The organism is Aeromonas sp. FDAARGOS 1411, assembly GCF_019047125.1.
Taxonomy (GTDB): domain Bacteria; phylum Pseudomonadota; class Gammaproteobacteria; order Enterobacterales; family Aeromonadaceae; genus Aeromonas; species Aeromonas veronii.
The window spans coordinates 3,300,001-3,413,045 of the sequence record NZ_CP077214.1; the positions used below are offsets into that span (position 1 = coordinate 3,300,001).

The 113,045-nt window shown below is 58.9% G+C and carries 109 protein-coding genes and 4 tRNA genes (2 of these 113 only partly in view); 37 read left to right on the forward strand and 76 right to left on the reverse strand.

The features are described 5' to 3' along the window. From tuf (I6L41_RS14850) to I6L41_RS14950, 21 genes are all read right to left on the reverse strand, one after another. Window positions 1–740: the 5' portion of an elongation factor Tu gene (gene tuf, locus I6L41_RS14850; protein ID WP_005339879.1), read on the reverse strand. It extends 445 nt beyond the left edge of the window; 740 of the gene's 1,185 nt are visible here — the first part of the coding sequence; its start codon is at window positions 738–740; its stop codon lies off the left edge, out of view. A gap of 54 nt (window positions 741–794) precedes the next feature. After that, window positions 795–2,900 carry an elongation factor G gene (gene fusA / locus I6L41_RS14855; protein WP_021229318.1) on the reverse strand — a complete coding sequence of 702 codons (2,106 nt, stop codon included), beginning with the start codon at window positions 2,898–2,900 and terminating at the stop codon, window positions 795–797. Between the two features lie 75 nt (window positions 2,901–2,975). After that, on the reverse strand, window positions 2,976–3,446 hold the full coding sequence (gene rpsG / locus I6L41_RS14860; RefSeq protein WP_005339911.1) for a 30S ribosomal protein S7: 471 nt from the start codon (window positions 3,444–3,446) through the stop codon (window positions 2,976–2,978). A 93-nt stretch (window positions 3,447–3,539) separates the two neighbouring features. After that, window positions 3,540–3,914, reverse strand: coding sequence for a 30S ribosomal protein S12 (gene rpsL / locus I6L41_RS14865; RefSeq protein ID WP_005306278.1), 375 nt, complete (start codon window positions 3,912–3,914; stop codon window positions 3,540–3,542). 182 nt (window positions 3,915–4,096) lie between these two features. Continuing rightward, window positions 4,097–4,375, reverse strand: coding sequence for a sulfurtransferase complex subunit TusB (tusB, locus tag I6L41_RS14870; protein WP_042054812.1), 279 nt, complete (start codon window positions 4,373–4,375; stop codon window positions 4,097–4,099). A gap of 7 nt (window positions 4,376–4,382) precedes the next feature. Then, window positions 4,383–4,742: a sulfurtransferase complex subunit TusC gene (gene tusC / locus I6L41_RS14875; RefSeq protein ID WP_042054811.1), complete on the reverse strand. Its 360-nt coding sequence runs from the start codon at window positions 4,740–4,742 to the stop codon at window positions 4,383–4,385. Between the two features lie 8 nt (window positions 4,743–4,750). Continuing rightward, window positions 4,751–5,143 carry a sulfurtransferase complex subunit TusD gene (tusD, locus tag I6L41_RS14880; RefSeq protein ID WP_216959733.1) on the reverse strand — a complete coding sequence of 131 codons (393 nt, stop codon included), beginning with the start codon at window positions 5,141–5,143 and terminating at the stop codon, window positions 4,751–4,753. Between the two features lie 84 nt (window positions 5,144–5,227). Continuing rightward, entirely contained in the window at window positions 5,228–5,608 is a 381-nt protein-coding gene (locus I6L41_RS14885; protein WP_005339904.1) for a RidA family protein, read from the reverse strand. A gap of 24 nt (window positions 5,609–5,632) precedes the next feature. Further along, window positions 5,633–6,349, reverse strand: coding sequence for a transcriptional regulator (locus tag I6L41_RS14890; RefSeq protein ID WP_005339902.1), 717 nt, complete (start codon window positions 6,347–6,349; stop codon window positions 5,633–5,635). 194 nt (window positions 6,350–6,543) lie between these two features. Next, window positions 6,544–10,848 (reverse strand): DNA-directed RNA polymerase subunit beta', encoded by a 4,305-nt coding sequence (rpoC, locus tag I6L41_RS14895; RefSeq protein ID WP_005339899.1) that lies wholly within the window; start codon window positions 10,846–10,848, stop codon window positions 6,544–6,546. A 91-nt stretch (window positions 10,849–10,939) separates the two neighbouring features. Further along, window positions 10,940–14,968: a DNA-directed RNA polymerase subunit beta gene (rpoB, locus tag I6L41_RS14900; protein ID WP_005339897.1), complete on the reverse strand. Its 4,029-nt coding sequence runs from the start codon at window positions 14,966–14,968 to the stop codon at window positions 10,940–10,942. A 224-nt stretch (window positions 14,969–15,192) separates the two neighbouring features. Continuing rightward, the gene (gene rplL / locus I6L41_RS14905) at window positions 15,193–15,558 is read right to left on the reverse strand and encodes a 50S ribosomal protein L7/L12 (protein ID WP_005306304.1); all 366 of its coding nucleotides are present in this window, start codon (window positions 15,556–15,558) and stop codon (window positions 15,193–15,195) included. Window positions 15,559–15,609: 51 nt separating this feature from the next. Further along, complete coding sequence (gene rplJ, locus I6L41_RS14910) at window positions 15,610–16,110, reverse strand: 50S ribosomal protein L10 (protein ID WP_005339895.1); 501 nt, start codon at window positions 16,108–16,110, stop codon at window positions 15,610–15,612. Window positions 16,111–16,366: 256 nt separating this feature from the next. After that, window positions 16,367–17,068, reverse strand: a complete 702-nt coding sequence (gene rplA, locus I6L41_RS14915) for a 50S ribosomal protein L1 (RefSeq protein WP_005339888.1) — start codon at window positions 17,066–17,068, stop codon at window positions 16,367–16,369. Between the two features lie 4 nt (window positions 17,069–17,072). Continuing rightward, the gene (rplK, locus tag I6L41_RS14920; protein WP_005339887.1) at window positions 17,073–17,501 is read right to left on the reverse strand and encodes a 50S ribosomal protein L11; all 429 of its coding nucleotides are present in this window, start codon (window positions 17,499–17,501) and stop codon (window positions 17,073–17,075) included. Window positions 17,502–17,635: 134 nt separating this feature from the next. Then, complete coding sequence (gene nusG, locus I6L41_RS14925) at window positions 17,636–18,187, reverse strand: transcription termination/antitermination protein NusG (RefSeq protein WP_005306318.1); 552 nt, start codon at window positions 18,185–18,187, stop codon at window positions 17,636–17,638. Window positions 18,188–18,196: 9 nt separating this feature from the next. Then, on the reverse strand, window positions 18,197–18,568 hold the full coding sequence (secE, locus tag I6L41_RS14930) for a preprotein translocase subunit SecE (protein ID WP_005306322.1): 372 nt from the start codon (window positions 18,566–18,568) through the stop codon (window positions 18,197–18,199). Window positions 18,569–18,628: 60 nt separating this feature from the next. Continuing rightward, window positions 18,629–18,705 (reverse strand) — tRNA-Trp (locus I6L41_RS14935). 53 nt (window positions 18,706–18,758) lie between these two features. Further along, the gene (gene tuf / locus I6L41_RS14940) at window positions 18,759–19,943 is read right to left on the reverse strand and encodes an elongation factor Tu (RefSeq protein ID WP_005341825.1); all 1,185 of its coding nucleotides are present in this window, start codon (window positions 19,941–19,943) and stop codon (window positions 18,759–18,761) included. A gap of 168 nt (window positions 19,944–20,111) precedes the next feature. Next, a tRNA-Gly gene (locus I6L41_RS14945) sits at window positions 20,112–20,186 on the reverse strand. 38 nt (window positions 20,187–20,224) lie between these two features. Beyond that, window positions 20,225–20,309: transfer RNA gene (locus I6L41_RS14950), tRNA-Tyr, on the reverse strand. Window positions 20,310–20,572: 263 nt separating this feature from the next. On the opposite strand from I6L41_RS14950, the gene coaA reads away from it, so the two are divergent. Continuing rightward, on the forward strand, window positions 20,573–21,511 hold the full coding sequence (gene coaA, locus I6L41_RS14955; protein WP_005339877.1) for a type I pantothenate kinase: 939 nt from the start codon (window positions 20,573–20,575) through the stop codon (window positions 21,509–21,511). Between the two features lie 80 nt (window positions 21,512–21,591). Here the strand turns inward: coaA and birA are convergent, their stop codons facing one another. Then, on the reverse strand, window positions 21,592–22,557 hold the full coding sequence (birA, locus tag I6L41_RS14960) for a bifunctional biotin--[acetyl-CoA-carboxylase] ligase/biotin operon repressor BirA (protein WP_129504886.1): 966 nt from the start codon (window positions 22,555–22,557) through the stop codon (window positions 21,592–21,594). After that, complete coding sequence (gene murB / locus I6L41_RS14965; protein ID WP_216959735.1) at window positions 22,554–23,591, reverse strand: UDP-N-acetylmuramate dehydrogenase; 1,038 nt, start codon at window positions 23,589–23,591, stop codon at window positions 22,554–22,556. The genes birA and murB overlap by 4 nt, the downstream gene beginning before the upstream one ends. 127 nt (window positions 23,592–23,718) lie before the next feature. Here murB and I6L41_RS14970 point away from each other — a divergent pair, with 127 nt between their 5' ends. Both I6L41_RS14970 and I6L41_RS14975 read left to right on the forward strand, forming a co-directional pair. Then, window positions 23,719–24,372: a TrkA family potassium uptake protein gene (locus I6L41_RS14970; protein WP_216959737.1), complete on the forward strand. Its 654-nt coding sequence runs from the start codon at window positions 23,719–23,721 to the stop codon at window positions 24,370–24,372. Further along, entirely contained in the window at window positions 24,369–25,724 is a 1,356-nt protein-coding gene (locus tag I6L41_RS14975; RefSeq protein WP_005341850.1) for a TrkH family potassium uptake protein, read from the forward strand. Before I6L41_RS14970 ends, I6L41_RS14975 begins: the two co-directional genes overlap by 4 nt. A 41-nt stretch (window positions 25,725–25,765) precedes the next feature. Here I6L41_RS14975 and I6L41_RS14980 read toward each other — a convergent pair whose 3' ends face one another. Further along, window positions 25,766–26,596: an AraC family transcriptional regulator gene (locus I6L41_RS14980; protein ID WP_216959740.1), complete on the reverse strand. Its 831-nt coding sequence runs from the start codon at window positions 26,594–26,596 to the stop codon at window positions 25,766–25,768. Between the two features lie 101 nt (window positions 26,597–26,697). Here I6L41_RS14980 and I6L41_RS14985 point away from each other — a divergent pair, with 101 nt between their 5' ends. Beyond that, on the forward strand, window positions 26,698–27,231 hold the full coding sequence (locus tag I6L41_RS14985) for a carboxymuconolactone decarboxylase family protein (protein WP_216959743.1): 534 nt from the start codon (window positions 26,698–26,700) through the stop codon (window positions 27,229–27,231). Window positions 27,232–27,245: 14 nt separating this feature from the next. Continuing rightward, window positions 27,246–27,686: a DUF417 family protein gene (locus I6L41_RS14990; RefSeq protein ID WP_005357613.1), complete on the forward strand. Its 441-nt coding sequence runs from the start codon at window positions 27,246–27,248 to the stop codon at window positions 27,684–27,686. 40 nt (window positions 27,687–27,726) lie between these two features. On the opposite strand, the gene I6L41_RS14995 is transcribed toward I6L41_RS14990, so the two are convergent. The 3 genes from I6L41_RS14995 to I6L41_RS15005 all read right to left on the reverse strand — a co-directional run bounded on the left by I6L41_RS14995 (window position 27,727) and on the right by I6L41_RS15005 (window position 32,288). After that, window positions 27,727–29,700, reverse strand: coding sequence for a DNA topoisomerase III (locus tag I6L41_RS14995; RefSeq protein ID WP_216959746.1), 1,974 nt, complete (start codon window positions 29,698–29,700; stop codon window positions 27,727–27,729). A 67-nt stretch (window positions 29,701–29,767) separates the two neighbouring features. Beyond that, window positions 29,768–30,265, reverse strand: coding sequence for a response regulator (locus tag I6L41_RS15000; RefSeq protein ID WP_216959751.1), 498 nt, complete (start codon window positions 30,263–30,265; stop codon window positions 29,768–29,770). Window positions 30,266–30,320: 55 nt separating this feature from the next. Next, entirely contained in the window at window positions 30,321–32,288 is a 1,968-nt protein-coding gene (locus I6L41_RS15005; RefSeq protein ID WP_216959754.1) for an ATP-binding protein, read from the reverse strand. 276 nt (window positions 32,289–32,564) lie between these two features. On the opposite strand from I6L41_RS15005, the gene I6L41_RS15010 reads away from it, so the two are divergent. Together I6L41_RS15010 and torA are read left to right on the forward strand one after the other, a co-directional pair. Beyond that, on the forward strand, window positions 32,565–33,695 hold the full coding sequence (locus tag I6L41_RS15010) for a NapC/NirT family cytochrome c (RefSeq protein WP_005339847.1): 1,131 nt from the start codon (window positions 32,565–32,567) through the stop codon (window positions 33,693–33,695). Between the two features lie 23 nt (window positions 33,696–33,718). After that, window positions 33,719–36,199 (forward strand): trimethylamine-N-oxide reductase TorA, encoded by a 2,481-nt coding sequence (gene torA / locus I6L41_RS15015; protein WP_216959756.1) that lies wholly within the window; start codon window positions 33,719–33,721, stop codon window positions 36,197–36,199. A gap of 82 nt (window positions 36,200–36,281) precedes the next feature. Here the strand turns inward: torA and I6L41_RS15020 are convergent, their stop codons facing one another. The 4 genes from I6L41_RS15020 to I6L41_RS15035 are packed head-to-tail and all read right to left on the reverse strand — an operon-like array spanning window position 36,282 to window position 39,147. Further along, window positions 36,282–36,743 (reverse strand): hypothetical protein, encoded by a 462-nt coding sequence (locus I6L41_RS15020; protein ID WP_005339830.1) that lies wholly within the window; start codon window positions 36,741–36,743, stop codon window positions 36,282–36,284. A 41-nt stretch (window positions 36,744–36,784) separates the two neighbouring features. Next, on the reverse strand, window positions 36,785–38,134 hold the full coding sequence (locus tag I6L41_RS15025; RefSeq protein WP_005339828.1) for a sensor histidine kinase: 1,350 nt from the start codon (window positions 38,132–38,134) through the stop codon (window positions 36,785–36,787). Next, window positions 38,131–38,787 carry a response regulator transcription factor gene (locus tag I6L41_RS15030; protein ID WP_005339826.1) on the reverse strand — a complete coding sequence of 219 codons (657 nt, stop codon included), beginning with the start codon at window positions 38,785–38,787 and terminating at the stop codon, window positions 38,131–38,133. Before I6L41_RS15030 ends, I6L41_RS15025 begins: the two co-directional genes overlap by 4 nt. A gap of 21 nt (window positions 38,788–38,808) precedes the next feature. Further along, window positions 38,809–39,147 carry a PepSY domain-containing protein gene (locus I6L41_RS15035; RefSeq protein WP_005341875.1) on the reverse strand — a complete coding sequence of 113 codons (339 nt, stop codon included), beginning with the start codon at window positions 39,145–39,147 and terminating at the stop codon, window positions 38,809–38,811. Between the two features lie 63 nt (window positions 39,148–39,210). Between I6L41_RS15035 and I6L41_RS15040 the strand changes: the two genes are divergently transcribed. Further along, window positions 39,211–39,459, forward strand: a complete 249-nt coding sequence (locus tag I6L41_RS15040) for a PepSY domain-containing protein (RefSeq protein ID WP_216959758.1) — start codon at window positions 39,211–39,213, stop codon at window positions 39,457–39,459. On the opposite strand, the gene msrQ is transcribed toward I6L41_RS15040, so the two are convergent. Together msrQ and msrP are read right to left on the reverse strand one after the other, a co-directional pair. Continuing rightward, window positions 39,456–40,082, reverse strand: a complete 627-nt coding sequence (gene msrQ / locus I6L41_RS15045) for a protein-methionine-sulfoxide reductase heme-binding subunit MsrQ (protein ID WP_216959760.1) — start codon at window positions 40,080–40,082, stop codon at window positions 39,456–39,458. The two genes, I6L41_RS15040 and msrQ, sit on opposite strands and share 4 nt — an antisense overlap. Further along, a complete protein-coding gene (msrP, locus tag I6L41_RS15050; RefSeq protein ID WP_216959762.1) occupies window positions 40,073–41,074 on the reverse strand; it encodes a protein-methionine-sulfoxide reductase catalytic subunit MsrP in 1,002 nt (333 codons plus the stop codon). The genes msrQ and msrP overlap by 10 nt, the downstream gene beginning before the upstream one ends. Before the next feature lie 368 nt (window positions 41,075–41,442). Here msrP and I6L41_RS15055 point away from each other — a divergent pair, with 368 nt between their 5' ends. Then, entirely contained in the window at window positions 41,443–41,925 is a 483-nt protein-coding gene (locus I6L41_RS15055; RefSeq protein WP_005339809.1) for a DUF1097 domain-containing protein, read from the forward strand. Between the two features lies 1 nt (window position 41,926). Here the strand turns inward: I6L41_RS15055 and I6L41_RS15060 are convergent, their stop codons facing one another. From I6L41_RS15060 to I6L41_RS15075, 4 genes are all read right to left on the reverse strand, one after another. Further along, the gene (locus I6L41_RS15060) at window positions 41,927–43,207 is read right to left on the reverse strand and encodes a sigma 54-interacting transcriptional regulator (RefSeq protein WP_005339807.1); all 1,281 of its coding nucleotides are present in this window, start codon (window positions 43,205–43,207) and stop codon (window positions 41,927–41,929) included. Further along, window positions 43,204–43,722 carry a hypothetical protein gene (locus I6L41_RS15065; RefSeq protein ID WP_013724185.1) on the reverse strand — a complete coding sequence of 173 codons (519 nt, stop codon included), beginning with the start codon at window positions 43,720–43,722 and terminating at the stop codon, window positions 43,204–43,206. The genes I6L41_RS15060 and I6L41_RS15065 overlap by 4 nt, the downstream gene beginning before the upstream one ends. A 5-nt stretch (window positions 43,723–43,727) precedes the next feature. Next, window positions 43,728–45,128, reverse strand: coding sequence for a HAMP domain-containing sensor histidine kinase (locus I6L41_RS15070; protein ID WP_216963980.1), 1,401 nt, complete (start codon window positions 45,126–45,128; stop codon window positions 43,728–43,730). A gap of 103 nt (window positions 45,129–45,231) precedes the next feature. Continuing rightward, the gene (locus I6L41_RS15075; protein ID WP_005339800.1) at window positions 45,232–45,324 is read right to left on the reverse strand and encodes a YnhF family membrane protein; all 93 of its coding nucleotides are present in this window, start codon (window positions 45,322–45,324) and stop codon (window positions 45,232–45,234) included. 124 nt (window positions 45,325–45,448) lie between these two features. Between I6L41_RS15075 and I6L41_RS15080 the strand changes: the two genes are divergently transcribed. Beyond that, window positions 45,449–46,024 carry a 2-amino-4-hydroxy-6-hydroxymethyldihydropteridine diphosphokinase gene (locus tag I6L41_RS15080; RefSeq protein WP_216959764.1) on the forward strand — a complete coding sequence of 192 codons (576 nt, stop codon included), beginning with the start codon at window positions 45,449–45,451 and terminating at the stop codon, window positions 46,022–46,024. Here the strand turns inward: I6L41_RS15080 and I6L41_RS15085 are convergent. Further along, window positions 45,950–46,654 carry an SDR family oxidoreductase gene (locus tag I6L41_RS15085; RefSeq protein WP_216959766.1) on the reverse strand — a complete coding sequence of 235 codons (705 nt, stop codon included), beginning with the start codon at window positions 46,652–46,654 and terminating at the stop codon, window positions 45,950–45,952. The two genes, I6L41_RS15080 and I6L41_RS15085, sit on opposite strands and share 75 nt — an antisense overlap. A 162-nt stretch (window positions 46,655–46,816) precedes the next feature. On the opposite strand from I6L41_RS15085, the gene I6L41_RS15090 reads away from it, so the two are divergent. Then, window positions 46,817–47,221: a CBS domain-containing protein gene (locus I6L41_RS15090; RefSeq protein WP_005356342.1), complete on the forward strand. Its 405-nt coding sequence runs from the start codon at window positions 46,817–46,819 to the stop codon at window positions 47,219–47,221. Here the strand turns inward: I6L41_RS15090 and I6L41_RS15095 are convergent. Then, the gene (locus tag I6L41_RS15095) at window positions 47,218–47,721 is read right to left on the reverse strand and encodes a DUF2301 domain-containing membrane protein (RefSeq protein WP_216959770.1); all 504 of its coding nucleotides are present in this window, start codon (window positions 47,719–47,721) and stop codon (window positions 47,218–47,220) included. The genes I6L41_RS15090 and I6L41_RS15095 overlap by 4 nt on opposite strands. Before the next feature lie 87 nt (window positions 47,722–47,808). On the opposite strand from I6L41_RS15095, the gene I6L41_RS15100 reads away from it, so the two are divergent. Then, window positions 47,809–48,573 (forward strand): ABC transporter substrate-binding protein, encoded by a 765-nt coding sequence (locus tag I6L41_RS15100; RefSeq protein ID WP_216959773.1) that lies wholly within the window; start codon window positions 47,809–47,811, stop codon window positions 48,571–48,573. 7 nt (window positions 48,574–48,580) lie between these two features. Here I6L41_RS15100 and asnC read toward each other — a convergent pair whose 3' ends face one another. Beyond that, on the reverse strand, window positions 48,581–49,042 hold the full coding sequence (gene asnC, locus I6L41_RS15105; protein ID WP_005339783.1) for a transcriptional regulator AsnC: 462 nt from the start codon (window positions 49,040–49,042) through the stop codon (window positions 48,581–48,583). 154 nt (window positions 49,043–49,196) lie between these two features. On the opposite strand from asnC, the gene asnA reads away from it, so the two are divergent. After that, complete coding sequence (gene asnA, locus I6L41_RS15110) at window positions 49,197–50,189, forward strand: aspartate--ammonia ligase (protein WP_021231465.1); 993 nt, start codon at window positions 49,197–49,199, stop codon at window positions 50,187–50,189. Between the two features lie 210 nt (window positions 50,190–50,399). Here asnA and I6L41_RS15115 read toward each other — a convergent pair whose 3' ends face one another. The 4 genes from I6L41_RS15115 to rluD form a co-directional block, all read right to left on the reverse strand. Beyond that, window positions 50,400–51,224: an MBL fold metallo-hydrolase gene (locus I6L41_RS15115; RefSeq protein WP_216959776.1), complete on the reverse strand. Its 825-nt coding sequence runs from the start codon at window positions 51,222–51,224 to the stop codon at window positions 50,400–50,402. A 60-nt stretch (window positions 51,225–51,284) separates the two neighbouring features. Further along, on the reverse strand, window positions 51,285–53,858 hold the full coding sequence (gene clpB, locus I6L41_RS15120; RefSeq protein WP_216959779.1) for an ATP-dependent chaperone ClpB: 2,574 nt from the start codon (window positions 53,856–53,858) through the stop codon (window positions 51,285–51,287). 202 nt (window positions 53,859–54,060) lie between these two features. Continuing rightward, complete coding sequence (gene pgeF / locus I6L41_RS15125; protein WP_216959782.1) at window positions 54,061–54,798, reverse strand: peptidoglycan editing factor PgeF; 738 nt, start codon at window positions 54,796–54,798, stop codon at window positions 54,061–54,063. Between the two features lie 112 nt (window positions 54,799–54,910). After that, window positions 54,911–55,891 carry a 23S rRNA pseudouridine(1911/1915/1917) synthase RluD gene (gene rluD / locus I6L41_RS15130; RefSeq protein ID WP_005339771.1) on the reverse strand — a complete coding sequence of 327 codons (981 nt, stop codon included), beginning with the start codon at window positions 55,889–55,891 and terminating at the stop codon, window positions 54,911–54,913. A 117-nt stretch (window positions 55,892–56,008) separates the two neighbouring features. Between rluD and I6L41_RS15135 the strand changes: the two genes are divergently transcribed. Continuing rightward, entirely contained in the window at window positions 56,009–56,764 is a 756-nt protein-coding gene (locus I6L41_RS15135) for an outer membrane protein assembly factor BamD (protein ID WP_019446583.1), read from the forward strand. 149 nt (window positions 56,765–56,913) lie between these two features. Here the strand turns inward: I6L41_RS15135 and I6L41_RS15140 are convergent, their stop codons facing one another. From I6L41_RS15140 to yqhD, 8 genes are all read right to left on the reverse strand, one after another. Then, window positions 56,914–58,242: a CoA-disulfide reductase gene (locus I6L41_RS15140; RefSeq protein ID WP_216959785.1), complete on the reverse strand. Its 1,329-nt coding sequence runs from the start codon at window positions 58,240–58,242 to the stop codon at window positions 56,914–56,916. A gap of 97 nt (window positions 58,243–58,339) precedes the next feature. Then, window positions 58,340–59,740, reverse strand: a complete 1,401-nt coding sequence (locus I6L41_RS15145) for an L-cystine transporter (protein WP_216959788.1) — start codon at window positions 59,738–59,740, stop codon at window positions 58,340–58,342. A gap of 133 nt (window positions 59,741–59,873) precedes the next feature. Then, complete coding sequence (locus I6L41_RS15150) at window positions 59,874–61,175, reverse strand: serine dehydratase subunit alpha family protein (RefSeq protein WP_182970197.1); 1,302 nt, start codon at window positions 61,173–61,175, stop codon at window positions 59,874–59,876. A 21-nt stretch (window positions 61,176–61,196) separates the two neighbouring features. Further along, on the reverse strand, window positions 61,197–61,865 hold the full coding sequence (locus I6L41_RS15155) for a transcriptional regulator (protein WP_005357564.1): 669 nt from the start codon (window positions 61,863–61,865) through the stop codon (window positions 61,197–61,199). A gap of 147 nt (window positions 61,866–62,012) precedes the next feature. Further along, window positions 62,013–62,792 (reverse strand): ABC transporter substrate-binding protein, encoded by a 780-nt coding sequence (locus I6L41_RS15160; protein ID WP_216959791.1) that lies wholly within the window; start codon window positions 62,790–62,792, stop codon window positions 62,013–62,015. Window positions 62,793–62,890: 98 nt separating this feature from the next. Continuing rightward, window positions 62,891–64,375 (reverse strand): Re/Si-specific NAD(P)(+) transhydrogenase subunit beta, encoded by a 1,485-nt coding sequence (gene pntB / locus I6L41_RS15165; protein ID WP_005339759.1) that lies wholly within the window; start codon window positions 64,373–64,375, stop codon window positions 62,891–62,893. An 11-nt stretch (window positions 64,376–64,386) separates the two neighbouring features. Then, on the reverse strand, window positions 64,387–65,913 hold the full coding sequence (gene pntA / locus I6L41_RS15170; RefSeq protein WP_113740331.1) for a Re/Si-specific NAD(P)(+) transhydrogenase subunit alpha: 1,527 nt from the start codon (window positions 65,911–65,913) through the stop codon (window positions 64,387–64,389). Between the two features lie 506 nt (window positions 65,914–66,419). Then, the gene (gene yqhD, locus I6L41_RS15175) at window positions 66,420–67,583 is read right to left on the reverse strand and encodes an alcohol dehydrogenase (protein WP_216959794.1); all 1,164 of its coding nucleotides are present in this window, start codon (window positions 67,581–67,583) and stop codon (window positions 66,420–66,422) included. A gap of 157 nt (window positions 67,584–67,740) precedes the next feature. On the opposite strand from yqhD, the gene I6L41_RS15180 reads away from it, so the two are divergent. Next, a complete protein-coding gene (locus I6L41_RS15180) occupies window positions 67,741–68,643 on the forward strand; it encodes an AraC family transcriptional regulator (protein ID WP_005339751.1) in 903 nt (300 codons plus the stop codon). Window positions 68,644–68,660: 17 nt separating this feature from the next. Continuing rightward, window positions 68,661–69,173, forward strand: a complete 513-nt coding sequence (locus I6L41_RS15185) for a lipocalin family protein (RefSeq protein WP_005356301.1) — start codon at window positions 68,661–68,663, stop codon at window positions 69,171–69,173. 65 nt (window positions 69,174–69,238) lie between these two features. Here I6L41_RS15185 and I6L41_RS15190 read toward each other — a convergent pair whose 3' ends face one another. Further along, window positions 69,239–71,131: a methyl-accepting chemotaxis protein gene (locus I6L41_RS15190; RefSeq protein WP_216959797.1), complete on the reverse strand. Its 1,893-nt coding sequence runs from the start codon at window positions 71,129–71,131 to the stop codon at window positions 69,239–69,241. Between the two features lie 207 nt (window positions 71,132–71,338). Then, window positions 71,339–71,836, reverse strand: coding sequence for a lactoylglutathione lyase family protein (locus I6L41_RS15195; RefSeq protein ID WP_108613759.1), 498 nt, complete (start codon window positions 71,834–71,836; stop codon window positions 71,339–71,341). A 100-nt stretch (window positions 71,837–71,936) separates the two neighbouring features. Here I6L41_RS15195 and I6L41_RS15200 point away from each other — a divergent pair, with 100 nt between their 5' ends. Then, complete coding sequence (locus I6L41_RS15200; protein ID WP_216959800.1) at window positions 71,937–72,809, forward strand: LysR family transcriptional regulator; 873 nt, start codon at window positions 71,937–71,939, stop codon at window positions 72,807–72,809. A 144-nt stretch (window positions 72,810–72,953) separates the two neighbouring features. Here I6L41_RS15200 and I6L41_RS15205 read toward each other — a convergent pair. Then, window positions 72,954–73,030 (reverse strand) — tRNA-Trp (locus I6L41_RS15205). A gap of 201 nt (window positions 73,031–73,231) precedes the next feature. Between I6L41_RS15205 and I6L41_RS15210 the strand changes: the two genes are divergently transcribed. The 5 genes from I6L41_RS15210 (at window position 73,232) to I6L41_RS15230 (ending at window position 76,141) form a co-directional block, all read left to right on the forward strand. Then, window positions 73,232–73,774, forward strand: a complete 543-nt coding sequence (locus I6L41_RS15210; RefSeq protein ID WP_139432034.1) for a hypothetical protein — start codon at window positions 73,232–73,234, stop codon at window positions 73,772–73,774. Between the two features lie 99 nt (window positions 73,775–73,873). After that, a complete protein-coding gene (locus I6L41_RS15215; RefSeq protein ID WP_013724188.1) occupies window positions 73,874–74,068 on the forward strand; it encodes a hypothetical protein in 195 nt (64 codons plus the stop codon). Then, window positions 74,049–74,969 (forward strand): aspartate carbamoyltransferase, encoded by a 921-nt coding sequence (gene pyrB, locus I6L41_RS15220; protein WP_005339735.1) that lies wholly within the window; start codon window positions 74,049–74,051, stop codon window positions 74,967–74,969. The genes I6L41_RS15215 and pyrB overlap by 20 nt, the downstream gene beginning before the upstream one ends. Before the next feature lie 15 nt (window positions 74,970–74,984). After that, window positions 74,985–75,449: an aspartate carbamoyltransferase regulatory subunit gene (pyrI, locus tag I6L41_RS15225; protein WP_005339730.1), complete on the forward strand. Its 465-nt coding sequence runs from the start codon at window positions 74,985–74,987 to the stop codon at window positions 75,447–75,449. Window positions 75,450–75,649: 200 nt separating this feature from the next. Beyond that, a complete protein-coding gene (locus I6L41_RS15230) occupies window positions 75,650–76,141 on the forward strand; it encodes an arginine repressor (RefSeq protein ID WP_005339728.1) in 492 nt (163 codons plus the stop codon). A gap of 132 nt (window positions 76,142–76,273) precedes the next feature. Here I6L41_RS15230 and I6L41_RS15235 read toward each other — a convergent pair whose 3' ends face one another. The 4 genes from I6L41_RS15235 to arcA form a co-directional block, all read right to left on the reverse strand. Further along, window positions 76,274–77,680: a YfcC family protein gene (locus I6L41_RS15235; protein WP_005339725.1), complete on the reverse strand. Its 1,407-nt coding sequence runs from the start codon at window positions 77,678–77,680 to the stop codon at window positions 76,274–76,276. A gap of 123 nt (window positions 77,681–77,803) precedes the next feature. Then, the gene (argF, locus tag I6L41_RS15240; protein WP_005339721.1) at window positions 77,804–78,808 is read right to left on the reverse strand and encodes an ornithine carbamoyltransferase; all 1,005 of its coding nucleotides are present in this window, start codon (window positions 78,806–78,808) and stop codon (window positions 77,804–77,806) included. A 79-nt stretch (window positions 78,809–78,887) separates the two neighbouring features. Beyond that, window positions 78,888–79,814 carry a carbamate kinase gene (gene arcC, locus I6L41_RS15245; protein WP_005339719.1) on the reverse strand — a complete coding sequence of 309 codons (927 nt, stop codon included), beginning with the start codon at window positions 79,812–79,814 and terminating at the stop codon, window positions 78,888–78,890. A 62-nt stretch (window positions 79,815–79,876) separates the two neighbouring features. Further along, window positions 79,877–81,097 carry an arginine deiminase gene (arcA, locus tag I6L41_RS15250; RefSeq protein WP_005339718.1) on the reverse strand — a complete coding sequence of 407 codons (1,221 nt, stop codon included), beginning with the start codon at window positions 81,095–81,097 and terminating at the stop codon, window positions 79,877–79,879. Between the two features lie 747 nt (window positions 81,098–81,844). On the opposite strand from arcA, the gene I6L41_RS15255 reads away from it, so the two are divergent. The 3 genes from I6L41_RS15255 to I6L41_RS15265 all read left to right on the forward strand — a co-directional run bounded on the left by I6L41_RS15255 (window position 81,845) and on the right by I6L41_RS15265 (window position 83,136). After that, entirely contained in the window at window positions 81,845–82,021 is a 177-nt protein-coding gene (locus I6L41_RS15255; protein ID WP_005339717.1) for a hypothetical protein, read from the forward strand. Between the two features lie 97 nt (window positions 82,022–82,118). Continuing rightward, complete coding sequence (locus I6L41_RS15260; RefSeq protein ID WP_005339716.1) at window positions 82,119–82,766, forward strand: AAA family ATPase; 648 nt, start codon at window positions 82,119–82,121, stop codon at window positions 82,764–82,766. 1 nt (window position 82,767) lies between these two features. After that, entirely contained in the window at window positions 82,768–83,136 is a 369-nt protein-coding gene (locus I6L41_RS15265) for a hypothetical protein (protein ID WP_005339715.1), read from the forward strand. Between the two features lie 737 nt (window positions 83,137–83,873). On the opposite strand, the gene hemN is transcribed toward I6L41_RS15265, so the two are convergent. The 4 genes from hemN to I6L41_RS15285 form a co-directional block, all read right to left on the reverse strand. Further along, window positions 83,874–85,247 carry an oxygen-independent coproporphyrinogen III oxidase gene (hemN, locus tag I6L41_RS15270; protein WP_216959803.1) on the reverse strand — a complete coding sequence of 458 codons (1,374 nt, stop codon included), beginning with the start codon at window positions 85,245–85,247 and terminating at the stop codon, window positions 83,874–83,876. Between the two features lie 31 nt (window positions 85,248–85,278). Next, window positions 85,279–85,719: a DUF2489 domain-containing protein gene (locus I6L41_RS15275; RefSeq protein ID WP_005339712.1), complete on the reverse strand. Its 441-nt coding sequence runs from the start codon at window positions 85,717–85,719 to the stop codon at window positions 85,279–85,281. Between the two features lie 11 nt (window positions 85,720–85,730). Further along, window positions 85,731–86,303 (reverse strand): Der GTPase-activating protein YihI, encoded by a 573-nt coding sequence (gene yihI / locus I6L41_RS15280; RefSeq protein WP_216959806.1) that lies wholly within the window; start codon window positions 86,301–86,303, stop codon window positions 85,731–85,733. Window positions 86,304–87,139: 836 nt separating this feature from the next. Continuing rightward, window positions 87,140–87,757: a cytochrome c gene (locus I6L41_RS15285; RefSeq protein ID WP_005339710.1), complete on the reverse strand. Its 618-nt coding sequence runs from the start codon at window positions 87,755–87,757 to the stop codon at window positions 87,140–87,142. A gap of 142 nt (window positions 87,758–87,899) precedes the next feature. On the opposite strand from I6L41_RS15285, the gene yihA reads away from it, so the two are divergent. After that, window positions 87,900–88,556, forward strand: coding sequence for a ribosome biogenesis GTP-binding protein YihA/YsxC (gene yihA, locus I6L41_RS15290; protein WP_026034975.1), 657 nt, complete (start codon window positions 87,900–87,902; stop codon window positions 88,554–88,556). Window positions 88,557–89,332: 776 nt separating this feature from the next. Here yihA and I6L41_RS15295 read toward each other — a convergent pair. The 9 genes from I6L41_RS15295 to I6L41_RS15335 form a co-directional block, all read right to left on the reverse strand. Continuing rightward, window positions 89,333–89,593: a DUF1488 domain-containing protein gene (locus I6L41_RS15295; protein WP_019445781.1), complete on the reverse strand. Its 261-nt coding sequence runs from the start codon at window positions 89,591–89,593 to the stop codon at window positions 89,333–89,335. Then, window positions 89,590–90,411 carry a shikimate dehydrogenase gene (aroE, locus tag I6L41_RS15300; protein WP_216959809.1) on the reverse strand — a complete coding sequence of 274 codons (822 nt, stop codon included), beginning with the start codon at window positions 90,409–90,411 and terminating at the stop codon, window positions 89,590–89,592. Before aroE ends, I6L41_RS15295 begins: the two co-directional genes overlap by 4 nt. A gap of 103 nt (window positions 90,412–90,514) precedes the next feature. Further along, a complete protein-coding gene (gene hemF, locus I6L41_RS15305; RefSeq protein WP_216959812.1) occupies window positions 90,515–91,423 on the reverse strand; it encodes an oxygen-dependent coproporphyrinogen oxidase in 909 nt (302 codons plus the stop codon). 112 nt (window positions 91,424–91,535) lie between these two features. After that, the gene (locus I6L41_RS15310) at window positions 91,536–92,096 is read right to left on the reverse strand and encodes a Sua5/YciO/YrdC/YwlC family protein (protein WP_076492632.1); all 561 of its coding nucleotides are present in this window, start codon (window positions 92,094–92,096) and stop codon (window positions 91,536–91,538) included. Window positions 92,097–92,231: 135 nt separating this feature from the next. Beyond that, window positions 92,232–92,735 (reverse strand): 5-(carboxyamino)imidazole ribonucleotide mutase, encoded by a 504-nt coding sequence (gene purE / locus I6L41_RS15315; protein WP_005339704.1) that lies wholly within the window; start codon window positions 92,733–92,735, stop codon window positions 92,232–92,234. A gap of 74 nt (window positions 92,736–92,809) precedes the next feature. After that, window positions 92,810–93,367, reverse strand: coding sequence for a type I DNA topoisomerase (locus I6L41_RS15320; RefSeq protein ID WP_005339702.1), 558 nt, complete (start codon window positions 93,365–93,367; stop codon window positions 92,810–92,812). Between the two features lie 55 nt (window positions 93,368–93,422). Then, on the reverse strand, window positions 93,423–93,896 hold the full coding sequence (locus tag I6L41_RS15325) for a DUF494 family protein (RefSeq protein WP_005339699.1): 474 nt from the start codon (window positions 93,894–93,896) through the stop codon (window positions 93,423–93,425). After that, window positions 93,889–95,004, reverse strand: coding sequence for a DNA-processing protein DprA (dprA, locus tag I6L41_RS15330; RefSeq protein ID WP_216959815.1), 1,116 nt, complete (start codon window positions 95,002–95,004; stop codon window positions 93,889–93,891). The genes I6L41_RS15325 and dprA overlap by 8 nt, the downstream gene beginning before the upstream one ends. A 1-nt stretch (window position 95,005) precedes the next feature. After that, a complete protein-coding gene (locus tag I6L41_RS15335) occupies window positions 95,006–96,097 on the reverse strand; it encodes a LysM peptidoglycan-binding domain-containing protein (protein ID WP_216959819.1) in 1,092 nt (363 codons plus the stop codon). Between the two features lie 108 nt (window positions 96,098–96,205). Here I6L41_RS15335 and def point away from each other — a divergent pair, with 108 nt between their 5' ends. From def to I6L41_RS15360, 5 genes are all read left to right on the forward strand, one after another. Then, complete coding sequence (gene def / locus I6L41_RS15340; protein WP_005357510.1) at window positions 96,206–96,718, forward strand: peptide deformylase; 513 nt, start codon at window positions 96,206–96,208, stop codon at window positions 96,716–96,718. Between the two features lie 12 nt (window positions 96,719–96,730). Continuing rightward, window positions 96,731–97,675, forward strand: a complete 945-nt coding sequence (gene fmt / locus I6L41_RS15345; RefSeq protein WP_216959822.1) for a methionyl-tRNA formyltransferase — start codon at window positions 96,731–96,733, stop codon at window positions 97,673–97,675. Window positions 97,676–97,735: 60 nt separating this feature from the next. Next, window positions 97,736–99,028: a 16S rRNA (cytosine(967)-C(5))-methyltransferase RsmB gene (gene rsmB, locus I6L41_RS15350; protein WP_216959825.1), complete on the forward strand. Its 1,293-nt coding sequence runs from the start codon at window positions 97,736–97,738 to the stop codon at window positions 99,026–99,028. An 87-nt stretch (window positions 99,029–99,115) separates the two neighbouring features. After that, the gene (gene trkA, locus I6L41_RS15355) at window positions 99,116–100,492 is read left to right on the forward strand and encodes a Trk system potassium transporter TrkA (RefSeq protein WP_005339689.1); all 1,377 of its coding nucleotides are present in this window, start codon (window positions 99,116–99,118) and stop codon (window positions 100,490–100,492) included. Between the two features lie 96 nt (window positions 100,493–100,588). Next, a complete protein-coding gene (locus tag I6L41_RS15360; protein WP_069527008.1) occupies window positions 100,589–102,031 on the forward strand; it encodes a TrkH family potassium uptake protein in 1,443 nt (480 codons plus the stop codon). Window positions 102,032–102,273: 242 nt separating this feature from the next. Here the strand turns inward: I6L41_RS15360 and typA are convergent, their stop codons facing one another. Beyond that, window positions 102,274–104,085: a translational GTPase TypA gene (gene typA / locus I6L41_RS15365; RefSeq protein WP_005339679.1), complete on the reverse strand. Its 1,812-nt coding sequence runs from the start codon at window positions 104,083–104,085 to the stop codon at window positions 102,274–102,276. A 351-nt stretch (window positions 104,086–104,436) separates the two neighbouring features. Between typA and glnA the strand changes: the two genes are divergently transcribed. The 5 genes from glnA to add all read left to right on the forward strand — a co-directional run bounded on the left by glnA (window position 104,437) and on the right by add (window position 110,253). Beyond that, window positions 104,437–105,846 (forward strand): glutamate--ammonia ligase, encoded by a 1,410-nt coding sequence (glnA, locus tag I6L41_RS15370; protein WP_005339672.1) that lies wholly within the window; start codon window positions 104,437–104,439, stop codon window positions 105,844–105,846. Between the two features lie 115 nt (window positions 105,847–105,961). Continuing rightward, window positions 105,962–106,540: a DUF4124 domain-containing protein gene (locus I6L41_RS15375; RefSeq protein WP_204481847.1), complete on the forward strand. Its 579-nt coding sequence runs from the start codon at window positions 105,962–105,964 to the stop codon at window positions 106,538–106,540. An 86-nt stretch (window positions 106,541–106,626) separates the two neighbouring features. Further along, window positions 106,627–107,682: a nitrogen regulation protein NR(II) gene (gene glnL / locus I6L41_RS15380; protein WP_216959829.1), complete on the forward strand. Its 1,056-nt coding sequence runs from the start codon at window positions 106,627–106,629 to the stop codon at window positions 107,680–107,682. 9 nt (window positions 107,683–107,691) lie between these two features. Further along, a complete protein-coding gene (gene glnG / locus I6L41_RS15385; RefSeq protein ID WP_005339666.1) occupies window positions 107,692–109,110 on the forward strand; it encodes a nitrogen regulation protein NR(I) in 1,419 nt (472 codons plus the stop codon). Between the two features lie 141 nt (window positions 109,111–109,251). Continuing rightward, a complete protein-coding gene (gene add, locus I6L41_RS15390) occupies window positions 109,252–110,253 on the forward strand; it encodes an adenosine deaminase (protein WP_075116081.1) in 1,002 nt (333 codons plus the stop codon). A 150-nt stretch (window positions 110,254–110,403) separates the two neighbouring features. On the opposite strand, the gene rmuC is transcribed toward add, so the two are convergent. Together rmuC and I6L41_RS15400 are read right to left on the reverse strand one after the other, a co-directional pair. Next, entirely contained in the window at window positions 110,404–111,744 is a 1,341-nt protein-coding gene (rmuC, locus tag I6L41_RS15395) for a DNA recombination protein RmuC (protein ID WP_150995565.1), read from the reverse strand. After that, window positions 111,741–111,956, reverse strand: coding sequence for a hypothetical protein (locus tag I6L41_RS15400; protein ID WP_216959833.1), 216 nt, complete (start codon window positions 111,954–111,956; stop codon window positions 111,741–111,743). The genes rmuC and I6L41_RS15400 overlap by 4 nt, the downstream gene beginning before the upstream one ends. Window positions 111,957–112,096: 140 nt before the next feature. Between I6L41_RS15400 and I6L41_RS15405 the strand changes: the two genes are divergently transcribed. After that, window positions 112,097–112,618, forward strand: a complete 522-nt coding sequence (locus I6L41_RS15405) for a ferredoxin-type protein NapF (protein WP_058056241.1) — start codon at window positions 112,097–112,099, stop codon at window positions 112,616–112,618. 72 nt (window positions 112,619–112,690) lie between these two features. Here I6L41_RS15405 and I6L41_RS15410 read toward each other — a convergent pair whose 3' ends face one another. Next, window positions 112,691–113,045, reverse strand: partial view of an Rrf2 family transcriptional regulator gene (locus I6L41_RS15410; RefSeq protein WP_005339654.1) — the 3' portion only. Its footprint extends 98 nt past the window's final position; only the last 355 of its 453 coding nucleotides appear in the window; its start codon lies off the right edge, out of view; it ends in the stop codon at window positions 112,691–112,693.

Here is a 113,045-nt window from a genome sequence, read left to right on the forward strand (position 1 = left end):
CCAACGATTTCTACGGTCTCACCTACTTTAACAATACCGCGCTCTACACGACCGGTAACTACGGTACCACGGCCAGCGATAGAGAATACGTCTTCGATAGGCATCAGGAACGGCTGGTCAATCGCGCGCTCCGGCTCCGGGATGTAGGTATCCAGGTGGCCAGCCAGCTCGATGATCTTCTCTTCCCACTGAGCGTCGCCTTCCAGCGCTTTCAGTGCGGAACCACGAACTACCGGCAGGTCATCACCCGGGAAGTCGTACTCGGTCAGCAGTTCACGAACTTCCATCTCAACCAGTTCGAGCAGCTCTTCGTCATCAACCATGTCACACTTGTTCATGAACACGATCATGTACGGGATACCAACCTGACGACCCAGCAGGATGTGCTCACGAGTCTGCGGCATCGGGCCGTCAGTCGCTGCTACTACCAGGATCGCGCCGTCCATCTGGGCAGCACCGGTGATCATGTTTTTAACGTAGTCGGCGTGACCCGGGCAATCTACGTGGGCGTAGTGACGGGTAGCGGTGTCGTATTCTACGTGGGAGGTGTTGATGGTGATACCACGCTCACGCTCTTCCGGTGCCTTGTCGATCTGGTCGAAGGCGAAAGCTTTACCACCGAAGTGCTTGGCCAGCACGTTGGTGATAGCTGCAGTCAGGGTGGTTTTACCGTGGTCAACGTGGCCGATGGTGCCGACGTTTACGTGCGGTTTATTACGCTCAAATTTTTCTTTAGACACGACGTAGTCCTTCTAGGTTAAACCCGCCTACCGTCGTAGGCGGGGAATCTTAAATTACTTGGATTTGCGCTCTTCTATCACGGCTTGTGCAACGTTGGTCGGTGCATCGTGATACTTGGCGAATTCCATGGCGTAGGAAGCACGACCCTGGGTAGCGGAACGCAGTGCAGTTGCGTAACCGAACATTTCGGCCAGCGGCACCAGAGCACGTACGATCTTGCCGGACGGGCCATCTTCCATACCTTCGATCAGGCCACGACGACGGTTCAGGTCACCGATAACGTCGCCCATGTAATCTTCCGGAGTTTCAACTTCTACTTTCATGATCGGTTCGAGCAGAACCGGGTTGGCTTTCATGAAGCCAGCCTTAAAGGCCATGGAAGCAGCGATTTTGAACGCCAGTTCGGAAGAGTCGACATCGTGGTAAGAACCGAAGTGCAGACGCACACCCAGATCCATAACCGGGTAACCAGCCAGCGGACCAGATTTGAGCTGCTCACGGATACCTTTATCAACACCCGGGATGAATTCACCAGGAATGACACCACCTTTGATGTCGTTGACGAATTCGTAGGCTTTGCCTTCTTCCAGCGGGTACATGTCGATAACAACATGACCGTACTGACCGCGACCACCAGACTGCTTGGCATGCTTGCCTTCGATGTCTTTAACGGTGGTACGGATGGTTTCACGGTAGGCAACCTGCGGCTTACCTACGTTGGCTTCAACCTTGAACTCGCGACGCATACGGTCAACGATGATGTCCAAGTGCAGCTCACCCATACCAGCGATGATGGTTTGACCTGACTCTTCGTCAGTCCATACGCGGAAGGACGGGTCTTCCTGAGCCAGACGGCCCAGAGCCAGACCCATCTTCTCCTGGTCAGCCTTGGTTTTCGGCTCAACCGCGATAGAAATTACCGGCTCCGGGAATTCCATACGCTCGAGGATGATCGGTGCGTTCGGGTCACACAGGGTGTCACCAGTGGTCACGTCTTTCAGACCGATAGCAGCAGCGATGTCACCAGCGCGTACTTCTTTGATCTCTTCACGCTTGTTGGCATGCATCTGAACGATACGGCCAAAACGCTCGCGCTTGTCCTTGACGGAGTTCAGCACGGTGTCACCGGAGTTGATCACGCCAGAGTAGACACGGAAGAAGGTCAGGTTACCAACGAACGGGTCGGTAGCGATCTTGAACGCCAGAGCAGAGAACGGCTCGTCATCGGAAGCGTGACGCTCGTCTTTGGTCTCGCCGTCCATTTTCAGGCCGTCGATAGCAGCAACGTCGGTCGGAGCCGGCAGGTACTCGATCACGGCATCCAGCATTGCCTGTACGCCCTTGTTCTTGAACGCGGAGCCACAGGTTACCAAGATGATTTCGTTGTTCAGCACGCGCTGACGCAGAGCACCTTTGATCTCTTCCTCGGTCAGCTCTTCGCCGCCCAGGTATTTTTCCATCAGGTCTTCAGACGCTTCAGCAGCGGCTTCAACCAGATTCATGCGCATTTCTTGCGCCTGTTCCAGCAACTCGGCCGGGACGTCTTCGTAATCGAAGGATACGCCCTGATCAGCTTCATTCCAGTTGATGGCTTTCATCTTGACCAGGTCAACAACGCCCTTGAAGTTCTCTTCAGAGCCGATGTTCAGCTGAAGGGGAACCGGAGTACCTTTCAGACGGGTCTTGATGTGCTCAACGCAGCGCAGGAAGTTGGCGCCGGTACGGTCCATCTTGTTGACGAACGCGATACGGGGAACCTTGTACTTGTTAGCCTGACGCCATACGGTTTCAGACTGTGGCTGTACGCCACCTACGGCACAGTACACCATCACGGCACCGTCCAGAACACGCATTGAACGCTCTACTTCGATAGTAAAGTCAACGTGGCCCGGGGTATCGATGATGTTGATACGGTGCGGTTGGAACTGTTTACCCATACCGGACCAGAAAGCGGTGGTCGCGGCGGAGGTGATGGTGATACCACGCTCTTGTTCCTGTTCCATCCAGTCCATGGTGGCAGCGCCATCGTGAACTTCACCGATCTTGTGACTTACACCGGTGTAAAACAGTACGCGCTCGGTAGTAGTAGTCTTACCGGCGTCAATGTGAGCGGAGATACCGATGTTACGATAACGCTCAATGGGGGTTGTACGAGCCATTGTCATCCTCTTACTAAGGCGCTTGTCCCTAGATAATTAAAGGTGCGCAGAGTCAAAAGACCCTGCGCAAGCGGATTACCAGCGGAAGTGAGCGAAGGCTTTGTTCGCTTCAGCCATACGGTGAACGTCTTCACGTTTCTTGACAGACGAACCCTTATTGTCAGCGGCATCCAGCAGCTCGCCAGCCAGACGCTGAGCCATTGATTTTTCACCACGTTTACGAGCGGCATCAACCAACCAGCGCATTGCCAGGGCATTGCGACGTACCGGACGAACTTCTACCGGCACCTGATAGGTTGCACCACCGACGCGACGAGATTTAACCTCGACCGCCGGACGAATGTTATCCAGAGCTTCTTCGAATACGGCCAGGTGCTCTTTGCCAGATTTGGTGGCAATGATGTCCAGGGCGCCATAAACAATGGCTTCTGCAACAGATTTCTTACCGTCAACCATTACTACGTTGACAAATTTAGCCAGCAGCTCTGATCCGAACTTGGGATCTGGCAGGATTTTACGCTGACCAACAACACGACGTCTTGGCATTTCAAATTCTCCGTAACTTCAGGGATTACCCAAAACTAGAAAGCTATCTAACTAGAAACGAATTAACGTTTGGCCTTACTTAACGGAGAACCATTAAGCTTTAGGACGCTTCACGCCATACTTGGAGCGAGCCTGCTTACGGTCTTTAACACCGGCACAGTCCAACGCACCACGAACGGTGTGATAACGAACACCTGGCAAGTCTTTTACACGACCGCCACGGATCAGAACAACAGAGTGCTCTTGCAGGTTGTGACCTTCACCACCGATGTAGGAGGTGACTTCGAAGCCGTTGGTCAGACGTACACGGCACACTTTACGCAGTGCAGAGTTAGGCTTCTTCGGGGTGGTGGTATATACACGAGTGCATACGCCACGCTTCTGAGGGCACGCTTCCAGCGCCGGCACGTTGCTTTTCACAACGAGCTTGATGCGTGGCTTGCGAACCAACTGGTTAATAGTTGCCATCAAAAGGCTCCTGATAATGACTTCATAAACGTGTGGAAAATCCTCCCCGCAGATACGGGGACGCGAAATTTTATGCCCTGTTGTCTGGGGAGTCAAGATTTATACAATTTGCGTCACAAAAGGGCAATTCGGATCCGTTTGATTTCACAACATCACCTTGAATTTTCTTGAAAATATGCTTCTCAGCCACCCCAGGTGCGCGGAGAACCTTTTTGCGCAATCAGTGCCACCAGACCCGCCATATCGAGCACATTGCCCACCCGATGCTGCAAACCGCGAGCTTGCAGATCTTCCTGCATCACATAAAGCGGGATACCCGCCAGCCGCGCGCTCCACTGGGGAGCCGATGCCGCAATCACGGCATCCTGCATCAGTACCAGCTCATCCTCGGGCTGAAGATATGAGAGCGCCTCTGCCAGAGCCTGAGTCTGAAAGGGAGAGTTCAATATCAGATGCAACATGGAGACCTCAAAAGCTGATGTGAGTCGAACATTGTGCCCAGCGCCGAGCCAGTTCCTGGCGCGGCAAACTCTCGACGGGGATCAGCAGATCATCCACTGTCACGCCACGCTCTGCCAGCGAGTCAGCACAAACATAGACCTCTTCGATGTCGTAGAGTTCCAGCATTTTGAAGGTGGGCGCGTAGTGGCGTTGAAAAATGGCGGCTGGCTGCTGCTCCTTGAGCAGTTGCAGCACGCCGTCCCCAATCAGGAAGAGGGCCAGCTCATCGGTCATAGCCGAGGTGGCCAACATGGCATCCAACCCTTCCCGACCGGCGGCATGGCCATGGGGGCCACGACTGCAGATAAAGGCAATTTTCTTGCTCATGACTTCCCCTAGAACTGAACCATTCGATCGGCGGTGAGCGCCGCCTCGGCCAACTGGCCCAGACCGCTCAGACAAAATGGCGCTTGCAGATTGAAGTGCACCAGCCCTGCCCCCTTGGCCTCCTGTTCATCGAGCACACCGCGTCGCATGGCAGCGGCGACGCAGACGTCGATACGGATCCCCTGCTCTTCTGCCAGCTCTCGCCACAGACGCACCAGGTCAGTCTCATCGGATGCTGGCAGATGCAGACCGTTGCCGTTGCATACCCCATCCTGATAGAAGAACAGGTGGGACAAGGTATGCCCCTGTGCCAACAGGGTGCGGGCAAAACGATAGGCTGTACTGGCCGATTGGGTGCCATAGGCAGGCCCCGTGACCAGGATGGCAAAACTCAGACTCATAGCAGGACTCCTGTGCTGACCCGGTACATTTTACGCCAAAAACAAAAAAGCCCCTGCCAGGAGGGGCTTGATTCGATCTGTTGATCAGAGATGGGCAATCGCCTCGACCTCAACCAGCACATCTTTCGGCAGACGGGCCACCTCCACGCAGGAGCGGGCTGGCGCCGCATCGCCAAAGTAGCGGGCATAGACCTGATTGAAAGCAACGAAGTTGTTCATGTCACTCAGGAAGCAGGTGGTTTTGACCACTTTGCTGGCATCGGCACCGGCAGCGTGCAACACGGCAACCAGATTCTTCATCACCCGCTCGGCCTGCTCTTCAATGCCGCCAGCCACGATTTCCATGGTGGCAGGATCGAGCGGGATCTGCCCGGAGGTGAAGATCATCTCGCCAACCTTGGTAGCCTGAACATACGGACCAATCGCGGCAGGCGCCTTGTCGGTTGCAATCACTTCTTTAGCCATTCATCTATCCCCTTCTGGAATGAGTTACTCGTTCTCGTCTTCACCCTGCTTGCGCTGTCGGATGTAAAGATAAACGGTATGTTTTGAAATATTGAGTTTGTCCGCCACCAGATTGATCGAATCCTTGATGTCGAAAATGCCCTTCTCGAACAGCTGGGTCACGATGAAGCGGTTCTTGGCATTGTTGGCCACGGTGGGATCGCGATTGATCTCGTCGATGGTGTTATCCACCGTCTGGGCAACCAGCTCTTCCACGCTGTTGGCGAAGGTCTCTGGTGACTGACGCGCCGCCTGCTGGGGCGTCGGGAAAAATTCGGCCACGAACTCGTGGAAAGGCGCATTGATGTGCAGGTTGATGCAGATCAGCCCCACCACTTGCCGCTCGCTGTTGCGAATGGCGATGGTGCTCGACTTCATCAGCGCACCGGTACGGCTGCGAGCGAAATAGCTCTGGGTGTAATCCTGGCCGGTGCTCTCGATGTCCTTGAGCATGCGCAGGGCGAGATCGGTGATGGGCGCCCCGAGGGTGCGTCCGGTATTGAAGCCGTTGGCGATCTTGATCACCGACTCGTGCAGATTTTCCAGGGAGTGGAGTACCACTTCACAATGCTTGCCGAACAGCTCGGCCAAACCATCGATGAGCCCATCGTATGAGCGCAACAATTCCCTGTCTTCATCTGTAAAAGTGCGGCTGATCAGCTGTTCTTCGGGAAGCATGGCTTCCTCGATACCGACAGTCATGTTCTACCCCTGTAATAACCATTCAACTTTCCCGAGTTTTAAATTGCAGGGGAGTAAAGTCAACTTTTTTTGATTTTTTACTCTACAACTTTGCTCTGGATCATCCTGAAACCCGCGCTGCGTCTACCTTTGCCGAGGAATTGGCCAACAAAAAGGGCTCCTTGAAGGAGCCCTTTTTAATCACGGATGACGAGTTACTCTTCGTCGAAGCTACCGGCTGCGTTCAGCAGATCCGCCAGGTTCTGCTCCGCTTCATCAGCGGTCACCTGCGGGGTACCAACAGCACGAGCTGCGGCGGCACGCTGGTTGATCCGGCTGTGGTGGTAGGCAAAGCCGGTACCAGCCGGGATCAGACGACCCACGATGACGTTCTCTTTCAGACCACGCAGTTCATCACGCTTGCCACCTACGGCGGCTTCGGTCAGAACGCGAGTGGTTTCCTGGAAGGAAGCCGCGGAGATGAAGGACTCGGTGCTCAGAGATGCCTTGGTAATACCCATCAGTACATGACGGTAGGTCGCAGGGGTCTTGCCCTCGGCAACCAGCTTACGGTTGGCAATCTTCACACGAGCCACTTCAACCTGTTCGCCTTCGATCAGATCGGTATCGCCAGCGCTCAGGATCTCGCACTTGCGCAGCATCTGACGAACGATGACTTCGATGTGCTTGTCGTTGATCTTAACGCCTTGCAGACGGTAAACGTCCTGCACTTCGTTGGCGATGTAGTTGGCGACCGGGCTGATACCGCGCAGACGCAGGATGTCGTGAGCAGACTCAGGACCGTCCGCCAGCACTTCACCCTTCTCAACTTTTTCACCTTCGAACACGTTCAGGTTACGCCACTTCGGAATCATCTCTTCGTAGACGTTGCCACCATCGGTCGGGGTGATGACCAGACGGCGTTTGCCCTTGGTCTCTTTCCCGAAGGAGATGGTACCGGAGATCTCGGCCAGAATTGCCGGTTCCTTCGGTTGACGTGCTTCGAACAGATCCGCAACGCGCGGCAAACCACCGGTGATGTCCTTGGTACCGCCGGACTCTTGCGGGATACGCGCTACCGCGTCACCCACACCCACGTTGGCACCATCTTCCAGGTTCACGATCGCCTTGCCCGGCAGGAAGTACTGGGCGGCTACATCGGTACCCGGGATCATCACGTCTTTGCCGTTCAGGTCGACCAGTTTAACGGTCGGACGCATCTCTTTACCGGCGCTCGGACGCTCGTTGACGTCCAGAACAACGATAGAAGAGAGACCGGTCAGCTCGTCGGTCTGACGAGTGATGGTCACGCCATCGATCATGTGTTCGAACTGCAGGCGACCTGCCACTTCGGTGATGATCGGGTGGGTGTGCGGATCCCAATTGGCAACGGTCTCGCCAGCACTCACGGCCTGGCCGTCCTTCACTTCCAGCACGGAACCGTAAGGCAGCTTGTGGCTTTCCTTGGTACGGCCCATGTCGTCCATGATGGTCAGTTCGGTAGAACGTGAGGTGATAACCAGTTTGTCATCGCTGTTGTGAACGAACTTGGCGTTCTGCAGCTTGATGGTACCTGTGTTCTTGACCTGGATGCTGCTTTCAGCAGCGGCACGAGATGCAGCACCACCGATGTGGAAAGTACGCATCGTCAGCTGGGTACCCGGTTCGCCGATGGACTGGGCGGCGATAACACCGACAGCCTCACCCTTGTTAACCAGGTGACCACGGGCCAGATCACGGCCGTAGCAGTGAGCACAGTTACCGAAGTCGGTTTCACAGGTGATGGCAGAACGTACTTTCACACGGTCAACGGAGTTACGCTCCAGCAGGTCACACAGCTGCTCGTCGAGCAGGGTGTTGCGAGCAACCAGGATCTCGTCCTCGGTACCCGGCTTGATGACATCTTCTGCCACCACACGACCCAGCACGCGCTCACGCAGCGGCTCGACCACGTCGCCACCCTCGATCAGCGGAGTCATCCACAGACCGTCGGTAGTGCCGCAATCGTCCTCGGTGATCACCATGTCCTGCGCCACGTCTACCAGACGACGAGTCAGGTAACCGGAGTTCGCAGTCTTCAGTGCAGTATCCGCCAGACCCTTACGAGCACCGTGGGTAGAGATAAAGTACTGCAGTACGTTCAGACCTTCGCGGAAGTTCGCGATGATCGGGGTCTCGATGATGGAGCCATCCGGCTTGGCCATCAGGCCACGCATACCGGCCAGCTGACGGATCTGGGCGGCGGAACCACGCGCACCAGAGTCGGCCATCATAAAGATGCTGTTGAACGAGGCCTGCTCTTCTTCTTCACCCAGCGAGTTGACGTTACGCTCTTTGGACAAGTTCTCCATCATGGCCTTGGAGACGCGCTCGTTGGCGCTGGCCCAGATATCGATAACCTTGTTGTAACGCTCGCCCGCAGTTACCAGACCTGACAGGAACTGGTCCTGGATCTCGGCAACTTCGGCTTCGGCTGCCGCGATGATGTCTTTCTTGGCATCCGGGATGACCATGTCATCGATACCAACGGAAGCACCGGACAGGGCCGCGTAGTGGAAACCGGTATACATCAGCTGGTCAGCGAAGATAACAGTGTCCTTCAGGCCCTGCTTGCGATAGCAGGTGTTCAGCAGACGGGAGATGAGCTTTTTGCCCAGCGCCTTGTTGGATACGCACTTGATCCAGTTCTGCGGATTGGCATCCAGGTCAGCCTGTTCTGCAGCAGTCAGCACCTTCGGCTCGTCGATCAGGGCGTATTCCATACCTTTCGGCAGGATCAGGCTCAGGATCGCACGACCAACGGTGGTGTTCTTCATCTCGGTGTGTTCACGCAGAGAACCGTCTTCCTGACGCAGGTATTCGGTAATGCGTACTTTCACACGAGCATGCAGATCGGCCAGACCGGCGCGATATACTTTCTCGGCTTCTTTCGGGCCGGCCAGCACCATACCTTCGCCTTTGGCGTTGATACGGGCACGGGTCATGTAGTACAGACCCAAGACCACGTCCTGAGAAGGAACGATGATCGGCTCACCGGAGGCAGGCGACAGGATGTTGTTGGTAGACATCATCAGCGCACGCGCTTCCAGCTGGGCTTCCAGGGTCAGCGGTACGTGGACCGCCATCTGGTCACCATCGAAGTCCGCGTTATACGCAGCACAAACCAGCGGGTGCAGCTGGATTGCCTTGCCTTCGACCAGAGTCGGTTCGAATGCCTGGATACCCAGACGGTGCAGAGTCGGTGCACGGTTCAGCAGAACCGGGTGTTCGCGGATCACTTCGTCCAGGATATCCCAAACGACAGCTTCCTCGCGCTCCACCATCTTCTTGGCGGCCTTGATAGTGGTCGCCAGACCGCGGGTTTCCAGCTTGCCATAGATGAACGGCTTGAACAGTTCCAGCGCCATCTTCTTCGGCAGACCGCACTGATGCAGACGCAGAGTCGGGCCTACGGTGATAACGGAACGACCGGAGTAGTCGACACGCTTACCGAGCAAGTTCTGACGGAAACGACCCTGCTTACCCTTGATCATGTCGGCCAGGGATTTCAGCGGGCGCTTGTTGGAACCGGTGATGGCACGACCACGACGGCCGTTATCCAGCAGTGCATCGACGGACTCTTGCAGCATACGCTTTTCGTTGCGCACGATGATGTCCGGAGCAGCCAGATCCAGCAGACGCTTCAAGCGGTTGTTACGGTTGATCACGCGACGGTACAGATCGTTCAGATCGGAAGTCGCGAAACGGCCGCCGTCCAGCGGTACCAGCGGACGCAGGTCCGGCGGCAGCACAGGCAGCACTGTCATGATCATCCACTCCGGCTTGTTGCCGGACTGCAGGAAAGCTTCCATCAGCTTCAGACGCTTGGTGGTCTTCTTGCGCTTGGTCTCGGAGTTGGTTTGATCCAGCTCCTCACGCATGGTTTTGACTTCACCTTCCAGATCGATAGCGCGCAGCAACGCCAGGATTGCTTCGGCACCCATCTTGGCGTCAAATTCGTCGCCCCACTCTTCCAGCGCATCCAGGTACTGCTCTTCAGAGAGCATCTGGCTGCGTTCGAGGTTGGTCATGCCCGGCTCGATTACGACGAAAGATTCGAAGTAGAGCACGCGCTCGATGTCGCGCAGGGTCATGTCCAGCAGCAGACCGATACGGGACGGCAGGGACTTCAGGAACCAGATGTGGGCAGTCGGGCTGGCCAGCTCGATGTGGCCCATACGCTCACGACGGACCTTGGTCTGGGTCACTTCAACGCCGCACTTCTCACAGATCACACCACGGTGTTTCAGGCGCTTGTACTTGCCGCACAGACACTCGTAGTCCTTCACCGGTCCGAAGATACGGGCGCAGAACAGACCATCACGCTCCGGCTTGAAAGTCCGGTAGTTGATGGTCTCAGGCTTTTTGACCTCACCGAATGACCAGGAGCGGATCATGTCAGGAGAGGCCAGACCGATCTTGATACTGTCAAACTCTTCGGTCTTGGTCTGAGCCTTCAAAAACTTGAGTAAGTCTTTCACGTGTTTCCCCTGTCAGGAGTCTAACCTCGGCGCCCCGGCTGCCAAAACAGCGGGGCGCCCACGTCAATTCTCGAACAATAAGAGCGAGCTCTTACTCTTCGTCCAGCTCGATGTTGATACCCAGAGAGCGGATTTCCTTCAGCAATACGTTGAAGGATTCGGGCATGCCCGGCTCCATACGGTGGTCGCCATCCACGATGTTCTTATACATCTTGGTACGGCCATTCACATCGTCAGACTTGACGGTCAGCATTTCCTGCAGGGTATATGCCGCACCGTAAGCCTCCAGGGCCCACACTTCCATCTCACCGAAACGCTGACCACCGAACTGAGCCTTACCACCCAGCGGCTGCTGGGTAACAAGGCTGTAAGAACCGGTAGAACGCGCGTGCATCTTGTCGTCGACCAAGTGGTTCAGCTTGAGCATGTACATGTAACCAACGGTTACTTTACGCTCGAAGCGGTTACCGGTACGGCCATCGAACAGATCAATCTGACCGGATTCCGGCAGATCGGCCAGCTTCAGCAGGGCTTTGATTTCGCGCTCTTTGGCACCATCAAAGACCGGAGTAGCAACCGGCAGACCCTTACGCAGGTTACCCACCAGGGTACGTACGTCGTCGTCAGACAGTTCGGCGATGTTCACTTGCTGGGTGTCCTTCTCGCCCAGGTCGTAGACCTGTTGCAGGAAGTTGCGCATCTCGTGCAGCTCGCGCTGCTCTTTGACCATGCGATCGATCTTCTCGCCGATACCCTTGGCCGCAAGGCCCAGGTGAACTTCGAGGATCTGACCGATGTTCATACGGGATGGTACGCCCAACGGGTTCAGTACGATGTCGACCGGACGGCCGAACTCGTCATGAGGCATATCCTCGACCGGACAGATCTTGGAGATAACACCCTTGTTACCGTGACGGCCCGCCATCTTGTCACCCGGCTGGATGCGACGCTTGACTGCCAGATAAACCTTGACGATTTTCAGTACGCCCGGCGCCAGATCATCACCCTGGATAATCTTGCGACGCTTGTTCTCGAATTTCTTGTCGAACTCGGCTTTCAGCTCAACGTGCTGTTCAGCGATCTGTTCCAGTTCGGTCTGCTTGCCTTCGTCTTCGATGGCCAGTTCAAACCACTTGGAGCGATCGAGCTTGTTCAGACGATCTTCGCTGTAACCGGCGGCCAGCAGCAGGTTGCGGGAGCGGCCGAAAATGCCGTCTTCCAGGATCTTGAACTCTTCGGTCAAGTCCTTCTTCGCTTCCTTCAGCTGCATCTCTTCGATTTCTTTGGCGCGCTTGTCTTTTTCCACGCCATCGCGGGTAAAGACTTGCACGTCAACCACGGTACCGTACACACCGTTCGGTACACGCAGGGAGGAGTCCTTCACGTCGGACGCCTTCTCACCGAAGATGGCGCGCAGCAGCTTCTCTTCCGGCGTCAGCTGGGTTTCACCTTTCGGCGTTACCTTACCGACCAGAATGTCGCCGCCCTTCACTTCGGCACCCACGTAGACGATACCGGACTCGTCCAGCTTGGACAGAGCGGCTTCACCCACGTTCGGGATGTCAGCAGTGATCTCTTCCGGACCCAGCTTGGTGTCACGGGAGATACAGGCCAGTTCCTGGATATGGATGGTGGTCAGGCGATCTTCCTGAACAACACGCTCGTTCACCAGGATCGAGTCTTCGAAGTTGTAACCGTTCCACGGCATGAACGCTACGCGCATGTTCTGACCCAGCGCCAGTTCACCCAGATCGGTGGACGGGCCGTCCGCCAGTACGTCGCCAGCCATGACCGGCTCACCCAACATCACACAAGGACGCTGGTTGATACAGGTGTTCTGGTTGGAACGGGTGTATTTGGTCAGGTTGTAGATGTCGATACCGGCTTCGCCTGGCATCAGCTCATCTTCATTGACCTTCAGGACGATACGGGAGGCATCGACATAGTCGATTACGCCGCCACGCTTGGCCACTACGGTTACACCGGAGTCAACGGCCACAGCGCGTTCCATACCGGTACCTACCAGCGGCTTGTCAGCACGCAGAGTCGGTACAGCCTGACGTTGCATGTTTGAACCCATCAATGCGCGGTTCGCGTCATCGTGTTCCAAGAACGGGATCAGAGCCGCTGCCACAGATACGATCTGCTGCGGGCTCACGTCCATATACTGGATCTGGTCGGCGTTCATAAAGGTGGATTCACCTTTGTGACGGCACGGGATCAATTCATCTTTCAGACGGCCATCTTCGGTGGTCGCGGCGTTAGCCTGTGCGATCACGTACTTGCCTTCTTCAATAGCAGACAGGTAGTCCACTTCGTCGGTGATCACACCGTCAATGACCTTGCGGTACGGGGTCTCGAGGAAACCGTACTCGTTGGTACGAGAGTACACGGACAGAGAGTTGATCAGACCGATGTTCGGACCTTCAGGAGTCTCGATAGGGCACAGACGACCGTAGTGAGTCGGGTGTACGTCTCGGACTTCAAAGCCGGCACGCTCACGAGTCAAACCGCCCGGGCCCAGCGCGGAAATACGACGCTTGTGGGTCACTTCGGAGAGCGGGTTGTTCTGGTCCATAAACTGGGACAGCTGGCTGGAACCAAAGAACTCTTTGACTGCGGCGGAGATCGGCTTGGCGTTGATCAGATCCTGCGGCATCAGGGTGTCCAGGTCGCCCAGGGAGAGACGCTCCTTGACCGCACGCTCGACACGCACCAGACCGACGCGGAACTGGTTTTCAGCCATTTCGCCGACAGAACGGATACGACGGTTACCCAAGTGGTCGATATCGTCCACTTCGTCGTTACCGTTACGGATGTCGATCAGGCGCTTCATCACATCGACGATGTCGTCTTTGGTCAGTACACCTGCGCCAGTCTCGTCTTCACGACCCAGACGGCGGTTGAACTTCATCCGACCTACGGTAGACAGGTCGTAACGCTCGGCGGAGAAGAACAGGTTTTCGAACAGCTGTTCTGCAGCTTCGCGAGTAGGCGGCTCGCCCGGACGCATCATGCGATAGATCTCGACCAGCGCTTCCAAACGGTTGGAGCTGGAGTCGACACGCAGGGTCTCGGACATGTAAGCACCGTGATCCAGTTCGTTGGTGAACAGAACCTCGAAATGCTTGAAGCCGGCTTGGGACAGGTTGGCGATCGCTTCCAGGCTCAGCGCCTGGTTGGCGGTCACGACCATCTCGCCAGTTTGCGGATGTGCGTAGTCCTTGGCAGCAACTTTGCCAACAACATACTCAACCGGTACCTCAATCTGGGTAACGGCGTCTTTTTCCAACTGACGGATGTGACGCGCAGTCACACGACGACCGGTCTCAACCACCACGGCGCCATTGGCCACGATGTCAAAGGTCGCAGTTTCACCACGCAGACGCTCCGGCACCAGATCCATCATCAACTTGCCATCTTTTACTTCAAAACCGATGGTCTCGAAGAAGGTGGCCAGGATTTGTTCGGAAGTGAAGTCCAGGGCGCGCAGAATAATGGATGCTGGCAGTTTGCGACGACGGTCGATACGGACAAACAGGTTGTCTTTCGCATCGAACTCGAAGTCCAGCCAGGAGCCACGGTAGGGGATAACGCGAGCGTTATACAGTACCTTACCGGATGAATGAGTTTTGCCTTTATCGTGGTCGAAGAAGACGCCCGGGCTGCGGTGCAGCTGGGAGACGATAACCCGCTCGGTACCATTGATAACAAAGGTGCCGTTCTCGGTCATGAGCGGAATTTCGCCCATGTATACTTCTTGTTCCTTGATGTCTTTGACGGTGCCGGCAGCTGCTTCACGGTCGTACAGAACCATACGAAGCTTGACACGCAGCGGCGCGGAGTAGGTCACTCCACGGATCTGGCATTCTTTTACGTCAAATACCGGCTCACCCAGGCGATAGCTGACATACTGAAGCTCAGCACTACCGGAGTAACTGGTGATCGGGAAAACGCTACGGAAAGCGGCCTCTAGGCCATATTCACCTTCCGGGTCAGCCTCGATGAACTGCTTGAAGGAGTCCAGCTGAATGGACAACAGATAAGGCGTGTCCAGTACCTGGTCTCGCTTACCGAAGTCCTTACGAATGCGTTTTTTTTCGGTATAAGAGTAAACCATAGGGTTCCTCAGCTCGCTGATAAGTGACCCACTCTGTCCCGCGGGACAGCTCTGTCTCAACACCGTTTTGTGTTGGCCCGGACGAAAGAAGACAGTCCGGATTGCTGGTGCACCGAGAGTCGTAAACGGTGTGAAATGCTCTCAGTCTACAGCGCAAAAAGGCTGGTGAACAAAAATTCACCAGCCCTAGCCTGTTTTATCAGGCTAATCTACATAAATGCAGATTATTTGATCTCAACAGAAGCACCGGCAGCTTCCAGCTCTTTCTTCAGAGCTTCAGCTTCGTCCTTGGACACGCCTTCCTTCAGGTTAGCCGGAGCAGCTTCTACCAGATCTTTGGCTTCTTTCAGGCCCAGACCGGTAGCGCCACGAACGGCTTTGATAACGGCAACTTTGTTGGCGCCAGCAGCAGTCAGAACTACGTCGAACTCGGTCTTCTCTTCTACTGCTTCAGCAGCAGCCGGGCCAGCCATTACGGCAGCAGCGGCAGAAACACCGAACTTCTCTTCCATAGCTTCGATCAGCTCAACAACTTCCATTACGGACATGGAAGCAACGGCTTCGATGATTTGGTCTTTAGTGATAGACATGACAAAAATTCCTGATGTTGAATAAACTCAAACAGCCTAAATAGGCGAGAATCAAGCAGCAGCTTGTTTCTGGTCGCGAACAGCAGCGATAGTACGAACCAGCTTGCCAGCAGAGGCTTCTTTCATAGTCGCCATCAACTTCGCAATTGCTTCTTCGTAAGTCGGCAGCGTGGCCAGACGATCAATTTGTGCTGCGGCGATAAACTCACCGTTAAAAGCGCCAGCCTTGATTTCGAACTTTTGGTTCGCTTTGGCAAACTCTTTGAACAGACGAGCAGCAGCGCCCGGGTGTTCGTTAGAGAAAGCAATCAAGGTAGGACCGGTAAATGCGTCGTTCAGGCACTCGTATTCGGTACCTTCTACCGCGCGACGCAGCAGGGTGTTACGCACAACGCGCATGTACACACCGGCTTCACGAGCGGTTTTACGCAGGACGGTCATCTTGTCTACAGTTACACCGCGAGAATCGGCAACAACTGCAGAAAGAGCGCCTTTGGCAGCTTCGTTGACTTCAGCAACAATTGCCTTTTTGTCTTCGAGTCCCAATGCCATTGGCTTAACTCCTGGATTGAATCCGGGTCTATTGACCCAGTACTGACACATCCCCCCTACCTTTACAACAGAGGGGAACGATGCGGTAGCAGGATTCCAGAAGAGAAAGAATCTTTCTCGCTGGGTTTCCGGCACCGTCTACGCAGGAAACATTAAGGCTTTGCAGCCTCCTGCGGTCTTGGACGGAGGTCGAAACCCCCAACCAATCAAGGCGCAAAATTATAGATTAAATTTTGCGCCTTGTAAAACCCATCAATTAGGCCTGAGCTTCCAGAGAAGCTTGGTCTACGGCAACACCGGCACCCATGGTGGTGGAGATGCTGACTTTCTTGATGAATTGACCTTTGGCGGAAGAGGGCTTGCCTTTTTTCAGGGCAACCAGCAGAGCTTCCAAGTTTTCTTTCAGCTGAACTTCGTTGAAAGAAACCTTACCCAGAGTGGTATGGATGATACCATTCTTGTCATTACGGTAACGAACCTGACCAGCCTTGGCGTTCTTGACAGCTTCGGCAACGTTAGGAGTTACAGTACCAACTTTCGGGTTCGGCATCAGGCCGCGCGGGCCCAGGATTTGACCCAGTTGACCAACAACGCGCATTGCATCCGGGGATGCGATAACTACGTCGAAGTTCATCTCGCCTTTCTTAACCAGATCGGCCAGGTCATCCATACCTACCAGGTCAGCACCGGCAGCTTTTGCTGCTTCGGCGTTGGCACCTTGAGTAAATACGGCAACGCGTACATCACGACCGGTACCGTGCGGCAGTACAGTAGCACCACGTACGTTCTGGTCAGATTTACGAGCGTCGATACCCAGGTTGACAGCAACGTCAACGCTTTCAACGAACTTGGCGGTAGCCAGTTCTTTCAGCAGGGCAATGGCTTCGTTGATGGAGTACTCTTTGGTACCGTCAACTTTTTCGCGAATAACGCGCATACGCTTGGAAAGTTTAGCCATTGTCTTAATCCTCCACTACCAGACCCATGGAACGAGCGGAGCCTGCGATGCAACGTACTTTTGCATCCAAATCGGCACCAGTCATATCCGGCTCTTTGGTCTTGGCGATTTCTTGCAGCTGAGCAACGGTCACCTTACCAACCTTGTCTTTGTTCGGCTTGGAAGAACCAGACTTGATGCCAGCAGCTTTCTTCAGCAGGAAGGAAGCAGGCGGAGTCTTGGTTTCGAAGGTGAAGGAACGGTCGCTGTAAACGGTGATCACGACCGGAGTCGGTGAACCTTTTTCCAGCTTCTCTGTACGAGCGTTGAACGCCTTACAGAATTCCATGATGTTAACACCGTGTTGACCCAGTGCAGGACCAACGGGAGGAGACGGGTTGGCTGCACCAGCAGCAACCTGCAGCTTGATATAAGCTGTGACTTTCTTAGCCATTAGGAAAATACCTCAAAAATGGGTTCTAGCGCCTCGGAGACTTGCTCCTGCAAACGGCTCCCCAACTAATAAAGGGGCAGCCAATTATAGAGATATTCGCTGCCCCTGACAACCGTTAAACGTACAGAATTCAATCAGCCTTTTTCGACCTGACCAAAATCCAGTTCAACAGGAGTAGAACGACCGAAGATCAGTACAGAGACCTTCACGCGGCTCTTCTCATAATCTACCTCTTCAACGGTACCGTTGAAGTCGGCAAACGGACCATCGGCAACCCGCACCATTTCACCCGGTTCAAACAGGGTTTTCGGACGCGGCTTGTCGTGGGCATCCTGCAGACGGTTCAGGATGGCATCGGCCTCTTTGTCGGAGATCGGTGCCGGACGGTCGGAAGTACCGCCGATGAAGCCCATGACACGCGGTACGTTACGCACCAGGTGCCATGTGGTTTCATCCATGATCATCTGGACCAGGACATAACCCGGGAAAAACTTGCGCTCACTCTTGCGCTTCTGGCCAGCACGCATCTCGACCACTTCTTCGGTCGGGACCAGTACTTCACCGAACATGTCTTCCATGCCATGCATCTTGATATGTTCGCGCAGGGACTTGGCTACACGGCCTTCATAGCCGGAAAAAGCCTGCACGACATACCATCTCATACGCTGTTCACGTTGTTCAGTCATGGCTTATCCTTACACACCGGTAATCAGGTTGACCAACCAGACCAAGGCACCGTCCAGAACGAACAGCAGCAGCCCCATCACGGCGGTCACCGCCAGCACAATCAGGGTTGTCTGAATGGCTTCCTGACGGGTCGGCCATACGACCTTGCGGACTTCCAGGCGAGACTCACGGGCGAATGCCAGTGTTGCCTTTCCCTTGGTGGTTTGCAGGGCTACTGCACCAGCAGCAGCAATGACAACGACCACACCCAGGGCGCGGACGGCAGCGACAACATCGTTGAGCAGGTAATTACCCACTACAGCGGCCGCCAGGATAATGAAAACCAGGCCCCAAAGCAGGGTATCCTTGCTTCCGCCCTGGCTCTCAGAACTAACACTCATACAACCCACCTGTATCTGACGTAACCAAAGACACAAAAGCCCCGTACGAGACGAGGTATATGGCAGGGGCGGCAGGACTCGAACCCGCAACCATCGGTTTTGGAGACCGCTGTTCTACCAATTCGAACTACGCCCCTACACAAGAAAGCCCCTATTATAGGGGCTTTGCTTTATTTATGTAAGCCAAAGATTAAGCGATAACTTTAGCTACAACACCGGCACCTACGGTACGGCCACCTTCACGGATAGCGAAACGCAGGCCGTCGTCCATCGCGATCGGCGCAATCAGGGTAACAACCATCTTGATGTTGTCGCCCGGCATTACCATCTCTACGCCTTCCGGCAGTTCGATGGTACCGGTCACGTCGGTAGTACGGAAGTAGAACTGCGGACGGTAGCCTTTGAAGAACGGGGTATGACGACCACCTTCTTCTTTGGACAGCACGTACACTTCAGATTCAAACTTGGTGTGCGGCTTGATGGTGCCCGGCTTGGCCAGTACCTGACCACGCTCAACTTCTTCACGCTTCACGCCACGCAGCAGGGCGCCGATGTTCTCGCCTGCACGACCTTCGTCCAGCAGCTTGCGGAACATTTCAACACCGGTACAGGTGGTAGAAACGGTATCTTTGATACCAACGATTTCTACGGTCTCACCTACTTTAACGATACCGCGCTCTACACGACCGGTAACTACAGTACCACGGCCAGCGATAGAGAATACGTCTTCGATCGGCATCAGGAACGGCTGGTCAATCGCACGCTCCGGCTCCGGAATGTAGCTGTCCAGGTGGCCAGCCAGTTCCAGGATCTTCTCTTCCCACTGAGCTTCGCCTTCCAACGCTTTCAGTGCAGAACCACGAACTACCGGCAGGTCATCACCCGGGAAGTCGTACTCGGACAGCAGTTCACGAACTTCCATCTCGACCAGTTCCAGCAGCTCTTCGTCATCTACCATGTCACACTTGTTCATGAACACGATGATGTACGGAACGCCTACCTGACGACCCAGCAGGATGTGCTCACGAGTCTGCGGCATCGGGCCGTCAGTCGCTGCTACTACCAGGATCGCGCCGTCCATCTGGGCAGCACCGGTGATCATGTTTTTAACGTAGTCGGCGTGACCCGGGCAATCTACGTGGGCGTAGTGACGGGTAGCGGTGTCGTATTCTACGTGGGAGGTGTTGATGGTGATACCACGCTCACGCTCTTCCGGTGCCTTGTCGATCTGGTCGAAGGCGAAAGCTTTACCACCGAAGTGCTTGGCCAGCACGTTGGTGATAGCTGCAGTCAGGGTGGTTTTACCGTGGTCAACGTGGCCGATGGTACCCACGTTAACGTGCGGTTTATTACGCTCAAATTTTTCTTTAGACATGATCGTCCCTCTAAACTAACGCTGAGTACGCGGTGGCAAGCTAACCACAGAACAGTTTATATGATGGATTTGAATCTGGTGGGAAAGAGAGAGGTACTGATGGCTGGTTCGCTTGCCGAACTCACCCTAGGGTGCGGCTCTGCTAACGCCTGAGCCATATCAGCATCTTGGAGCGGGCAGCGGGAATCGAACCCGCATCATCAGCTTGGAAGGCTGAGGTAATAGCCATTATACGATGCCCGCATTTCTCTAACCCAAAGAACTCAAACCGCAGAGAAATATGGTGGAGGGAGAAGGATTCGAACCTTCGAAGGCAGAGCCGTCAGATTTACAGTCTGATCCCTTTGGCCGCTCGGGAACCCCTCCAGACGCCAGATTGTCACAACGGTAATTCTGCTTGCACCCGTTGTGTTTATCGCTTTTGCACGGCAAATAGACGACAGACAGTCAAGCGTCGCGCATTTTATTGTAAGGTTTTGGGGGATGCAACCATTGAACCCGGCAAAATATGCTTTATTGCTGGGAAGTTTGCAAAAAAGCGGGGGCAAACAAGCCAATCCTGCTGCGTCCCTTGTCGCTCCCCCACCCTTGGTGTATGGTCGCCGTGCCCAAGAAACAGTGATGACACCATGACGACAGAGCATAACCCCTATCTGCAATTCACCCGCGAACAATGGGCGTTATTGCGCGATTCGGTCCCCCTGACCCTGACCGAACACGATCTGCAGACCCTGCGCGGGATCAACGAGAAGGTGTCATTGCGGGAAGTGGAAGAGATATATCTGCCTCTCTCCCGCCTGCTCAATCTCTATGTCAAAGCCAAACAGCGTCGCAGCCGGGTGCTGGAGCAGTTCCTCGGCCAGTCCCGCGGCAAGGGCACCTATATCATCAGCATTGCCGGCAGCGTGGCGGGGGGCAAAAGTACCACGGCCCGTATTCTGCAGGCCCTGCTGGAGCGCTGGCCGGAACACCCGCGGGTGGAGCTGGTCACCACCGACGGCTTCCTCTACCCCAACAAGGTACTGGAAGAGCGCGGCCTGATGCGCCGCAAGGGGTTCCCTGAGTCCTACGACATCCGCCATCTGGTGGAGTTTGTCGCCAATATCCGCGCCGGTCACGAGAAGGTCGAAGCGCCGGTTTACTCCCACCTTATCTACGACATCATTCCCGATGAGAAGAAGGTGGTGGAGCAGCCGGACATCCTGATCCTGGAAGGGCTCAATGTGCTGCAAAGCGGCATGGATTACCCTCAGGAGCCCCATCGGGTCTTCGTGTCGGACTTCGTCGACTTCTCCATCTATGTGGATGCCGATGCAGAACTGCTGCGCACCTGGTATATCGAACGCTTCCTGAAATTCCGCAGCGGCGCCTTCTCGGATCCCGACTCCTACTTCCATAACTACGCCAAGCTGGCGGAGAGTGAGGCGACCCAGATCGCCAGCAACATCTGGCAAGATATCAACTATCTGAATTTGCAAGAAAATATCCTGCCAACGCGTGAGCGAGCCAACCTGATCATGACCAAGGGCCATGAGCACGCCATCGAGCAGATCAAACTGCGCAAATGATGACAGCCATTGCCGGATAACGAAGAGGGGGCCCGCAGGCCCCCTCTTCTGTTTGGCATCATCAGCGGCCTTGCTGACCCTCAGTCGCCCCGGCGCAGGGAGAGCTCGCCCCCTAGATAGAATTTGATCCCTTCACCTGTCTCCAGCCGCAGGGCGCCGCGATCGTCGATGCCACGGGCGATGCCGCGGATCTCCTGATCACCCATCAACAAGCGCACCGGGCGACCGGCAAAGTGATCGAGCCGGTTCCACTCATCGACAAAGCTTGCCAGCCCCTGCTGCTCAAAGGTGTGCAGCGCCCGCTGCAGATGGACGATCATCCGGGCTGCCAGCTGATTGCGATCCACCAGCTCGGGATTGATGTGGCGCAGCTCAGCCCAGGCCTGATCAATCTTCTCACCTTCGCGGGCAGGCATCGCCAGATTGAGGCCGATGCCGATCACCAGATGGCAACTGGCACCGGCACTACCGCTCATCTCAACCAGAATGCCCGCCAGCTTGCGGCCCTGATAGTAGAGGTCGTTCGGCCACTTGAGCTCGACCCCCTGATAACCAAGGGACTCCAGCGCCTCAACCACTGCCACGCCGACCGCCAGACTCAGCCCCATGGCTGCCGCCATGCCTTGTTCGAGTCGCCAGTACATGCTGAGGATCAGCTGGCAACCGAACGGCGAAATCCAGGGTTTGCCACGACGCCCGCGCCCGGCTGTCTGACACTCGGCCAGACAGCTCTCGCCGGAGCACAGCTCATTGACCCGATCCAGCAGGTGTTGATTGGTCGAGCCAATGACCGGAAAACAGTGCACCGGCGCCATCGGGGCCAGTGCCTGCAAGGTAGCCTGATCATAGAGCGCCATCGGCACCGCCAGCCGGTAGCCCTTGCCGGTCAGGCTAAAGAGATCCAGCCCCAGCTCCTTGAGCGCCGCCATGTGTTTGCTTACCGCAGCCCGGCTGATGCCGAGCTGCTCGCCCAGCTGTTCGCCGGAGTGAAACTGGCCGTCGCTGAGCAGGGTGATCAGGGTCTGTCTGATGGGAGTCAACGTCATGAGAGCACCTCGTCGAGCCAGGTTTCACCGTGCGCGCCCATAAAGCGCACCTCATGCTCCAACACCACGCCAAACGTCTGCTCCACGCTGTCGCGGACATGGGCCGCCAGCGCGATCAGCTCCATGGCACTGGCGCCCCCCAGATTGACCAGCACCAGCGCCTGCTCCTGATGAACGGCGGCACGGCCAATGGCGAAACCTTTCAGACCGCACTGATCGATGAGCCAGCCCGCCGCCAGCTTGGCCTGCCCTTCTCCGGCCGGATAGCAGGGCATCTGCGGGTAGCGCGACTTGAGCGACTCCGCCAGCGCGGCAGGCACCACCGGATTTTTGAAGAAGCTGCCGGCATTGCCGAGCACAGCGGGATCCGGCAGCTTGGCCATGCGGGTGGCACAGACGGTATCGAAGATGGCCTGGGCCGAAGGCGCGTCACCGAGCGCCGCCAGCGGGCCATAGCCCAGCACCGGTTGCCACGCCTTGGGCAGTTTGAGCCCGACGGCGGTGATCAGGTGGGAATCCTGATACTCGTGTTTGAAGATACTGTCGCGATAACCGAAGCGGCACTCTGCCGCCGCGATCCGTTCAATCTCGCCACTCTGCCAGTTGAACGCCTCGACATAGGCGCAGAAGTCGGCCAGCTCAACGCCATAGGCACCGATGTTCTGCACCGGCGCTGCACCGACCGTACCGGGAATGAGCGCCAGATTCTCCAGCCCGAACCAGCCCTGTTGCAAGGTATGGCGCACCAGCTGATGCCAATCTTCACCGGCCGCCACATGGAGCAACCAGTGATCGCCACCATCTTCAGCGGTAATCCCCTTGAGCCGGTTGAGCACCACCAGACCGAGAAAATCGGTGGTGAAGAGCATGTTGCTGCCGCCGCCCAGATTGAGGCGAGGCAACTGGTTGAGCTGTGGATCGGCACGCAGGGTCGCCAGATCGGCAACCTGCTCCACCTCGGCCAGCCAGAGGCAGTACGCATCGAGGGCAAGGGTGTTGAGCTTCAACAAGGAGGCGTTGGCATTCAGTTTCATCGGTCTATCCCGGCTTGGTGCAAGGGCGCAGTCTACCTCAAGTTACCCCATGACGAAAAACCCGAGCCCTTTTCGGGGGAATAGCAGTGGTTTAGAGTAGGCGACTTCAACTGCTGAGGAACAACTCATGAACAACCAGTTTGCCGTCATCGGCCTGGGCCTGTTTGGCAGCGCGCTGTGCGAAGAGCTGCAACGGCAAGATGCCGAAGTACTGGCCATCGATATCGACGAGAGCAAGACCCGGCAAATCGCCGCCCTCTGCAATCACGTGATCGTGGCGGATGCTACCGACGAGGCCACCGTGGCCGAGCTGGGACTGGCCAATTTCGATATCGTCTTCGTTGCCATCGGTGACAACCTGGAGACCAGCATCCTCACGACCCTCGTCTTGAAAGAGGCGGGCGTGAAGAAGGTGTGGGTCAAGGCGCGCGACGAGTTCCACGCCAAGATCCTGCAGAAAGTGGGCGCCGACAAGGTGATCAACCCTGAGTGGGACATGGGCCGCCGGGTCGCCCAGAGCATGCTGGACAACCGGCTGTTCGACTATCTGGAGCTGGGCCACGACATGGTGCTGACCGAGTTCGTGATCGGCCTGCAACAGAACGGCCGGGAACTAGGTGACTTCCACCTGCTGCAACAGAGCGATTTCCAGCTGCTCGCCATCAAGCGTGGTGATGTGCTGCACAACGTGCTGACCGGCAAGATGGAGCTGCAACTGGGCGACATCCTGATCCTGGCGGGCAACAAGCACGCCATCGACCACTGGCTCGAAACCCTATGATCAACTGGCGCAGCAGCTACGCCTTCGCCCTCCATCGGGAGCAGGACTCTCGCTGGAGTGAAGCCCGGCTGATCCTCGGCAGCTTTCTGATCATTCTGCTGATTGGCACCATCTTTCTGGTGCAACCCTCCAGCCACAATGGCGAGGTTACCTTCGTCAACGCCCTGTTTACCGCCACCTCGGCCATCAGCGTGACAGGTCTTGGCGTGGTGGATACCGGCACCGCCTTCACCCTGCAGGGGCAGATTTTCCTGCTGATGCTGATGGAGATCGGCGGTCTGGGCCAGATGACCATGACCCTGCTGCTGATAGCCATCTTCAGCAAGCGGGTCGGTCTGCGCCAACAGGTACTGGCCAAGGAGGCGCTGGGACAGGAAGGCTCGGTCAACATCATTCAGCTGGTCAAACGGATCGTCCTGTTCGCCTTTATTGCCCAACTGATCGGCACCGGCATCATGGCGATCCGCTGGGTGCCCGAGATGGGGTGGGTGCACGGCCTCTATGTCAGCTTCTTCCACGCAGTATCGGCCTTCAACAACGCCGGGTTTTCGCTGTTTGCCAACAACCTCATCGACTATAGAGACGACCCCATCATCAGCTTGACCATCGCCGGTCTGCTGATCCTGGGGGGGATCGGCTTTACCGTCATCGTCGATCTGGTGCGCAACCGCCGCTGGCGCAAGCTGAAGCTGCACAGCAAGTTGATGCTGCTGATGACCCCGGCGCTGCTGCTGGCCGGTACCCTGATGTTCTGGCTGCTGGAACACAACAACCCCGGCACCCTCGGCAAGGCCGGTATCGGTGGCCAGCTGCTGGCGGCCTTTTTCCAATCTGCCAGTGCCCGTACCGCCGGTTTCAATACCATAGATATCGGGCTGATGACCCCGGCGGCGCTGCTGTTCCTGATGATGCTGATGTTTATCGGTGCCGGTGCCACCTCGACCGGTGGTGGTATCAAAGTCACCACTTTCGCGGTTGTGCTGCTGGCGACCAAGGCATTTCTGACCAAACGGCCCCATGTCACCGCTTTTGGCCGCACCCTGTCGCCCCAGATCGTGACACGCTCGCTGGCCATCATCATCGTCAGCACCATGGTGCTGATGCTGGCGATGTTCCTGCTGATGGTGACCGAGGATCTGCCATTCGACAAAATCATGTTCGAGACCATCTCGGCATTTGCCACCGTCGGCCTCTCTACCGGCATCACCGCCTCCCTGAGCGAGCCGGGCAAGCTGATCCTGGTACTGGTGATGATCTGCGGCCGTCTAGGCCCGCTGACCCTGGCCTTTATGCTGGCCCGCCCGGTCGAGACCCGCATCCGTTATCCGGAAGAGAACGTCTATACCGGCTGACCAGCCATGAACACGGGGCAGCCACTGGCTGCCCCGTTTTTTTATTCGGCTTGTTGCTGCGCCTTGAGCCAGCGCCCCGGGCTCACCCCCAGCTCCCGCTCGAATGCCCGACCAAAGGCAACACTGCTGCTGTATCCCGCACCCAGCGCCACCTGCACCATGGGCTCCCCCGCCAGCAGTTGCTGGCAGGCGCGCGCCATGCGCCAGTGGGTCAGATAACCAAGCGGCGCTTGACCGACCCGCTCCTGAAACCTCGCGGCAAAGCGGGCCCGCGACATGCCGGCCTCCCGCGCCAGCGTGGCCACCGTCCAGGGTTCATCCCCACGCTGATGCATCACCGAGATCGCCTTGGCCAACTGGGGATCGGAAATACCTGCCAGCATCCCCTGCTGACACACCCCTTGCTCGACCAGATGACGCAGCAGCAGGATCAACAGTATCTCCAGCAAGCGGAAGATCAGCGGATCCTGCCCGTAGCGGGGGTGAAACGCCTCGTCAAACAGCTGACTCAGCACCGGCGTCAGGGCAGGCAACTCACGCAGCGGCAGCACCAGCGAGCCCGGTAATGCCAGTTGCAACGGCGATGCGCCCCCCTTGCCGAATGCGACATTGGCACACACCAGATCGCAACCCCCCAACGTTCTGGGTTCAAGCTTGTGAGGACGTCCCCGAGGGAACAGGAGCAGGGTCGGCTCCTCGAGCAGCAAGCTGGCCCCCCCCTCCTCACGCAGCATGACGACACCGCTGCGCAGCAGATGAAGATGTCCGCCACTCGGGTAATCATCACTGGAGGAGTTCTGGCACAGGTTGCCGGCGAAGAAGATCTTGGCTTCGGGGGAAGCATGAACCAACAGGGCAGAGAGCGGATCCATATTTGAGACGAATAGTATTTATTTGCAGACGATGAGTGATAAACCGTATCACGAATGACGGCACACTGTCTCCCGTACCTTCACTACCACAGGAGAAGATCATGAGCCGTATCCAACCCGTATCCCAGCCGCAACCCGCAGCCGCCCAGACCCTGACCACCCTGCACCGCAATCTGGGTATGGTGCCCAACCTCTACGCCACCCTGGCCCACTCGCCAGCACTGCTCAATGGCTTCCTGGGCTTTGCCGAGGCGCTTGGCAAGGGGCGCCTCACTGCCTCACAACGGGAGTTGCTGGCACTGGCCATAGGTCAAGCCAACGCCTGCCAATACTGTTTGTCTGCCCACACACTGCTCGCGGGCAAGGCCGGATTCTCGGCTCAGGAGATCCGGGCAGCCCGGCTCGGCCAGGCCTCGGCTCCGCTTGATCACGCCCTGCTGCAACTGGCAACGGCGCTGGTCAACCAGCGCGGGGTGATCAGTGACGAGCAGCTTGCTAGCGCCCGTGCCGCAGGCGTAGATGACGAGCTACTGCTGGAGGTGCTCGGCCAGGTGGTGGTCAATACCCTGACCAACTATGGCAACCACTTGGCGGCGACCGAGATCGACTTCCCGCCCGTCACTCTGACCCCTTAAACAAGGAACCCCCCATGCAGCAACATGACAAAGGCTTTCTGGTCGCCCTGGCGGGCGTGGTATTGACCCTGCTCTGGATCGGCGTCTTCAAGTTTACCCCGACAGAGGCAGCTGCCATCAAACCACTGGTAGCCAGCCACCCCTTGATGAGCTGGCTCTATGGCCCCCTGTCGGAGCAGAGCGTATCGAACCTGATCGGGGTGGTCGAGATAGTGATCGCCATCGGACTGGTCGTGGGTCTGTGGCAACCTCGCATCGGTTACTGGTGCAGCATGGGGGCTATCGTCACCTTCCTGGCGACGCTGAGCTTCCTGCTGACCCTGACAGGTGTCTGGAAGATGGTTGACGGCGTGCCAGTCACCGAGTTCTTCCTGTTCAAGGATCTGGTGTTTCTCGGTGTGGTTCTGCACTACCAGCACAGGATCCGTGCCAGCTTGTCCACTCAGGCAGCCTGACAACAATGCCTTTGGCGCCCGGGATGGGCGCCTTTTTTCGTTATGCCGCCCTGGTCTGGCGCTTGCTGGCCGTCTTGCGCGGTCGGGGCCCGCCAGTCGTGCTGGCCGCCGAACTCTTGCGCTTGGTAAAACGCCGCTTGCCGGCACCCGGCGCCTCCTTGGGCAGGGCGCTGAAGCTGGCGCCGGAGTCCTGCCGCGCCCCTTCAATCAGGCCGTTAAGCTGCTCGGTGAGCGGCCCCATAAACTGCTGGTAGCTGCCGTGGCGCTCGGCGATCTGGCCGAGGCTCTGCTCCCACAGCGCCGTCATATCCGGCGTGGTAGCTGTCGCGGGCAACGCCTGAACCAGCGCCCGTCCGGTCGGGGTCGCCTTGATGCTCTTGCCCTGACGCACCAGAAAGCGGCGCTTGAACAGCAGGTCGATAATGCCTGCTCGGGTCGCTTCGGTGCCGAGGCCATCGGTGTCGCGCAGGGTCTTGCGAATCTCGGGATCCTGCACATAGCGGGCGATGCCGGTCATGGCCGCCAGCAGGGTGGCATCGGTGAACGACTTGGGCGGCTGGGTCATTTTCTCCTGCAGTTCGCCCCGCTCGCACAGCAGTTGCTCTCCCTCTTTCAGGGCAGGCAGCGTGCCCGCCTTCTCTTCGTCGTCATCCTCCTCCACCCCGAGCAGTGCCTTCCAGCCCGCTTTGAGAATGCGCCGTGCCTTGGCCTGAAACAGACCACCGGCGATGCGCAGCAGCACCTTGCTGTCGTTGTATTCGAACGGGGGATAGAACTGCAGCAGATACTGTCGGGCAATCAGGCCATAGAGCTTCGCCTCGTCGGCCCCCAGCGTGGCAGGGTTGCCCTGCTTCTCGGTGGGTATGATAGCGTGGTGGGCATCCACCTTGCTGTCGTTCCACGCCTTGCTGCGGATCTTGCCGTCCGCCTCGGCAACTGCCTTGGCCAGCGCGGGCGCTGTGGCGGCGATGGCGCTGCGCACCTGCTCGGCCCGCTTGAAGTGGTCGGTCGGCAGATAGCGGCTGTCGGAGCGCGGATAGGTGATGAGCTTGTGACGCTCGTAGAGGCTTTGGCAGATGTCGAGCACCCGCTTGGCATCCATGCCGAACCGCTTGGCGGCATCGATCTGCAGGCTGGAGAGGTTGTAAGGCAGCGGCGCCGCCTGCTTGCGGGCCTGCTCCTCCACCGATTCGACTTGCGCAGGCTGGCCGTTGATCCGGCTCACCACCTTGTCGGCCAGCGCCCGATTGAGCACCCGCCCCTCCTCATCCTGCCACGGCAGGCAGGCTTCCGATGGCAGCCACTTGGCGGTGAAGCGCTCGTTGCTATCGGTCAGCAGATGGGCCAGCACCTCGTAGAAGGGTTTGGGGACGAAGGCCTCGATCTCGAGATCCCGCCGCACCACCAGCCCCAGCAGCGGGGTCTGCACCCGACCAACCGAGAGCAGCTCGCTGCAACCCGCCTTGCGTCCGAGCAGGGTGTAGGCGCGGGTCATGTTGATGCCATAGAGCCAGTCAGCCCGACTGCGGGCCAGTGCGGAAACCGCCAGCGGCACGAACTCCTTGTTGTCTCTGAGCTTGTCGAGGGCGCGGCGCACCGCGGGCGGGTTGAGATCGCTGATGAGGCAGCGCTGCACCGGCTTGGTTTTCGGGTAGCCGAGAAAGTCGATCACCTCATCCACCAGCAACTGCCCTTCCCGGTCCGGGTCACCGGCGTTGACCACGCAGTCCGCCTGCTTGATCAGCCGCTTGATGACGGTGAGCTGGGTTTTGGTCTTGGGCTTGGCCACCAGCTGCCACTGGGCGGGGATGATGGGGAGATGCTCCATCCGCCACTGCTTGAAGGCGGCGTCATAGGCATCGGGCTCGGCCTGCTCCAGCAGGTGGCCGATACACCAGGTGACCACATCCCCCTGGGCTGTTTCGATAAAACCGTCGCCCTTCTTGTGGGGCTTGGGCAGGGCATCGGCAATGGCGCGGCCCAGCGTGGGCTTCTCGGCGATAAAGAGTCGCATCGGTGGCTACCTGCAATACTGTATATGCAGACAGTATACAACTACCACCGCGAAAGCCCAACTGCCCCTATTCGTCGAACGGGTGATCGTGGATGGCGGCAAACAGCCGCGCCTGATTGAGCAGCGGCGCATAGTGGAAGGCATTCTCGCCATCTTCCACCAGCAGGTAGTCGGTCAGCTGTTCGCGCACCGCCTCTTGCAGGGTCTCCAGCTTCCACGGCTTGGCGAGGTAGTAGTGCAACCCGCCACGATTGACCGCCTCGACGGTGGCCTCCAGCCCCGCTTGTCCGGTCAGCAGCAATTTGCGACTGGCGCGGGTAGTGGCACGCCGGTTCAGCTCCACCAGAAAATCGACCCCCAGGGTTCCCGGCATGATGTGGTCACAGAGGATCAGCGCCAGCTTGTTGCCGTCGCTCTCCCACTCCTCCACCACCGCTCGCGCCTCATCGACGCTCTCGGCGGCTTCCAGTTCGAAGTGGGAACGGAACGGGGCGAGATCGTGGATCACCGCATCCAGCACCTCACGCTCATCGTCCACACACAGGATCAGATAGTGTTTGTTCATTGCTCCTCCTTGGCGACATGGTTTGGCACGCCGCGCGATTGATGCTGGCGACGGCTCAGGCCGCATGCTCCTTGTTGTGATGAGGTTCGCCCCCGTAACCGGCCTGCCCCATGCCGTCCAGCGGCAGACAGACCCGCATCCGGGTGTAACGGCCCGGTTCGGAGGCCACCTCAATCCGACCGTGGTGCTGCTGAACTATCTGCAGCGAAACGCTCAGACCGATACCGAGGCCGAAATGGCCCTCCCGCTTGGTGGTGAAGTTGAGATCGAAGATCCGCTGCCACAGCTCGGGCTCGATGCCGCAACCGTTATCCTCGATCTCTACCATGACCCACTCGGGATCCAGCAATCCGGTGCGGATGGTGAGTCGCCCCGAGCCGCTCATGGCATCCAGACTGTTGGCGATCAGGTTGGTCCACACCTGTTGCAGGGCGATAGGGTGACAGCGCACCAGCGGCAGCGGCTGGTACTCCTTGCAGAGCTCATGATGCTTGAGGCGGTTTTCGAAAATCATCAAGGTATCTTCCAGCCCCTCGTGCAGGTCCACCAGCGAGGGCTCGGCCCGATCCTGCCGGGCATACTGCTTGAGGCTCTTGACCAGATCGCCGATGCGACGGGCACACACTTCGATATTGCGCAGGAAGCTGCCGGTCTGCTGGAACAGCTCCAGCCGGGAGAGCAGCGCCTCCCGCTCGGCGGCGGTGCGGCTGGCAAACCAGCGCTGCCAGTTCAGCTCGTCATCCAGATTCATCTGCACCGCCAGCCGCGCCTGCTGGCGATCGCCAAAGCGCCCCTCAGCCTGCCGGGTCTTGTCACGGATCTCGCTGGTCGAGACCGGCTGGGAGGAGAGCGCCTGACAGAGGGTCTGGTTGCCAAGCCCCTTGATGGTTGCTGGCAGCTCGAGATTGACCAGATCGGGGATGGCGGCCCGCAGGGTCTCGCTGCCACGGATAATGGCCGCCACCGGGTTGTTCAGCTCGTGGGCGACACCGGCCACCAGCTGACCCAGCATCGCCATCTTTTCGCTCTCCACCAGCTGGGCGTGAGCGGCATCGAGGGAGTTGAGGGTCTGTTGCAGCCGCATCTCGGTGCGGATGCTGTTTTGCAGACGGCGGTTGAAGTGGCGCAGCAGCAGGTTGGTAAAGGAGGGGAGCAGTTCGCTGCGCGCCTGCATCACCCGGGAGAATTGCAGCTTGTCGAGCTTGATCACCTCGGCACCGGTCAGAGTCACGCCGGTGGTGAAGGCGGGTTCTCCAGTCACAAATGACATGCCCCCCACCAGCGAGCCGGTACGGTAGTGCACTACCTCCTGATCGATCCCCTGCTCGTCCCGCTTGCGCAGCACCACCTCCCCCTTGGCGATAAACCAGAGGAAGCTGTTGGGCTCCCCCTCGCGGGTCAGCACATGGCCCGGGCTGTAGTGGCGGCAGACCCGCTCCTCGTCATTGCCCTCGAAAAACTGGTAGAGGCCGTCGATCACCACCCGGGAGAGTTCTTCATCGCTGCAGTGGGTGTAATCCATAAAGCCCTGCCGATAGGCGGCCAACTGGCGATCGACATGGGCTCGCAGCAGCTTCTGGTTGTCGAGCACGGCGGCATAGCTCAGCAGGTCCGCCTCGGGACGCTGCAATACAAAGTGGCTAGCCTGCTCGATCACCGCCCGGCGCAGGCTGCCATCGCGCCAGGGGCGTTGCAGGTAGTAGTCGAGACGACCGAGGTTGACCGCCTCGATGATCGATTTCATCTCCGGCTGGCTGCCGAGCAGGATCTTGCGGCACGCCTCGTGACGGCTGCCGAGGCGGATCAGAAAATCGGCCCCTCGCCCATCCCCCAGCTCGCTGTCACACACCACCACGGCGGGTGGCTGCCCCTTGCGATCCAGCTCGTCCAAGGCCAGCTCCGCCGACCCCTGACCGACTACCACCACCAGCGCGAAATGGCCGAGCAGCGGAGCCAACTCCTGTTCGAATTCGGCCAGCAGTTGCACGTTGGCAGCGACACACAGCAGTGAGAAAGGGCTCATCAGCGACACTCCGTTGAGGCTCACTGCTCACTATATCAGCGAATCTTGTGGGGTTTTGCGAGGGGGCTAACAGCTGTCGCGGAAAGTGCACAAATAGATTAAACAGAAAACAACTGAATTTAATTCGACAATTAAATCAATAACAAAACAAAAGACAGAATGTGACAACAATCAAAAATATAAACCATGATGGAGGTCAACGCCTTATCCCTGTCATTACTACTACTATTGGACTAGTACTATGTAGGTAATTATTGACCGTAGGAAAACGCCGCCATGATTGGAAAACTGATAAGAAAAACCTGGTTCTGGCTCCTGCTGCTCGGGGCCCTGCTGGGTGTCGCGGCACTGGGTGTCACCGTGACCGTGCTGCACAAGACCAGCTCCACCGAATTCTGCGTCTCCTGCCACTCCATGCAGACTCCGCTCGCCGAGTATCAGGGCAGTGTCCACTTCCAGAACACCAAGGGGATCCGCGCCGAGTGCGCCGACTGCCACATCCCGGGCGACCCCACCTCCTACCTGTGGACCAAGATCCGCGCCGTGAAGGATATCTATCACGAGGCGATCGGCACCCTGGATACCCCGGAAAAGTATGAAGCCCACAAGCTGCGGATGGCCCAGTCCGTCTGGGACGAGCTGAAAGCCAACGACTCCGCCACCTGCCGCAGCTGCCACAGCTACGAGGCGATGGACATTCTGGCCCAGCGCCCCAATGCCCGCGCCGAGCACCCGGTCGCCATCAAGGAGGGCCAGACCTGTATCGACTGCCACCGCGGTGTCGCCCACATCATGCCTGACATGAGCGGCCTGGCTGCCGCCGGTGCCAGCGAGCTGGCGCAGGCTGCGGCCCAGACCCCGGCCAACGTCACCACCCGTTACGCCATCGCTACCACCCCGCTGTTCCTCGATGCTGCCGCCAAGACCGACGAAGGCACCCTGATGCCCTCCACCAAGGTGGAAGTGCTGGCCAACGAAAACGGCCGCGCCAAGGTGCAGATCGAAGGCTGGCAACAGGATGGCGTGAGCGAAGTGTTCTACGCCGCACCGGGCAAGCGGATCCTCAGCGTACTGGTCGGCGATGCCGCCAAGAAAGCGCTGGTCACCGGCCAGAGCGAAACCGACAGCGCCACCAACCTCACCTGGCATCAGGTCAAGCTGACCGCCTGGGTCGACCAGAGCCAGCTCATCGGCGATCAGGGCAAGCTGTGGCAATACGCCTCCACCCTGATGTCCAATAACTGTACCGGCTGCCACGGCCTCACCGCGCTGGATCACTTCAACGCCAACCAGTGGATCGGCGTCATCAAGGGGATGGAATCTCGTACCTCCCTGACCCCGGAACAGGCTCGCATGTTGACCCAGTATGTCCAGAAACACGCCAGTGACATGAGCGCGGCCCACTAAGGCTGGCACAGAGGAAAACCGTTATGACTTTTTTCAATGACAAGAAGACCAATCTGTCCCGCCGCAACCTGCTCAAGGGGCTCGGCGCCTGCGCAGCCCTGCCCCTGCTCGGCGGCATTTTTCCCAAGAGTGCGCTGGCGCAAGCCATCAGCACCGCATTGAGTCAGTTCCCGACTCTGGTGCCCGCCCAGAAGGGCATTCTGACCGGCGCCCACTGGGGGGCTTTCGAGGCGATCGTCGAAGATGGCCGCATGGTGCGCGTCCAGCCGGTGGCCGATGATCCGGCGCCGAACGATCTCATCGACATGGCGCCGTTCCAGGTGCACGCCAAGAACCGCATCAAATACCCCATGGTACGCAAGAGCTGGCTGGAGCATGGCCCGGGCGCCAAACCCGAGCTGCGCGGTGCCGACGAGTGGGTGCGAGTGAGCTGGGACAAGGCGATCGAACTGGTGGCCGGTGAAATCCAGCGGGTGCAGAGTGACTTCGGTCCGCAGGCGATCCACGCCGGTTCCTATGGCTGGAAAAGCGTCGGCATGTTCCACAACAGCCGTACCCTGCTGCACCGCCTGATGAACCTCTCCGGCGGCTTCACCGGTTATGCCGGTGACTACTCCACCGGCGCGGCCCAGGTGATCATGTCCCACGTGATGGGCTCCATCGAGGTGTACGAGCAGCAGACCGCCTGGCCCAACGTGGTCGAGAACGCCGAACTGGTGGTGCTGTGGGGGGTCAACGCTCAAGTAACTCTGAAGAACAGCTGGAACATGCCGGATCACGAAGGTCAGGCCGGCTTCATGGCGCTGAAAGAGAAGGGCACCCGCGTCATCAGCATCGATCCCATCTACAACGAGACCGCCAAGCTGGTCGGTGCCGAGTGGATTGCGCCGAACGCCTACACCGACGTGGCCATGATGATGGGTGTGGCTCACACCCTCTACAGCGAGAAGAAGCACGATCAAGCCTTCCTCGATCGCTACACCGTCGGCTTCGACAAGTTCCTGAACTACCTGCTCGGCAAGGATGACGGCCAACCGAAGAGCGCCGAGTGGGCGAGCAGCGTCTGCGGCGTCGATGCCAAGGTGATCCGCCAGCTGGCCCTCGACATGGCCGCCAAACGCACCATGATCATGGCCGGTTGGGGCATGCAGCGTCAGCAGCACGGCGAACAGCCGAACTGGATGCTGGTCACTCTGGCCTCCATGCTAGGACAGATCGGCCTGCCGGGCGGCGGCTACGGCTTCAGCTACCACTACTCCTCCGGTGGCAGCCCCACCGCCAAGGGCGGCATTCTGGCCGGTATCTCCGCCGGCAACGCACCGAAGAACAGCCCGGCCCCGATCCCGGTGGCCCGCATCGCCGACTGTCTCGCCAACCCCGGCAAGACCATCGACTTCAACGGCCGCAAGGTGACCTATCCGGACATCAAGCTGGTCTACGTGGCGGGCGGCAACCCTTTCCACCACCATCAGGACACCAACAACCTGCTGCAAGCATGGCGCAAGCCGCAGACCGTGATCGTTCACGAGCCCTACTGGACGGCGACTGCCAAGCACGCCGACATCGTGCTGCCGGTCACCACCAGCTACGAGCGCAACGATCTGGAGATGGGTGGCGACTACTCCCAGCGCTATGTGTTCCCGATGCACCAGTGCGTCCCGCCCCAGCACGAGTCACGCAATGACTTCGACATATTCAGCGCCATCGCCGCCAAGCTGGGCGTGCAGGAGCAGTACACAGAAGGGAAGGACGAGATGCTGTGGCTCAAGCAGATGTACGACGGCATGGCGGCGCAGGCCCGCGGCGCCCGCGTCGCGCTGCCGCCGTTCAATATGTTCTGGGAGTCCAACAACTACATCCGCTTCCCGATCCCCGAGGCCAACCGCCAGTGGATCCGTCACGCCGATTTTCGCGAGAACCCGCTGCTCAACCCGCTCGGCACCCCGTCCGGCAAGATCGAGATCTTCTCCAACACGGTGGCGGGGATGGGTTACGCCGACTGTGCCGGCCATCCCAAGTGGTATGAGCCCAAGGAGTGGGTGAAGAGCAAGGTGGCAGCGCGCTATCCGCTGTCGCTCAACACCTCCCACCCGACCCAGCGGCTGCACTCCCAGCTCGACAACACCCCGCTGCGGGACAAGTTCGCCATCGCCGACCGCGAGGCGATCATGATCCATCCGCTGGATGCCAAGGCCCGTGGCATCGCTCAGGGAGATCTGGTGCGCGCCTTCAACGAGCGCGGCCAGATCCTGGTAGGTGCCCTGCTATCCGAGGATGTGCGCCAAGGGGTGGTGCGGATCTGCGAAGGGGCCTGGTACGACCCGGCCAAGCCGGGCGAAGCGGGCAGCATCTGCAAAAACGGCAACGTCAACTGCCTCACCTTCGACGAAGGCTCGTCCAGTCTGGCACAGGGCAACTGCGGCCACATGGCCCAGCTGCAGATCGAGAAGTACACAGGATCTGTGCTGGCCAACACCGCCCACGCGGTACCGGCCAACGGCTAAGGCGATTGCCACCCAATAAAAACGGCGCCATCAAGGCGCCGTTTCTTTATCTGTCTGCCAAAGCGCAGGCATGGGGATGGGTTTAGAACTCCCCCTCCTCCATATACTCCTGCGCGCATTCAACTAGCTGTGGCCACAGCTCTTCCGGCACCCATGCGTCCGGGTCATCTTCGTCCCCGTCGTACTGGCTCCAGAAATAGCGGCGCAGGCCGGAGGCAAACTCGTCGCTGATCTCGGCCAGCTCCGAGAGCGGCCCCAACCAGGCGATGCGACGCAGGCCGGAGGCGAGATCGTTGATGGCATCCATCAGGGTGCGATCGTCAAAGCTCTGCTCCACCAGCAGGGTGAAGCGCTCGCGCGCCTGCTCGGTCTGCTCCTCGTCCAGCTCGCCTACATCGGCCAGCAAGTCGACAAAATCTTCCAGAAGGAACGCGATCAGGCCATCCCTGTCTTCAAACCACTGGATCTGGGCGCCCTTGACCCCCAGCACAGAGGCATCAAACGAATCGTCAAGGTGACACAGTGCCCACGGATCGTCGGTCATGCTTCTCTTCCTCAGGCTAAAACAAATGCCATATGTTATGCCTAGCTCTCGACTCTTGCCACCTTGGGCAACGAGAGGGAGGCGGCCAGACCGCCCAGTTCGGCGCGGCCCATGATGAAACTGCCCCGATAGGCTTCCGCCAGATCGGAGACGATGTTGAGACCTAGGCCCGAGCCCGGCACCTTCTCGTCGAGCCGCACCCCGCGCAGCACCGCCTTGGCGATCTGATCCTCGCTCATGCCGGGGCCGTCATCCTCGATACGCAGGGTGATCCAGCCCCCCAGCTCGGCGCTGGAGATGCGCAGCTCGCTGGCGGACCACTTGAAGGCGTTCTCCAGCAGGTTGCCTACCATCTCATCGAAATCCTGCTCCTCCACCCCGACCGCCAGATTGGCGGGCACCTGCAGATCCACTGTTTTGCCCGGATAGAGGCGGGAGAAGGCGCGGCAGATATACTCCACCCGCGCCCGCACCGGGGTAGAGACCCCGAGGATCTTGGCGGCGCCGGTCACCCGCGCCTTGCCGAGGTGGTAGTCGATATGGCGCTGGATCTGGTCGAGCTGCTCGCCGATGGCGGCCTGATCCTCCGGTGGCAACTGGGCCACCTGATTGCGCATGATGCTGAGCGGCGTCTTGAGGGCGTGGGCCAGATTGCCGGTGTGGGATCGCGCCCGCTGAAGCAGCTCGCCGTAGTGGTGCAGCAGCCGGTTGATATCCTCCACCAGCGGCTGGATCTCCAGCGGATAGCGCAGCCGGAACCCCTCCTGATGACCCTCGTGAACCCGCCCCAATTCGCGGCGCAGCAGGTGCAGCGGCCGCAAGCCGTAGACGATCTGGAACATGAAGCCGAGCACCAGACCGGCGGCAGCAAAGCCGAGACCGAGGAACAGGCTGATGCGGGTCTTGTTGAGGGTCTGGGTCAGGGCGCTACTGTCCTTGGCCATCACCAGAGTGAAGACCCGATCCGAACCGGGCAGCAGCACGGTGCGGGTCATGATCAGCAGGGGCTCCTTGTTGGGCCCCTTGCCGACGAAGAGGTCGGGATCGCCAAAGGCGGACTTGAGGCCATCGCTCTTCAGGTTGGTATCCCACAGGGAACGGGAGCGCCCCACCACATCGCGGCCCAACTCCAGCTGCCAGTAGTAGCCGGAGTAGGGTTGATTGAAGCGGGGATCGGAGAGGGAGCCGGTGACCACCGGCAGGCCGGTTTTGGCCACTTCCAGCCGGGAGAGCAGATCATAAAGCTGCAGGCGCAGGCCGTCGGCCTCCGCCTCCTGCCAGTAGTTGCGCATCATGGTCTGCAGGCTGAAACCGGTGGCGAACAGAAACAGCCCGCACCAGACCAGCGCGATGGCGACCAGTCGCCCCCGCAGGGTTCTGACCAGCCTCATTCGTTGATCCGGTACCCGAGGCCGCGCACTGTCTCAATCAGATCGGGGTTGGTTTTCTTGCGGATCCGGCCGATGAACACCTCCACGGTGTTGGAGTCGCGGTCGAAATCCTGAGCGTAGATGTGGTCGATCAGCTCGCTGCGCGACACCACCTTGCCCCGGTGCTGCATCAGGTAACCCAGCACCCGGAACTCGTGGGCAGTCAGCTTGATGGGGGTCCCTTCGTACCACACCTGCGATGCCGCCATGTCGAGCCGCACTCCGCCAATCTCCAGAATGGAGCTGGCGTTGCCTGCCGCCCGGCGCACCAGCGCATGGACCCGCGCCACCAGCTCGGCCACCTGGAACGGCTTGGTAAGGTAGTCATCGGCACCGGCGTTGAGCCCTTCGATCTTCTCGTGCAGCTGACCACGGGCGGTCAGTACCAGCACCGGGGTATCGATCCCCTTGCTGCGCCACTCCTTCAGCACGCTCAGGCCATCGCGCCCCGGCAGGCCGAGGTCGAGAATGATAGCGTCATAGGGTTCGGTCTCGCCGAGAAAACCGGCCTCGTTGCCGTCGTGGCAGAGGTCGGTGACAAAGCCGGAGAGGCGCAGCTGTTCGGCCAGCTGGCCAGCCAGAATTTTTTCGTCTTCAACAATCAGAATTCGCATGAACAGGCTTCCACACAGGGGTTATTCATCATCCTCAACCGGGGGCTTGGGCGGTTCGAACAACCGCTCCAGATGGTGGCCCTTGGCCCACACCAGCTCAAGGTTGTCAGCCCGATAGGCCACCTTGATTACGCTGTTCTCCCGATCGATGACTCGCAGTTCATAGAGCCAGATACCATCCTCTTCCCCCAGATCCACCCGCAACACCCGCACCGGCAATCTGGCCGCCACCTCCATCATTTCATGGAAGGGCCGAACCCGTCCCTCATGGACAGCTTGCTGCAGCTGGGCTTCATCAGGCGTGACCGCCTGTGCCAGCAACGGCAGCAATAACCCAAGCAGAGGGAGCGCTCTATTCATGGATGATTCATCTCCAAAAACCTAACATAATGGCGTTTATAGTCTGCCAGCCATGAATCCGGAATGAATATGATCCCGCGCAGTTTCCTGCTGATCCTTTGCCTGTTGAGTGCCACAAGCTGGGCGACCCAGAGCCGTCTCGACATGGCCGGGCTGGTCAAACTGTTGCTGGCGCAAGGGTATCACGACATTCGGGAAGTGGAGCTGGAAGGGGACAAATTCGAGGTCAAAACCCTCAATCGCCAGGATCAGAAGGTGCATCTCATCGTCGATGCCTACACTGGCGAGATCAAACAACAAGAGGCCGATTAGGCCTCTTTTGCATTCCAGCGCCCCCGCATGGGGCGCAGCAGTTTCTCCCGCCTCGGCCAGAGCAGGACGCAGGCCAGCAGCAGGTAGATGAGGGGCTCCCCCCAACCGCTCTTGAGCGACCACCAGTAATGCACCGGTGCCAGCAGGGCGATGGCATAGACCCAGTTGTGCAGCTTCTGCCATGCGGCGCCCATGCGGCGCTGCAATGCGGGCAGCGAGGTGATGCTGAGGGCGGCCAGCAGCAACAGGGCCACCATCCCCACCACGATATAGCTGCGCTTAACCAGCTCGCCGCCAATCAGACCCCAGTCAAACTGCAGATCCAGCCCCAGCCACACCATGAAGTGAAGCAGCGCCCAGGCAAAACACCAGAGCCCGAGGGGGCGGCGCAGCTTGATAAGCTGCCCCTGCCGCCAGCGCTTGGCCAGCGGCGACACCAGCAGGGTGAGCAGCAGCAGGTTGAGCGCCCCCTTGCCGAGGTAGTGAATAAGCTCGGGCACCGGATCGCCCCCCAGCAGACCTGCCGGAATGGCAAAAACCAGCCAGAGCAGGAAACCCAAGGAGCCCAGATGCACCAGCGCCCGCAAGCCGCTGATATGGGCCGGTTTCAATCTCAGTACCATTGGCGCAGATCCATCCCCTGATAGAGCGAGGCGACTTCGTCACCATAGCCGTTGAACATCAGGGTCGGCTGACGCTTGGCGCCAAACACTCCGCCCTCACCGATGAAACGCTCGCTTGCCTGACTCCAGCGCGGGTGATCTACCTGCGGGTTGACGTTGGCGTAGAAGCCATATTCATTGGGGGCCAGCAGGTTCCAGGTGGTCGGCGGCATCTCCTCCACCAGCCGGATCGAGACGATGCTCTTGATGCTCTTGAAACCGTACTTCCACGGCACCACCAGCCGGATCGGCGCGCCATTCTGGGTGGGCAGGGTCTTGCCATAGAGCCCCATCGCAAGGAAAGAGAGAGGGTGCATCGCCTCGTCGATACGCAGCCCTTCGACGTAGGGATACTCGATGCCGCCCCCCAGACTGGAGGCCTGCCCCGGCAGCTGTTTCGGATCAAACAGGGTTTCGAAGGCGACAAACTTGGCGCGACTGGTGGGCTCGGCACGGCGGATGATCTCCGCCAGCGAGATGCCGTTCCAGGGCAGCACCATGGACCAGGCTTCGACGCAGCGCAGCCGGTAGATCCGCTCCTCCAGCTCGCTCTTGTTGATGAGGTCCCACACATCGAGTGTAAAAGGCTTGGCTACCTCCCCCTCCACCTTGAGGGTCCAGGGTTCGGGCTTGAGGTAATGGCCGTTGCGAGCCGGGTCGGACTTGTCGGTGCCAAGCTCATAGAAGTTGTTGTAACTGGTGGCCTTCTCTTCCGGTGTCAGCACCAGATTGGCCGGGCGCTCCGCAGGCTTGCTGTTGATCGGCTTGGTGGCTAATTGGGGAGCATCCTCTTTACCGCGCAGCAGGTCGAGCACTCCGGCCTGAGTGGGAAACGCCAGGGTGGCCGCGCCCAGACCCAGCCCTTTAAGAATAAGGCGGCGGTTCTGATAGACGGCTTCCGGGGTGACATCCTGTTCGGTGAGGGGGTGGGCGGTACGACGCTTGATCAACATGAAAAACTCCCGGGGCTGAGTGAGGCAGTATGGATAAGACCCGCCCCGGCAGATTTTTATTTCACACAAATTTACATCATGTGGTGCAGGGGCAGTGCCTTGGCCATGGTGCCGACCAGAAACAGGACTACGAACACCAGCAGGGGAACGATCACATTTGGCGCCATCAGACTCACTCCATGAGCAGGACAGGGCCTCTAACTATGGCCGACTGTCAGGCCGGTCACCAATGAATTTTTTTCGCGAGCGCAAGCGTATTCCTGAGTTGAAAAGGGTGATGAAGATCACACACAATTCTGCCCCCGCTTGCCGCCCCGATTGCCGGGGGTAGGCTGCCCATTTTGCGAAGCCAACTGAAGAGTCGCCCCATGAGCCCACTGATCGCCATCGCCATCACCACTGGAATTCTCTCCGCCGTCTGGGGCTGGATTGCCGTCGCGTTCGGCCTTATCTCCTGGGTCGGCTTTCTCGGCTGCACCAGCTATTTCGCGTCAAGCGGCGGCTACAAGGCGCTGCTGCAGACCATCTTCTGCAACACCAGCGGCATGCTGTGGGCACTGCTGCTGATCCATGGCGACAGTCTGTGGGGAGCGGGTGTGGCGGGTTACGTGATGACGGGGGTGGTCGCCACCCTGATGTGCGTACAGGCCAAACAGCAGTGGCTCGGCTACATTCCCGGCACCTTTGCCGGTTGCTGTGCCACCTTCGGGGCGGCTGGCGAGTGGCGGCTGATCCTGCCCTCCCTCATCATTGGCGCCTTGTTCGGTTACCTGATGAAGGCGAGCGGCCTCTGGCTCTCCCATAAAACCCAGAAAGCCGATGCCGCTCCGGCGGTGGTTGATCCCGCCTGATTTATCCCTTCGATTTGAAGTTTGCAGCTTCAATGCCGTGCCGATTCAATAACTTGTAAAAATCGGTACGGTTTCTGCCCGCCATGTTGGCCGCCAGGGTCACGTTGCCCTCGGTGGTGCGCAGCAAACGGATCAGATACTCCTTCTCGAATTCGGCCCGCGCCTCGTTGAACGAGGGGATGCCGCCGCCACCACCGCTCAGGGCGGACTCCACCATGGAGACCCCGATCACCGGGCTGCAACAGAGGCTGGCGAGCTGCTCCACCACGTTGCAGAGCTGGCGCACGTTGCCGGGCCAAGCCGCGGCAGCCAGCATCGCCAGCGACTCGGGCGAAAAACCCATGGCGGCGCAGTCGCTGTGGCGGCTACGGTAATCGTCGAGCGCCTGACGGGCCAGCAGGGGGATATCCTCGCTGCGGGCACTGAGAGACGGCAAGGTGATATTGGCGACGTTGAGACGGTAGAAGAGATCTTCCCGAAAGCGCCCCTCCTCCATCGCCTTGACCAGATCCTGATGGCTGGAGCTGAGCACCCTCACCTCCGGCGTGCCCTGACCATACTCCTCCATCACCTGCAGCAGCTTGGCCTGCAGGGATTCGGAGAGGCTGCCAATCTCGTCGAGAAACAAGGTCGCCCCCTTGGCCTGCTCGAACAGCCCTGACTGGCCATCTTCACCAAACAGCTGCAAGTCGAGTGACGCCCACGGAATGGCGGCACAGTTGATGGTATGGAGCGGCTTGTCGCGCCGCTGGCTGGCCTGGTGCAGCGCCTGCGCCATCGCCCCCTTGCCGGAGCCTGACGGCCCCATGATCAGCACCGGCACCTCCATGGTGGCAATGCTGTGAGCCTGGATCAGCAGCTGCTCCAGCTGGGGATTGCGGGTCAGGATCAGCGATTGCCACTCCTGCTGCTGTTTCGGCCGCGTCAAACTCAGCGCATGTTCGATGGTGGCGAACAGCTCATCCTTGTTGATGGGTTTGGTCAGAAAGCTGAACACCCCGGAGCGGGTCGCCTGAATGGCGTCCGGGATAGTGCCGTGGGCGGTCATGATGATCACCGGCAACCCCAGCCACTGGGCCTGGATCCGCTCGAACAGCGCCAGACCGTCCATGCCGGCCATCCGCAGATCGCTCAGCACCAGATCTGCCCGTTGCTGACGCAACCGGTCGAGGGCTCCTTCCGCGCTGTCGGCGGTATCCACTTCATAACCCTGACTACGCAGCCGCATGCTCATCAGTTTGAGCAGGCTGACGTCGTCATCCACCAACAGGATCCGGCTCATGGTATTACCTCACGATTCTCGTTCAGCTTGCGCTGGTTGAGCTGGTCGTCGATGGCAGTCAGCTGCTCGATCTGGCGGCGCAGCCGCTGGATCTCCTGACTCTGGTCATCGCGACGGCTGTCGCGAGCCAGCAGCTGTTCGCCGAGGGCGATCCAGCTACGTAAAAAGGCCTGCGCATCGAGACCCAGCTCGGGCAACATCTGCTTCAGGCGCGCCAGACCGGCGGTGCGATTGGCCACCGATTCGGCGGGGTGGGAGTCCACCATCGCCAGACTGACCCGGCTCTCCAGATCGTCAGCCCCTTTCAGACGCTGACGCTCCTGCACCCGTTGCTGGGGGTGACTGGCCAGCAGCCAGTCGGAGTATTGCAGACGCACCTGCATCTCCTTGTTGGCAAACTCCATCCGCTTGGCAAAAGCGATATCGGAGGACTCCCGCTCTGCCTGTTGCGGCAGCAAGGAGCAACCCGCGAGCAGCCCTGCCATCAGAGCTGGAAATACGCGTTGTATCTTCATAGTCCTCATTTCAACGTCAACCTGAAACAGACATCCGCCTGTTCATCCTCTACCAGAACCAGTTCCCCCCCCAGGCTGTTGGCAGACTCGCGGGCGATGGAGAGGCCCATGCCCGAGCCTTTCAAGAGACCTTGCCGCACAGTGCTGCCCTGCTCGAAGGGTTCAAAAATGCGTTGCTGATCGGCCACGGGGATCTTGGGCCCCTCGTTGGCCACTTCCAACCAGCTTATCTGTTCATCCTGCCCTGCCCTGATCCAGATATTGCCCCCGCTGGCGCCGTAACTGACGGCGTTGGAGAAGAGGTTATCGAGGATCAGCCGTAGCCGATAGGGCTCCGCCCACAGGGTAACCGGCACGGTCGGCAAGTGTACACGGATCTGCTTGGACTCCAATGCCAGCCGGTACTCGGCAGAAAGTTCCGACAACATCGGCAGCAGGGGGACGGGCTCCAGTTCGAAGGCCTCCTGCTGACTGAGCCGGTTGAAGTCGAGCAGCCGCTCGATCAGGGTCTGCAGGCGCCGACTGTTCTCATCGAGCATCTGGCAGATCTCCAGCTGATCCGGCGTCAAAGGCCCGACCAGCTGCTCGCAGAGCAGATCCGTCCCTTCCCGCAGCACCGCCAGCGGGGTCTTGAGCTCGTGGGATACATGGCGCAGGAACTGGTATTTCTGCAACTCCAGCTCCTTGAGTTTGTCGTGCAGCCAGACGATCCGCTCCCCCAGCAATACCAGCTCGGCAGGGCCGTCAACCGGCTTGGGATCGGGTTCGACCCCGGCACCCAGACTCAAGATGCGCGACTCAATCTGTCGTACCGGGTGGATGATGAGGTAGGTGAAGATAAAGACCATCAGCAGGCTGAGCGCCGCCACCGCACCGCTCACCCACCAGAGCTCACTGGTCAGTCCGGCGATGGTGAGCTGCACCCGATCCATGTGTTCGTCAACCCGGCTGCGGGTGATTATTTCGAGCTGCTTGTTGGCATCGTTGAACTGCTCCAGCTTGTCCCCCGCTACCGCAGCCCGGGCCAGCGCGGCATCCTGCAGGCTGTCGAGCCAGGCCAGCCCCTGATCGAGCCCACTGTAGAGCTGGCCGTCGGTGATGGAGTTACGGTGTTCCGCCAGCAACACCCGATACCCGTCGAGTTGCTGCTGGTAGCTGGTGAGACTGCGGCGATCCCCCAGCACCGCGAAGCGGCGCAAGGTGCGTTCGATATCGATGGCTTGCGCCGTCAGCAGGGTGGCGCGGCGGGTATCCTTGACCGCCCGCTCCATCTCGTCGCTGGTGAGCTGACTGAGGTGGGCAAGGGAGGTGCTGTTGTGCCAGATCATGCCGCCCAGCGGCATCAACACCAGCACAAATCCCATCAATACCACCTGCAGCAGGGAGCGTGGGCGAACCTTGGTCATCATCTCTTCTCTTGCATTCTCACCGGTGCGCCAGCATAGCCGCACCGCCCCAAAAAACAAAACCGGCCAACAGGCCGGTTTGGATTATCTGGATTGTGGTGATTCACGCCAACGCGACAGATGCCAGACAGATAATCATGATCATCGCCAGCGCGCCCGAGGCGGTCAACAGCGCCCATTTCAGCTCCACACTCATGCAAACCTCCTTTCTGCCAATCAGTGCCGGATCACAATAGATAAGACAATGTTAAGCCATAGTTAATCCGATAACCGTGAGCTGCGTATACATTTCAGATGAGCCCAACCCAGGGAAGGTGAGCATGTTCTATCTGTGTAGCATTGGTTCCAATATTGACCCGCATATCCATGTCAGCCGCGCGCTGGCCGAGCTGTTTGCGAACGTCGGCCCCCTGCGGCTGAGTTCGGTGATCCGCACCAAGCCGGTGGGAATGCACTCCAGCCACGACTTTCTCAACTGCCTGCTGATCCTGGAGAGCGAACTGGATGCCTCCGCCCTGAAACAGACCTTTGTGGCCATGGAAGTGGGTCATGGCCGCGACCGCAGCGATCCCCTCTGCAAGGTGCACGACCGGCCGCTCGACATCGATATTCTGGCCAGCAACAGGAGCGGTGACTTTGCCTCGGCAGAGGTCGATTCCTATCTGGCGGAGCTGCTGGCCGAGCTCTACGGCCATGGCGAGGTGCATGACCCCAAGGTGGCGCTGCAAGTGACACTCCCCGCCCCGTCGGGCAAGCTCAAACCCGGCAAGGGCTTGCTGACCCGGCAGGTCGGGCTGGAGCCGCTGGTGCTCGGCAACCTATCAGAGGGTGGCCAGCGCACGCCCGCCATCTACCTTGATGCTGGCCCCCGTCATATAACTGTTCCCCATCAGTAACTGCACCGCCTGCCAGATGGGCTCAAGCCCTCCTTCCCGCGCCAGCGGTGTTTTCGCCAACACCTGCTGGCGCCACGCCTCGTCATGCTCGTCGAGAAACAGGATCGGCCCCGGCTCTATGGTGTTGACCCGCACCGCAGGCGCCAGCTCCCGGGCAAAGCTCATGGCCAGCGAATGGGCCCCTGCCTTGGTCGCCACATAGCTGGCAAAACGGGGGGCCGGGGCATGGATATAGATATCGGTAATGTGAATGATGCTGGCGTTGGGATTGCTGGCCAGCCGGGGGGCCAGCGCCCGGTTTAGCTGGAAGGGGGCCGCCATGTGCACCCGGTAGAACTGCTCGAACTGGGCCAGTTGCGCCGCCGGATCAGTTGCCTGCGGCTCGAAGGCCGAGGCGTTGTGGATCACCAGCGTCAGATCCTGATGGGTCGCCAGCACATCGATCAGCTTGCCAACGTCATCTTCCCGGCCAAAATCCGCCTGCACCAGTTCGACCCCCAATGCAGCCAACGTGGCCAGCTCCGGCCGCTCTCTGCGATAACTGCCCGTCACCTGCCAACCCGCTGCCACCAGCTGTTCACAGAGATAAAATCCGAGTCGACGGCCGCAGCCCGTAACCAATGCACGCATACGATCTCCTTTCCCTTTCATGGTCTTGCATGAACGAAGCCCGCCTGCCAGCGGATCACCGCCGATGGCTTGTGCCTATCAATCCCTGCGGCACAAGCCATTGGTCGCGGGCCACCCACCCGCGTCATAGTGGCGGCATCCCCCTCTTGCGGAGTCACCACCATGCTGAAAGTACACCACCACATGGGTCGCCTGACCCACTCCCTCACTGCCGGACTCGGCCTGGCCGAGGCGCTGGATCGCCTGCATCAATCGGGTCTTGGCGGCCTGCCGGTGCTGGATGAGCAGAAACGGCTGATCGGCTTTCTTTCCGAACAAGACTGCATCCCCAGCCTGCTCACCGGCAGCTACCACTGCGATACCCGCACCCGGGTGGAGGATCTGATGAACCGCTCGCCCCTCTCGGTCGGGCCGGATGAGAGCATTCTGGATCTTGCTCGCCAGATGGCCGATGCCAAGCCCAAGATCTACCCGGTGCTGCAACAGGGCAAGGTGATCGGCATCATCAGCCGCCGTCAGGTGATGCAGGCCCTCAACCAGCAGATGAAGGTGTGCCAGCAGACCTAGATCTGGTAACGCCCCTTGTCACCGATATCGAAGTGCAGGGGCATCCGCCACTTGGCCAGCGCCAGCAAGGTCAACAGGGCGCCGCAGACCAGCGCCACCAGTGCGGCGGCCCACTCCACCCGCAACCACTCCAGCAGCCATAACGCCGGCAGCAATACGGGCACCAGCTTGATGCCGGGAATGGCGAAACAAAACTGCTCCTTGAACGCCAGCCCGGAGAGGGTAGCCAACGCCGCAGCCAGGGCCAGCGCGCCCCAACCAAATCCCTGCAGAATCAGGCGAATCCGCTTGTCGTAGATATGCAGCGAGAAGCCGCAGATTGCGCTTGCCACTGCCAGCGACATCAACCATTGTGCCGACGGGAGCAATGCCATCCCGCTCAGCAGCGCCGCACCGCGGCAAAGCAGCAACAGGGCAGCCGCACTCAAGCCAAGGCGGTAGAGCGAGACGGTCAACTTGTCGATCCCGTCCAGCGGGCTCTCGATTTCAGGATTTGCCATAAACAGTCGCTTCTAACGGATCAGGTGCCATCCAATATACTGGAATCAGGTCTTGGAATATCTTCAAACGGGCTCAGGAGACGTAGTTTGCGTGTGATCCCCCTGTTTTGGTTGCTGTTTCCACTCGGATTGCCCGCCAAAGAGCTGGTGATCTGCGGCACCATAGAGCCCCCGCTCAAGTTTCTCGATGTCGATCAGAAACCCCGCGGACTCGATATCGACATAGTCACCGCCATCTTCGACAAGCTGGAGACGCCCTTTCGGATCGAGCTGGCCGACTCCGGTGCCCGCCTCACCCGCAATGCCGAAACCGGCGCCTGCGACCTGGTGATGACCCACTCCTACAAGGCAGAGCGGGAGAGTTATCTCATCTATCCCCAACAGGCCCATCTTCGCCACAGCTGGCACTTCTTCGTGCGCAAGGCGGACCTGATGAAGATCCGCTACGAAACGCTGGCCGATCTCAAACCCTGGCGCATCGGCGTGACCAAGGATTTCTCCTATACCCCTGAACTGGCAGCAGCCATGACCGACCCGGCCTATCAGTTTCAGGAGATCACCATGAACCAGCTGCAACTGCGCAAACTGCTGGCCGGACGGATCGATACCGTGCCCATGCCGCTGGTCACCGCCTTCACCCAGATCAAGGAGGAGGGGCTGACAGGCAAGGTCGATTACCTGCCCAAACCGCTCAAGAGCAGCCCCTACTTCAACACCTGGGCCCGCGCACGAGCGGATGCACAGACCCCCGCCCTGATGGCGGCCTACGATGCCGAACTGCTGCGCATGAAGCGAAACGGCAGCCTCAAGACCCTCTACGACAAGTACGCCATCCCCTATATCGACCCCTGATCAGGGGTCAGGGTTTCACATCCCGCAGGATCGGGTTTTGCAGTGAAATCAGGGTTTCAGTGGACTGGATCTCGTCGATGGTCTGGATCTTGTTGATCAGCACTATCTGCAGCTCGTCGATGGAGCGGGTCATCACCTTCATGAAGATGCTGTAGTGGCCCGTGGTGTAGTAGGCCTCCACCACCTCGTCCAGCGCCTGCAGCTTGGCCAGTGCCGAGGGGTAATCCTTGGCACTCTTCAGATTGATCCCGATAAAGCAGCAGACGTCGTAACCCAGCTTCTTGGGGTTAACCTGCACCCGTGTCCCCTCGATGATCCCCGCCTGTTTCATCTTCTCCACCCGCACATGGATGGTGCCCGGGCTGACCGCCAGTTGTTTCGCAAGTTCGGCGTAAGGGATCCGCGCATTTTCCATCAGAGCAGTGAGGATGGCCTGATCGAGATTATCGATCCGGTAATTTTCCGGCATTTTTTTGCACTCCCGTTGACGATGCCTCATTAAATAACGGCTTATTTTGAAGAAAAAAATACACAAAGCCTATTTCTATTATCGAATATTGAATTTAGTTGGCATTCCGTTGAAGAATCACCACATCCAACGGGGTTTGAAACAGGAATTCAGCATGAAACAGCACTACATTCGCAGCCAACAGCAGATCAGCTTCGTCAAAGAGATGTTCTCCCGCCAACTCGCCCAGCAGCTGGGTCTGATGGAGGTACAAGCCCCCATTCTGAGCCGGGTCGGTGATGGCACTCAGGACAACCTCTCTGGCCATGAGAATGCAGTGCAGGTCAAAGTGAAAACCCTGCCGGAGCACAGCTACGAAGTGGTTCATTCGCTGGCCAAGTGGAAGCGCCAGACCCTGGGTCGCTTCGGGTTCGGCCCGGGCGAAGGGATCTACACCCACATGAAGGCGCTACGTCCGGATGAAGACAAGCTCACCCCCATCCACTCGGTCTACGTGGATCAGTGGGACTGGGAGAAGGTGATGCCGAGCGAGCGCCGCGATCTGGCCTATCTGCAGGAAACCGTGCGCGGCATCTGGGCCGCCATCAAGGCCACCGAGCGCGCAGTCTGCGCCGAACATGAGCTGACCCCCTTCCTGCCAGCCGAGATCCAGTTCCTGCACAGCGAAGAGCTGCTGGCCCGTTACCCGGACCTCGATGCCAAGGGGCGCGAGCGTGCCATCGCCAAAGAGCTGGGGGCCGTGTTCCTGATCGGCATCGGCGGTGCCCTCTCCCACGGCGAGCGTCACGATGTCCGCGCCCCGGACTACGACGACTGGAGCAGCCACAGCGAGCTGGGTCTGGCGGGTCTGAACGGTGACATTCTGGTGTGGAACCCGGTACTGCAAGACAGCTTCGAGATCTCCTCCATGGGGATCCGGGTCGATGCCGAGGCGTTGCGCCGCCAGCTGGCTATCACCGGTGACGAGGATCGCCTGCAGTACGACTGGCATCAGGATCTGCTGGCAGCACGGATGCCGCAAACCATCGGTGGCGGTATCGGCCAATCCCGTCTGGCCATGCTGTTGCTGCAAAAAGAGCATATTGGTCAGGTCCAGGTCGGCGTCTGGCCAGCCGAGATGAAAGCCGCCGTGCAAGGCATGCTGTAACGAATGAAGGCCATGCCGGCGCCATCGCAGCCGGCATGGCAACAGGCAGGTGGCCGTCGGGGTTGAGCGAGCGCATCCCCGGCAGGCTGTAAGAAGCGAGGCCAGCTGTGGCCACGCTTCGCAATCGGGGGCTTGTCCCTGCGACCCGCTCAACCCACGTCAGGTCGCTTCACTACATTCCTCCCGGCAATCTTCGGATTGCCGTTTTTTTTACGCCGAAAACAGGTGCTCAAAACCCGCCCCGATCTGGCGCTGGCGCGGCAACCCCGCCTTTCTGCTGCCGGTACAGTGGCAGGCAAACAACTGCTCTACCGCCTCTCCCTGCAGATAGGTGCCGAGCGCCGCCGCCCGCTGTGGGCCGGAGAACTTCAGGTGCAGGCCGCCGATGACGGCGTGGATCCGCTCGTCGCCACACACCTCCTTGGCCCGTTCGATGATGTTTTCGACCCCAGCATGACCGCAGCCGATAAAGACGATGAGCCCCTGCTCGCTCTTGTAGGCCAGCGCCGAGTCGTCGCTGATAAGGTCTTTCTCCACCCGCCCACCCCGCACTATATAGCCAAGCAGCGAAGGCACAGCCCGGTTACGCCGCATGATGCTACCGAGAAACACCAGACGATCCGAGAGCCACACCGGCTCGGCCGAGCAATGGGGGAGCAAACCTCTGGCCGGCAGCGACTCCCGAACCAGCTCCCCCGACAGGCGATAGAGGTTGCGCCGCCAGAAGGGAAGCGACAAGAAGTAGCCCCGCTCGCAGAACACATCCGGACAGGCGATGAGCGGGATGGGTCTTGGATAGACGGGCAGCGAGCCGACCCCACCCACGTGGTCGTAATGACCGTGAGAGAGCACCACATGGGTGAGCGAGGCGAGATCGATCCCCATCACGGCGGCGTTGTGGCACAGCGCCCGGCCACGGCCGCTGTCGAACAGCACCCTGAGGCCGTCACACTCCAACAGCAGCGCCAACCCCCGTTCGGGCAGACAGCCAGGCAGATGAACGTCGTCATCCACCAGCACGGAAAACTTCAGCATCTCAATCCCTCAGAAAACAAAACGCAGGCACGAGGCCTGCGTTTTTCATCGACAATCCCGTTACTGGGTCATGGTGAGGCCGTTGCTGTCGGCCCCCAGCACCAGTTTTTTGCCCGGCACGATGCGACCGGAGAGCAGGGCCTGCGCCAGCGGGTTCTCAACCTTCTGCTGGATCGCCCGTTTGAGAGGCCGCGCCCCATAGACGGGGTCGAACCCAGCGTGGACCAGCTTCTCGAGCAATGCTTCGCTCACCTTCACCTCGTAACCCTGAGCCTCCAGTCGCCCCATCAGGCTCTTGAGCTGGATGCGGGCGATGGACTTGATGTGATCCTCGCCGAGGGGATGGAACACCACCGTCTCGTCGATCCGGTTGATAAATTCCGGCCGGAAACTGCGGGTCAGCACATCCATCAGCATGGCCTTCATCTCGTCGTAATCCTTCTCGGAGTGGTGCTCCTGAATCAGATCCGACCCGAGGTTGGAGGTCATGATCACCACCGAGTTGCGGAAATCGACGGTCCGACCCTGACCATCGGTCAGGCGGCCATCATCGAGCACCTGCAACAGGATGTTGAACACATCCGGGTGCGCTTTCTCCACCTCGTCCAGCAGGATCACCGAGTAGGGACGACGGCGCACAGCCTCGGTCAGATAACCACCCTCTTCATAACCCACATATCCGGGAGGCGCCCCCACCAGACGGGCCACGCTGTGTTTCTCCATGAACTCGGACATATCGATCCGCACCATGGCATCCTGGGTATCGAACAGGAACTCCGCCAGCGCCTTGCACAGCTCGGTCTTGCCCACCCCGGTGGGCCCCAGGAACAGGAAGGAGCCGATGGGGCGATTCGGATCGGAGAGACCGGCACGGGAGCGGCGAATGGCGTTGGAGACCGCATCAACCGCCTCCTCCTGACCAATCACCCGGCTGTGCAGTTGCTCTTCCATCCGCAGCAGCTTGTCGCGCTCCCCTTCCAGCATGCGGGCGACCGGAATACCGGTCCAGCGGGCCAGGACGTCTGCGATCTCCACGTCGGTGACCCGGTTGCGCAACAGGCTGGTCTCCTGCATCTCGGCCTGGGTGGCGAGATCCAGCTGTTTCTCCAGCTCCGGAATGCGGCCATATTGCAGCTCGGACATCCGGCCCAGGTCGCCTGCGCGGCGCGCCACATCGAGATCCTGACGGGCCTGCTCCAGGGCCGCCTTGATATGCTGGGTGCCGGCAAGGGCAGCCTTCTCGGCCTTCCACACTTCGTCCAGCTCGTTGTATTCCCGATCTTTTTCGCCAATCTCCTGATTGATCAGCTCCAGACGTTTGCGACTGGCGTCGTCGTCCTCTTTCATCAGCGCCTGCTGCTCCAGCTTGAGCTGGATGATGCGCCGCTCGAGGCGATCGAGCGCCTCCGGCTTGGAGTCGATCTGCAGCCGGATGCTGGCCGCCGCCTCGTCGATCAGGTCGATGGCCTTGTCCGGCAGCTGGCGATCCGCGATATAGCGGTGCGACAGCTGGGCCGCCGCCACAATCGCCGGGTCGGTGATCTGCACATGATGGTGCAGCTCGTAACGCTCTTTCAGGCCGCGCAGAATGGCGATGGTGTCCTCCACGCTCGGCTCTTCCACCAGCACCTTCTGGAAGCGACGCTCGAGGGCAGCATCCTTCTCGATGTACTGACGGTACTCATCCAGGGTGGTGGCGCCGACGCAGTGCAGGTCGCCACGGGCCAGCGCAGGTTTCAGCATGTTGCCCGCGTCCATGGCCCCTTCGCCCTTGCCGGCGCCGACCATGGTGTGCAGCTCGTCGATAAAGAGGATGACGTTGCCCTCCTCCTTGGCGAGATCGGTCAGTACGGCCTTGAGCCGCTCTTCAAACTCACCGCGATACTTGGCCCCGGCCACCAGCGCCCCCATGTCCAGCGACAGCACCCGCTTGTTCTTAAGCCCTTCCGGTACTTCGCCGTTGATGATGCGCTGGGCCAACCCCTCGACGATGGCGGTTTTACCGACACCGGGAGCACCGATCAACACGGGGTTGTTCTTGGTGCGGCGTTGCAGCACCTGAATGGTGCGGCGGATCTCGTCATCACGGCCGATCACCGGGTCGAGCTTGCCGATCTCGGCCCGCTCGGTCAGATCGATGGTGTACTTCTCCAGCGCCTGACGGTTCTCCTCGGCGTTGGCATCCTCCACCTTCTTGCCGCCACGCACCTTGTCGATGGCCGCTTCGAGTTTCTCCTTGGTCAGCCCCTGGGCGCGCAGCAGCTCACCCAGCGTTCCCTTGTCGTCGAGGGCAGCCAGCACGAACAGTTCGGAGGAGATGAACTGATCCTTGCGCTGCTGGGCCAGTTTGTCGCAAACGTTGAGCAAGCGGCCGAGGCCGTTGGAGAGCTGCACGTCCCCTTCCACGCCGCTGACGCGCGGCAGGCGATCCAGCTCCTCACCGAGACGGGAGCGCAGGGCATTGATATCCATCCCGGTCAGGGTGAGCAACGGACGGATGGAGCCGCCATCCTGATTGACCAGTGCGGTCATCAGGTGAACGGGTTCGATGAATTGGTGGTCACGACCCAGCGCAAGAGACTGGGCATCGGAAATAGCAATCTGGAATTTGCTGGTAAGGCGATCGAGGCGCATTGCACTCCCCCTTCAAACAGGCAGACGCCGCTTGCGCGGCAAACAACATAACTTTCTGAGATGAAAGATGAGGCCCGTACGGGCTATTTCAAGGGCATGGGCTGGTTATTTTTTCTGCAAAGCGGGGAGAGTGCAGGATCCCCGCCTCTCTCATACGGATCGGTTCTTGAGAGAGACGGGCTATTACTTGGCGGGTGATTGCTTAGCGGGCCAACCAGATGAGAGAGGCCATACGGCCGGTCTGGCCGTCGCGACGATAAGAGTAGAACTGCTCGCTATCGCTGAAGGTGCAGTACTCGCCGCCATAGACGGCGGTAACGCCGGCACGGGCGAGGCGCAACCGCGCCAGCTGGTAGATATCCGCCAACCATTTGCCGTCGTTGGCGGAAGGCACGAAAGCCGCGACCGCTTCAGCCTGCTCAGCCATAAAGGCCTCGCGCACCTCTCCCCCCACTTCAAATGCAGTGGGGCCAATGGCCGGGCCCATCCAGGCCAGGACCTCGCCCGGCTCGCAGCCCATGGCGGCGATGCTCGCCTCCAGCACGCCCTCTTTCAGTCCACGCCAGCCTGCGTGGGCCGCTGCGACCACGGTACCTGCCCGATCGCAAAACAACACTGGCAGACAGTCGGCGGTCATCACGATGCAGGCCTGATCCGCCTCATGGGCGCAGGCGGCATCGGCATCCGGTGCTTGCTGATAATGGCTGCTGACCTGATGAACCACGGTGCCGTGCACCTGATTAAGCCAGTTAAGGGGCCCCGGGATGGCGGCCGCCTGCTGCAAGCGGGCGCGGTTAGACTCGACTCGCGCCGGTTCATCCCCCACATGGGCGCCCAGATTCAGCCCGGCGAAAACCCCCTCGCTTACCCCGCCATCCCGAGTGGTTGACAGGGCTCTGACATTGGCCGGAGCTGGCCAGTCGGGTTCGATCCATTTCATCTGTGACTCCTTCAATTCACCGATATAAAAACGGGGCTCCTGCAAGGGAACCCCGTTTGGCATCTATTCGGGCCGGATGACGCCAGAAACCGACGCAGCAGGCCCTATCGCATCAGTTCCAGACTAAATCATCCGGATTGGCGAGCGTATCCGCGCGCAGCACTTCCATCAGCTCCACCATGTCTTGCGGTGTAGCTGAATGCCACTGCATCACTTCACCCGTGATGGGGTGAGCCAGTTGCAGCATGGTGGCATGCAGCGCCTGACGGTTGAAGTTGCGCAGTGCCTGAGTCAGCTCGGGAGTCGCGTTGCGCAGCGGGCGCAGACGGCCACCGTAAGCGGGATCGCCCACCAGCGGGTGTTTGATGTGCGCCATGTGGACACGGATCTGGTGGGTACGACCGGTTTCCAGACGCAGACGCAGACGGGTATGGCCACGGAACTTCTCGTGAACCCGGTAGTGAGTTACGGAAGGACGACCATTGGGCACCACGGCCATATGGGTACGCTGGGTCGGGTGACGACCGATGGGCGCATCAACGGTACCACCTGCGGTCATGTGACCGATGGCGATCGCTTCGTACTCACGGGTGATCTGGCGCGCCTGCAACGCTTCCACCAGATGGGTCTGGGCGGGTACGGTTTTGGCAACCACCATCAAACCTGTGGTGTCTTTATCCAGACGGTGCACGATACCGGCGCGAGGTACCTCGGCAATGCCGGGGTAGCGGTGCAACAGGGCGTTGAGGATGGTGCCATCCGGCGTACCTGCGCCCGGGTGAACCACCAGTCCGGCCGGTTTGTCGATCACCAGAATGTGTTCATCTTCATAAACGATGTTGAGCTCGATATCCTGGGCATCCCAGCGAGTATCATCTTCCAGCTCGACATTCACATGCACCTGCTGCCCGGCCAGAATCTTCTCGCGCGGGGTGTTGGCAACCTGACCGTCCAGGGTCACTCTGTCCTGTAAAATCCACTCCTTGATGCGGGTGCGGGAGTAGTCTGGAAACAATTCGGCCAGGGCCTGGTCGAGTCGCTGCCCGAATTGGTGATCCTGGAATTCGCCTGTCAGTTCAATATGCTGGCTCATGTATGGTCTCTTGAGCGGGGGGTATCAATTCGAAATAATCCGGGTATTCTAGCTTTTCTTTTAGCCAAGCATAACGGATACTTTGCCAATTTCGTGGAAATGGACCGGATGTTGTTGATGGGAAAGAAGTCTCACCTGCTGATGTCGCTCGCCTTGGTCGCTACCTTGATCACAGGCTGTTCCAGCACCAAACCCAAGGTACCCGACGAACCGCCGGAGACCCTGTACCAGAAAGCACGCCTCAAACTGGACGTTGGCAATTACGTGCAAGCCACTGAATTGCTGGAGGCTTTGGACTCTCGCTACCCGTTCGGCGCCTACTCCAATCAGGTGCAGCTTGACCTCATCTATGCCTACTACAAGCAGGATGATACCGCTCAGGCGATCGCCAATATCGACCGTTTTATCCGCCTCAATCCGGCGCATAAAAATATCGATTACGTCTTCTATATGCGCGGCCTGACCAACATGGCGGCGGATTACAACTTCTTCCAGAGCCTGTTCGGTATCGATCGTGACGACAAAGACCCGGCTTATGCCCGTCAGGCATTCCAGGACTTCAAGACCCTGTTGCAGAACTACCCCAACAGCGTCTATGCCGCCGATGCCCGCGCCCGCATGATTGGCCTGAAGAATCGTCTGGCCCGATATGACCTGAGCGTGGCCGAGTATTACGTGAAGCGTGATGCACTGGTCGCGGCCGCCAACCGGGCCAAGCTGATTGTCGAGACCTACCCCGACACAGCCGAAACCGAGAAGGCACTGGAGATCATGGTCGAGTCTTACGACGCCCTGAAAATGCCACAGCTGGCCAAGCATGCCCGCGAAGTGCTGGCCAAGAACTACCCGGAGAACCGCCTCGGCCGTGGCTGAGTGATACGGATAAACCGGTAACAAAAAACCGATGCCAAGGCATCGGTTTTTTTATCGCTGCAATTTAGCCACTGACATTACCCGCAGGGGCTCTGCAGAGCTGGGTCAGCGTGACGGCGCCTTCCCAACGCCGTCCGTCATCGCAACGCTTACTTCGCGACATTACCCGCCACGTTCAGGGCATCCCAGGTGCGTGAGAAGGGAGGCGCGTAGGCAAAGTCCAGCATGCCGAGCTGCTCGGTGGTCACCCCCATGGTGATGGCCACCGCCAGCGCGTCGATGCGGTGGACCGCCCCCTTGCGACCGAGGATCTGGCCACCCAGCAGCCGCTTGCTGCCCGCCTCATAGACCAGCTTGACGTGAATGTCGGACTGACCCGGGCAGTAGTTGGTATGGCACTTGTCCTTGATCACCACGGTGCGATAGTCGATGCCCATCGCCTTGGCTTCCTGCTCGGAGAGGCCGGTACGGCCCGCCTCCAGCCCAAGCACCTTGAGCGCCGCAGAACCGAGGGTACCCGGGAACTCCTGCTCGGCACCCGCCAGGTTCTCGCCTACCATGCGCCCCAGCTTGTTGGCGATGGTGGCGAGCGGTACATAGACCTGCTGCTGCTTCACGCTGTGCCAGACGCTGGCACAGTCACCGGCTGACCAGACGTTGGCGAGCGAGCTGCGCCCCTGACGGTCCACCTTGATGGCGCCGTTGCCGAGCCGCTCGATGCCGGTATCGGCCAGAAACTCGGTGTTGGGCTTGACCCCGGTGCAGACCACCACGATATCGGCCTCATACTCGCCCTGGCTGGTTCGCACGCCGGTCACCCGGCCATCCCCCAGCAGTGCTTCAACTCGCTCACCCAGATGGAGAGAGACCCCCTGCTCGCGTAGTTCGGTTTCAATATGCTGGGTGATCTCGCCATCAAACGCATCGGGGATGACCCGATCCGCCAGCTCGATGAGACGCACCTCTTTACCCTGATGGACCAGCGCCTCGACCACCTCCAGCCCGATAAAGCCGGAGCCAATCACCACGGCGCGGCGATTGTTCTTGTCTTGCACCGCCGCCTTCAGCGCCAGCCCGTCGGCCATCCGGCGCAGACCGAATACCCCTTGCTGCTGCAAACCGGGGATGGGGGGCATCACTTCGCGGGCGCCGGTGGCGATCATCAGGCGATCGTAGCGATCGGTGAAGGTGTCGCCGTTATGCTCTACCTGCAGAGTCTGAGCAGTGGCGTCAACGCTCAGCACCCGATGGCCAATTTTGACCTCGATCCCCTTGGCGGCGAACTGCTCGGGGGTGAACTCGGCCATGTAGCCGGGATCCTGAAACTCGTCACCGACGAAGTAGGGCAGGCCGCAGGCACCGAAGGAGATCACTTCGGAGGCCTCATACACCACGATCTCGGCATCTTTGGCCAGACGGCGCGCCTTGGCGGCCGCACTCATACCGGCGGCTTCGCCACCGATGATCAGAATTCTCATTGTTTTTCCTCTCAATGGCGCAGGGAGGGCATGCCCTCCCTGCGGTCTATGACGGGAAAGGGTCGTCCCTTTCCACGCGCAGATCAACCGACGCAAATCAAACGGTGGACTCTTCGCCGTCCAGACTCACTTCGTGATCGCTGTTGAACACATGCATATCGGTCTCGCCCATCAGGCGGCTGGTGACCGTCCCTGCGGTGATGGACCCGGAGACGTTGAGCGCGGTGCGGCCCATGTCGATCAGCGGCTCGATGGAGATGAGCAGACCGGCCAGCGCCACCGGGAAGTCCAGCGCGGAGAGCACGATCAGCGCGGCAAAGGTGGCGCCGCCGCCAATCCCTGCCACCCCGAAGGAGCTGACGGTGATGATGGCGATCAGGGTCATGATGAAGCCGGGATCCATCGGGTTGACCCCGACAGTCGGGGCAATCATCACTGCCAGCATCGCCGGATAGATACCGGCACAGCCGTTCTGGCCGATGGTGGAACCGAAGGAGGCGGCGAAGTTGGCGATCCCCTCCGGAATACCCAGCGACTTGGTCTGGGTCTGCACGTTCATCGGGATGGAGCCCGCACTGGTGCGCGAGGTGAAGGCAAACGCCAGCACCGGGGTGATCTTCTTGAGGAAGCGCAGCGGGTTGATGCCGACCATGCTCACCAGCAGCAGATGCACGGCAAACATGATGGCGATGGCGCCGTAAGAGGCCATCACAAAGCTGAGCAGGTTGAGAATATCCGCGTAGTTGGAACCGGAGACCACCTTGGTCATCAGCGCCAGCACGCCGAACGGGGTCAGGCGCAGCACCAGGGTCACCATTCGCATCACGATGGCGTGAGCCACGGCCACGAAGTGGCTGAAGCTGGCGAAGATCTCAGGCTTCTTGCGGGCAATGCCGGTGGCAGAGAGGCCGATGAAGATGGAGAAGATCACCACGGCGATGGTAGAGGTCTTGCGCGCCCCGGTCATGTCGAGGAAGGGGTTGGCCGGAATGAACTCCAGCACCATCTTGGCAAAGGACATGCTCTCGACGCTGCCGAGGGTGGTCTGCAGCGCGGCGCCACGGGCACTCTCGGCGGCACCGGAGGTGAGCCCTTCAGCGGTCAGGCCAAACAGGTTGGACATCAGGATGCCCGCCCCGGCGGCGATGGCGGTGGTGAAGATCAGCACGCCTATGGTCATGGCGCTGATCTTGCCCAGCGCAGTGCCACCATTGAGCTTCAAGATAGCGCTGATGATGGAGACCATGATCAGCGGGATGATGATCATCTGCAGCAGCTTCACATAGCCGCTACCCACGATATCCAGATAGTCGATGGTCTGAACAATGACGGACGAACCTGCACCGTAAAGCAGTTGCAATGCGGCGCCGAACAGAATACCGAGCCCCAGACCGGCAAATACCCGGCGGGTGAAGCTCACATGTTTTTCCTGTAACCGGTAGAGAAAGAACAGCAAGATGGCGGCGATGGCCAGATTGCCGATAACGCTAAATGTCATGGTATGACTCCCCAAAAAGCGGGCTTGGGCCCGAGAAACAAGAGCAAGCGCCATGCTTGCCCTGGCAACCGTGTCAGACGGTCTGCGCCGTCGTGACAAGAACAAGGGGGTCTATCACCCCCTTGTCACAGATTCACTGCTTCTGCTGTTTCGCTCGCATGATGTTGATGATTTCGATGTCGGTATCCAGCATCCCCTCTTTGGAGAGGCGGCCCAGATTGGCGATGGTCTGATCCACGTCATCGGAAACGATCCCCTCGCTCTGAGGGACGTGCAGGTTGTTGATGGCCATCAGCGAAGACTTAACCGCCGCCGAGGTAGAAGTGGAGACCTTCATGGAGCAGGCGCTGCCCGCGCCGTCGCAGATGATGCCGGAGACATCGCCAATCATGTTGTTGATGCAGTGGCTGATCTGCTGATACTGGCCGCCCAGCAGCCAGGTGATGGCGGCACCAGATCCCATCGCGGCGGTACTGGCGGCACAGAGGGCCGACAGCTTGTTCTGATAGGTCTTGATGTAGATAGCCACCAGATGGCTCATCACCAGTGCCCGGGTCAGCTGCTCGTCGCTCGCCTTGAGGAAGCGGGCAGCCGCAACCACCGGCATGGTGGCGGCAATGCCCTGATTGCCGGAACCGGAGTTGGACATGGCGGGCAGCATGGCGCCATCCATCCGTGCATCGGAGGCGGCGGAGGAGAGGCGCATCGCCAGGGTCATCAGGTCATCGGAGAGCAGCTTGCGCTCCACCTGCTCGGTGAGGATCTTGCCGATCTTCAGACCGTACCCCTGCAACCCTTCATCTGCCAGCGCCTGATTCATGGTGGCAGCCTCGCGGATAAAGTCGATCTCCGCCAGCGGCACTTCCAATGCAAAATCGACGATCTCCCGCAGGGTCATGGCCGGTTTGGCGGATTTGGCTGGCTGGATCTGCACGCCGGGGGCACTGGCCTGCTCCATCAGCACCTCGCCATCCTTCTCCATCAGGATGATGCGAGTGTGGTCGGTACAGATCACCACCCGGGCACTGTGACCCTCCACTTCGGCCAGTACCTCGGCGTAGAGCACGTCCGGCACATCCTTCACATCCACCTTGATCACCGGCAGCAGCGCCTTGGCCGCTTCCACCTGTTCTGGTGTGAGGGTCTTGAGCACCTCCAGCCCGGCATCGGGATTGCCCCCTGTGATGCCGACCGCAGCGGCCACCGGTAGACCGATCATGCCGGTACCCGGCACCCCGACCCCCATGCCGTTCTTGAACAGATTGCCACTGACCCAGACGCTGATGCGGGTCGGGGTCTCCCCCAGCAGCTTGCGGCAGTTTGCCGCTGCCAGCGCCACCGACATCGGCTCGGTACAGCCCAGGGCCGGCACCACTTCACGCTTGAGCAGGGTAATAAAGTCGGTCCATTGTGCTTTCATCGCAGTGTTTCTCATGTTCAGGGTGCCCGCAGGCAGTTATTGCTTGTTCAGATCCGCTTTGTGATTACGGATATGCAGATAAACAGTATGACGGGAGATGCCGAGCATCCGGGCAACCAGCTGGGCCGCCTCCTTGATCTCGAAGATCCCCATGTCGAAGAGCCGGGTCACTATCTCCTTGTTACGCACCGTGCAGGAGAGCGAATCGTCCCGATCCACCTTCTCAATCACCTGGGTCACCAGATCGTCCACCGAGCTGGCAAAAGTCTCGTTATTGAGCGGCGCCGGTGCCGCGGGCAGCGCAAAAGTATCGAGCAGGCTGCCAAGGGAGGTATCCAGACTGAAGTTCACGCAGAGCATGCCGATGGGCTTGCCCTGCCGGTTGCTGATGGTGATGGAGGAGGACTTCATCAGCGTCCCGTCGCGGGTACGGCTGAAGTAGCTGCTCCACTGGCTGCCCGCCTCCCCCTGCAAGCGGTTGAGGGCAAAGTCGGTGACCGGCGCCCCCTCCCGACGACCGGTGACATGGCCGTTGGCAATCTTGATAACCGATGCATCCAGCGTATCGAACGCATGCAACACCACCTCGCACCCTGCGCCAAACAGCGCGGCCAGCGCCTCGACCGCGGGCTCAAAACTGGCGATCAGATGACGTTCTTCATCCGTTAACGAATTGATCTGGTCAGTGGTGGCTGCTGTGGACATATATGAGTAACTCTGAGTAAACCGCAGTTGACTCTACTATCAACAAGATCAACTAATGTTGAGCGGCATCCCCTTTTTGCTCGCCATTATGCCCACCTTTTAACAAAGTGCGACAAATTGTGAAGCGGCGCACAGCAGGGCGGCAACTCAGAGGTGATAGCGAGCCAGCAACTGCTTGTAGGCGGGGGTCTGTTTGAACGCCTTGAGGGCAGAGGAGAAGCGGATAGCCAGCTGGTCGTGGCCGGGCTTGTGGGTAAACGCGAGGAAGTTGCGGTTGTCGTCGGTCAACAGACGCGAGCCGTGGCTCACCTGATCCTGCAACCCCTGGGTATGCAGCAAATAGCGACCGACCCGCTCGTTGAGCACCACCCCGTCCAGCCGACCGGCCATCATCAGATGCAGCTGTTTGATGGCATTCCCCTCCCCCGTCATCGGCATCCGGATAACGCCGGGATCGGTCAGAAAATCGGGGCTGTAGGCATAATCTTCCTGAATACCTATCCGCAGACCCTTGAGGTCGGAGAGCTGCTTGAAATCCACCGGACGAACCGTCGGATAGAAGAGTACTTCACCGCTGTAAGAGAGCGGCTCTTCGGGGTAGTGGAGCCAGTGCTGGCGGGAAGGTTCAAAGAAGACATCGAGCACCGCATCCCCCTGCCTGAGACGGGCCTGCTGCAGAACCCGCTTCCAGGGCAGCACCCTGATTTCGGTGCGATAACCCATCTGGCGCAACACGGTACAGGCCAGATCGAGATCGGCGCCAGCCAGCTCGCCATTGTCACCACGCATCACATAAGGGGGCCACAGCTCGGTCAGCAGCGTCAGAGTCGGCGGCTCGTCCGCCGCTACGGCCGAACCAGCACCAAACAGGAAGGCCAGCAGCCAGCCGTACAACCCGATCCTTCGCAAACCCTGACACCACATCATGGAGATCCCTCATGGTCCGTATGGATTGAGGATATACAAGGGATGAGCAATAAAAAAGGAGGCCGAAGCCTCCTTGATATTCACTCTCTGAATGGCACTTACAGTGCTTTCAGGATTGCCTCGACGCTGGCCTTGGCATCGCCAAACAGCATCTGGGTATTTTCCTTGAAGAACAGCGGGTTCTGGACACCGGCGTAGCCAGTGTTCATGGAACGCTTGAAGCCGATGACGTTCTGCGCTTTCCACACTTCCAGCACCGGCATACCGGCGATCGGGCTGCCCGGATCTTCCATCGCGGCCGGGTTTACGGTGTCGTTGGCACCAATCACCAGCACGGTATCGGTATCGGCGAAGTCGTCGTTGATCTCGTCCATTTCCAGCACGATGTCATACGGCACTTTCGCCTCCGCCAGCAGCACGTTCATGTGGCCAGGCAGACGACCGGCAACCGGGTGGATACCGAAGCGCACCTTGACGCCACGATCACGCAGCTTCTGGGTGATTTCAGCCACCGGATACTGGGCCTGCGCCACCGCCATACCGTAGCCCGGGGTGATGATGACGGAGCTGGAGTTCTTCAGCAGGTCAGCCACTTCCTCGGCGCTGGTTTCGCGGTATTCGCCCATCTCCTGATCCGCCGTGGAGGCCACGCCATCGGAGCCGAAGCCACCGGCGATCACGGAGATGAAGGAGCGGTTCATCGCCTTGCACATGATGTAAGAGAGGATCGCACCGGAGGAACCCACCAGGGCACCGGTGACGATCAGCAGGTCGTTGGAGAGCATGAAGCCCGCCGCCGCCGCCGCCCAACCGGAGTAAGAGTTCAGCATGGAGACTACCACCGGCATGTCTGCGCCACCGATGGAGGCAACCAGATGCCAGCCGAAGGCGAAGGCGATCAAGGTCATCACCAGCAGGGCGAAGGTAGAGCCGCCCGCGTTGACGAAGTAGACCATCAGCGCCAGCGAGGCGACCACGGCCAGCAGGTTCAGCTTGTGGCGGTGCGGCAGCATCAGCGGCTTGGAGGAGATGAGACCACGCAGTTTGCCGAAGGCAACCACGGAACCGGTGAAGGTCACGGCACCGATGAAGACGCCCAGGAAGATCTCGACCAGGTGGATGTTCAGCATGGCGCCGGTCAGGTGCTCGACCTGAGCAACGCTGTTGGCCTGCTCGAACGCCGCACGGGCGGCTGCCAGGGTGGCATCCAGGTTGGAACCGACGGAGACGACCACCTCAGCAGGTGCAGAAGGGTGCAGATCGATGAAGCTGTTGAAGCCCACCAGTACTGCCGCCATACCCACGAAGCTGTGCAGCACGGCCACCAGCTCGGGCATCTCGGTCATTTCGACCTTGAGTGCCAGACGCACGCCGATGGCACCGCCGATCACCATGGCCAGGATGATCCAGTGAACACCACTGGTCTCCGGGTTGAATACGGTGGCGAGCAGGGCGATAGCCATACCCGCGATACCGAACAGGTTGCCATGCTTGGCCGTTTCTTGCTTCGACAGTCCCGCGAGACTGAGGATGAAGAGCACGGCGGCAACGATATAGGATGCTGTTACCAGTCCTTGAGACACGTTAAACCCCCTTAATCCTTACGGAACATCTTCAGCATGCGCTGAGTGACGGTGAAGCCGCCGAAGATGTTGATACTGGCAATCAGCACGGCGACGAACGCCAGCGCGGTGACCAGGGTCGACCCTTGCCCGATCTGCAGCAGGGCACCGACCACGATAATGCCGGAGATGGCATTGGTGACCGACATCAGCGGCGTATGCAGGGCGTGAGAGACGTTCCACACCACGTAGTAACCGACCACACAGGCCAGGATGAATACGGTGAAGTGGGAGAGGAAGGCTGCCGGGGCAACGGACGCAATCCAGCCGAAGGCGGCGATGCCGAGAGCACCGAACACGAACTTCTTGTTGGAAGGCTTGGCCTCTTCCTTCTTGGCGGCCGGTTTGGCGGCGGCCGGTTTCTGCGGGGCAGCAGAGACGGAGATGGCGGGCGGCGGGAAGGTCACTTCACCGGCCTGGATCACCGTCATGTTGCGCTGAACCACGTCTTCGAAGTCGATGGCAACGTTGCCGTCCTTCTCCTTGCACATCAGCTTCATCAGGTTGACCAGGTTGGTACCGTAGAGCTGGGAGGATTGGGCAGGCAGGCGACCCGGCAGATCGGTGTAACCAATCACCTTGACGCCGTTGGCGGTGACATGCAGTTCGCCCGGAACTGTGTATTCACAGTTACCGCCAGCCTGAGCGGCCATGTCCACGATGACGGAGCCCGGCTTCATGCTGTCGACCATCTCTTTGGTGATCAGCTTGGGAGCCGGCTTGCCCGGGATCAGGGCGGTGGTGATGATGATATCCACCTCTTTGGCCTGCTGGGCGAACAGCTCCATCTCTGCCTTGATGAACTCATCAGACATGACTTTGGCGTAACCATCGCTGGATGCACCGTCTTCGCCACCGAAGTCCAGCTTGAGGAATTCCCCACCCATGGATTCGATCTGCTCGGCCACTTCCAGACGGGTATCGAAGGCACGCACGATGGCACCGAGGGAACCGGCAGTACCGATGGCAGCCAGACCGGCTACGCCGGCACCGATCACCAGTACCTTGGCAGGCGGCACTTTACCGGCAGCAGTGATTTGGCCGGTGAAGAAGCGACCGAACTGGTGCGCAGCTTCAACCACGGCGCGATAGCCACCGATGTTGGCCATGGAGGAGAGGGCATCGAGGGACTGGGCACGGGAGATCCGCGGCACCATATCCATCGCCATCACATTGATGTTGCGCTCGGACAGCTTCTTGACCAGCTCAGGGTTCTGGGCAGGCCAGATGAAGCTCACCAGAGTGGCGCCATCTTTAATTTGTGCGATCTCGGCATCGGTCGGCGCATTGACCTTGAAGATAAGGTCGGCTTGCCAGACATTCGGCACCACGCTGGCACCGGCAGCCTCGAAGGCGGCATCATCGAAGCTGGCCGACAGGCCTGCGCCGGTCTCGATGGCGACCTCGAAGCCGAGCTTTTTCAGCTGCTCGACGGTAGCCGGGGTCGCTGCGACCCGGGTCTCACCGGCGAGACTCTCTCTCGGTATTCCAATCTGCATGACTATTCCCTGATGGTTAATAAACAATCGCTGCCCAGTGTCTCACTTCTGACGAAACAAGACATGACCAAAGTGCAGGTCCAGGGCTCTTTGTTATGAAAATCAGTAGGCTTTACCTCAACCTCCTGTCATGGTCAGGCCCCCGCTTTTCAGGCGCGAAGGTGATTAGTATCAAATTTTGGAGTTTTATTACAACCGCAGTCCCGACGGCACTCGTACAGAATTCAGCCCATCCCTGGCTACGATTAAAAAAAACAAACCAAATTAGAGGCTTATACCAGTAAAAACGGCTGAAAAAAGTGATCCAACCAGTCAAAAAAAATGTTTTACCGGCCCTCTATCTTAGCGTTTTTTGTTCTTACGAAATCCGCTTTCGTCTCACTTCTCGCAGCGAAACGCCGAAAAGTAACATTTTCCCAACAAAAGCGGGCCGCTCAGCCGCCAGATGGCGGGAGAGGGCCCCGGCAATTCAATCGTTTCGCCCGTTTGGCGCCGATTGGCGGCCCTTACCAGGACGCTTCATAAATATGCTGGCTCTGCACCAGATCGATATCGCTGTGCTCGCCCAGACGGGTCATGCCGTGCTCACCCAGCTTGCCGATCAGGGTGTCGATACCCAGATCTTTCAGACCGTAGTCGCGCAGTCGGGTCTTGACCCCCATCCGCTCGAAGAAGTCGCGGGTCGCGGCGATGGCATCATCGATGCGTTCCGCTTCGTTACCACTATTCAGACCCCACACCCGCTCTGCGTATTGCAGCAGCTTGGCATGCTTCTGTTTGCGCTTGGCCTGCAGCAGGGCGGGCAGCACCACCGCCAGAGTCTGGGCGTGGTCGAGGCCATGCAGGGCAGTCAGCTCGTGACCCAGCATGTGAGTGGCCCAGTCCTGCGGCACACCGGCACCGATCAGGCCGTTCAACGCCATGGTGGCGCTCCACATGATGTTGGCGCGTACCTCGTAGTTGTGCGGCTCGGCCAGCGCCTTGGGACCCTCTTCGATCAGGGTCAGCAGCAAGCCTTCAGCGAAGCGATCCTGCACCTTGGCATTGACCGGATAGGTGAGGTACTGCTCCACGATGTGAACAAAGGCATCCACCACCCCGTTCGCCACCTGACGCTCGGGCAGGGTGTAGGTGAGCACCGGATCCAGCACGGCGAAGCGCGGCATCACGAACGGCGAGAAGAAGTGCACCTTGTCGCCACTGCTGCGACGGGTGATGACGGCGCCCATGTTCATTTCGGAACCGGTCGCCGGCAGGGTCAGCACGGAACCGAGCGGGATGGCGGAACGCACTTCGCTGCCGACGGTCTCGAGAATGTGCCAGGGATCCTTGGCCAGATCGTAGTGCGCGGCAGCGGCGATAAACTTGGTGCCATCGAGCACGGAACCACCGCCAACGGCGAGCAGGAAGTCGACCCGCTCGGCACGGGCCAGCTCCACGGCCCCCATCAGGGTCTCGTAGGCCGGGTTCGGCTCGATGCCGCCAAATTCAAACAGGGTCATGCCAGCCAGCTCGTTACGGATCTGCTCCAGCAAGCCGCTGCGTACCACGCTGCCGCCGCCATAGGTGATCATGACGCGGGCATCGCTCGGGAGCTGCTCGCGCAACTGGGCGATCTGCCCTTGGCCGAACAGGATTTTGGTCGGGGTATGGAGAGTAAAGTTGTTCATCGACATTGCCTTCTTCTGATAGTCAGGGCGGCCTGGCCGCGAAATCGTGATTGCATTTTTCTCCAGAACAACCCTACCATCAAGACAACATCCTGCTTGATTCTTGCCTATTTCTACAAAGCAGCAAAAACCGGAACTGTCCAATCAAAGAGCGCCCATGCAAAACCGTTACAGCGACCTCGCAACCAGATTGACCCGCCACGTCACCGCCCCCGGCATCACCCCATCACCGGTGAAACAGGTCAACCTCATCTATACCACCGAGCACCATGGCCGCACCCCGGTGCTCTACCAACCGCGGATGATCGTTATCCTGCAGGGACACAAGGTGGGTTATCTGGCGGATCAAGTGTTTCGCTACGACCCCAACCACTACCTGCTGATGACCCTGCCGCTCCCCTGCGAGTGCGAGTGCTTCGCCTCCCCCGAGCAGCCGCTTATCGGTTTTACCATCGAGATCGATCTGGTCACCCTGCAAGAGCTGCTGCTGGAGCTTGGCGATGCCCTGCCCGCCCCCGCGCCGCAAAAGAGCGGCGTCCACTCGGTCCCCCTGTCGGAAACCATGTTTTGCGCTGCCGAGCGACTGATCGAGCTGATGGACAACCCGCTGCACGCCAGGGTGCTGGGGCCGCAGACGGTGCGGGAGATGCTGTTCCACGCCCTCACCGAGGGGGGCGGCCCGGCGCTGCAAGCGCTCGCCAATCGCCACAACCATGTGGGCCAGATCGCCAGGGTGCTGCGTATGATAGAGTCCCGTTATGCTGACAACCTCACCATGGAGGAGCTGGCGCGGGAGGTGAACATGAGCGTCTCCGCCTTTCACCACCACTTCAAGGCGGTCACTGCTACCTCGCCGTTGCAGTACATCAAGTCGTTTCGCCTGCACAAGGCGCGAATGATGATGCTGCACGACGGTATCAAGGCGGGCACCGCGGCGGCCAGAGTCGGTTACGAGAGCAACTCCCAGTTCAGCCGGGAGTACAAGCGCTTCTTCGGCAGCACTCCGACGGATCAGGCCTCCCGCTTCCGGGATGGCCAGCTGCGCATCATCGAGGGATAACAAGAGAGGGATTACTTATGCGTTCACTGCTTTGCCTGTTCACCGCTTTACTGCTGACGGCCTGTACCGGGATTGCCGACGGCATTCGTCCCGTTACCGGCTTCCAGCTCGATCGTTATCTCGGTACCTGGTACGAAATCGCCCGCCTCGACCACAGCTTCGAGCGGGGGCTGGAGCAGGTGAGTGCCACCTACAGCCTGCGGGACGATGGCGGCGTCAAGGTGCTCAACCGCGGCAAGCAGAGCGATGGCAGCTGGCGCGAAGCCGAGGGCAAGGCCTACTTCGTCGGCAACCCGGACGAGGCGCGGCTCAAGGTGAGTTTCTTCGGCCCCTTCTACGGCGGCTACAACGTCATCGACCTCGACCCCGATTACCAGCTCTCGCTGGTGACCAGCTACAACCACGACTACCTCTGGATCCTCTCCCGCTCACCCAACCCGCCCAAGGCGAAGGTGGATGCGCTGGTCGCCAAGGCGAAGTCGCTGGGCTTTGCCACCGACCAGCTGATTTGGGTCAAACAGACCCCTTAAGCCAGCCGTAAAATAACAAAGGGCAGCCCGCAGGCTGCCCTTTCTGTTGCTGGAGTGGCGGGATGTCAGAGCCGGAAGCGGCCGATCTCCTGCTCCAGCCGCTCGGTCAGCGACTTGAGTTCGGCCGCCTGCGCCGCTTCGTTGCCCGCCTGCTCGGCCAGCTCTTGCGAGACATGGCGGATATTCTCGGTATTGCGGCTGATCTCGCCGGTCACCGAAGTCTGCTCTTCGGCCGCCGCCGCGATCTGGGTCGCCATGTCGCTGATGGAGCCGATCGCCTCGTTGATCCGGGCAAGGCTCTGGTTGGCCGCTTCCGCATCCTCGACGCTGGTACCCGCCAGCTGACGGCTGGTCTCCATGCCACCCACGGCGCGACGGGTGGTCTGCTGCAGGGTCTCGATCATCTGCTGGATCTCGTCGGTGGAGTCGTGGGTGCGGCGCGACAGCACCCGCACCTCGTCCGCGACTACCGCAAAGCCGCGCCCCTGCTCACCAGCCCGGGCCGCCTCGATGGCGGCGTTGAGCGCCAGCAGATTGGTCTGCTCGGCGATGCCGCTGATGGTCGCCAGTATGCCGCTGATCTTCTGGGCATGGCTGTCGAGCTCGTTGATGATCTGGCTGGCATCGGCCACTTCGTCCGCCAGACCGGTAATGCTGCGCTGACTCTGGCCAACCTGGGATTGACCAGCGACCGCCAGTGCGACCGCATCGGTGGCGGTAGTGGCGGCAAACTCGGCGTTGCCAGCGATCTCGTGGGTAGCGGAAGCCATCTCGGTCACCGCGGTCGCCACCATCACGATCTCATCCTGCTGCTGGCGCACCCTTTGACTGCGGGCCTGCGCCCCGGCCGCCTGGGCACGGGACTGTGCCGCCAGCTCGACGGTCACATCCCGCAACCGGCTGACGATACCGTGCAGCCGCGCCACGAACTGGTTGAAGTTCTGGGCCAGCTGACCCACCTCATCCTTGCTGTGAGTGTTGATGTGAACGGTGAGATCCCCCTCGCCGTGGGCAATGTCGTGCAGGGCGTGCGCGACCCGACCGAGATCGGCGAACAGGTATTTGAAGGTGGCGGTGAGCAGGGCGCTGAACACCAGCATCAGCACCAGGGTCAGCCCCACCAGCTCCCACAGCAGACTGCTGAGCGGCGCCTCCAGCACATCGCGATACATCACCATGGCCAGCAGCCAGTCGGTGCCCGGTACCGGTTGTACCGCCAGCAGCACATCCCGCCCGTCGAGAGTGGCGGCGTGCAGCTCGCTGTTTTCGCGGCCCCACTGCTGGAAGGTGGCGGCAGAGAGTCCCGGCGCCAGCTCGGCGATGGGCTTGAGCGCCAGATCCTTCTGCGGATGGCCGACGATGAGGCCGCTGCTGTCGAGCAGCATGGCGTAGCCCTCACCCTGCACCTTCATCGCCAGCACTTCGTCGATCAGCTTGTCGAGCGCCAGGTTGGCCCCCACGGCACCGACCAGCTCGCCCTGATGGCGTACCGGCTCGGAGAGGGTGACCACCAGCTTCTGCATGGTGACGCTGACATAGGGGGCGGTGACGATCAGCTGCCCCGCCTTCACCGCATCCTGATACCAGGGGCGCTCGCGCGGGTCATAGTTGCCGGTGTTGAGGGAGGGGTCCTGCCGGGTCATCACCCCCTGCGCGGAGCCAAAATAGGTGAGCCCGAAGCCGCCGGAGGTGTAGGCCTGCTTCAGGTGCGGCACCAGCTCGGCTTGGGGGTTATCGCTGATCAGGTTGACCAGCGCATGGACGGTGTTCTTGCGATCCGTCATCCATTCGCCGATGGCGACCGAGTAGGCGTGGCCATAGTTGACCGCCTCGCTCTGGATGGCGCTCATGGTGCGGGATTTTAGGGTGTGAAAGGCAACGATACCGAGCAGTGATGCCATCAGCAGCACTACGCCAAGACTGGTGGCCAGCAGCTTGCCGCGCAGAGAGAGGGTCATGACGACGAATCCTTGTTGTTGTGTCAGGCAGGGAAAACCCTGATGTATCAAAGGCTATCGGCCGCAATATGAACAGACTTTAGTGAATCTGTATATTTTCCCATCTATCAACAACAGAACGCGCTATTCGTGTGAACCAGATCGCTATTCCATGCTACTGGCTCTTGTAACAACAAAGCAGCAGGCCGCCCTAAGGCGGCCTGTCACTTACCCCTGATATGCACCGGCGGAGTAGGTCAGCTCATAGCTGTGGCTGTAGATCTCGATGATGTTGCCGAAGGGATCTTCCATGTAGACCATACGGTAGGGCTTCTCACCCGGGTAGTACTCGCGCACCGGCATCCGCTGCTTGCCGCCCGCCGCGACGATGCGCGCCGCCAGCCCCTCGACATCCGGATCCTGCACGCTGAAGTGGAACACCCCGGTCTTCCAGAATTCGAAGTTGTTCTCACGGCGCTCGCTGTTGGGGAACTCGAACAGCTCGATACCGATCTTGTCGCCGGTGGAGAGATGAGCGATGCGGAAGGAGCCCCAGCCCGGGCCAAACACGTCGTTGCACATCACGCCGATGGCGGAGTCATCCTCGGTGATGGTGGTCGCCGGCATGATGAGATACCAGCCCATCACCTTGGTATAGAACTCGACTGCCTTGTCGAGGTCAGTCACCGTGATGCCGATGTGGGAGAAGTTGCGCGGATAGGTCATACGTCACCTTGAAATTGTGTGTGGGAAACAGGTGACATGATAGGAAGAGGCGCCATAATGAAAAATAAGGTCAAACTAATGGAAGTCATAAATTAAATTTATGGTTAATCCACTCTGGCTCCACACCCTGGTGGTGGTGCATGAAACCGGCAGTTTTACCCGTGCCGCCGAGCGGCTGGATCTCACCCAGGCCGCCGTCAGTCAGCATATCTCGCGTCTCGAGGCCGAATTCGGCCCCCTGCTGCTGCGCAAGCCCCGTCAGCTGGAGCTCACTCCGCGCGGGCTGGTGCTGCTCGACTTCGCCCGCCAGCAGGCACAGGCCGCCGAACAGCTGCGAGCGCGCCTCTCTGACGATGACCCTCACCGCGGCGCCATCACCCTCACCACCCCCGGCAGCATCGGCCTGCTGCTCTATCCCCTGCTGCTCGACCAGCAACAGGAGCACCCCGGACTCACCATCCAGCACCGCTTTGCCCCCACCCCCGACATAGTGCAGGCGGTACTGGCAGGGCGCAGCGATATGGGACTGGTGGATCAACCGCCGGAGCACCCCAGCATCGCCGCCGAGCCCTTCGCCCGCGAACCCCTCTGTCTGGTGGTGCCCAACGATGGCGAGGAGCAGAGCTGGCAGCACCTCTGTCAGCTCGGCTTTATCGACCATCCGGATGGCCGCAGCATGGCTCAGCGCCTGTTGGGACGACGCTACCCCGGCCAGCGCGTTGACGAGATCCCCCTGCGCGGCTTTACCAACCAGATCGGCCTGATCCTGGAGCCGGTCGCCCGCGGCCTCGGCTTTACCGTGCTGCCCCGCTTCGCCGTCACCGCCTTTGCCCAACAGGAGAAGATCCGGGTGATCCGGAGCAGTATTGAGGTGATCGACACCCTCTGGCTGATCTACCGCGCCGAGTGGCCGCTCCCCGCCCGCCACCAGCGGCTGGTCACCGTCCTGAAACAGCGGGTTGCTGCACACTGAACGCTCTTGCGGCAGACATCGAGATCAATATGGCCACAGTCACCGAGGGCTAGCGGCAAGAAGGAGAAGAGAAAGGAGAGGTGGATAAATGGGCGAATGCCGGAAATGCGAAAAGCCAGCTCAATGAGCTGGCCTCTCTGAAAATGGCAGGGGCGGCAGGACTCGAACCCGCAACCATCGGTTTTGGAGACCGCTGTTCTACCAATTGGAACTACGCCCCTGCAACAAACGAGGCGTAGTATACAAAGTGGAGATCAAAGGTAAAGGCTTTTTTTACGCTTTCGATGCAATTGCACAAATCCCGAACAAGTCGCGCTTGTTTGTGCAGCAAAGCGGGATAACTTGCTGTATTTGCAGCCCTGCCGGGGTAGGAATGGGACATAAATGGGGGTAGGGTGAAATCAGGTACCGGGAGGCCACTTATGCTCAATTACCGACTGCTCCAACAACTGGCGCCCCTCAACTTCAGGGATGAACGCAAGACAGAGGCCCTGCCCGCCTATCTTGAACGTGTCGCGCCGCTGGTGCCCTTTATTCCTGAAAATGTGCTTTCCCAGTGGATTTACCGCCATTGGCGCGGTTTTGAGTCCAACTGGAGCTTTATCGATCTCGCCAGCCATCAGTTCACCTGTGAAAGCTGGCCCACCGCGCAACTGGTGGATCAGGTGGACTCCCGCCATATGGAGGTGATCGAGCGCTGGGGGGAGATGCTGCGCAGCAACCGCTATGTGCGCCGCTCCTGGCTCGGCGAGAAGATGCTGAGCGACGGCACCTGGCCCGAACCTGTCATCGTGCTGGCGCCGGAGGAGGGAGCCAGCTACCCGAACGGCCATCCCCTGCCCCGCCCCTACTGCCTGCTGGAAGGACACCACAGACTCGGTTATTTGCGCGCCATGGCCCGCGATGGGGAATCGCTGCAAGAGACGCACAAGGTGTGGATTTGTCGTCATTTTTCCGCCACTTAAACGTTTTTCATGCTGAAATTGGCATCGGAAATAAAATTTTGACAATTAAAAAAGCGGCCCTATAATCTGTCCGGTTTTGAAAAAGGTCGGGACGAAACGATGCAGTTTTTGATTCAGAAAACAGCCTTGCAGACGGGTGGTGCGCACCAGAGCGGCCCCGTTGTTTCCGGTTCCCACCCCAACGATCCCCAGTTATTTTTAAAAAAAGCCCCTGTTTCAGGGGCTTTTTTTTGTGCCCGAAAAACCTCCAATGATGTCAAAGGGAATGCAGACGATGACCAATCCACTCTATAAGAAACATGTCATCTCCATTTCGGACCTGACCCGGTCAGAAATGGAACTGGTAGTCTCAACCGCACAACGGTTGAAGGCTGAACCTGACACCAGCCTGTTGAAAGACAAGCTGGTTGCCAGCTGCTTCTTCGAAGCCTCCACCCGCACCCGCCTCTCGTTCGAGACCGCGGTACAGCGCCTTGGCGGCAACATCATCGGCTTCGCCGACGGTGGCAACACCAGCGCCAAGAAGGGTGAGACGCTGGCTGACTCCATCAAGATCATCGGCTCCTACTCGGATGCGGTGGTGATGCGCCACCCGAAAGAGGGCGCGGCCCGTCTGGCCTCCGAATTCTCCCGCGTGCCGGTCATCAACGGCGGCGACGGCTCCAACCAGCATCCGAGCCAGACCCTGCTCGACCTGTTCACCATCCATGAGACCCAGGGCCGTCTGGACAACCTCAACGTCGCCTTCGTCGGTGACCTGAAATATGGCCGCACCGTGCACTCGCTGGCCCAGGCCCTCAGCCTGTTCAACTGCCGCTTCTTCTTCATCTCCCCGGAAGCGCTGGCGATGCCGGACTACATCTGCGAAGAGCTGGAAGAGAAGGGCATCCAGTTCAGCGTCCACCAGACCATGGAAGAGGTGATGCCGGAGCTGGACATTCTCTACATGACCCGCGTCCAGAAAGAGCGCTTCGACGAGACAGAATACAAGCACATGGCCGCCAAGTTCATTCTGGAGCTGGCAACCTTGGAAGGGGCCAAGCCCACCATGAAGATCCTGCATCCCCTGCCCCGCGTCGACGAGATCGATGTGGCGGTCGACAAGACTCCCCACGCTTGCTACTTCCAGCAGGCGGAGAACGGGGTCTATGCACGCCAGGCGCTGCTGGCACTGGTACTGAACGAAACTGTCTGAGCTTAGGGGAATATCATGTCTGACAAGAACCAACTGCAAGTCGAAGCCATCCGTCACGGCTCCGTCATCGATCACATCCCCGCTGGCCAGGGCATCAAGATCCTCAAGCTGTTCCAGCTGGTGGAGACCCAGGAGCGGATCACCGTCGGCTTCAACCTGAAATCCGGCGCGCTGGGCAAGAAGGATCTCATCAAGATTGAGAACACCCGCCTGACCGAACAACAGGCCAACCAGCTGGCGCTGTTCGCCCCGAAAGCGACCGTCAACATCATCGAAGACTTCAATGTGGTGAAGAAGCACCAGCTGGAGTTACCGGAGTTCATCGCCGGGGTGTTCCACTGCCCCAACTCCAACTGCATCTCCCACAACGAGCCGGTGGACAGCTACTTCCGGGTACGCGAAGTGAAAGGCGTGGTACGGATGAAGTGCAAATATTGCGAGAAGTCCTTCACTCAGGACATCGTCAGCGAGCGTTACTGATATCTGATTGGGCCCTGCGGGGCCCATTTTTGAACCCTGTCACATCACCGAATTTCCAGTCAGCTATAATTTGCCATCGCAAGATGGTAATGCCCGCTCATTCCCTGCATATAGATGGATTATCAGTGTTTTTGCCTGATAACTGACTGCTATGGCAGATATCGCGCGTTTACCTCCGGTCATCATCAAAGGAATTCGCCGTGGTCAAAACCCTCAGTCGTCCCGTTGCCCAAGAGCCCGATCTGGCCCAGCTGGATGCCTGTCGCCAGATCATCGGTCAGCACTGTTACAGCACCCAGGAAGAGATCCGCCGCGAGCTGTCGGAGCGCGGCTTTGCCGACATCAGCCAGTCCACCATCTCCCGTCTGTTGCGCCGCCTCGGCGTCGCCAAGGCCCAGAATGCCAACGGCAAGAAGGTCTACACCCTGGTCGATGAGCAGCTGGAACCCGCCGGCAGTACCCGCTCGATCCACGACATGGTGCGCGAAGTGGTACACAACCAGCAGATGGTGCTGATCCACACCACTCCGGGGGCCGCCACCGTGGTGGCTCGCCTGCTGGATCGCAACGCCAATCCCGAGATCATGGGCGCCGTCGCGGGCAATGACGTGGTGCTGGTCGCGCCGCGCCATATCAGCCGCACCCGTCAGGCCCACGCCGCCGTAGTGCGCACGCTGGCGCAGGCCCGCTAAGCTCTCTCCCCCAAATGCACTGAGGCGACCCGCGGGTCGCCTTTTTGTTGCCTGCTATTTTGTGTCCATCACTTCTTGCGCCCATAAAAAACGGGAGCCCGCAGGCTCCCGTTTCATCTTGCTTGTCAGCCCTCAGGAGAGCACGGCGCCCAGGCTCAGGCAGACCACGATCAGCACGGTCAGGATACCGAGCAGCGGAGCCACCCACTTCAGCCAGCGCACATAAGGCACCTTGGCAATCGCCAGACCGCCCATGACCACGGCGGAGGTCGGGGTCACCAGGTTCACCAGACCGGAGGCAGACTGGTAAGCAGTCACCACCAGATCGCGACCCACGTTGGCGAAGTCGGCCAGCGGCGCCATGATCGGCATGGTCAGTACGGCCAGACCGGAGGAGGACGGCACCAGGAAGGAGAGCACCACTTCCAGCACGAACATCACGTTGATAAAGACGATGGTGGAGAGGCCGGTCACGATCCCTTCTGCACTGTGCAAAATGGTGTGAGTGATCATGCCGTTATCCATCACTACCACGATACCGCGGGCGATACCGATGATCAGCGCTACACCCAGCAGGTCGCGAGCACCGTCGATAAAGTTGGAGGTCAGCTCCTCCTCGCTCATGCGGGAGATAAGACCAACGATGATGGCGGCAGCCAGGAACACACCGGAGATCTGTGCCATCCACCAGCCCAGCACGGCCACACCGTAGATCATCACGGCGAAGGCGGCGACGAAGATACCCAGCACGATTTTACGGGTCAGGGTGAACTCCAGCATCTGGTCGCTCTTGTTGCCAAGGAAGTGGGCACGGTTCTCTTCCCACTTGTCAGCCACCAGAGATTTACTCGGATCGCTGCGCACCATCTTGGCGTAACGCATGACGTAGGCAACACAGAGCAGCCAACCGGCGACCAGCATGGCAACGCGCAGCCAGATACCGTCGGTGAAGGAGATACCGGCGGCGTTGGCGGCGATAACGGTCGCAAAGGGGTTGATGGTGGAACCCAGAGTACCGATACCGGCACCCAGCAATACGGTTGCCGCGGCGACCACAGGGTCGAAGCGGGCGGCCATCATAACCGGCACCAGCAGGGTGTAGAACGGCAGCGACTCTTCGGCCATGCCGTAGATGGTGCCGCCTGCGGCGAACAGCGCCATCAGGATCGGGATCATCCACTCTTCACGGCCACGCAGACGGTCGGTCACACGTTCGATACCGGCATCGATGGCACCTGTCTTGGTCACAATGCCAAGAAAACCACCGATGATCAGTATAAAGAGGGAGACGTCGATGGCGCCTGCCTCATAGGTGTCGTGGTTGTAGAGGCCATCGATAGGTGCCAGCAGCACATCGACTATCCCCTGGGGATTCCCCTCCACCAGTTTGTAGGTACCCGCCACCGGCACTTCTTTGCCGAGGGCTTCGTTCATGGTCATCTCATATTTGCCGGCCGGCACTATCCAGCTCAGGGCGGCCACCAGGGCGATCAGCACAAACAGTATCGTGTAGGCTGACGGGAACTTGAATTTGGTCATGGTCCAGCTTCCTTCTGTGGGTGTGGTATCCATGCAGGCTGCGGGTTGTAGGGTTAGAGGTATTATGCCGCTGTCACATGGTCGAAAAGCCGGGGGTCGCCCCCCGGCACCACTACTGCGACCTTAGTCGCCCAGCGTAGCAACCATCACTGCCTTGATGGTGTGCATCCGGTTTTCGGCCTCGTCGAACACGATGCTGTGCTCGGATTCGAACACGTCCTCGGTCACTTCCAGGCCTTTCATGCCATATTTGTCAGCCACTTCCTTGCCCATGGTGGTCTCGTCGTTGTGGAACGCCGGCAGGCAGTGCATGAACTTCACATCCGGGTTCTTGGTGGCGTTGATGACATCCATGTTGACCTGATACGGGGTCATCAGTTTGACGCGCTGATCCCAGGCTTCTTTCGCTTCACCCATGGATACCCAGACGTCGGTGTAGAGGAAGTCAGCACCCAGCACACCCTCTTTCACATCTTCGGTCAGGGTGATGCGTGCGCCGGTCTCTTCGGCGATCAGGCGGCACTTGGCAACCAGCTCCTCTTCCGGCCAGAAGGCTTTCGGTGCGACCAGACGGATGTCCATGCCCATTTTGGCGGCGCCGACCATCAGGGAGTTACCCATGTTGTTGCGGGCATCACCCAGGTAGGCGAACTTGATTTGATCCAGACGCTTGCCCTTGCCGTGCTCCAGCATGGTCATGAAGTCAGCCAGGATCTGGGTCGGGTGGAATTCGTTGGTCAGGCCGTTCCAGACCGGGACTCCAGCGTAGGCGCCCAGCTCTTCCACGATCTCCTGACCGTAGCCGCGGTATTCGATACCGTCATACATGCGACCCAGTACACGGGCGGTGTCCTTCATGGACTCCTTGTGACCGATTTGGGAGCCGCTTGGGCCAAGGTAGGAGACTTGTGCGCCCTGGTCGAAGGCCGCCACTTCAAACGCACAACGGGTACGGGTGGAGGTCTTCTCGAAAATCAGGGCGATGTTCTTGCCGACCAGATGCTTGCGCTCGTAGCCACCGTATTTGGCTTTTTTCAGGTCGATGGCCAGGTCAATCATGTATTGGATTTCGCGCGGGGTGAAGTCCAGCAGTTTCAGGAAGTTACGGTTACGCAGATTAAAAGCCATGATGAGTTCTCTCTATATATGTTTCAGACCAGTTCGGGCAGTTGTGTTGACTACGCATTCTCAGTACAGATGTCGGTAATTACGCATGTACGGTGCGGGTGGCGACGATATTGGTGCCGGCTTCCCCCTTGAGGATGGCGAGGCCATCTTCCAGCGAGCCGATGCCGACCATGCCGCCGGTCGCTTTGACAAATTCACAAGAGGCTTCGACTTTCGGCCCCATGGAACCTGCATCGAACTTGACCCCGGCCAGCTCGTCCGGGCTGGTGACTCGCAGCGGACGCTGGGTCGGCTTGCCCCAATCCAGATAGACGGCATCGGCATCGGTCAGGATCAGCAGGGCGTCGGCCTTGATCTGCTTGGCCAGATAGGCGGCAGACATGTCCTTGTCGATGACGGCTTCGATACCGGTCAGGCTCTGGCCATCCCAGGTCACCGGGATACCACCACCACCGGTACAGATGATGAGGTGGCCCTGGGCAATCAGGGTTTCGATGGCATCGCCTTCAACGATGCGCTGAGGCAGCGGGGACGGTACTACGCGGCGGAAGAACTTGCCGTCAGCCTTGACCACCCAGTGCTTCTCTTCTGCCAGGGTGCGGGCTTCAGCCTCTTCGTAGACGGGGCCGATAAATTTGGTCGGATTGGCAAACGCCGGATCCTTGGGATCAACCTGCACCTGGGTCAGCAGCGCGGTGACGTTGCGGCTCGGCATCAGGTTTTTCAGCTCCTGGATCAGCATGTAACCGATCATGCCTTGGGACTCGGCACCCAGCACATCCAGCGGATAGGGGGATACCTTGGTGTAGGCGCTGTTCTGCAGGGCCAGCAGGCCGACTTGCGGGCCGTTGCCATGCACCAGCACCACGTTGTACTCCTGAGCGATCAGGGCGATGGTCTTGGCGGCAGTTGCAATGTTCTTGCGCTGGATATCCGCTTCCAGTGGCTCACCACGACGGAGCAGTGCATTGCCACCCAGAGCGACGACGACAGTTGGTTTTTTCATAGTGGTTAATCTCGAGTTTGGTTCTGTGTGGCGCCAGCTTCTGCCGGCGCCACGCCGTCTCATCAGATGCTGTCGCGTTCCATCGGGCAGCTCATGCAGCGGGCGCCGCCGCGGCCACGGCCCAGTTCATCACCCGGGATGGAGAGAACTGTGATACCGGCTTTGTCATATTTCTCATTGGTGTAGGTATTGCGCTCGTAACCCACCACCACGCCGGGACGTACGGTCAGCACGTTGTTGGCGTCGTTCCACTGCTCGCGTTCGGCTTCGAAGCTGTCACCGCCAGTGGTGATGATCTTCAGCTGATCCACGCCCAGTGCTTTCTCGATAGCGGTGACGAAGTAACCCTCTTCCTTGATGTTCATGCCGGTGGCGCCGCCCGGAGTCAGGCTCCAGCACTGCACATCCTTGCGGATCACTTCCGGATAGACGGAGAAGGTGTCGATGTCCATGTGGGTCATGACGGTATCCAGGTGCATGCAGCTGCGGTGTTTCGGCAGCTCCATGGCGATGACCTGTTTGGCCTGACCGTGTTTGAACAGGCTGCGAGCCAGATGCTCGACACCTTGCGGGGTAGTGCGCTCGGACATGCCGATCAGCACAGCGCCGCGGCCGATAACCAGTACGTCGCCACCCTCGATGGTGGAGTTGTCGTAGTCACGCTCCTCGTCACCGAAGTACTTGATGAAGTCCTGACCGGCAAACATCGGGTGCCAGCGGTAGATGGCCTTCACATGGTTGGTCTCGCGGCGACGAGCCGGCTTGGCCATCGGGTTGATGGAGACGCCACCGTAAACCCAGCAGGAGGTGTCGCGGGTAAAGAGGTGGTTGGGCAGCGGCTCGATGATGAAATCGGTCGGAGCGTGCATGCCCACTACCATGTTGACGCCGCTGTAGGGCATCTCGGAGTAAGTGAGGCCGCCGGAGAGAATGCGGGCCAGTTCGCGGTGCGGCATGTCAGCCAGGAAGCAGCGCACGTCGTTGGCAAAAGAAGAGCCGAGGCGGTAGTCGGAGACCTGATGTTGCAACAGCCAGGTTTTGGCTTCCGGCACATCCAGGGTTTCCGCCAGCAGATTGGTCAGCAGGAAAACTTCGACATTCTGATCGCGCAGTACCTGAGCGAATTTGTCGTGCTCCTGACCAGCGCGTTCAACAGACAGGACGTCATCGAACAGCAGATCCTGGCAGTTGGAAGGAGTCAGACGCTTCAGACTGAGGTTGGGGCGGTGCAACATGACACGGCGCAATTGGCCAACTTCAGAACCTACATAAAATTTGCTCATGATTATATTCCGTCTAGCAGTGGTCCCTGCGAGTGATTGAATAGATTCCTTCTATTCATGCTCGTGGCTAAGGCGGGATATTCTTTATGTAGGGTAATCGGCTTATGTTCTATCCTGCCCTTGCCTTTCGAGACCGAGGTTAGCCCTGCGAATCACGACAAACTTAGACATTGATCACATTCACTCAGAACTGAATATATTCACCATCCAATCTATGACCCCGGTAGCAAATTGCGCATTTTCCACACAAATCGCACCGAATAACCATGCAAAACCACCCTACTATATTTCAGATTGATTCATTTTTTATTCATGCCAGTTCACTGTGGTGATTAAATGCAAATAACAAAAACTGTTAAAAATCATTATTATAAATAACTTTACAAATAGAATCTGAATATTACTCCCTATGTATTGAATACATCGCCGTGACGGGAGGAACGCGGGAGAAATAAATACTCACATCGACCACATTCACTGCATAAATCTTTTCTTGTTCCAGATCATGGCATTGATGCCAACCCCATCAGGCTCGGCCTCATCAGTCACCACCTCTTTGTGCGGTTCAACTTAATATGCACAAAGTCCGCATCAAGGTGGGCAGCTATCCTCGTCGGTCACCACAACGCCTTTTGATACTTTTTTCATTAATTGAATTTATTCGTCTCACCTTGCACTGGCGCCAACCTCGACTTAACTCAGAAAGTGATCCAGATCACACAGGAATGGCACTACCAAGGAGTTGTTATGAAAATGAAACCCATGCTGTTGCTCGCGACTTTGCTGCTCTCTGCGCTCCCCACCCTCAGTCAGGCTGAAGGAGCCCCTGCCATGCCCATGGTGGTATGCCATGTCGACAAGGCCCCCCAGATGCTGGTGCCTGACTATGTCTGCCGCTGGCAGGGAGGCAGCGTTCATTACTAGTCGAAACAACGAGAGGAGCATCACTCCTCTCGCCTTGTGATGAGACTGGCCCCTCCTATACTGAAATCAGCGGTTTTCTCATGGATAGGGGAACGTCATGATCTTGTTGGTCGGTGGAGAGAAGGGGGGGAGTGGCAAGAGCTGCTTGGCACAAAATCTGGCGGTCTACCTCAGATCCCAATTTCAGGGGGAGGTGTTACTGGTCGACTGCGACCCGCAGCGAACCACCTCTGACTGGATTCAGGAGCGCAACGACAACCCGGAGCTGCCACAAATCAACTGCGTACAGCTCTATGGCAATATTCGCAACGACCTGCTCAGCCTGAAAAACCGCTACGACTACGTCATCGTCGATTGCGGCGGGCAAGACAACCGGGCACTGCGCTCCACTATGGCTGTCGCCACCCACGCCCTGATCCCCTTGCGTCCGAAACGCCGCGACCTCAAGACCCTGCCCCACATGGAAGATCTCATCACCACCTGCAAGATGGTCAACCCGACCCTCAATGCAGCCGTAGTGCTGACCCAGTGCCCCGCCCTGCCCAATCAGGTAAAACGCATTCTGGAAGCGAAAGAGGTTTGCTCCTCGTTCGGTGTCGACGTCCTGAACGCCATCACCTATGGCCGCAACGTCTATGACGACAGCGAAGAGAAGGGACTGTCGGTGATGGAGATCGAGCCGGATGGCAAATCCGCCGAAGAGATCCGGGCCATCGCCAAAGAGTTCCTGCAAGTGGGGGTGTGAGATGGGTCTGGCCGATCTGAAGAAAAAACACCAGCTGCATCACCAGAAGAAGTTCACCGTCGACGAATTTATCGAAGATGCGGAGTTCTACGCCAAGGGCAAACCCAAGGTGGTCAGCCTTGAACTGGGCCTGCATCGTGATGAAGCCTTGTCGGCGCTGGCCTTTATCGAGAGTGGTGAGCACCTGAAGCCCAGCTACAAAAAAGCCACCTTCTCCATGAGCACGGTGGCCATCGACGAGCTGGGTAACCTGACCCAGCAAGACGGCATGAACAAGTCCCTGTTGCTGCGCCTTTTTACCCACTACTTCTCTTCGCTCACCCCGGAAGAGCGCCAGACCATCTATGAGCGGCTCAACCAGCGCTCATAATTTCTCCATTCAACCGCTCTTTGTGTGCCTCACCAACTCACCCCGAATGACCATCATCAGACTGCAAAATCTGTTTCTGAAGCAACCAAAACGCCATGTAAGAGATCTGCCATTCCACATGTAAGCCAACAGCCGAAAAGATCCCCGAGATAATCGGAAGATAAGATCTTAAAACATGAAGATGAGCAACTTAAATAGCTGTTTATAAATGAATAAATCGAAACTCACCACTTTCGAAATAGCCAATGACAAAAACGTTTTCCAATCTGGCGTTGTAGCCGGTTAGAAAATCCTTATAGTTACTCATGCACGGACGCAATGAAGTCGGTCAGGAAGACTGGCTGCCAGGGTTGGGCAAATGGACTCACCACAGGATGTGGTAAAGGACACCTCCCAGGACGGAGAAAGTGCGACGGGACAGGATGACTCGTCAGGCCAAGATGGCTAAAGGACACCCCAAAGGATTGGGAAGGGGAAACCTAAAGGAAGAGGTAAACAGTCAGGGATTGCAGGGAGCAACTTCGTTCAAGGATCTGAGCGATACGACTACCGGGGGCGACGCAAGTCGCCCCCATCTTTTTATCTGCATTTCACCGTCCCCTTGCTTGGCTCTCAATTGCTTGCCTCAGTGCAGAGACTTCTTACCAGAACCTTTCCGACCCGCTGCTTAAGCAAAAATACATATGAAAAGGGCGCCACGATGGCGCCCTTTTCTGTTTTCTAATCGGCAAACAAGCTTATATCACGCGAGAGAACTGTTGCTGGCGCGCCTTGTTGCGCAAGTACACGTCGAAACACATGCAGATATTGCGGATCAGCAGCTGCCCCGTGGAGGAGACCTCCAGACCATCCTCCGTCATACGCACCAATCCATCGTTGATGAAGGTCTGCAGCAGCTTGAGATCGTCGGCAAAATACTCTCTGAAATTGAGACCGTGCGCCTGCTCGACAGACGCAAAGTTCAGACGGAAATCACAGATAAGCCGCTTGATCACCTCACGGCGGATCAGGTCATCCTGATTGAGCGAGCAGCCTTTCCACTGGGCATGACCCAGCTCTGCAACCTGTACGTAATAGGTCTTGAGCTCTTTCTGGTTCTGGGAGTAGGCATCACCGATCATGCTGATGGAGGAGACCCCCAGCCCCAGCAGATCGCAATCACCTTGAGTGGTATAGCCCTGGAAGTTGCGGTGCAGCTTGCCCTCGCGCTGCGCCACTGCCAGCTCGTCATCGGGTTTGGCAAAATGGTCCATGCCGATGAACTGATAACCCTGGCCAGTGAGGAAGGCAATGGTGTCCTGCAGCATGGCCAGCTTCTCCTGCGGCTCAGGCATATCAACCTCTTTCAACTTGCGCTGGGCGGCAAAGCGACTCGGCAGATGGGCATAGTTGAAGATGGAGAGGCGCGCCGGATCCGTCTTGAGCACCTCTTCCAGCGTATGGTGGAAGCTGGCACGATCCTGATGCGGCAGGCCATAGATAAGGTCGAGGTTGGTCGAGCGGAAGCCAAGTTCACGGGCCCGTTCCAGCATGGCTTTAATAAAGTCGTTGTCCTGCTCGCGGTTGACCGCAACCTGCACATCCTTGTTGAAGTCCTGCACCCCGAGGCTGATGCGGTTGAAGCCGACATCTCGCAGCACATCCAGCATGGTAATGGCAATCTCGCGCGGATCGACCTCGATGCTGAACTCCCCCTCTTCGGCGAAATGGAAGTGCTCACGCAGCATGGCCATCAGACGGCGCGTTTGTGCTTCATCCAGATAGGTGGGTGTTCCACCACCCCAGTGCAGTTGGGTGACCAGACGATGCTTGAAGAGCGGGGCTTGCGCCTTGATCTCCTGCTCCAGGTAGTCGAGATACTCGTCAGCCTTGTGCTGATGACGGGTAATGACCTTGTTGCAGCCGCAGTAGTAGCAGAGCTTGTGACAGAAAGGGATATGCACATAGAGCGACAGATTGCGCTCGGGATACTGGCCGGCAGCGCGGACAAAATCCCGATAGCCGAAGCTCTCGTTGAACTCCAGCGCAGTGGGATAAGAGGTATATCGCGGGCCACTGTAGTTATATTTTTCGATCAGGGCCTGATCCCACACAATCTGTTCTGCTTGCACGCTCGCTTCCTCTCTTGTTGTTATTGTTGGCTCACCGACCTAACTGAAAATCCTTCAGCTGGGCCACATCCTTGAGGATCTGAGCCTCCAGCTCGGCCTCGTAGCCGCTGCGTTCGAGATCCATCTTCATCACTTCATTGCGCTTGAGGGCACGTCTTGCTTCATGAGTCGGCATATCTTTCACCTTCTCATACAGCCCGTACAGACCCGGGAACTCGGCAACGAACGCTCGCCCCCCCTTGATCTGCAACGCATCCAGCAGATTGGTCAGCCGAATGGCGCCTTCGGAGTAATCGCACTGCCCCTCCTGCACCGCATGGGCAATGACCCGCACGCTCTCCAGAATTCGTTCATTGCGAGCGGTAATCGCCTGCCACTGCATCGCTTGCTGTCGTCTCAGCCTGGCCAGCAGCATGCCTGCATAGATGGCCAACCCTGACAAAATCAGGCCGCCCAACAGGGCGGCCAGCATCCATCCACTCATCACTTTTTCTTCGGCTCAGGCTTGGGTTCCGGCTTGAAATCGACCTGGTTGAAACGGTCCCACAACTCCTCTTCGGAGGCCGGTTTCTGCTCGTCGAACTCGGCGTCATCGCCATCATCGCCATCATCATCGTCGTTGTCGATGATGCCCAGCTCATCCATCAGCTCCTGATAACGGTCGACGCGCTGATCAACCCAGGCCTGCTCGGCCGCTTCCAGAGTTTCACCGGCATCCAGACGATCCAGCAGATCATTCAAGCGGTCATCGTTTTCGATGGAAGCCAGCTCCTGCTCGGGCGTCATCACCAGCTTCTTCTCTCTCACCGCCTTGGGTGCTGCCGGCTTCTTCTGTTTGTCATCCACCACCAGAACTACCGGCTTGCGGGAACCGATACGCGGATCTTTGGACTGGCTGTTGCCAGACTTGTTCTTCGGCTGTTCAACTTGCTGACGAGAACCAGCCTTCAAGCCCTTGCGCTTGGCAGCCCGTTTACGCTCACGGCCTTCCTGAGCACTGACATCAGATTCTTTGCGCTTGCCAGTAGGCTTGCGAGTGGGTTGTTTGGCAGACATGAATGGCTAACTCCGAAAATAACTGGTTTGACCCGTACCCGGGATGATCTCACCCGGTGGGATACGATGCGAGGAACAATAAAGCTGGAACAAGAGCAGGATCCCGCACCAATCCGGCCCAATCAGGCCACTGAACACCGCAGGATCGGTATCCTCTGGGCATGTTGCTGCTATTTTGACACAGAATGGCTAATCGGGTTAATGACCCAAAAGAAAAAAGGCAGCCGAAGCTGCCTTGATATGTTCATGCGTGCGCCATCCTGAATGGCAAAACAATCTGTTTCGTCCTCTCCGTGACAACTTGTCGCCGCATCATATCGTTGTGTGGTCATCCTGACCTTATATTGGTCGTTCCTGAATGTGCGTGTGCCTGTTTGACCCGTCTCGACCGCATCCTGCCATCGTGCCGGGGAGTCTGCATCCCGCAACCCCATCCCGCTCCGGAGATGGTCACCATCCTGATCCTTCAATCCTTTGCCAGCTCATCCGAGCCCATGGCATCCCGCCACGCCAGCCATCCTCTGCTCACAACACCCTGTCGTGAAACCGCCACCCAATCCGTGGGTGAATCCATTAAGCCTACTGTACCAACTCTATAAAGCGGCTCAATCCACTCAAAACATTCTCAACATGTCGAAAGATATCAATATTCATATAATTTGTTGATAAATAATGATTATTTAATATTTTATGCAATTTTATGAGCCTTGGCCTGCCTTGAGAATGGGAGATCTCTTACAGAACGGGGGGATTAAACCGAGAATTATCTGAACGCCATAAAAACAACGGGGAGCCCAAGCTCCCCGTTTCAACTCAAATCGACCGTATCGACTATATCAGTGCAGACCCGCCACATATTTGGAGAGGGCTTCGATATCCTGATCAGTCAGTTTCTTGGCAACGTCCCGCATCATGCCGTTCGGATCGTTGTCACGCGTCCCGGCACGGAATGCGGTGAGCTGAGCCTTGATATAGGCAGGATGCTGGCCGGACAGGTTTGGATACTTCGCCTGTTCGACACCAGAGCCACGGGGACCATGGCAAGCCGTACAAGCTGCCAGACCGCGACTCATGTCACCACCCATATAGAGTGCCTTGCCCGCTTCGACCACGTCGTCAGGGACAGCGATAGGGGTAACCTTCAGGCTGGAGAAATAAGCCGCCAGGTCATCCATGTCCTGTTCCGACAAAGGTAACGCCATCGGCCCCATCACTGGCGCAACCCGGCCAATTTGACCAGAAGCGGCAGCCTTCAGTTCAACTAACTGCTTTTTGATATATGATGCGTGCTGACCAGCAATTTTGGGGTACATATCAACCAGGCTGTTTCCGTCCGGTCCATGACAAGCCGCACAAACGGCAGCCTTGGTCTGTCCCGCAGCGGCATCGCCCTTGGCTTGTGCCATCCCCGTTACGCCAACCATCAGAGCAAGAGTAATGACTAGGTTCTTCATGGCGTTCCAACTTTTCGTTATTAGGCTTCCAGATCCCATGCCGCTGAAGGCATGTTAAAATAAACGCGTTTAAGCGACGCTATTTTACACCATTTTACAAAAAAGTAACTCTATAACCCTCTATCTCCATGGGGAATTTACGTTGGATACACAAACTCTGAATTTCAATAAGGTGCATTTTGTGACCAGCGCACCCGACATCCGTCACCTGCCAAATGATGGGGGTGTCGAGATCGCGTTTGCCGGCCGTTCCAACGCCGGTAAGTCATCTGCATTGAACACCTTAACCAAACACAAGAACTTGGCGCGCACCAGTAAGACACCCGGTCGTACCCAGCTGATCAACCTGTTTGAGCTGGAACCGGGCAAGCGTCTGGTCGACTTGCCGGGTTATGGTTATGCGCAAGTTCCGCTGGAAATGAAGCTCAAGTGGCAAAAGTCACTGGCAGAGTATCTGCAGCGCCGTGAGTCATTGAAAGGTTTGGTGATCCTGATGGACATCCGCCACCCGCTCAAAGATACCGACATGAACATGCTGGAGTGGAGCTCGCACCGTCAGTTGCCCGTCATGCTGCTGCTGACCAAGGCTGACAAATTGAGCCCCGGCCCGCGCAACAACCAGGTGATCAAGGTGCGCCAGGCCGTTGCCAACCTCGGTTCCCAGATCCAGGTCGAAGCGTTCTCCTCCCTCACCAATATCGGTGTGGAGAAGCTGGCGCAAACCCTGACCGAATGGTACGTCAGTGGTGACGATACCGACCTGCTGGACGCTGATGAACAGCAACCTGCCGAGGAGTAATCTACTCCTCGCTCTCCTTGCAATTGGCGGAGCACTCCTCCGCTGATTGAAAGGGTTTCAGATTGCCGCTTTCACCTGCCTCACGACAAATACCCCGCATTCGCCCCCCCTGCTATATCCAATACTGCTTAAAGTTCATATAGATAGGCAGTTAATTCACAAAAACAATTAACTTAAGTAGGCGTTGATAGCGTTTTCAAATTCGTTCTTTCAAAACGAACAAGAATTACAAAAAGAGACAAAAATGAAATTTAATTACAAGCTCTAACCGAAAGGGATAAAAATGAGGCCGGACGACAGTGATGCCATCCAGCCTGAAATAATAAGTTCAAAAAATTGGGAAGAAGCTGAATCTTGAGTACCAGACGACAGGTATTCCTCAAGAAGCTGCCTCATTCTATCAAATGCATCGCCAATTTAAAGCATTTACTCTAAAAGATGCGCATAAAAAAACACCCCGACGAGAACCTCATCGGGGCAGCTATTCAGCCACATTCAATTACGTGAAATAAAAGGTCTGAAAGATAGAACATCTTACCTCTGTACCCTACGCAGACAACTGTACAGCAAAGCAGCAGAAAGTGAAAGTAATTTATGTAATTTAGTTTCACAACTTACAGATTGAGAAAAAACCTTTTACTTTCATCCAGATAAAAAAATCCCCAGTACGAATACCGGGGAGTTATAAAGGTGACTAGCTAGCACTTCCTCAACTATCTAGTTAGTCAGCGCCATTTCAAAGCAGTTCCGCTACAAAACAAAAAAACTTCAAAAAATCAGAGATAGATAGCGCCATCCTCAGCAAACTCTTGTTCTTCAATGAGTTTTTCAGCCATGTCTTCAATATCAAAACGTACACTTTCGAAGGCTCTGACGATGTCATCCTCTCTCGTCAGCGCCAGACCTGTCATTCTCTCCAGTCGCCGCTGGCTGATGTAACAATCTATCAGTGCCCCCATCTGCTGGGCAGGAAAACGCACCCGCTGTTCGTCAGCCTGCCACTCCATCAGGTCGGGAAACAGAATACCCTGGTTCATATCACCCCCAAGTTACGCTTCAACTCTCTCAATACCTGTTTAGTCCCGGGACGAATTCCGCGCCACACGGTAAACGCTTCGGCGGCCTGTTCCACCAGCATGCCGAGTCCATCCATGGTTTGACGGGCCCCATGCTGCTTGGCCCAACTGATAAACGCCGTATCCGAGGCGCCATACATCATGTCGTAGATGGCAATATCAGTGTGGATCAGGGCGGGGGCCAACGGCGGCAGCTCCCCTTGCAGGCTGGCGGAGGTAGAGTTGATGACGAGATCGAATGACCCTGCCAACTGCTCATAGGTCTGGGCAGTCACAGGCCCCAGATCGCAGAATTCGGCAGCCAACTGTTGCGCTTTTGCGTGGGTGCGGTTGGCGATCACCAGCTCGCTCGGCAACTCAGCCAGCAGCGGCGCCAATGCACCGCGAGCAGCGCCACCGGCACCCAGCAGCAGGATCCGGCTATCCGCCAGCGTCACACCATGGGACTTGAGATCGGCGACCAGACCGGCGCCGTCGGTATTATCCCCCAGCAACACACCATCATCGGTCAGCTTGATGGTATTGACCGCGCCCGCCCGCTTGGCCCTCGGGCTCAAGCAATCGACCAGAGTGAATGCCTGCTCCTTAAAGGGAACGGTGACATTGCATCCCTTGCCCCCTTGGTCAAAGAAGGTACGCAGGGCTTGGGCAAACTCGTCGACGGCGGGTTCAGCCAGCCCATACTCCAGCTCTTGCTGGGTTTGTCTGGCAAACAGGGTGTGAATGAAGGGGGACTTGCTGTGGCGCACCGGGTGGCCAAAAACCAGATAACGATCCATCAAAGAGTTCCATCAGAGGGCAATATTCCGATTTAACGGGTTTTCACTCTCGGGAACAAGCCGAATAACGGCCAGTAAAAAGGGACCCTCATGGTCCCTCGGGTCACAGCCACTCTCGCGGCGTGAGGTAATCGGTGTAGAGCAAGGCTTCAGGAGTGCCCGCCTCCGGCTGCCAGTCATACTCCCAACGTGCCAGCGGTGGCATAGACATCAGGATCGACTCGGTACGTCCGCCGGTCTGCAGCCCGAACAGGGTGCCACGGTCATACACCAGATTGAACTCCACATAACGGCCGCGACGATAGAGCTGGAACTCCCGCTCCCGCTCGCCATAGGGTAGAACCTTGCGTCGTTCAATGATCGGCAGGTAAGCATCGAGATATCCCCGACCTACCGCCTGCATAAAGGCAAAGCAGTCGGCAAAGGTCCAGCGATTCAGATCGTCGAAGAAGAGACCACCCACCCCTCGCGTCTCGTTGCGGTGCTTGAGGAAGAAGTAGCGATCGCACCAGGATTTGAACTCGGGGTAGATCTCATCACCAAAGGGCTGGCAGAGATCACGGGAGACCTGATGCCAATGCTGGACATCCTCGGCAAACGGGTAGAAGGGCGTCAAATCGAAGCCACCGCCAAACCACCAAATAGGCTCTTCACCCTCTTTCTCGGCGATGAAGAAACGGACGTTGGCGTGGCTGGTCGGCACATAGGGGTTGTGCGGATGGATCACCAGCGACACGCCCATCGCCTCGAACTTGCGACCGGCCAACTCGGGCCGATGGGCTGTAGCAGAGGCAGGCATGGCATCGCCATAGACATGGGAGAAATTGACGCCCCCCTGCTCGATCACCGCGCCGTGGCGCAGCACGCGAGTGCGACCACCGCCACCGCCTTCACGGCTCCAGGCATCTTCCACAAAGTGTCCACTGCCATCGGCCTGCTCCAGACCACGGCAGATCTCGTCCTGCAACTGCAACAGGAAGGCCTTGACCTGGGCCACATCCGGTTTGCTCATCTTGTCTCCAGTCAGGCAGGATCGTGAACGCCCTGTCCATTTTTATAGTTGAATCAATCCAGTGAGCTCACCACCCAGCGAATTGATGGCAAATCATGACGTATCCGCCTGCTCAGGAGGGGCGAATAATGGCGCCGGTTCGGGCGTCCTTGATCTCGGAGGGGTTAGCTTGACCACCCACTTCACCGGGCAGGATATAGGCTAGCTTGCTTGCCAGCCGCTCACCAATATCGGCCACCCGACGGGCAGGCTCCTCACCGGTCAGGTTGGCGCTGGTCGAGACCAGCGGCTTGCCAAAGGCACGGCACAAGGCCTGCACCTGAGGATGAGCCGTCACGCGTACCGCGAGGGTCTCGAACTGCCCGGTCAGCCAGGCCGGCGTCGTTGCACGGGCAGGCATGATCCAGGTAAAAGGACCGGGCCAGCTGGCTTCAACCCGAGCCAGTTGCTCACCGCTAAGCTGACTCAGATCGATGTAATCCTGCAGCTGTGCCATGTCGGCAGCAATCAGGATCAACCCCTTCTCTACCGGACGCTGCTTGATGGCCAGCAGTCGCTGCACTGCCACTTCGGAGTCGGGATCACATCCCAGACCAAACACGGCCTCGGTCGCATAAGCAATCACCCCTTCCTGCTGGAGGGCGGCAACTGCCTGTTCAAATTCATTTGGCATAGGAAAAATGCGGCAGCCACGCTGCCGCCTCGTCACTTAGTAGCAAGTTGAATCCGTATGGCGGCGACCATGGCAAAGTAACGTGTTGCTGTTGCACAGGAAAAATACGACACATCCGGATCGCCACCTATTCACTTACTTGAGTTGAGCCTGCAGGGCGGCATCCTTGGCCATCACCTCTTCGGCATTCTTCTGGCGTTCGGCCCGAACCTTGGCCGCCAGTTCATCATCGGCTACTGCCAGCATCTGGGCTGCCAGATAACCTGCGTTCTTGGCACCGGCTTTGCCGATCGCCACGGTCGCCACCGGTACACCACCCGGCATCTGCACGGTGGAGAGCAGCGCATCCAGCCCCTTGAGCGGGCCACCATCGATGGGTACCCCGATCACGGGACGAGTCGTGATGCCGGCTACGGCACCCGCCAGATGCGCCGCCAGACCGGCAGCACAGATAAAGACCTTGCAGCCACGGGCCTCGGCATCGGTCACATACTGATGGGTCGCAGCCGGCGTGCGGTGCGCGGAGGTGACTTTAACTTCCACTGCGATATCAAATGACTTGAGCACCTCGAGGGTGGTTTGCATCACGGGGAAATCAGAATCAGAGCCCATCAATACGGCAACAAAGGGTTTATTCATGGTGGGAATTTCCTTACTCCAAGTGGGGGGTTGAAGTTCACCGAAAACGTTTCAATCCGGTTGCGGCGGCGGGATTATACCTGCTCACTTTGGTGGCCGCATTTCTTTTGCGGACAGACCCAACGCAGAGTTCCCCTCACTTTTTTTTCCACCATGATGCCCCAACCACACGCGGGGCAAGGCATGGGGATCGGTTTGTCGTTCACCACATATTTGCAATGGGGATAGCCATCACAGGAGTAAAACTGCTTGCCGTAGCGGGAGGTACGGCTCACCAGATGACCCTTGCCGCACTCGGGGCAGAGGATCTGGGTATCATCGCTCTCCTGCAGGGATTCGATGTGCTGACAGGCCGGATACTGGGTACAACCGACAAACAGACCGTAACGCCCCTTCTTGATCGCCAGCGGCTCTCCGCAATCGGGACAGGCAGAGCCTTCGAGCACCTTTTCGATGTCGCGGCCGGATGGCGTCAGGGAGCGAATGTAATCACAGGCAGGATAGGCAGAACAGCCGAGAAAGGGGCCATGTTTGCCCTGGCGGATCACCAGCTCGGCCCCGCACTGCGGGCACGGCTCGCGCTCGAAGGCATGTTCGTGGGCTGAAAAGAGGTGATGATCGATTTTTGACATGGGCCGCGCCTTGAAATCCAGATGGCCTGAATTCTACCAGCGCGGCACCGGACTGTCAGTGAATGACGCCGTCTGACTCATCAAACACCAGCTCTTCCATCTGCTGGTAGGCATTTTCACTGCCCGGTACGTTGAACAGCACCATCATGACGACCCACTTCAGGTCATCCAGCTCGATATCCGGCTTGTCCAGCTCGAGCAGGCGCTCGATACAGATCTCGCGGGTTTCGGCATTCAGCACCTGGGCCTGTTCCAGAAAGAGCAGGAAGCCGCGGCACTCGGTGCTGAGGCGTGCCAGCTCTTGCGGAGCATAGATACGCATCGAGCCTTGCGCGCTGGCGGTAACATAGACCTCCCGCTCGCTATCGTGCAGATTGGCCAGTCGCTCCAGCCAGTCGAGCGCCTTGTCGATCTCTTCTTTATCGAAACCGGCCCGGCTCAACTCGTCGGTGAGCTCATCCTGCTCGACCATCACATCTGCATCGCTGTGGATGTAGGTCTCGAAAAGGTACATCAATACATCAAACATGATTCGCCCTCCTCGCTCTGACGTATCCACCGGCTACCGCCATCACTGCACCGGCCAGCTCCAGCTCTACCAACCTGCCCAATACCACTTCGACAGGAAGCTGGGCCCGCTCGGCAACGGTATCCACGCTCGTGGTCTCATAATCTACGTTATCCAACAAATCGGCATAAGGCAATTCGCTATTATGCGGTTGCTCAGATGGTGTGACCGACGGATGTGGCCGTGCGACCCACTCTGGCAGCTCTTCCACTATATCGGCCGCACTCAGCACAAGTTTGGCCCCCTGCTGAATTAATCTGTTGCACCCTATCGCCTGGGCATTTTGCGGGGCGCCGGGTACCGCAAACACTTCGCGCCCCTGTTCAAGCGCATAGCGAGCTGTAATCAGCGAACCGCTCTGCTCTGTCGCCTCCACCACCAGAGTTCCCAGCGACAGACCACTGATAATACGGTTGCGACGAGGAAAATGTTCAGCCAGCGGCCCTTTATCCGGCGCCAGCTCGGAGATAAGCAAACCACCGCTCTCCAGAATCTGGCCTGCCAGCCCCTGATGGCGTTTGGGGTAGAGGCAATCCAGCCCGGAACCCAACACGGCAAGGGTGATACCGCCACCAGCCAGCGCCTGCTGATGGCAGACACCATCAATACCGAGCGCAAGGCCCGAGGTGATGGCTAACCCGCATCCAACCAGCTCGCTACAGAGACGGGATGCATTATCTTTACCTGCATAGGTAGGATGGCGTGTCCCCACCATTGCCAGCTGGGGTAGCGACAGCGCAGCAAGATCGCCACGACAGTAGAGCAACAGGGGGGCCGCGGGAATTTCCCGCAACAAGGGTGGATAAATCGGGTGATCTTGCGGAATAAGGAGATTGTCAGGCAAAGCGGCCCAAGCCAGGCTCTGCTCAACCACCGGCGAGGGCCAGCGCAGTTGTTTGATCTGCTCTGATGACAACCCCATACCATGCAGCTGCGCTTCATCGCTCTGAAACAGGGCTTCAATACTTCCCCCAGCCCGTTCCAACAGACGTGCAGCGGTCACCGGACCAATACCGGTGACCGCATCGAGAGTTAGCCAGAGCGCCAGACGCGCGTCGGGGTAGTTCACGTCAGAAGTGAGTGACCTGATAGCCCGCACTCACCATGTCGTTACTCTGCATGATGAGACCGTAACTCAGCTTGTCATACACCTTGAACAACATGACGCGGGCAATCGCTTCAGAGGGCAGTGGTGCCTTCTTGTTGCTGCTGTAAAACACCCGGTTAAAAACCGACGAGAGCTCCTTGTACTGTACATCGCCATTCTTGGTGACCAGAGCAGCACCGGGCCGTCTGACATCCAGTACATCCCCGGCGACCAGTTGATCGCGGCCACCCCGGTTGATCAGCACCACATCAAACTTGCCACCGCCCCGGGTCTTGTTCGGCAAATCGATGATATAGCCCGGCGTGATGGCAGGTGCCGCTTTCGGTGTGAAGACAGCGGGCATGTTCTCCTGAGCGGGCAGCGGCATCACCTTGTCGCCCTGCAGCACTTCGCGCTGGTTATGAGTCAGCGTCACTTCGGTCCGATCGCCATCAAGACGCGCAACGGCCCGCACCACACCGGCAAAGATCGCCTCCTGGCCCAGCAGTTCACCGGTTTCGCGATCCTTGTAGACCACTCCGGGGTGATAAATGCCATAGACCTGCCCCAGTGTCAGGGAACCCTGCACATAGAGGGTGTCCCCCTCCAGCATGCCGATATGTTTCTGATCCGACCCCAGCAGATAGGGCAGGGTTTTCTGCTGCTGGCTGTCAGCCAGAATATGGTCGGTTTGCAGGAAGGGGCCGATCTCGCTGATAGGCAGGGTCGGAATGGGGTTGGCTTTATTCTCGTAACGGGTTTTCGGGCCGAGACGGATAACTTGCTTGCCACCCTGCATCGCCTTGCCAAGTCGGGGTTCACCATTGACCCAGCTCAGATGCAGTACATCACCGGGGTAGATCCAGTGAGGATTGGCAATCTGCGGATTGATGTTCCAGAGACGGGGCCAGAGCCAGGGTTCGGAAAGATACTTGCCGGAGATATCCCACAGGGTGTCGCCTTTTTGCACTACATAGCTTTCGGGGTAACCCGCTTTCAGCCTGAGCTGATCGGCCAATGCTGCCTGACTCACGGTCACCAGCAGGCAGGCGAGGATGGTTTGCTTCAGATACATAACACTCCCTGTTACTTCTGTACGCAAAGTGTTGCTGTTTTTTGTCGGCGTAAATGACTAGAATTACGCCAATATTGACTGCATTTATACGAAACTAAAGAAAAAACTATGGCCATTCTAGATGTATTGCGTTTTCCCGATGAGCGCCTGCGCACTGTTGCAGCCCCTGTCGAGACCTTTACACCCGAGTTACAACAGATTGTAGATGATATGTTCGAAACCATGTACGCGGAGGAAGGCATTGGCCTGGCCGCGACTCAGGTCGACATTCACCAGCGCATCATAGTGATCGATGTCTCTGAAAACCGTGAAGATCCTCTGGTATTGATCAATCCGGAGGTCATCGAACAGTGCGGCAGCACCGGCATTGAAGAGGGTTGCCTCTCCGTGCCCGGCAGCCGTGCTCTGGTGCCTCGCGCCGAACAGATCAAAATCCGCGCCCTGGATCGCAACGGCAAGCCGTTCGAGCTGGAAGCCGATGATCTGCTCGCCATCTGCATCCAGCATGAGATGGATCATCTGGTCGGCAAGCTGTTTGTGGATTACTTGTCCCCGCTCAAGCGCCAGCGCATTCGCCAGAAGCTGGAAAAGATGGCCCGTGAAGATCGCAAAGTCCTCTGAGGATCTGCCCCATTGAATAAGCTGAAACTGATTTTTGCCGGTACTCCCGACTTCGCCGCCCGTCACCTGGCGGCGTTGTTGTCTTCCGACCACGAGGTCGTTGCCGTTTATACCCAGCCTGACAAGCCTGCTGGCCGCGGCCAGAAGCTCACCGCCAGCCCGGTCAAAGAGCTGGCGCTGGCCCATAATCTGCCGGTTTATCAACCGGCTAGCCTGCGCAAGGAAGAGGCGCAAGCCGAGCTGGCAGCCCTTGGCGCCGATCTGATGGTCGTCGTGGCCTATGGCCTGATCCTGCCCAAGGTGGTGCTCGATACCCCGCGGCTGGGCTGCATCAACGTCCATGGCTCCCTGCTGCCCCGCTGGCGCGGTGCCGCACCAATCCAGCGCTCCATTTGGGCGGGCGATGCCGAAACTGGCGTCACCATCATGCAGATGGATGTGGGACTGGATACCGGCGCCATGATCCGCAAGGTAAGCTGCCCCATCGCCGCCGACGAGACCTCCGCCAGCCTCTATGACAAATTGGCCGAGCTGGGCCCGCAGGCGCTGGTCGACACCATCAATGCCATGGCCGCCGGTGAAACCGCTGCCGAGGCACAAGACGATGCGCTGGCCAACTACGCCGAGAAGCTCTCCAAGGAAGAGGCCCGCATCGACTGGTCGATGGACGCCGTTGCCATCGAGCGCTGCATCCGCGCCTTCAATCCCTGGCCCATCAGCTGGTTCGAAGTGGCTGACCAGACCGTCAAGGTATGGCAAGCCGCCGTCATCGACAGCGACCATGGCCAGCCCGCTGGAACCCTGCTCAAGGCCGACAAGCAGGGGATCGATATCGCCACCGGCAAAGGGGTACTGCGCCTGCTGACCCTGCAGCCGCCCGGCAAGAAGGCGATGTCCGTGACGGACCTGCTCAACTCTCGCCGCGACTGGTTTGAACCCGGCACGCAATTGAATTGAACTGGATTGAACTGACACAAGCGGGGCCCAGGCCCCGACTTGCGCATCTAAGGTAACACTATGAAAACACGCGCACAGGCTGCTCTCGTTATTCAACAGGTGCTGGATCAGGGCCAGTCCCTCTCCGCCGTTCTGCCTGCTGCCCAGGAGAAGGTTGCGCCCCGCGATCGCGCCCTCCTGCAAGAACTCTGCTACGGTACCCTGCGCTGGCTGCCCCGCCTCGATGCAGCAGTCGGCGAGATGATGGACAAGCCGCTCAAAAACAAGAGCCGCATCTTCCACTACCTCATCCTGGTCGGCCTCTACCAGCTCATCTACACCCGCATTCCGGCTCACGCCGCGGTGGCCGAGACCGTCAACGCCGTCAAACTGCTCAAAGGCACCTCACTGCGTGGCCTCATCAACGGCGTGCTGCGCAACTTCCAGCGCAGCGCCGAAGTCATTCTGCTGCGTATCGACCGCGTGCCGAGCGTGCGCCTGGGTCATCCGGAGTGGCTCACCAAGCGCCTGCGTCAGGCCTATCACGATGAGTGGGAATTCATCATGGAGGCGAACAACCAGCGCCCTCCCATGTGGATCCGCAACAACAGCCAGCGCCAGAGCCGCGATGCCATGCTGGCTCGCATGGCTGAAGCCGGCATCAATGCGGTGGCCGGTGAAGAGGGCGAGGATTGCATCCTGCTGGAGCGTCCTTGCGATGTGACCAAGCTGCCCGGCTTCGAAGTGGGTGACTGCTCAGTACAGGATGGTGCAGCACAACAGGCTGCCGCCCTGCTCGACCCGCAACCGGGCGAGTGGGTGCTGGATGCCTGCGCGGCCCCCGGCGGCAAGACTGCCCACCTGCTGGAGCGTCAGCCCAAGCTGGCTGGCGTGGTTGCCGTCGATGCCGACGAAAACCGCCTCAAGCGGGTGCAGGAGAACCTGGATCGCATCGGCCTGACCGCCAAGGTGATCCACGGCGATGCAGCGGCACCGGAACAGTGGTGGCCGGAAGGTCAGTTCGACCGCATCCTGCTGGATGCTCCCTGCTCCGCCACCGGTGTCATCCGTCGCCACCCCGACATCAAGTGGCTGCGCCGTGATCAGGACATTCGCGAGCTGGCCGAGCTGCAGCGCCGCATTCTCAATGCCCTCTGGGGCAAGCTGAAAAGCGGCGGCACCCTGCTCTACGCTACCTGCTCCGTCCTGCCGGAAGAGAACCGCGAACAGATCCGCGCCTTCCTTGCCGCGACCAAAGATGCCAAATTGGTACCGCTGCACGAACAGGACACCCCGGACTGCCCGGGTCGCCAGTTCCTGCCGGGTGAAGCCGAGATGGATGGCTTCTACTACGCCAAACTGGTCAAGCTCTGAGCCGGGCATGACAAACCTCATTCGGGAGAGCTGCCAGATCCATTCTGGCGCTCCCCTTTACAGCATCAACGTGAGTAGACGTTCCCTATGAAAATCATCATTTTGGGAGCCGGCCAGGTCGGCGGCACTCTGGCCGAGAACCTGGCCGGAGAGAACAACGACATCACCATCGTCGATACCGACAGCGAGCGCCTGCGCGAACTGCAGGACAAGTTTGACCTGCGGGTGGTCAACGGCCATGGCGCTCACCCCAAGGTGCTGCGCGAAGCGGGGGCTCAGGATGCCGACATGCTGGTCGCCGTCACCAACAGTGACGAGACCAACATGATCGCCTGTCAGGTGGCCTACTCCCTGTTCAACACCCCGAACAAGGTGGCGCGGATCCGCTCGCCAGCCTATCTGACCGAGCGGGATCGCCTGTTCCTGCCGGAATCGGTGCCGGTGGATCACCTGATCGCGCCGGAGCAGTTGGTGACCGACTATGTGCGTCGCCTGATCGAATATCCGGGTGCCCTGCAAGTGGTTGATTTTGCGGGTGGTCGCGTCGGTCTGGTGGCGGTCAAGGCCTACTACGGGGGCCCGCTGGTGGGCAACGCCCTCTCGACCCTGCGCGAGCACATGCCCAACATCGAGACCCGGGTAGCGGCCATCTTCCGTCAGGGGCGTCCGATCCGTCCGCAAGGTACCACCATCATCGAAGCGGATGACGAGGTCTTCTTCGTGGCGGCGGCGGGCCATATCAGGGCCGTGATGTCGGAGCTGCAGCGCCTCGAGAGCCCCTACCGTCGCATCATGATCGTCGGTGGTGGCAACATCGGCGCGGGTCTCGCCCGCCAGCTGGAGAAGCGCTACAGCGTCAAGCTTATCGAGCGCAACCAGAAGCGGGCGGAGCAGCTCTCCGAACTGCTGGAGAACACCATCGTCTTCTGCGGCGATGCGGCGGATCAGGAGTTGCTGGCCGAGGAGCATATTGATCAGATCGACGTATTCATCGCCGTGACCAACGAGGACGAGGCCAACATCATGTCGGCGCTGCTCGCCAAGAAGATGGGCGCCAAGAAGACCATGGTGCTGATCCAGCGCGGCGCCTACGTCGATCTGGTGCAGGGTGGCTCCATCGATATCGCCATCTCGCCGCAGCAGGCCACCATCTCGGCGCTGTTGACCCACGTGCGCCGGGCCGATATCGCCAACGTCTACAGCCTGCGCCGCGGCGCTGCCGAGGCGATCGAGGCGATTGCCCACGGTGATGAGAACACCTCCAAGGTGGTCGGCAAGACGGTGGGCGAGCTCAAGCTGCCGCCGGGTACCACTATCGGTGCCGTAGTGCGCGGAGATGAGGTGCTGATCGCCCACGATCGCACCAAGATCCAGCAGGATGACCACGTGGTCATGTTCCTGGTGGACAAGAAGTACATCCCGGAAGTGGAGCGGCTGTTCCAGCCAAGCCCCTTCTTCCTGTAACGTCTTCATGCGCACAGGCTGTCAAACCAGACCCGGTTCAGCTCCCCCAAGGGGATGGTCCGGGTCTTTTGTTAATCAACGACCAGGTTATCGAACATGATCAAGCTGCGTCCCATTATCTTCACCCTCGGGCTGGTGCTCTCCAAGCTGGCGCTCTTCATGTGGCTGCCCACCTTGCTGGCACTGCTCACCGGGTCAGAGGGATTTGTCGAGTTTCTCAAGTCCGTGCTGATCACCCACGGCGCCGCCCTGCTCTGCCTCCACTACGGCCGCAAAGCGGAGTTTCATCTGGGGGTGCGGGAGATGTTCCTGCTCACCACCTCGGTTTGGGTGGTGGCCTGCATCTTCGGCGCCCTGCCCTTTGTCTTCATCACCCACATCAACTTCACCGATGCCTATTTCGAGACCATGTCGGGGGTGACCACCACGGGCTCCACCGTGCTCTCCGGCCTCGACAACATGGCCCACAGCATCCTGTTGTGGCGTTCCATCCTGCAGTGGCTGGGTGGGGTCGGCTTTATCGTGATGGCGGTAGCCGTGCTGCCCTACCTCAACGTCGGAGGCATGAAGCTGTTCCAGACCGAGAGCTCGGACTGGTCAGACAAAAGCGCCCCGCGTGCCAAGACGGTCGCCAACAACATCGTCGTGGTCTATCTGGTACTCTCCATGCTCTGCTTCATGGCCTACTGGGCCAGCGGCATGAACATGTTCGAAGCGATCAACCACGCCATGACCACTCTCAGTACCGGCGGCTACTCCACCTCCGATCAATCCATGTCCCACTTCTCCAACTCGGCACACTGGATTGGCACCCTGTTCATGTTCCTCGGCGGCCTGCCCTTCTTGCTCTATGTGCAAAGCCTCAACCACAGGGACAACAGCCTGTTCAAGGATGCCCAGGTGCGCGGCTTCTTCTGGCTGGTGGTGTGGGTCACCGTCATCATGACCTTCTATCTGTGGGAGAGAGACCTGTTCGGCTTCTGGGATGCCCTGCGCATCAGCTGCTTCAACATCGTCTCGGTACTCACCACCACCGGCTACGGCCTTGGTGACTTCGGCACCTGGGGGCCGCTCGCCAGCATCGTCTTCATCGTGCTGCTGGCTCTTGGGGCCTGCTCGGGCTCCACTGCGGGTGGTCTCAAGATCTTCCGGGTACAGGTGGCATTCGCCCTGTTCAGAAAGCAGATGCGCCAGCTGATGCACCCCTCTGCCGTTTTCCCCCAGAAGTACAACGGCCGGACGGTCAATGACGCCATCATCCGCTCGATGATCTCCTTCGTACTGGCCTACTTCGCCATCATTCTGGTGATAGCCGCGCTGCTGGGCGCCATCGGGCTTGACCCACTGACGGCTATCTCCAGCTCCATCACCGCTGTCGCCAACGTCGGCCCGGGCATGGGCCCGGTGGTCGGACCCAGCACCAACTTTGCCAGCCTGCCGGAATCGGCCAAATGGCTGCTATCATTCGGCATGCTGCTGGGACGACTGGAGATCCTGACGGTCGCCGTGCTCTTCTTCCCCTCCTTCTGGCGCCAGTAATCCCTCACTGCAAGCCAGCAAAAAGCCGCAGCGTTCACCCGCTGCGGCTTTTTTATCTCACCCATCCTCACGACCTTCGCTCTACGCTCATCAGCCCCATTACCGGATGGCCTGAACGAGCTCATCAGGATGAGCCAGAGTGAATCACAAGCATAAAAAAACGGACCCAAACCAGAGGTTTGGGTCCGTTTATCAGTGAACCGTCAGCGGCCGCGAGGGCTGCCGAGACTCAGCACATGGCATTAACCACGGCCAGAGCGCTTGCGATCCAGCTCGGTCAGCAATTTCTTGCGGATACGGATGTTCTTCGGAGTCACTTCTACCAGTTCGTCGTTGTCGATGAACTCGAGAGCCTGTTCCAGAGTCATGCGGATCGGCGGAGTCAGCACTTGAGCTTCGTCAGTACCGGAGGCACGCATGTTGGTCAGCTGTTTGCCTTTCAGGCAGTTAACAGTCAGATCGTTGGAACGGGAGTGAATACCGATCACCTGGCCTTCGTACACCTCGGTCGCGTGACCGATGAACAGACGACCACGGTCTTGCAGACCGAACAGGGCGTAGGTCAGAGCCTTACCGGTAGCGTTGGAGATCAGCACGCCGTTCTGACGCTCACCGATGCTGCCACCCTTGTGCGGACCGTAGTGGTCGAAGGTGTGGTACAGCAGACCGGTACCTGAGGTCATGGTCATGAACTCGGTCTGGAAGCCGATCAGGCCACGGCTCGGGATCATGAAGTCCAGACGGACACGGCCCTTGCCATCCGGGGTCATGTTAGTCATTTCGCCCTTACGCAGACCCAGTTGCTCCATCACGGAACCCTGGTGCGCTTCTTCAACGTCCACAGTTACGGTTTCGAACGGTTCTTGCAGAACGCCATCAACGGTACGCAGGATTACTTCCGGACGGGACACAGCCAGTTCGTAACCTTCGCGACGCATGTTTTCGATCAGGATGGAGAGGTGCAGCTCACCACGACCGGATACACGGAACTTGTCCGGATCATCGGTCTCTTCCACGCGCAGGGCCACGTTGTGGACCAGCTCCTGGTTCAGACGCTCCAGAATGTTACGGGAGGTCACGAACTTGCCCTCTTTACCGGCGAACGGTGAGGTGTTGACCTGGAAGGTCATGTTCACGGTCGGCTCGTCAACGGAGAGCGGCGGCAGGGCTTCAACGGCACCGTTGTCACAGATGGTGTCGGAGATTTTCAGCTCGCCCAGACCGGTGATAGCGATGATGTCACCCGCTTGCGCGTCGGTAACTTCAGTACGGGACAGACCCAGGTAACCCAGCACCTGACCGACTTTACCGTTACGGGTCTTGCCGTCAGCACCAACGATGGTGACTTGCTGGTTGGTCTTGACACGACCACGGGTGATACGGCCGATACCGATAACGCCCACGTAGGAGTTGTAGTCCAGCTGGGAGATCTGCATCTGGAAACCACCTTCGGCATCAGCCTTCGGCGCTTCAACGTTGTCAACGATGGCCTGGAACAGCGGCTCCATGTTCTCGGACTCGACGTCCTGATCCATGGTGGCCCAACCGTTCAGTGCAGAGGCGTAAACAACTTTGAAATCCAGCTGTTCGTCAGTCGCGCCCAGGTTGTCGAACAGGTCGAATACCTGATCCATTACCCAGTCAGGACGAGCACCCGGACGGTCAACCTTGTTGATGACCACGATCGGCTTCAGACCCTGAGCGAAAGCTTTCTGGGTCACGAAACGGGTTTGCGGCATCGGGCCGTCAACGGCGTCAACCAGCAGCAGCACGGAGTCAACCATGGACAGTACGCGCTCTACTTCACCACCGAAGTCGGCGTGACCCGGGGTATCAACGATGTTGATGCGGTAGTCATTCCAGCGGATCGCAGTGTTCTTGGCGAGAATGGTGATGCCACGTTCCCGTTCCAGATCATTGGAGTCCATGATCCGTTCCTGGCCTTCCGTGGAGCGGTCCAGGGTGCCGGACTGCTGCAGCAGCTTATCAACCAGAGTCGTTTTGCCGTGGTCAACGTGCGCAATAATCGCAATATTGCGTAAATTCTCTAACATTCTCGCCTCAATCACCGGGTAAAATTGGGCGCTAATTGTACTCTTGCCTTTGTGATCTGCCTAGCAGAATTGCAGTACATTCGCGCATAACAACAGATCTGGATCATAGACCTCTCTGACAAACCCTGCTTAGATGGGCAGTGACCGTATTTCGCGCACCATTACAGTGCACCAAAACGATCCACCATCGCACTAAATTGATGCAACGCGAGTCGAGATCGCCTGATTTTGGGGAGCCTCTTCAGCGAGATTGCCCTGAAATCAAGCTGTCACAAACTTGGCACGATACTGGCTTATGTGAATACGACGACGCATTCACCCAGAGAGTTTTAACACCGGAGGTTACTTAGCATGTCAGCCCAGAACGTTTTGGCCCTGATCCAGGAACACGAAGTCAAGTTTGTTGATCTGCGCTTTACCGACACCAAGGGTAAAGAGCAGCATGTATCCATCCCTGCTCACCAGGTTGATGAAGATTTCTTCGAAGACGGCAAGATGTTCGATGGTTCCTCCATCGGCGGCTGGAAGGGCATCAACGAATCCGACATGGTACTGATGCCGGACGCAGCCTCCGCCAAGCTGGACCCGTTCACCGAAGAGACCACCCTGAACATCGTTTGTGACGTACTGGAGCCTGCCACCATGCAGGGCTACGACCGCGATCCGCGCTCCATCGCCAAGCGTGCAGAAGATTTCCTGAAGTCCAGCGGCATCGCTGACACCGTGCTGTTCGGGCCGGAGCCGGAATTCTTCATGTTCGACAACATCACCTTCTCCAACACCATGGGCCACAGCTTCGTGAAAATCGAATCTGAAGAAGCCGCATGGAACTCCGGCACTGCCTATGAGCATGGCAACAAGGGTCACCGTCCGTTCGTGAAAGGCGGTTACTTCCCGGTTGCACCGGTCGACTCCTCCCAGGATATCCGTGCCGCCATGTGTCTGGTGCTGGAAGAGATGGGCCAGGTCGTTGAAGCTCACCACCACGAAGTGGCCACTGCCGGTCAGAACGAGATCGCTACCCGCTTCAACACTCTTACGCTGAAAGCTGATGAAGTACAGGTACTGAAGTACGTGATCCACAACGTGGCCCACGCCTACAACAAGACTGTTACCTTCATGCCGAAACCCATGTTCGGTGACAACGGCTCCGGCATGCACTGCCACCAGTCTCTGGCCAAGAACGGCGTCAACCTGTTCGCTGGTGACCTGTACGGCGGTCTGTCCGAGATGGCTCTGCACTACATCGGCGGTATCATCAAGCACGCCAAGGCCATCAACGCCTTCGCCAACCCGACCACCAACTCCTACAAACGTCTGGTTCCGGGTTATGAAGCACCGGTAATGCTGGCCTACTCTGCCCGCAACCGCTCTGCCTCCATCCGTATCCCGGTGGTACCGAGCCCGAAAGCCCGTCGTATCGAAGTGCGCTTCCCGGATCCGGCTGCCAACCCGTACCTGGCATTCGCAGCCCAGCTGATGGCCGGTCTGGACGGTATCATCAACAAGATCCATCCGGGCGATGCCATGGACAAGAACTTGTATGACCTACCGCCGGAAGAAGCCGCAGAAGTGCCGACCGTTGCCGGTTCTCTGGACGAAGCCCTGGCCGCTCTGGATGCTGACCGCGAGTTCCTGACCCGCGGCGGCGTGTTCAGCGATGACTTCATCAACTCCTATCTGGAACTGAAACAGCAGGATGTTGACCGTGTGCGCATGACCCCGCACCCGCTGGAGTTCGAACTGTACTACTCCGTCTAAGTCTCAGCAGACTGGCCGTTTAAATCAGGTCAGCTTGCTTAATCGTGACAAAACCCGCCATCTGGCGGGTTTTTTCTCTGATAGGATTAAGCAAAATACCGTCAAGGAGAGATGGATGAACAACAAGCATGGCATAGGGGTGCTCAGCCTCCTGTTGCTGACCTCGTTCTCTGCGGACGCGGCCAAGGTCTACTCCTGGGTCGATGGCAATGGCATCACCCACTACTCGGATGCGCCACCACCCGGCAAAAACGCCAAAGAGGTCGATCTGCGGGTCGCCCCGCTGCTGGGCAGCAGCGCGCCCAGATCGGTGCAGGTGGATAACTTCAACAGCCTGACCGGCGCCGATGCCAAGAAAGAGAAAGAGGCGGCCAAGCTGACCATCGAACTGCTCTCCCCGGAACAGGGCAGCACCCTGCGCGACAACACAGGCAACATCGTCTTTCAGGGCACCATCAGCCCCAAACCTCCGACCCAGTATGATGTGCGCCTGACCCTGGATGGCAAAGCCGCCCCCATCGTCAGCAACAGCCTCTCTGTCCGGGTCGAAAACGTCGATCGCGGCGCCCACGAGGCTCAGCTCGAGCTGCTCGCCAAAGACGGTACGATCCTTGCTAAATCCAGTGCAGTCACCTTTTACCTGCATAGAGCGAGCGTGACGCCGGCTCCCAAACCCACCCCCAAAGCAGACTAGGGGTGATATAGCGCACCGATGCGGGTAAACTCTATGCACCATATCGGTGCATAACAGGTGTGTAGCACCGTTTTAGGGAGAAACTTGTGCCAACCCGCTCGGACAACGCCAAAACACTCTTGGATAATTTGCTGACCGCCGTGATCCTGATGGATGAGCGGCTCTGCATCCAATTCGTCAACCAGGCGGCTGAACAGCTGCTCTCCCTCAGTGAACGCAGGCTGATCGGCATCGAACTGCCCCATCTGCTGGAACATATCTCCCTCGATTTGCAGCGGCTCAAGCAGTGCCTCGTGTCAGGGCAAGGCTTTACCGATAGCGAAGTGACTCTGGTGGTAGAGGGAGAACCGCGACTGGTGGAGCTGAGCGCCACCCCGATGGCCGACCACGAACAGCGTCTGCTGGTGGTGGAGCTGCGCAAGATCGACCAGCAGAAGAAGATCAGTCAGGAGCAGCAGCAACATGCCCAACAGCTGGCGGCCAAGGAGCTGGTGCGCGGGCTGGCCCACGAAATCAAGAACCCCCTCGGCGGCCTGCGCGGCGCGGCCCAGTTGCTGCAAAAGGAGCTGCCGGACCCGGCGCTGCGCGAATATACCGGCATCATCATCGAACAGGCTGACAGGCTGCGGGTACTGGTCGATCGGCTGCTCGGCCCCCAGCGCCCCGGCCGTCACCAGATGCACAATGTCCATTCGGTGCTGGAGCAGGTACGCCGACTGGTGGAGCTCGAACTCCCTCCCTCTGTTCGCATCGAGCGGGATTACGACCCCAGCATCCCCGAATTCGAGATGGAGCCGGATCAGCTGCAGCAGGCGTTTCTCAACATAGTGCGCAACGCCGCCGAAGCACTGGGGGATCAGACCGGGCTTATTCGTATCAAAACCCGCACCGCGTTCCAGATCACCATCCACGGCCAGCGCTACCGGCTGGCGGCGGAGATCAAGATCATCGACAACGGCCCCGGTATTCCGGACGCCATTCGCGACACCCTGTTCTATCCCATGATCACCGGCAAGGAGGGGGGAACCGGGCTCGGCCTCTCCATCGCCCAGAACCTGATCGACCAGCACAAGGGGCGAATTGACTGCATCAGCTGGCCGGGTCACACCGAATTCACCATTTTTCTACCGCTTCGCAAGTAAGGGAACCCCATGACCGCCAAAGTGTGGATCGTCGATGACGACAGTTCTATCCGCTGGGTGCTGGAGCGCACTCTCGGCAGCGAAGGCTTTAACTGCGAAAGCTTTGCCGATGGCGAAGCGCTGCTACACGCTCTTGAGCTGCGCTCGCCAGATGTCATCCTCTCCGATATCCGGATGCCCGGCATCGACGGCCTGAGCTTGCTGGAGCAGATCCACCGCCGTCAGGCCGATCTGCCCATCATCATCATGACCGCCCACTCGGATCTCGACAGCGCGGTCAACGCCTACCAGCGCGGCGCCTTCGAGTACTTGCCCAAGCCGTTCGACATCGACGAAGCGGTGACCCTGGTGCGCCGCGCCGAGAATCACCTCAAGGAGCAGCGCACCAAGCGCAAGTCTCGTCAGCAAGAGGCCACCGCCACTCCCGAGATCATCGGTGAAGCGCCGGCGATGCAGGAGGTGTTCCGCGCCATCGGCCGCCTGTCACGCTCCAGCATCTCGGTGCTGATCAACGGTCAAAGCGGTACCGGCAAGGAGCTGGTCGCCCACGCCCTGCACAAGCACAGCCCGCGCGCCCACAAGAACTTTATCGCCCTCAACATGGCTGCCATTCCGAAAGATCTCATCGAATCGGAGCTGTTCGGTCACGAGAAGGGGGCTTTCACCGGCGCCAACAACATCCGCCACGGCCGCTTCGAGCAGGCCGACGGCGGCACCCTGTTTCTCGACGAGATCGGTGACATGCCGCTGGATGTGCAGACCCGGCTGCTGCGGGTCTTGGCCGATGGCCAGTTCTACCGGGTCGGCGGCCACCAGCCGGTGCAGGTGGATGTACGGATCATCGCCGCCACCCACCAGAATCTGGAGAAACGGGTCGCCGATGGCGAGTTTCGGGAAGACCTGTTCCACCGTCTCAACGTCATCCGCATCCACATCCCCGCCCTCAAGGAGCGCCGTGAGGATATCCCCCAGCTGGCCCGTCACTTCCTGCTGCGCGCAGCCAAAGAGCTGAACGTCGAGGCCAAGAGCCTGCACCCGGATACCCAGGCCTATATCAGCCGCCTGCCCTGGCCGGGCAACGTGCGCCAGCTGGAGAACGTCTGCCGCTGGCTCACCGTGATGGCCTCGGGGCAAGAAGTGCTGGTCGGCGACCTGCCTGCCGAGCTGCTCACCCCCATCACCCACAACGCCGAGCCCGGCCAACCGGCGTTGCCCGGTTGCTGGCAGCAGCAGTTGCAGGAGTGGGTAGCCAGCAAGCTGGCGCTGGGAGAAACCGATATCCTGGCCGATGCCATGCCCCAGTTCGAACGGATCATGCTGGAGACGGCGCTGGAACACACCCACGGCCACAAGCAGGAGGCCGCCCGCCTGCTCGGTTGGGGCCGCAACACCCTGACCCGCAAGCTGAAGGAACTCGATCTCTCCTGAGTCCCGGGGAAAAACGATTCCCATCACGCCCTGACAAATCACCGTCCGCCAGAACCCCGTTTAACCATAAACGGGGTATCTTTTTTGAAAGCCCCGCCTAGAATGGCAGGCTTTCAAACCTGACTCGACGAGGGCGCCCCCATGATTGACAGATCTCTCCCCCTGACCGACCTGCACCGCCATCTGGACGGCAACATCCGCCCGCAAACCATCCTCGAGCTGGGTCGCCAACACAATATCCAGCTGCCCGCCTTTGAGCTGGAGGCGCTGCGCCCCCACGTACAGATCGTCGAAAACGAGCCGAGTCTGGTTGCCTTCCTGAAGAAACTGGACTGGGGTGTGGCCGTGCTGGCTGACTATGACGCCTGCCGCCGGGTCGCCTACGAGAACGTGGAAGATCTGCTGCGCGCCGGTATCGACTATGCCGAGCTGCGCTTCAGCCCGGCCTATATGGCAATGGCCCACAAGCTGCACCCGCAGGGCGTGGTGGAAGCCATCATCGACGGCGTGGCCGCTGGCAGCCGCGATTTCGGTATCAAGACCAACCTGATCGGCATCATGAGCCGCACCTTCGGCACCGAGCAGTGCAATCAGGAGCTGGCCGCCTGCTTGGCTCACCGCGACAAGCTGGTCGCCATCGATCTGGCCGGTGACGAGCTGGGCTTCCCGGGCGAACTCTTTGTCGACCACTTCCGCAAGGTGCGCGATGCAGGTATGCGCGTCACCGTACACGCTGGTGAAGCCGCTGGCCCCGAGAGCATGTGGCAAGCCATTCGCGAGCTGGGCGCCGAGCGCATCGGCCACGGCGTCAAAGCGATTCAGGATCCGGCCCTGATGGCCTATCTGGCCGAACACCGCATCGGCATCGAATCCTGTCTCACCTCCAACGTCCAGACCACTACGGTAGCGAGCCTGACCGAGCACCCGATCCGCCAGTTCCTGGCCGCCGGCGTGCTGGCCTGCCTCAACACCGATGACCCGGCGGTGGAAGGGATCGACCTGCCGCACGAATATGAGGTGGCAGCTCCGGCCGCTGGCATGACAGCGAGCGAAATCCGCACCGCCCAGCAGAATGGCCTGACCCTAGCCTTCCTGAGCGATAGCGAGAAAGCCGAACTGAGCGCCCGCGCCGCCAGCCGCTGATCCACACCGGCACTGCAAATAAAAACGGCCCACTTCGGTGGGCCGTTTACTTTGCGGATTTCAGATGATGGGTAAGCACTGGGCCAGCTGGCAGATAGCAAAAGGCCCAAACCGGGTTTGAGCCTTGGCTGATGACGGTGCAGGTAAAAACTACTCCCGCTCCTTGTCACGCTCCAGTGCCCGCTCCACCAGCGGCTCTGGCAGGCTCTTGGTCACCTCCACCCCCAGCTCGCGGAAACGCTCGACCTGGGCAATCAGGTTGCCACGGCCGTTGACCAGCCGTCCCATTGCCTTGTCGTAGCTCTCCTGCGCCTTGTGCAGGCTGCCGCCCATCTGCTGCATCTCCTCGACAAACAGCCGCAGCTTTTCGTAGAGGCGACCGGCCCGTTCGGCAATCTGGCGGGCATTCTGGTTCTGCCGCTCGTAGCGCCACAGGTTCTCGATGGTGCGCAGCGCCACCATCAAGTTGGTGGGGCTCACCAGCAGGATATTGTTGTCGAGACCGTAACGCACCAGCGAGGGATCGGCCTCCATGGCGGTGAGGAAGGCAGGCTCCACCGCCACGAACATCAGCACATAGTCGAGGGTGCGCACTCCGGGCAGCTGCTGATAATCCTTGCGGCCCAGCTCGCGGATATGGTTGCGCACCGAGGCGACATGCTCCTTGAGCGCCACCGCCTTCTCCAGCTCGTCCTCGGCGTTGTACCAGCGCTCGTAGGCGGTCAGCGACACCTTGGCGTCGATGATGATGTCCTTCTCCTGCGGCAGGTGGACGATCACATCGGGCTGGTAGCGCTTGCCCTTCTCCACCTCGATATTGACCTGAGTGTGATACTCGTGGCCTTCGCGCAGGCCACATTCGCTGAGGATCCGCGCCAGCACCACTTCCCCCCAGTTGCCCTGCTGCTTGCTGTCGCCCTTGAGGGCGCGGGTCAGGGCCGCCGCCTCTTCGGTCATGCGGGCGTTGAGCTCGGCGAGACGCTCCAGCTCGAACTTGAGGCTGTGGCGCTGGGCCGTCTCCTGGGCGTGGGTCTCCCCCACCTGACGGCGAAAGCCCTCAAGCTGCTCCTTGAGCGGAGTAAGCAGCAGATCGAGACTGTTCTGGTTCAATTCACGGAAGTTGCCGGAGTTTTGCTCGAAGATCCGGTTGGCGAGGTTCTCGAACTGCTGGCTGAGGCGCTGCTCCGCTTCCTGTTGCAGTTGCAGTTTTTCGGCGGCGGCCAGCCGTTCGCTGCGCAGGGTCGCTTCCGCATCCTTGAGGCGGGCGGTGAGCTTGATCAGCAGGGTCTGCTGCTGATCCAGCTTCTGCTGGCCCTGCATCCGCTCATCCTGCAACTCGTCGAAGCGATCCTGAAGCGCCTGATAACGCTCCTGCGCCAGCATCAGCTCCTGAGCCTGCGCCGTGGCGGTACGCCGCCCGATCAGCCAGCCAAGCCCGAGGGCCAGCACTGCGGCGGGCAACAAGATCCCCCAGAGCCCGGGGTCGATCATTTACGGCTCCGCTGACGCAGGAAGAGTTCGAGATAGCGGTTAACCAGGATCCAGATCACCACGTAGATAAGGTAGGCGGCCAGCACCACCCACTTGTGGGTGTTGACGCCGGTATCGAGCTCGGCGAAATCGATATCCTTGATGCGGCAGTAGGCCCACATCAGCAGGGGAAAGACATAGAGCAGGGACGCACGCCAGAGAAATAGCCACATATGTTTTCATTCAACCACGTAAAAAGACCCGCCTAGCTTACACAAGGGCAACTGCGCTTGCGATCCTGACGGCCGCTATTCTCTGGCCTGCTTCCCGAAACTTCGATAAAATTAACCCCTAATAGGTATCAGGGGCGAGCATGACTCACTATTTCCTCCGTTGGCTGACACAAGGTTGGCAAGCTTCCCGCAAACCCGCCGTGGTTTGCCATGAAGCGCGCCCGCCGTGGGCCATCGAGGAGTCCCAGTACCTCTCCCTCTGCACCCGCTGTGGCGAATGTTTCAAGGCCTGCCCGCGTGGTCTGCTCAAACCGGCCACTCAGGAGGAGTACGAGGGGAGCCCGATTGCCGGCACCCCGGTGCTCGATCTCGCCTGTGGCCAGTGCAGCTACTGCGGCAGCTGCGCCAGAGCCTGTCCCACCGGCGCCCTCGACCTGCAACTGGGTCGGCAGGTGCAGACCCGGGTCCAGATCGAGGAGAGCTGTCAGGCACGGCAGGGCTTCTACTGCCTGCTCTGTGAAGATGCCTGTCCCCAGCAGGCGATCAAGGCCACAGCCGACGGCATCAACGTCAATATGGATGCCTGCAATGGCTGTGGTGCCTGCGGCCTCGCCTGCCTGCACGGCTCCATCACCCTGATCCGCCAGCCGGGCAGTCGCTAAAAACCACCCGCGTGCAAAAGCAAAAGGGGCCATCAGGCCCCTTTCACATCTTGTTCGTTATTCCGCGCCCTGTCAGGCCATGGTCACAATAGTCTCTTGCTCGATACCCAGCAGGTGGCAGAGACGATTGGGATCGCGCACCGCATCAGCCAGGGTGTACTCGCCCAGCACTTCGAGGAAGGCGTTCATGGCGCGGCGCAGGATGCCCTGAATGCGGCAGCCGCCGGAGAGACGGCAGTTCTCGCGCTTGCAATCGACCGGACAGAGCACATGCTCCATGTCCATCACCACATCCCGCAAATTGATGGAGACCGCCGAGCGACCGAGGCGGATGCCACCGTGCTTGCCGCGTACCGTCTCGATGTACCCCTTGATGCCAAGCTGGTGCACAATTTTGACCACGTGGTTGCGAGAGATGCCGAAGGTA

What these genes read in the sequence shown, in the direction of transcription:
- fusA (WP_021229318.1), bottom strand. Translation starts at nt 2,900, where the DNA reads ATGGCTCGTACAACCCCCATTGAGCGTTATCGTAACATCGGTATCTCC.
- rpsG (WP_005339911.1), bottom strand. Translation starts at nt 3,446, where the DNA reads ATGCCAAGACGTCGTGTTGTTGGTCAGCGTAAAATCCTGCCAGATCCC.
- rpsL (WP_005306278.1), bottom strand. Translation starts at nt 3,914, where the DNA reads ATGGCAACTATTAACCAGTTGGTTCGCAAGCCACGCATCAAGCTCGTT.
- tusB (WP_042054812.1), bottom strand. Translation starts at nt 4,375, where the DNA reads ATGTTGCATCTGATATTGAACTCTCCCTTTCAGACTCAGGCTCTGGCA.
- tusC (WP_042054811.1), bottom strand. Translation starts at nt 4,742, where the DNA reads ATGAGCAAGAAAATTGCCTTTATCTGCAGTCGTGGCCCCCATGGCCAT.
- tusD (WP_216959733.1), bottom strand. Translation starts at nt 5,143, where the DNA reads ATGAGTCTGAGTTTTGCCATCCTGGTCACGGGGCCTGCCTATGGCACC.
- I6L41_RS14885 (WP_005339904.1), bottom strand. Translation starts at nt 5,608, where the DNA reads ATGGCTAAAGAAGTGATTGCAACCGACAAGGCGCCTGCCGCGATTGGT.
- I6L41_RS14890 (WP_005339902.1), bottom strand. Translation starts at nt 6,349, where the DNA reads ATGACTGTCGGTATCGAGGAAGCCATGCTTCCCGAAGAACAGCTGATC.
- rpoB (WP_005339897.1), bottom strand. Translation starts at nt 14,968, where the DNA reads ATGGTTTACTCTTATACCGAAAAAAAACGCATTCGTAAGGACTTCGGT.
- rplL (WP_005306304.1), bottom strand. Translation starts at nt 15,558, where the DNA reads ATGTCTATCACTAAAGACCAAATCATCGAAGCCGTTGCTTCCATGTCC.
- rplJ (WP_005339895.1), bottom strand. Translation starts at nt 16,110, where the DNA reads ATGGCATTGGGACTCGAAGACAAAAAGGCAATTGTTGCTGAAGTCAAC.
- rplA (WP_005339888.1), bottom strand. Translation starts at nt 17,068, where the DNA reads ATGGCTAAACTTTCCAAGCGTATGCGCGTTATTCGCGAAAAAGTTGAC.
- rplK (WP_005339887.1), bottom strand. Translation starts at nt 17,501, where the DNA reads ATGGCTAAGAAAGTCACAGCTTATATCAAGCTGCAGGTTGCTGCTGGT.
- nusG (WP_005306318.1), bottom strand. Translation starts at nt 18,187, where the DNA reads ATGACTGAACAACGTGAACAGCGTATGAGATGGTATGTCGTGCAGGCT.
- secE (WP_005306322.1), bottom strand. Translation starts at nt 18,568, where the DNA reads ATGAGTGTTAGTTCTGAGAGCCAGGGCGGAAGCAAGGATACCCTGCTT.
- tuf (WP_005341825.1), bottom strand. Translation starts at nt 19,943, where the DNA reads ATGTCTAAAGAAAAATTTGAGCGTAATAAACCGCACGTTAACGTGGGT.
- coaA (WP_005339877.1), top strand. Translation starts at nt 20,573, where the DNA reads ATGACGACAGAGCATAACCCCTATCTGCAATTCACCCGCGAACAATGG.
- birA (WP_129504886.1), bottom strand. Translation starts at nt 22,557, where the DNA reads ATGACGTTGACTCCCATCAGACAGACCCTGATCACCCTGCTCAGCGAC.
- murB (WP_216959735.1), bottom strand. Translation starts at nt 23,591, where the DNA reads ATGAAACTGAATGCCAACGCCTCCTTGTTGAAGCTCAACACCCTTGCC.
- I6L41_RS14970 (WP_216959737.1), top strand. Translation starts at nt 23,719, where the DNA reads ATGAACAACCAGTTTGCCGTCATCGGCCTGGGCCTGTTTGGCAGCGCG.
- I6L41_RS14975 (WP_005341850.1), top strand. Translation starts at nt 24,369, where the DNA reads ATGATCAACTGGCGCAGCAGCTACGCCTTCGCCCTCCATCGGGAGCAG.
- I6L41_RS14980 (WP_216959740.1), bottom strand. Translation starts at nt 26,596, where the DNA reads ATGGATCCGCTCTCTGCCCTGTTGGTTCATGCTTCCCCCGAAGCCAAG.
- I6L41_RS14985 (WP_216959743.1), top strand. Translation starts at nt 26,698, where the DNA reads ATGAGCCGTATCCAACCCGTATCCCAGCCGCAACCCGCAGCCGCCCAG.
- I6L41_RS14990 (WP_005357613.1), top strand. Translation starts at nt 27,246, where the DNA reads ATGCAGCAACATGACAAAGGCTTTCTGGTCGCCCTGGCGGGCGTGGTA.
- I6L41_RS14995 (WP_216959746.1), bottom strand. Translation starts at nt 29,700, where the DNA reads ATGCGACTCTTTATCGCCGAGAAGCCCACGCTGGGCCGCGCCATTGCC.
- I6L41_RS15000 (WP_216959751.1), bottom strand. Translation starts at nt 30,265, where the DNA reads ATGAACAAACACTATCTGATCCTGTGTGTGGACGATGAGCGTGAGGTG.
- I6L41_RS15005 (WP_216959754.1), bottom strand. Translation starts at nt 32,288, where the DNA reads ATGAGCCCTTTCTCACTGCTGTGTGTCGCTGCCAACGTGCAACTGCTG.
- I6L41_RS15010 (WP_005339847.1), top strand. Translation starts at nt 32,565, where the DNA reads ATGATTGGAAAACTGATAAGAAAAACCTGGTTCTGGCTCCTGCTGCTC.
- torA (WP_216959756.1), top strand. Translation starts at nt 33,719, where the DNA reads ATGACTTTTTTCAATGACAAGAAGACCAATCTGTCCCGCCGCAACCTG.
- I6L41_RS15020 (WP_005339830.1), bottom strand. Translation starts at nt 36,743, where the DNA reads ATGACCGACGATCCGTGGGCACTGTGTCACCTTGACGATTCGTTTGAT.
- I6L41_RS15025 (WP_005339828.1), bottom strand. Translation starts at nt 38,134, where the DNA reads ATGAGGCTGGTCAGAACCCTGCGGGGGCGACTGGTCGCCATCGCGCTG.
- I6L41_RS15030 (WP_005339826.1), bottom strand. Translation starts at nt 38,787, where the DNA reads ATGCGAATTCTGATTGTTGAAGACGAAAAAATTCTGGCTGGCCAGCTG.
- I6L41_RS15035 (WP_005341875.1), bottom strand. Translation starts at nt 39,147, where the DNA reads ATGAATAGAGCGCTCCCTCTGCTTGGGTTATTGCTGCCGTTGCTGGCA.
- I6L41_RS15040 (WP_216959758.1), top strand. Translation starts at nt 39,211, where the DNA reads ATGAATATGATCCCGCGCAGTTTCCTGCTGATCCTTTGCCTGTTGAGT.
- msrQ (WP_216959760.1), bottom strand. Translation starts at nt 40,082, where the DNA reads ATGGTACTGAGATTGAAACCGGCCCATATCAGCGGCTTGCGGGCGCTG.
- msrP (WP_216959762.1), bottom strand. Translation starts at nt 41,074, where the DNA reads ATGTTGATCAAGCGTCGTACCGCCCACCCCCTCACCGAACAGGATGTC.
- I6L41_RS15055 (WP_005339809.1), top strand. Translation starts at nt 41,443, where the DNA reads ATGAGCCCACTGATCGCCATCGCCATCACCACTGGAATTCTCTCCGCC.
- I6L41_RS15060 (WP_005339807.1), bottom strand. Translation starts at nt 43,207, where the DNA reads ATGAGCCGGATCCTGTTGGTGGATGACGACGTCAGCCTGCTCAAACTG.
- I6L41_RS15065 (WP_013724185.1), bottom strand. Translation starts at nt 43,722, where the DNA reads ATGAAGATACAACGCGTATTTCCAGCTCTGATGGCAGGGCTGCTCGCG.
- I6L41_RS15070 (WP_216963980.1), bottom strand. Translation starts at nt 45,128, where the DNA reads ATGACCAAGGTTCGCCCACGCTCCCTGCTGCAGGTGGTATTGATGGGA.
- I6L41_RS15075 (WP_005339800.1), bottom strand. Translation starts at nt 45,324, where the DNA reads ATGAGTGTGGAGCTGAAATGGGCGCTGTTGACCGCCTCGGGCGCGCTG.
- I6L41_RS15080 (WP_216959764.1), top strand. Translation starts at nt 45,449, where the DNA reads ATGTTCTATCTGTGTAGCATTGGTTCCAATATTGACCCGCATATCCAT.
- I6L41_RS15085 (WP_216959766.1), bottom strand. Translation starts at nt 46,654, where the DNA reads ATGCGTGCATTGGTTACGGGCTGCGGCCGTCGACTCGGATTTTATCTC.
- I6L41_RS15090 (WP_005356342.1), top strand. Translation starts at nt 46,817, where the DNA reads ATGCTGAAAGTACACCACCACATGGGTCGCCTGACCCACTCCCTCACT.
- I6L41_RS15095 (WP_216959770.1), bottom strand. Translation starts at nt 47,721, where the DNA reads ATGGCAAATCCTGAAATCGAGAGCCCGCTGGACGGGATCGACAAGTTG.
- asnC (WP_005339783.1), bottom strand. Translation starts at nt 49,042, where the DNA reads ATGCCGGAAAATTACCGGATCGATAATCTCGATCAGGCCATCCTCACT.
- asnA (WP_021231465.1), top strand. Translation starts at nt 49,197, where the DNA reads ATGAAACAGCACTACATTCGCAGCCAACAGCAGATCAGCTTCGTCAAA.
- I6L41_RS15115 (WP_216959776.1), bottom strand. Translation starts at nt 51,224, where the DNA reads ATGCTGAAGTTTTCCGTGCTGGTGGATGACGACGTTCATCTGCCTGGC.
- clpB (WP_216959779.1), bottom strand. Translation starts at nt 53,858, where the DNA reads ATGCGCCTCGATCGCCTTACCAGCAAATTCCAGATTGCTATTTCCGAT.
- pgeF (WP_216959782.1), bottom strand. Translation starts at nt 54,798, where the DNA reads ATGAAATGGATCGAACCCGACTGGCCAGCTCCGGCCAATGTCAGAGCC.
- rluD (WP_005339771.1), bottom strand. Translation starts at nt 55,891, where the DNA reads ATGAGCCAGCATATTGAACTGACAGGCGAATTCCAGGATCACCAATTC.
- I6L41_RS15135 (WP_019446583.1), top strand. Translation starts at nt 56,009, where the DNA reads ATGGGAAAGAAGTCTCACCTGCTGATGTCGCTCGCCTTGGTCGCTACC.
- I6L41_RS15140 (WP_216959785.1), bottom strand. Translation starts at nt 58,242, where the DNA reads ATGAGAATTCTGATCATCGGTGGCGAAGCCGCCGGTATGAGTGCGGCC.
- I6L41_RS15145 (WP_216959788.1), bottom strand. Translation starts at nt 59,740, where the DNA reads ATGACATTTAGCGTTATCGGCAATCTGGCCATCGCCGCCATCTTGCTG.
- I6L41_RS15150 (WP_182970197.1), bottom strand. Translation starts at nt 61,175, where the DNA reads ATGAGAAACACTGCGATGAAAGCACAATGGACCGACTTTATTACCCTG.
- I6L41_RS15155 (WP_005357564.1), bottom strand. Translation starts at nt 61,865, where the DNA reads ATGTCCACAGCAGCCACCACTGACCAGATCAATTCGTTAACGGATGAA.
- I6L41_RS15160 (WP_216959791.1), bottom strand. Translation starts at nt 62,792, where the DNA reads ATGATGTGGTGTCAGGGTTTGCGAAGGATCGGGTTGTACGGCTGGCTG.
- pntA (WP_113740331.1), bottom strand. Translation starts at nt 65,913, where the DNA reads ATGCAGATTGGAATACCGAGAGAGAGTCTCGCCGGTGAGACCCGGGTC.
- yqhD (WP_216959794.1), bottom strand. Translation starts at nt 67,583, where the DNA reads ATGAACAACTTTACTCTCCATACCCCGACCAAAATCCTGTTCGGCCAA.
- I6L41_RS15180 (WP_005339751.1), top strand. Translation starts at nt 67,741, where the DNA reads ATGCAAAACCGTTACAGCGACCTCGCAACCAGATTGACCCGCCACGTC.
- I6L41_RS15185 (WP_005356301.1), top strand. Translation starts at nt 68,661, where the DNA reads ATGCGTTCACTGCTTTGCCTGTTCACCGCTTTACTGCTGACGGCCTGT.
- I6L41_RS15190 (WP_216959797.1), bottom strand. Translation starts at nt 71,131, where the DNA reads ATGACCCTCTCTCTGCGCGGCAAGCTGCTGGCCACCAGTCTTGGCGTA.
- I6L41_RS15195 (WP_108613759.1), bottom strand. Translation starts at nt 71,836, where the DNA reads ATGACCTATCCGCGCAACTTCTCCCACATCGGCATCACGGTGACTGAC.
- I6L41_RS15200 (WP_216959800.1), top strand. Translation starts at nt 71,937, where the DNA reads ATGGTTAATCCACTCTGGCTCCACACCCTGGTGGTGGTGCATGAAACC.
- I6L41_RS15210 (WP_139432034.1), top strand. Translation starts at nt 73,232, where the DNA reads ATGCTCAATTACCGACTGCTCCAACAACTGGCGCCCCTCAACTTCAGG.
- I6L41_RS15215 (WP_013724188.1), top strand. Translation starts at nt 73,874, where the DNA reads ATGCAGTTTTTGATTCAGAAAACAGCCTTGCAGACGGGTGGTGCGCAC.
- pyrB (WP_005339735.1), top strand. Translation starts at nt 74,049, where the DNA reads ATGACCAATCCACTCTATAAGAAACATGTCATCTCCATTTCGGACCTG.
- pyrI (WP_005339730.1), top strand. Translation starts at nt 74,985, where the DNA reads ATGTCTGACAAGAACCAACTGCAAGTCGAAGCCATCCGTCACGGCTCC.
- I6L41_RS15235 (WP_005339725.1), bottom strand. Translation starts at nt 77,680, where the DNA reads ATGACCAAATTCAAGTTCCCGTCAGCCTACACGATACTGTTTGTGCTG.
- argF (WP_005339721.1), bottom strand. Translation starts at nt 78,808, where the DNA reads ATGGCTTTTAATCTGCGTAACCGTAACTTCCTGAAACTGCTGGACTTC.
- arcC (WP_005339719.1), bottom strand. Translation starts at nt 79,814, where the DNA reads ATGAAAAAACCAACTGTCGTCGTCGCTCTGGGTGGCAATGCACTGCTC.
- arcA (WP_005339718.1), bottom strand. Translation starts at nt 81,097, where the DNA reads ATGAGCAAATTTTATGTAGGTTCTGAAGTTGGCCAATTGCGCCGTGTC.
- I6L41_RS15255 (WP_005339717.1), top strand. Translation starts at nt 81,845, where the DNA reads ATGAAAATGAAACCCATGCTGTTGCTCGCGACTTTGCTGCTCTCTGCG.
- I6L41_RS15260 (WP_005339716.1), top strand. Translation starts at nt 82,119, where the DNA reads ATGATCTTGTTGGTCGGTGGAGAGAAGGGGGGGAGTGGCAAGAGCTGC.
- I6L41_RS15265 (WP_005339715.1), top strand. Translation starts at nt 82,768, where the DNA reads ATGGGTCTGGCCGATCTGAAGAAAAAACACCAGCTGCATCACCAGAAG.
- I6L41_RS15275 (WP_005339712.1), bottom strand. Translation starts at nt 85,719, where the DNA reads ATGCTGGCCGCCCTGTTGGGCGGCCTGATTTTGTCAGGGTTGGCCATC.
- yihI (WP_216959806.1), bottom strand. Translation starts at nt 86,303, where the DNA reads ATGTCTGCCAAACAACCCACTCGCAAGCCTACTGGCAAGCGCAAAGAA.
- I6L41_RS15285 (WP_005339710.1), bottom strand. Translation starts at nt 87,757, where the DNA reads ATGAAGAACCTAGTCATTACTCTTGCTCTGATGGTTGGCGTAACGGGG.
- I6L41_RS15295 (WP_019445781.1), bottom strand. Translation starts at nt 89,593, where the DNA reads ATGAACCAGGGTATTCTGTTTCCCGACCTGATGGAGTGGCAGGCTGAC.
- aroE (WP_216959809.1), bottom strand. Translation starts at nt 90,411, where the DNA reads ATGGATCGTTATCTGGTTTTTGGCCACCCGGTGCGCCACAGCAAGTCC.
- hemF (WP_216959812.1), bottom strand. Translation starts at nt 91,423, where the DNA reads ATGAGCAAACCGGATGTGGCCCAGGTCAAGGCCTTCCTGTTGCAGTTG.
- I6L41_RS15310 (WP_076492632.1), bottom strand. Translation starts at nt 92,096, where the DNA reads ATGCCAAATGAATTTGAACAGGCAGTTGCCGCCCTCCAGCAGGAAGGG.
- purE (WP_005339704.1), bottom strand. Translation starts at nt 92,735, where the DNA reads ATGAATAAACCCTTTGTTGCCGTATTGATGGGCTCTGATTCTGATTTC.
- I6L41_RS15320 (WP_005339702.1), bottom strand. Translation starts at nt 93,367, where the DNA reads ATGTCAAAAATCGATCATCACCTCTTTTCAGCCCACGAACATGCCTTC.
- I6L41_RS15325 (WP_005339699.1), bottom strand. Translation starts at nt 93,896, where the DNA reads ATGTTTGATGTATTGATGTACCTTTTCGAGACCTACATCCACAGCGAT.
- I6L41_RS15335 (WP_216959819.1), bottom strand. Translation starts at nt 96,097, where the DNA reads ATGTATCTGAAGCAAACCATCCTCGCCTGCCTGCTGGTGACCGTGAGT.
- def (WP_005357510.1), top strand. Translation starts at nt 96,206, where the DNA reads ATGGCCATTCTAGATGTATTGCGTTTTCCCGATGAGCGCCTGCGCACT.
- rsmB (WP_216959825.1), top strand. Translation starts at nt 97,736, where the DNA reads ATGAAAACACGCGCACAGGCTGCTCTCGTTATTCAACAGGTGCTGGAT.
- trkA (WP_005339689.1), top strand. Translation starts at nt 99,116, where the DNA reads ATGAAAATCATCATTTTGGGAGCCGGCCAGGTCGGCGGCACTCTGGCC.
- I6L41_RS15360 (WP_069527008.1), top strand. Translation starts at nt 100,589, where the DNA reads ATGATCAAGCTGCGTCCCATTATCTTCACCCTCGGGCTGGTGCTCTCC.
- typA (WP_005339679.1), bottom strand. Translation starts at nt 104,085, where the DNA reads ATGTTAGAGAATTTACGCAATATTGCGATTATTGCGCACGTTGACCAC.
- glnA (WP_005339672.1), top strand. Translation starts at nt 104,437, where the DNA reads ATGTCAGCCCAGAACGTTTTGGCCCTGATCCAGGAACACGAAGTCAAG.
- I6L41_RS15375 (WP_204481847.1), top strand. Translation starts at nt 105,962, where the DNA reads ATGAACAACAAGCATGGCATAGGGGTGCTCAGCCTCCTGTTGCTGACC.
- glnG (WP_005339666.1), top strand. Translation starts at nt 107,692, where the DNA reads ATGACCGCCAAAGTGTGGATCGTCGATGACGACAGTTCTATCCGCTGG.
- add (WP_075116081.1), top strand. Translation starts at nt 109,252, where the DNA reads ATGATTGACAGATCTCTCCCCCTGACCGACCTGCACCGCCATCTGGAC.
- rmuC (WP_150995565.1), bottom strand. Translation starts at nt 111,744, where the DNA reads ATGATCGACCCCGGGCTCTGGGGGATCTTGTTGCCCGCCGCAGTGCTG.
- I6L41_RS15400 (WP_216959833.1), bottom strand. Translation starts at nt 111,956, where the DNA reads ATGTGGCTATTTCTCTGGCGTGCGTCCCTGCTCTATGTCTTTCCCCTG.
- I6L41_RS15405 (WP_058056241.1), top strand. Translation starts at nt 112,097, where the DNA reads ATGACTCACTATTTCCTCCGTTGGCTGACACAAGGTTGGCAAGCTTCC.